This is a genomic window from Pseudomonas sp. QC2 (assembly GCF_002859085.1).
Taxonomy (GTDB): Bacteria; Pseudomonadota; Gammaproteobacteria; order Pseudomonadales; family Pseudomonadaceae; genus Aquipseudomonas; species Aquipseudomonas petroselini.
Genome location: NZ_PKKS01000003.1, coordinates 113,779 through 228,268, shown reverse-complemented (window position 1 = coordinate 228,268; position 114,490 = coordinate 113,779). Strand labels below are relative to the sequence as shown.

Here is a 114,490-nt window from a genome sequence, read left to right as displayed (position 1 = left end):
ATGCGCCCCGCAGTGATCAGGGCGGCACCTTCGTCATTCACCTCACGAGTCTCTGGGGGACCTACGCCAACCCGGCCTATCGCACGCTGATCAACCGTTACGACGTCATCGAACTCAGCCCCCGCGACCTCAGCAATGAAAACGGCGTCGAACAGGCCGCTCAAGACCTGGAGTACGTGCGCACCCAACTCGGCGATGCCCAACTGCTCTACCTGGGCAACGCCGATGCAGCCCGCCTGGGCAACCGTTACGCCGCGCTGTTCCCCGAGCGGGTGGCGCGCATGGTGCTGGTCAATGCGCAACAGGCCGAGACGGCCGCGCCCCAGGTCGAACAACTGCGCCTTAAAGACCCCGCCAAGCAGGACGCCAGCGGGTGTATCAACCGCTGGGTCGGCGACTTCCTGGTCTACGGCAAGCAACCACCGCAGTCCACTCGCTGCCTGGATTCGGTCAACGCGCAGTAGCGAGCCGTTTGCGACCTGTTGCCCTCGAAAACGACACCCGGCGTTGACGCTGCTCCTCGATCGTTATTAAGTGCTATTTATCCGCATTAATACGATAAATCGAACCCATGCTAAGCCGCCCGCTACGACGCAAACGCCAGAAGCTGTCCGACGTGATTGTCGAGTCGGTCAAGCGGTCCATCGTCACCGACGCCTTGAAGCCCGGCGACCGCTTGCCCACCGAACGCGAGCTGATGGAAAGCTTCCAATGCTCCAAGGGCTCGGCCCGCGAAGCGCTCAAGGCGCTGGAAGTAGAAGGCCTGGTGAGCACGCGCACGGGCCCCAGCGGCGGTGCCTACCTGAACCAGGCCGGCACCGAGCCGGCCAGCCGCGCCTTGCGCAACTACCTGCACTTCCAGCATCTGGACGGCGAGCAGGTGTACCAACTGCGCAAAGTCATCGAAGTGGAACTGGCGGTGTCGGTGCTCGGGCGCCTCAGCGAAGACGACTACCAGGCCCTGCAAGACAACGTGGATTTTTGCAGCGCGCCGGAAGACAGCGAAGCCGGCCAACGCGAACAACGCCTGGCGGAGCTGGAGTTCCATAACCTGCTGGCCAAGGCCTGCCCCAACCCGCTGCTGAGTTTCATGGCGCAGTTCCTCAACGACCTGTTGCGCGACCTGGTGGTGCTGAAAAAAGCATACAAGCCCAAGCGCAAGCAGTTCGATGCCGCCAACCTGGACTATCACAAGCAGTTGCTGATCGCCTTTCGGGCCGGGGATGAAAGCGCCGTGCGCAGCCTGATGCACGAACACATGTGCGATGCCGAGCACCACATGACCGCGCTGGAAGGTGAAGTCAGCCCGCATTTTCTATTGGAGTTCGATCACCGCCCCTGAAGACGCCCCAAACCTGGAGGTGGAAACCCAATCAATGTGGGAGCTGGCTTGCCTGCGATGCAGGCACCTCGGTATTCCCGTTACACCGAGTCGATGCCATCGCAGGCAAGCCAGCTCCCACAGTTGACCGGGTTCCAACCCTCAGACCGTTTCACCCAATTCAATAACAGGCCTGCCCACAGGCCCTTGCTCCATCGTATCGCCATTGCCACTCCTGCCAATAACTAAACCAGGGAGTCACCCCCATGCAGCGTCGTACGTTGTTGAAAGCCAGCCTCACCGCAGCCGCCGCCCTCAGCCTACCGCTGAGCATACGGTCGGCATTCGCCGCCGAGCCCTTTACCTTTTACGGCCTCAAGTCCATGTCCGGCGCCTTTGCCAGCTATGGCAAGTTTGCCGACATGGGTTCGCGCCTGGCGGTGGAGCAACACCCCGAACTGCTCGGCCGCCCGCTGAACTACAAGGTCATCGACACCGAAGGCAACGCCGGCAAGGCCGTGCGCAAGGTGCAGGAGGCTATCCAGCAGGACGGCGCGCGGTTCTTCCAGGGCTGCACCTTGTCGTCGTCGGCATTGGCGGTGGCCAAGGAAGTGGACAAGGTCGGTGGCGTGTTCATGACCCCGGTGGGCGCCGATGAAGTCACCGGCAAGGACTGCAACCCCGCGACCTTCCGCTGGTCGGTGCCCACCTACGGCGCGATCCGCGAAACCCTGGTGCCGCTGATCAAGTTGCTGCCGGACGCCAAGCGCTGGTACACCATCACCCCGCAATACGTGTTCGGCGAAGCGCTGTTGGAAGGTGCGAAAACCGTGCTCAAGGACAACGGCCTGGAACACATCGGCAACAGCTACCACTCGTTGCAGGAACAGGAATTCTCCGGCTACCTGACCAACGCCATCGCCGCCAAGCCCGATGTGCTGGTGCTGCTCAACTTCGGCAGCCAGTCGTCCAACACCCTGCGCCAGGCGGTCAACTTCGGCATCAAGGAGCGCATGAAGGTGCTGCTGGTGTGGTCCGCCGGCCTCGACCAGTTCCAGGAACTGGGCAGCGACATTCTCGCGGGCGTGTACCTCGGCGCGCAGTACTGGCACCAGGTCGACACCCCGCTCAACCGTGAGCTGGTCAAGCTCACCCAGGCCAAATACGGCATCAACCCGACCTACCCGCTGGCCGCCGATTACATCAGCACCAAGGTCATGCTCGACACCATCATTGCCACCGGCAGCTTCGACGGGCCGACCGTGGCCAAGGCCATGCAGGGCCTGAGTTTCGAAGGCCCTACCGGCAAGGAATCGATCCGCGCCGGCGACCACCAGGTGATCAAGGATTACTACCTGCTGATCGGCAAGGCCAGCAGCGAGATGGCCGACAAGGATGACCTGGCCAAGGTGCTCAGCGCCGGCCAGTCGTTCCCGCCAGTGGAAGCCACGGGCTGCACACTCGGCTGATCCCCTGAAATAGGTAGCGCAGGGCCGCGCGAGCGGCGTCCTGCAGAGGGTTCCTGCATGCTTAATCTTTACCTGTTCCAGATCCTCAACGGCCTTGGGCTGGGGATGATCTACTTTCTGATCGCGGTCGGGCTGACGATCATTTTCGGCCTGCTCAACTTCGTCAACTTCGCCCACGGCGCGTTCTTTTTGCTCGGCGCCTACATCTGCTACACCGCCGTGAGCCTCACCGGCAACTTCTGGCTGGCGCTGCTGATCGCGCCGCTGGTGGTGGCTGCGTTGGCCTGGGTCATCGAGCGATTATTGATCCAGCGGATCTATCACTTGCCGCACATGTTCCAGATCCTGGTGACCCTCGGCATCGCGCTGATCATCCAGGAAGCCAGCGTGATGATCTGGGGCCCAGTGGGCAAGAGCGTGGCCGTGCCGGAACTGCTGCGCGGCGTGCTGGTGGTGGGTGACTTCGTCTACCCCTACTACCGCCTGTTCCTCATCGTGTTCTCCGGGCTGGTCGGCCTGGGCCTGTGGTTGCTGCTGGAACGCACGCGCTTCGGCGCCCTGGTGCGGGCCGGCAGTGAAAGCACCGAGACCGTGTCGCTGCTGGGCACCAATATTTTCCGCCTGTTCTCCATGACCTTCGCCCTCGGCGTGGCCCTGGCCGGCGTCGCGGGCGTGCTGTTTGCACCGTTGCGCGGCGCCCAGCCGTTTGTCGGCCCGGAGATTCTCGGCGTGGCCTTCGTGGTGGTGGTAATCGGCGGCATGGGCTCGTTCAGCGGTGCGCTGGTCGGCGGTTTGCTGGTGGGCGTGGTGCAAAGCCTGATGACCACACTCTGGCCCCAGGGGGCGAGCCTGATGATCTATGGCGCCATGGCCGTGGTGATTCTGGTACGTCCTTACGGCCTGTTTGGGAGAGCCTGACATGAGCGAGAAAAATCCCCTGCCGTTTGCCAAGACGCAATCGCGCGCGATGTTGCTGTGGGTGCTGGCGGTGCTGATCGGCCTGCCGTTGATACTGCCCTCGGCGACCCTGGCCACCGAGATCCTGATCTTTGCCATGGCGGCCCTGGCCTGCAACCTGTTGCTGGGCTACACCGGGCTGCTGTCGTTCGGCCAAGGTATCTTCTTCGGGGCCGGCGCTTACTGCGCGGCGTTGCTGATGATCCACCTGCAACTGGGCCTGTTCACCGCGTTGCTCGGCGCCGCCATCGCGGGTGGTTTCCTGGCCTTGCTGGTCGGCGCTCTGGCGATCCGCCGCACCGGCATCTACTTCGTGATGTTGACCCTGGCGTTCAGCCAGATGGCCTACTTCGTCGCCTACACCCTCAGCGACTGGACCGGCGGCGACAACGGCCTGCTCAGCGTGCCGCGCCCGGAGATTCGCCTGGGCGACACGGTGCTGCTGTCCCTGGCCGACGCCCGCGCCTTCTACGGTTTTGTCGCGGTGTTGTTCCTGCTGATCTTCATCGGCGCCCGCCGAGTCATCGCCTCGCCGTTCGGCAGCACCTTGATGGCGATCCGCGAAAACGAAACCCGCGCTTCGGCCATCGGCTACGACACACGCCACTTCAAGATCCTGGTGTTTGTATTGTCCGGCGCCGTCACCGGCATCGCTGGTGCGTTGTACGCGATGCTGCTGCACTTTGTGCCGCTGTCGAATATCGACCTGGCGATGTCCGAGAACATCCTGATCATGACCATCGTCGGCGGCACCGGCTCGCTGTTCGGCTCGCTGCTGGGCGCTGGTTCCATCGTGTTGCTCGGCGATTTCCTCTCCGACCTGTGGCCACGCTGGCTGATGCTGCTGGGAGTGATCCTGATCCTGGTGGTGATCTTCATGCGCGGTGGTTTGTGGGGCGGCCTGGCGTCGCTGTTCGAGAAGGTGCGCGGCAGCCGCAAACCCGCCGTCGTCGCCAAGGAGGAAGGGCTATGAGCATCCTGCTGGAAACCAAAGACCTGGAACTGGCCTATGGCGCGTTCCACGCGGTGAATGGCGTCAACCTCAAAGTCGAGGCCGGCACCATCCACACCATCATCGGCCCCAACGGCGCCGGCAAGACCAGCCTGTTCCACTGCCTCACCGGCGAGCGCCAGGCCACCGCTGGGGCGATTCATTTCGACGGCAAGAACCTGATGCGCAAGCCGGCCCACGGCCGTGTCGGCCTGGGCATGGCGCGCTCGTTCCAACTCACCAGCCTGTTCCAGAACCTCAGCGTGCGCGAGAACCTGCGCCTCGCCGCCCAAGGCCGTGACGGTGCCCGCGCACTGAATTTCTGGCGCCGCGTGGACAGCAAGCGCGAACACCTGGAGATGGCCGACCAAGTGCTGGAGCGCCTGCAACTCAGCGCCCGCGCCGACACGCTGGCCGGCGAGTTGTCCCACGGCCAGCAACGGGTGCTGGAGGTGGGCATGTCGATCTGCTCCAAACCGAAACTGTTGATGCTCGACGAGCCCACCTCGGGCATGGGCATCGACGACATCCCGATCATGACCCAGCTGATCAGCGACCTCGGCCGCGACCACACGGTGCTGCTGATCGAACACAACATGAGCATTGTCATGTCCATCAGCCAACGCATCACGGTGATGAGCCACGGGCAGATCCTGGTGGAAGGCACGCCGGAATTCGTGCGCGCCGATGAACGTGTGCGCACTGCATACCTTGGGGAGGCTGCCTGATGCTGATCGTCGAGAATATCCATTCCTACTACGACAAAAGCCACGTGCTGGAAGGCGTGTCGCTGACCGTCAACCCCGGCGAACTGGTCACGCTGCTCGGCCGTAACGGCGCCGGTAAGACCACCACCCTGCGCAGCATCCTCGGCATCATCTGCCCGCGCCAGGGCCAGATCCACTTCAACGGCCAGGCGCTGGTGGGCCAGAAGATCTTCGAAATCGCCCGCCAGGGCCTGGCATTGGTGCCGGAGAATCGCGGCATTTTCCGCCTGCTCACCGTCGAGGAAAACCTGCGCATCGCCGCGCGCAAAACCAGCCGCTGGCAGCTTGAAGACGTCTACACGATGTTCCCGCGCCTCAAGGAGCGGCGCAAAAACGCCGGCCACGCGCTGTCCGGCGGCGAGCAACAGATGCTCGCCATCGCCCGCGCCCTGCTCAACGACCCCAAGCTGCTGATCCTCGATGAGCCCACTGAGGGCTTGGCCCCGGTGATCGTCGACGAACTGGTGAAGATCCTGCGCAAGGTCAAGGACGACGGCCTGCCCGTGCTGCTGGTGGAACAGAACCTGATGGTCTGCGACAAGCTCGCCGACCGCCACTACGTGCTCGAACAAGGCCGCGTGGTGTACGAAGGCAGCGCCGAAGCTTTCCGCGCCGACCCAACCATCAAAAACCGCTATCTGGCCCTGAGTGCCTGACCGGAGATTGCAGATGAATAGTTTCGCGCAACCGCTCAAGAGCAACGCCCCGCTGATCAACCGCGACCGCTTGTGGCAATCGCTGATGGACCTGGCCCGACTCGGCGCCACCGCCAAGGGCGGCGTGTGTCGCCTGGCGCTGACCGACCTCGACCGCCAGGCCCGCGACCTGTTTGTGCAATGGTGCGAGGCCGCCGGCTGCAGCGTCAGTGTCGACGCCATCGGCAATATCTTTGCGCGCCGTGCCGGGCGCAACCCCGCCCTGCCCCCGGTGATGACCGGCAGCCATATCGACACCCAGCCCACCGGCGGTAAGTTCGACGGTTGCTACGGAGTGATGGCCGGGCTGGAAGTGATCCGCACCCTGAATGACCTGAACATCGAGACCGAAGCGCCGATTGAAGTGGTGGTGTGGACCAACGAAGAGGGCTCGCGTTTTCCGCCCTGCATGATGGGCTCCGGGGTGTTTGCCGGTAAGTTCGACTTGCAGGACACCCTCGACAAAGTCGATGACCAGGGCCTGTCGGTGGGCGCCGAACTGCAACGCATCGGGTATGCCGGCTCCCGCGCAGCCCTCGGCCACCCGGTGGGTGCGTATTTCGAAGCGCATATCGAACAGGGTCCCGTTCTGGAAGACCAGGCCACGACGATTGGCGTGGTGATGGGTTGCCTGGGCCAGAAGTGGTTCGACCTGACCTTCACCGGCGTCGAAGCCCACGCCGGCCCGACGCCGATGCACCTGCGCAAGGACGCCCTGGTCGGCGCCGCCGAGGTGGTCAGCGCGGTCAACCGCATCGCCCATCAACAACAACCCCACGCGTGTGGCACGGTCGGTTGCCTGAGCCTGCACCCCGGCTCACGCAACGTGATTCCCGGTCAGGTGCACATGACCCTCGACCTGCGTCACCTGCATGCGGACACGCTGCAAGCCATGGTCGATGAAGTGCGCGGCGTGATCGAAGCCACTGCCACCCGGCACGGGTTGGCGTTTGAATTGACCCCCACCGCCGACTTCCCACCCCTGGACTTCGCCCCGGTCTGCGTCAACGCCGTGCGTGAAGGCGCCGAGGCCTTGGGCTTGAGCCATATGGACATCGTCAGCGGTGCCGGGCACGACGCGATTTTCGTCGCCGAACTGGGCCCCGCCGGGATGATCTTCGTGCCGTGCGAAGGCGGCATCAGCCATAACGAAATCGAAAACGCCGCGCCGGACGACCTGGCGGCGGGCTGCGCGGTATTGCTGCGGGCCATGGTCAATGCCGCCCAGGGGGAAATCGCATGAGCGAGATCGGGCAACTGACGGCAGTGCAACTGCTGCAGCATTTTCGCAACAAGACCTTGTCGCCGGTGGACGTCACCGAAGACGCCTTGCTGCGTATCGAACGCTATAACCCGGTGGTGAACGCCTACTGCCACGTGGACCCGGAAGGCGCGCTGAAGGCCGCGCGCGCCTCGGAGCAACGCTGGCTCAACGGCCAACCCTGCGGCGCGCTGGACGGTGTGCCGGCGTCGATCAAAGACCTGACGCTGACCGTCGGCATGCCCACCCGCAAGGGCTCGCGCACCACATCCGCCGAGGGCCCATGGGACATCGACGCGCCCTTCACCGCCTTTATGCGCAAGGCCGGCGCGGTGCTGCTGGGCAAGACCACCACACCGGAATTCGGCTGGAAAGGCGTTACCGACAACCCGCTGTACGGCATCACCCGCAACCCCTGGGACACATGCACCACGGCGGGCGGATCCTCCGGCGGCGCAGGGGCAGCGGCCGCCTTGAACCTCGGCGTGTTGCACCAGGGCAGCGATGCGGGCGGTTCGATCCGGATTCCCTGTGCGTTTACCGGCACCTTCGGGATCAAGCCGACCTTCGGTTATGTGCCGCAATGGCCGGCCAGCGCCATGACCCTCCTCTCGCACCTGGGGCCGATGACCCGCACGGTGGAAGACAGCGTGTTGATGCTGCAAACCATCGCCCAGCCGGACACGCGGGATGGCTTGATCGGTGCGCCACGGACCACACCGTGGTTGTCGGGCGCAGCGGATTTGAAAGGGTTGCGCGTGGCCTACAGTCCCAACTTCGGTTACGTGGATGTCGACCCGCAGGTGGCCAAGGTGGTCGCCCAAGCGGTTCGAGGCCTGGAGCAGCTGGGCGCGCATGTCGAGCAAATCGACCCGGGCTTCAGCGACCCCCTGGAGGTGTTCAGCACCTTATGGGCAGCCGGCGCGGCCCGCCTGACCGGGCCCATGAGCGAAGCGCAAAAACAACTGCTGGACCCTGGCCTGCTGCGCATCGCCCAACGCGGCGAGCGGCTGAGCCTGAATGACTTCAACTCAGCCCTCGAAGCCCGCGCCGCACTGGTGGCACGCATGGCCGCGTTCCATGAGTACTACGATGTACTGGTGTCACCGATGATGCCGATCACCGCGTTCGAGGCCGGGCATGACGTGCCACCGGGTTCCGGCTTGCAGGAATGGACACAGTGGACGCCGTTCACCTACCCCTTCAACCTGACCCAACAGCCCGCGGCCTCGGTGCCGTGTGGATTGGCGGCGAATGGCTTGCCGGTGGGCCTGCATGTAGTGGGCGCGCGGTTTGCCGATGAACAGGTGCTGAGGGTGTGCCAGGTGTATGCAAAGGCATTCCCCACCGAGCACTTGCAAGCCCCAATCACCAGAACACGGTAGAACCCAATGTGGGAGGGGGCTTGCTCCCAATAGCAGTGTGTCAGTTAATACATCTGTAACTGACCCACCGCCATCGGGAGCAAGCCCCCTCCCACATTTGGACCGCGATCGACAGACGCAACTCCGGTCGGCTTTAAGGCCGCCGCGTTTGCCTTTGCTCTACACCACTCAAGCCGGCTGTCAGGCCGCTGTGCTCTGGCTTTTGATCTTGATCTTAGGCGCCCCATCAAACACGCTGGCCGAACGCAGGCTTGAATCCGTGGGTAACCCGGCAGGACGCCGGGTTAGCCGTCCTGGGCCAAGGATGGCCCATGACGGCGGCCCACGGATTCAAGCCGGAGTGAGGGCACACCGAGCCTAGGCGAGGTGCCGAGTGTTGGGGCAAGAGCCTTTTGGTTACTTTGGGGCTCTTTTCCAAAGTGACCCGCCGTAAGGGCGGAACCCATACCAGCCGTTACCCAAATAACGGATATGTACCCAGTCTGATCCAACATCCAGGCCAGCTGTCAGGCCGTCAACGGGAGCAAGCCCCCTCCCACAGTTTCAACCGCATTCCATTACACTGTCCCCCATTCATCCCCGGGGGCTTCATGGACATCGAACTGGCACGCACCTTCCTCGAAATCTCCCGCTGCGGCAGCCTGGCCGCCGCAGCCGAGAAACTGCACGTTACCCAGACCGCCATCACCGCGCGGGTGAAAAACCTGGAAAGCCAGCTCGGCAGCACGCTGTTCATCCGCAACCGCGCCGGCGCACGCCTGACCGCCGACGGCGAAGCCTTCGTGGTATACGCCAACCAATTGCTGCAAACCTGGGAAGCTGCGCGCCGCGACCTGCCGCTGCCGGATGGCTATCGCAATGTGCTGCACATCGGCGGTGAGGTCAGCCTGTGCAACCCATTGATGCTCGGCTGGGCCCAGGCCCTGCGCCAGCACATCCCCGGCCACGCCCTGCGCACCGAAATCCGTGAAGGCGAATACCTGCTGCGCCAACTGGAACTCGGCGTACTCGACGCCGCGCTGGTGTTCCAGCCGCAATACTGGCCGGGCTTGCAGGTGGAGCAAGTGCTGGAAGAAAAACTGATCCTGGTGCAACTGGTGAGCAACCCGGCCCCCTACGTGTATATCGACTGGGGCCCAGGCTTTCGCCAGCAGCATGACGCCGCCCTGCCCGACAAGGCGCGTGCCGCGCTGAGTTTCAACCTCGGCCCGCTGGCGTTGCAGTACATCCTCGAAAACGGCGGCGCCGGGTATTTCCGCACGCGCGTGGTGCAAAGCTACCTGGACAGCGGCGTGATGCAACGTGTGCCCAAGGCGCCGGAGTTCAGCTTCCCCACGTTCCTGGTGTATTCACGGGCGCGGGATTCGGCGGTGTTGCAACAGGCACTGGGGTTGCTGCGCGAAGTGGTCAAGGCTGAAAGTGACTGGTCGCAGCGCTGGGACCCGCTGATTTGAATCACCCTCCGCCTGCGCGCATGCTAGCCTGCGGGTGTTTCCTTTCGCAGCCTTACCGATGAACAAGAAAAAGTCCGTCACCATCAGCGACATCGCCAAACAAGTCGGCATGACCACCATCACGGTGTCCCGCGCGCTGAGCAAACCCGACCTGGTCAAGCCGGCCACCCTGGCGCGCATCCTCGAAGTGGCGCGGGAGCTGGACTACGTGCCCAACGCCTTCGCCCGTGGCCTCAAGCGCAGTGAAAGCCTGATCATCGGCGTGATTACCGCCTCGGTGGACAACCCGTTCTACAGCGAAATGATCAAGGCGATTTCCCGCGAGGCCAAACAACACGGCTACACCATCATGCTGGTGGACACCGATGAGCTCGAAGAGCTGGAAAGCAAAGCTGTGGATACGCTGCTGGGCTACCGCGTGGCCGGGATCATCCTGTCGCCGGTCTCGGATGAGCCGAGCTACCAGCCCGACTATCTCGAGCGCCTGGGCAACGGCAAGACGCCGGTGGTGCTGCTCGACCGCACGATCCATGACAGCCCGTTCAGCCGCGTGGTGCTCGACAACTACCACAGCGGCATCCAGGCCGCGCATTATCTGTTGCGCCAGACGCCCGACCTCAAGCGCCTGCTGGTGCTGACCGGCCCCGAGCATTCACGCATCACCGTTGAGCGCCTCAAGGGCCTGCGCGAAGTGCTGGCCGAACACCCGCAGGTGCACGTCGAAGTCCAGGCCGGCGACTACACGCTGATGCCCTCCTACCTGCACACCCTCGACTACCTGGCCGAACACTCGGCGCCGGACGCGATCATGGGCTTCAACCAGTTGATCACCCTCGGCGCCCTGCGCGCGCTGCGCATGCACAACATTCCCCACGACAGCCTGACCATCTGCGGCATCGACCGCCTGCCCTTCGCCGATATCTTCGGCGTGCCCATCGCGTGTGTAGCCCACGATGCGTCCCTGGCCGGCAGCAGCGCGGTCCGCCTGCTGCTCGACCGCCTGGAGGACCCGTACAAACCACGGGACAAGGTGGTGATCGCCGGCCAACTGGAAAACGGCTAGCGGCTGGTGTAGCCGCCGTCGATGGGCAGGCTGACGCCGCTGATCATGCTCGCGGCGCTGCTCAGCAGGAACAGCACCGGCAAAGCCACTTCTACGGTTTCAGCAAAACGCCCCAGTGGAATGGCCGCCAGCGCGGGATCACGCTTGGACGGGTCGGACCACGCCATGGCCGCCATCGGCGTGAGCGTGACGGTGGGGTTGACGCTATTAACGCGAATGCCGAAGCGGCCCCACTCGGCGCATTGCACGCGGGTGATCGCATCCAGCGCCGCCTTGGAAGCGCAGTAGCCGAGGTGATCGTCCAGGGCTACCAATGAGGCCTGGCTGGAGACATTGACGATGCTGCCGGCAATGTTCGCCTCGATCATTTTCGCCGCCACGCGGCTGCCGACCTGGGCGGCGGCGCGAGCATTGACCTGCATCACCTGGTCGAAGGCGTCGGCGCTGATCGCGGCGGCGGGCTCCAGGCGCGAGATACCGGCGCAGTTGACCAGGCCGTGCAGCGGCGGAAGGGCTTGCAGCGCATTGTCGAGGGCGGTGCTGTCGGCGATATCCAGGCACAAGGCGTGGCAGCCGAGTTGAGCCAGGGCCTGCGCGTCGCGACCGAGGGCGAAGACTTCAGCACCGCTGGCGATCAGTTGCAGGGCGATTTCCCGGCCGATGCCGCTGCTGGCGCCGGTGACGAGGATGCGGTGGTGGGTGAAGTTGAAGGCTGCGTTCATGAATAGAGATCTCAAAAACAATGAAGATCCAATGTGGGAGCTGGCTTGCCTGCGATGGCGGTGGTTCAGCTAGTACATTTGCGACTGATACACCGCTATCGCAGGCAAGCCAGCTCCCACATTTGGACTGTGTTGAATCAGTTGGTTTGCAGGTTATGCATGATCGGTTTCAGCGCCGGATACAGTTTCAGGTACTCGGCAAACGCCCGCTCATACGCCTCGACATTTTCCGCATTTGGCTCAGCCCGCAACGCCAGCTGCACCCACCCCTTGTCCATCTCCTCATCACTCACCAACCCCACCGTATGCGCCGCCAGCAACGCCGCGCCCAATGCCGCTTCCACCTCTTGCACGATGGTGTAGACCGGGTAGCGCGTAACGTCCGCGATGATCTGCATCCACAGGTCCGAATGGCTCGCCCCACCCACCACAATCAAGTGTGAATCCAGCGAATGCGCGCCGCGCGTGCCCGCTTCGATGTTGTGACGCAGGGCGAAACTCACCCCCTCCAGCACCGCGCGGTACAGGTGAATGCGGCTGTGGTAGAGGTTCAAGCCGACAAAGCTGCCACTGGCACGGTCATCCCACACCGGGCTGCGTTCGCCCATCAGGTACGGCTGGAACAACAGACCTTCGCTGCCCGCCGGGATGTTCATCGCACGCTGTTCCAGCAGTACCAGGCTGTCCTGGCCGGTGGCCTTGGCTTGCTGTTCCTCGGCCTGGCAGAATTGCTCGCGAAACCAGCTCACCGACGCACCCGCCGTGATCGCACCGCCGAAGATGTACAGGTCGCGGTGGCCGTTGTAGACGTGGGGCATGCTCACCAACCCATGGTGCGCGTCCACCTGCTGGTTCAGGTAACCCCAGCACATGCTGGTGCCGATCATCGCCACATGGTTGCCCGGTTGCGTAACGCCTGCGGCCAACGTGGCCATGGCCGCGTCGACACCCCCGGCCAGGATCGGCGTGCCGGTCTGCAGGCCCAGGCGCGCCGCCCACTCCTCCAGCAGGCCGCCCACCACCTCACCGGAATACACCAGGCGCTCCGGCATCATCGCTTGCGGTATACCCAGCGCGTCGAGCATCTCGCCCGACCAGCCGCGCGCCGCCACGTCATACACCCCGCCGATATTGCCGGCGCTGCTATGGTCCACCGCCAGCTCACCGGTGAGGCACGCGTTGATATAGCTGTTGGGCGGCAGCAGATAACGGGTCTTGGCCCACACTTGCGGCTGGTGCTGCTTGAGCCAGAGCATCTTGGTGAAGCCGTAGTAGCTGTCCACCGAGTTACCGGTCACCGCGAACAGCCGCTCCAGGTCCACGTGCTCACGCACCCAGGCGACCTGCTCACCGGCGCGGCGGTCCATCCAGATCAGGCACGGGTGCAACGGTGTGAGCGCTGCATCCACCGCAATCCCCGAGCCGCCGTACAGGCTGCTGATGCACAGGGCTTTCACGTGTTCCTTGGCCACGCCGGCCTTGGTCATGCACTGCGCCACGCACGTCTCGACCGCATCGAGCCAGACCTGCGGCCATTGTTCGGCCCAGCGCACTTTCGGGGTATCCACGCGATACCCCTGGCTGTGCTGCGCGATAATCTTACCTTGAGCATCCACCAGCAGCGCCTTGGTGCTCTGGGTCCCTATGTCGACACCCATCACGTAGTTCATCTTCAGACCACCGGCTTCAGCAGTACCTTGATTGACTGGGTCGAGTTGGCCAGCTCAAACGCTTCGGCGTAGTCATCCAGCGGGAAATCGTGGGTGACGATGCCCTTGGAGGTGACCAGGCCGCGTTCGAACAGGTCGATGGCGATCGGGTAGCAATACGGGCCGAGGTGGGCGCCGCGCACGTCCAACTCCTTGCGGTCGCCGATGATCGACCAGTCGACGCTGGTCTCGGCACCGAACACGCTGAACTCGACAAAACGCCCGAGCTTGCGGATCAGGTCCAGGCCTTGGGTCACGCCGGCCGGTACGCCGGTGGTTTCGATGTAGACGTCGCAGCCATAGTTATCGGTGAGGCCGTTGATAATCTCGCGGGCGTTGTCGCGTGACGGGTTGATCACCACGTCGGCGCCGAAGTGCTTCGCCAGTTCCAGGCGCTCGTCGACCATGTCGATCACCACCAGTTTCTTCGGGGTCTTCAACGCGGCGACCTGGACCATGCACAGGCCGAGGGTCCCGGCACCGGCAATCACCACCACGTCGTCGAGCTGGACATCGCCACGGTTGACGGTGTGGATCGAACACGCCATCGGCTCCACCAGCGCCGAGTCTTCCAGCGACACCGACTCGGGAATCTTGTGCACGATGGCGGTCTTGGGGATGCGCATGTACTGGGCCATGCCGCCTTCGGCCACTTCACGCTGGAAGCCGAAAATGTTGTGCACCTCGCACATCCAGTACTTGCCGGATTTGCAGAAGCGGCACTTGCCGCAGGGCACGATCTGCTCGGCGATCACCTTGTCGCCCACCGCGACTTCAAAGTGCTCTTCGGCGCCCTCGCCCGCTTCCACCACATAGCCGAAAAACTCATGCCCCGGCACCACCGGTGCCTTGACCCACGGGTTGTCGCCGCCCCAGAACATCGCCGCGCCGGAGTGGCACTTGCAGTCACTGGCGCAGATGCCGCAGGCGGCGATGCGGATCACCAGCTCATTGGCGCGCGCCTGGGGTTTGCCGATGCGTTCCAGGCGGTAGTCTTTAGGGCCGTGGCAGACGACGGCTTGCATTTCGGTGTGCTTGTCCATGGTGTTCGGTCCTGTCTTGAGTTTATTTATGGCGCTGACGGCTGATGAAAATCGCCAGCAAAATGATCCCGCCCTTGATCACGCTCTGGACGTAGGGCGAAACGCCGAGCATGTTCAGTCCGTTGTTCAATACGCCGAGCAGCATGGCGCCGAGCAAGGTGCCGACGATCACGCCGCGCCCGCCGGCAATCGACGCGCCGCCGAGTACCACGGCGGCAATCGCATCCAGCTCGAACGACACGCCGGCATTCGGCTGGCCGCTCATCAGGCGTGAGGTCAATACCAGCCCGGCAATCGCCGCCGTCAGGCCACTGATGCCGTACACCAGAAGCTTGAAGCGCGCGGCGCGCACGCCGGACAAGCGCACCGCTTCTTCATTGCCGCCGATGGCGTAGATGTAGCGACCGATGCGCGTGTGTTGCAGCAGCACATAGGCGGCCAGGTAGGTGAGCAGCATGATCAGGATCGGCACCTGGATGCCGAACAGGCTTTCGCGGCCGAAAAACGCAAACCAGTCCGGTAACCCGGAAATCGGGTAGCCGTCGGTGTACATCAGGCCCAGGCCACGGGCGATGCCCATGGTCGCCAGGGTGACGATGATCGGCGGCATGTGCAGGTAAGCGACGAAGAGGCCATTGCCGATGCCGAAGGCCACGCCGATCAGCATCCCGGCGCCAATCGCCAGGCCGGGCGGCAGGCCCGCGACCATCAAGCCGGCCGTGAGCGTGCCGGACAACGCCATCACCGGCCCCACCGACAAGTCGATGCCGCCCGTAAGGATCACGCAGGTCATGCCCACCGCGATAATCGCGTTGATCGACACTTGGCGGGCGATGTTCGACAGGTTGCTGGCGGTGAGGAAGGTGTCGCTGGCGAGGATCATCACCACGGTGACCACCACCAACCCGACAAAGGGGTAAAACGCCGGCGAGCGCACCAGCCGCGCCAGGTTGAGGCGCAGCCGGCTGCTGTCGACGGTATTAATGGACGTATTCACTTGAGCCCCCTGTTGCATGGCGCATGACCTCTTGAGGATTGACGGCGGACGCTTCCAGCAGCTTGACGATGGCGCCCTTGTGGAACACGGCGACCCGGTCGCACATGCCGATGACTTCGGGCAGTTCGGAGGAAATCATGATGATTGCGTAGCCCTGTTCGGTGAGGCTGCGCATCAGCGCGTAGATCTGCGCCTTGGCGCCCACGTCGATGCCACGGGTGGGTTCGTCGAACACCAGCACGTCGCAGTGGTGGTTGATCCAGCGTGCGATCACGACCTTTTGCTGGTTGCCGCCGCTGAGGTTGAACACCCGGCTTTCGCTGCTCGGGGCTTTGATCGACAGTTGCTTCATCAGGCTTTCAACGCTGGCGCATTCACGACTTTTGTCGATCAGGCCCGAGGCGTTCTGGTACTTGGGCAGGTTATTCAGGGAGATGTTTTCGCGGATGCTGAAATCGGTGATCAGCCCTTCGCTCTTGCGGCTTTCCGGCAGTAGGCCGATGCCGTGGGCCAGCGCCTGGGCCGGGTCGTCGAGGGTGATTTTTTTACCGCGCAACCACACGTCTTTGCTCACCGACGGCAGCGCGCCCATCATGCCCAACGCCAGTTCGGTGCGACCGGACCCGACCAAGCCGGCAAAGCCGAGGATCTCGCCCTTGTGCAGCTGGAAGCTGTTGTGGGGGCCGTTGCGCACCAATTGGATGTCCTTGACCTCCAACAACAGCGGGCCGCGTGCGCTGCTCGGCTTGGGCGGGAAACTGCATTCCAGGCGGCGCCCGACCATCATCTCGACCAGCCGGTCGATGTCGCTGTCAGCCACATCGGTGACGCCCACATTGCCGCCGTCGCGCAGCACGCTGATGCGGTCACACACCTGGAAAATCTCCTCCAGATGATGAGAGATGAAAATCACCGCCACGCCCTGGCGCTTGAGTTCGCGCATGATCTCGAACAGCAGCTCGGCCTCGCTGGGCGTGAGGGTGGCGGTGGGTTCATCCAGCACCAACAGACGCGCATCCAGGGCCAGGGCCTTAGCGATTTCGACGAACTGCTGTTCGGCCACGCTCAGGTGCTTGACCGCGCATTGCAGGTCGAGGGTCACGCCCAGGCGCTTGAACAACGCCTCGCTGGCCTCGACCATGTCGCGTTTGCGCAGCAGGCCGAAGCGGTTGCTCAGCTCATGGCCGAGGAAGATGTTTTCCACCGCCGTGAGGTAGGGAATCAGGCTGAACTCCTGGAACACGATGCCGATACCGGCAGCAATCGCATCACGGTAGGTCGCGAAATGCTGCGCCTGGCCATCGATCAGGATCTGGCCTTCGTCTTGATGCTCGACGCCGCCGAGGATCTTCATCAGCGTCGATTTGCCCGCGCCATTCTCCCCGAGCAAGGCATGGATCTCGCCGCGCTCGACCTGCAGGTTGATGGACTTGAGGGCCTGTACGCCCGGGTAACGCTTACAGATGTTTTCCAGCTTCAGAAGACTGCTCATACCGCCGACCTCGTATTCAGAAGGAGACCTCAAGCCCCACGGGTTACGTGGGGCCTGGGTGATTTACCAGCTGAAATCCTTGGCCTTGGCCTGGTCGATCAGGGTGATGTCCACCGGGATCGTGGCGGGCACTTGCGAGCCCCACTTCTTGGCCAGGGCGATACCCAGCGCAAGGCGAATCTGGTCACGCGGGTATTGGGCCGAGGTGGCGATGAATTTGCTGCCGGGCTTCTGGATCGCCTTGATCGCTTCCGGCGCGCCATCGACGCTGACCAGCTTCACGTCCAGGCCGCTGGCTTCGATGGCCGAGAGCGCACCGAGCGAGCCGTTGTCATTCACGCTGAAAATGCCCTTGAGGGTGGGCTGGGCCTGCAACATGTTCTCGGTGACGGTCAGCGCCTGGTCACGTTCCTGCTTGCCATTCTGGATGCTGACAATCTTGATGTCCGGGTGCTTCGCCACGGCCTCTTTGCAGCCGCGTACGCGTTCCAGGATCGGCACCACGGCAATGCCGTCGAGGATGGCGATATTGCCTTTGTCGCCGATGTGCTTGGCCAGGTACTCGCAGGCCTGGAAACCGGCGTCGAAGTTCTTCGAGCCGACGAAGGAATCCAGCGGGCCGTCCGCCTGGGCGTCCACCGCGACGACCACGACACCGGCGGCGTGGGCGGATTTGACCGCCGATTGCACGCCCACCGAGTCGGTGGGGTTGATCAGCAGGATATCGATGCCTTTTTGCAGCATGTCTTCGACGTCACTGACCTGCTTGGACACATCGTGACGGGCGTCGGTGATGATCAATTTCGCGCCGATGGTCGCCCCGGCTTCTTCCAGGGCGTTTTTCATGGTGACGAAATAAGGGTTGTTGATTTCCTGGAAGGACGCGCCGATGCGGATGGGTTTTGCAGCGTCGGCAAAAACAGGGGCAGCGGTGCCGAGGGTGATGCTTACAGCCAATAAACACAGGGTTTTCGGGAGCATTTTCATGGCGTGGTTCTCTGTTTTGTTTTTATTTTTAGAGCAAATGTTATCGTTAACATTTTGCGAGAAGCTAGCAAGTAAATTCGGCAGGCGCAAGGGGCCGCTGGTCGACTGCCGTCAAAATGTGGGAGGGGGCTTGCTGTGGCGAGGGCGCTTGCTCCCGTTCGACAGCGCAGCTGGAGTCGGCTTTTTGGCGGCGCTCCGCACCCCAGCGGGAGCAAGCGCCCTCGCCACAGCAAGCCCACATTGGCGCGTTAAAACTCGCACATTCCCCACCACCAACTAAGCTCAGCCTCCAACAAAAAAATCCGAGCTGCCCGCCATGTCCCACCCCACCGAGACCTTTCGCGCCCGCTACCGCGCCAGCGTCGCGCCACACTACAACCCCTGGCTTCACGCCAGTTTTGTGTTCGGCTACGGCATCGTCTGCATCACCCTGGCCTGGTCATCGACGCATCAAATTACCGCACTGCAATGGCTGAGCGTGCCCGCGACCCTGGTGTTCTTCAACCTCTGCATCTACCTGGTCCACCGCCACCTCGGCCACCATAAACATGGGTTGGCCCGGCTGTTTTATGCGCGCCACACCGGCGACCATCACAGCTTCTTCACCCCCGGCCATATGACCTACGACAGCCCTCGGGATTGGCGGGTGATCCTGTTTCCAGCCTGGCTGATCGTGCTGCACAGCCTGGCTATCACCCTGCCCGCCTGGTGGTTGCTCAAGCAATGGAGCCCCAACGTCGCCGGGCTGTTCGCCGGGTGCATGATCCTCGGGTATTTGCTCTACGAATTGTTTCACGCCTGCGAGCACTTGCCTGTCGGCCACCCGGTGGCGCGCCTGCCGTGGCTGCGCCAGATGCACCGCTTGCACGCCCTGCATCACCGTCGTGAGCTGATGCAGGGGCGTAACTTCAATATTGTCCTCCCCCTGATGGATTACCTGTTCGGCACCCTGCACTGGGAGCCGAGCGCCCACGACAAGCAGGAACCGTCATGAGTACCCGTGCAAAAAAACTGCGTCATTGGCTGTTTGTGTTGTTTCTGGTGGTGATCGCCTTTTTGCTGCTGATGCCGACCAAAGTACAACCGGTGAATTGGGTACCGCCCAAAGCGCCGTCGATGAAAGACGGCCCTTACGCCGAAAACCAGCGCCTCAAGGGCGTGCAGAAAATCGGCGCCCAAGACATCGCCGGGCCAGAGGCCTTGCTGTTGGACGCCCAGGGCTATCTGATCAGCGGCTTGCATGACGGTCGCATCATCCGCACCTCGCCCGACAGCCGTAGCCTGGAAGTGCTGGCCAACACCGGCGGACGCCCCCTGGGCATGGCGCTGCACCCGGACGGGCGCTTGATCATTGCCGATGGGATCAAGGGCCTGCTCGCACTGGCTAAGAATCGCCAACTGACCACCCTGAGCACCGGCGCCCATGACCTTCCCTTGGGGTTCGCCAATGACGTCACCGTGGACGCCAGCGGGCGTTACGCCTACTTCAGCGATGCATCGAGCCGCTGGGGTTATGGGCAAGACGGTGAAGCGGTGATCGAGCATGGTGGTGATGGCCGACTGCTGCGCTATGACTTCAGCAAAGGCACCACCGAGGTACTGCTGGACCAGCTGCAATTCGCCAACGGCGTAGCCCTGGGCCCCGATGAAAACTACGTGCTGGTGAATGAAACCGGCGCCTATCGCATCAGCCGTTACTGGCTCAAAGGTGAGCGCGCGGGCACTCATGACTTGTTCATCGACAACCTGCCCGGCCTGCCGGACAACCTCAGCTTCAACGGCCAGGACCGCTTCTGGGTGGCGCTCTACTCACCGCGCAATCCACTGCTGGACAGCTTTGCCGGCTACCCGCTGCTGCGCAAGGTGATGGTGCGCGCGCTGATGGTGGTGCCCAAGCCGATCGAGCGCAAAGCCTTTGTGCTGGGGCTGGATACCGAGGGCAAGGTCATCGCCAATTTGCAGGACGGCAGCGCGGGGAATTACTCGCCCATCACCACGGCCCGGGAGTATGGCAACTGGTTGTACCTGGGTTCGTTGAAAAGCACGAGCATGGCGCGCGTGCCGTTGGCGCTGGCGTTGGCGCCCTGACGCAAAAAGGGCACACAGGCGCTCGGCCTGTATGCCCTCATTGCTTGCGGTTACACGCGTTTAGCTCTTGGTGCTGCTGAGCAGGGTTTGGTTGCACAGGTGACCAAAGCTGACGAACTCGGTGTTTTCACCGCCGACGCCAATGCCTGGATACTCCAGCACCTCCATGCGCCACACGCCATAGTTGAAGTCGGTACGCCAGGTGTTGTTGTAGCCCTGGGAGTAATCGACAAAGGTGGTCTGGAAGTCACCGAAGCACGTGCCCACGTTGATCGTGCCACCGGCTTGGCCGGAGCTGTCGGTCGCCGCCGAATACGCCTTGTAGACGATATTGCCGGTGTCCGGGTTGATGTGCTGGTCGAGATAAACAATCGGGTGCAGCCCCACCAGTGGCGCGCCGGTGCTGTCGGACAGGTTCATTTTCCAGGTCAGGTTTCGATAAGCCTGGGTGGTCATGTAGCCGTAGCCCACATCAGACGCGGAATACGGGATGCGCAACACGTTGGCCTCGCCTTTCATATCCGGGTTGTCGACACGTGGGTTGGAACCAAAGGACAGGGTGTATTTGCCCGTCGCGCTCCACGGCTCGTTCGGGTGCTGGTTCGGGCGCACCCGCACCTTGACCACACCGCCCACACCCGGACTCGGGATCGACGTCGAGACGATATTGGCACCTACGGTGACCCACTGGCTGCCATCGAAGCGCTCAAGGATCCATTTGCCACGGGTGCTGCCGCTGACGGCATCGGCCGACAGGGCAATGCCCACGCTCTGGCCACGCACGGCGGTGAAGTCGAAGTAATCGACATCATCGAGGCTGTCGGCGTTGCCGCTGATGTAGTTCAGGGTGTCCGGCAGTTGGAAGGCCGTGTCCGGCGTGTCATTCGGTTCGAAGGCATCGATATTGGCATTGACCGCCACACCGAACTGGAAGCTCGAACCCGAGACCGCCGCATTGGCCTCCATGAACCAGTAGTAGTCACCCGCCGGCAATACGCCGCTGAGGCTTTCGTCACCGGTACCGGGGTTATTGGAAGTGCCCAGCGGGATCGGATTGCCTTGGCCATCGTCCTGGAACAGGGTCAAGGACATGTCGGTACCGGCCGTCTGGCCGACCAGCAGCGCATTGATCCGGGCCGTCTGCGGCAGGTTGAAGTGGTAGCACAGCAGGTCACCGGTTTGCACACCATTGACCGTGTACAACTCATTCACGTCCAGCGTGGTTTCACAGCCTTGGACCAGCGCCGCTTGCACGGCAGTGGCTGGCTGAGCGCCGGCTTTCTTGACTTGGGTTACCGGGGCAGGTGCGCTGTGGTCTTCCACCACCGAGTCGGCCTTGGCCTTCGCGGCGAACACTGGCTTTTTCAGTTGGGCGCCTGCGTTCAGTTGCTTTTTCAGCGCCGCCGACGCCTTGGTGGCCGGGACTTTGCCAGCGGCTTTCAGGCTTTGCTTGATGTCAGGTTTAACGGCTTGCGCAGCCAGGTGAGAGTATTGCTCGGCCAGGGCAAAGGCCGAAACGAAGCAGGAGGCCGCCATGGCCGCGCCCAGCATAAAGGCTTTTTTCGATTTCATTTTTTATCCATCCATAGTTAAAAAGTGAAGCTCAGGTGACATCCGGTCACCTGGGATGGAATCTAGCCAATCACTGTATGCATGTCCAGTATTTTTACAGGAAATTTTCCGAACTAATACCCGGTCATCTCGAGGTACCCCACTCCCCCCTCAAACCGCACCGGCCCTTCCCAGTACGGAATACTCAGGTTCATCCAGGCGTTCGGGTTGACCGCCTGGGGGGTGATGTCCAGCTGTTTGCCGGGAATTTTCAGCGACCAGCGTGTAGGCATCTTGCGCCCGTCAATGGTGGTGGTTTCCAGGGGTGTCAGCTGGATATCCGCGTTGTGCAACGTTTGTGTCTGGCCCTCGCGATCAATCCAGGTGCCGGTCAGGTAAGACGCGCCGTCGGTTTGCCGCACTCGGAACAGCATCAACTGCTCGCCACGGTCCAAGTGCAGGGAGAACCAGTCCCAACCGGTCTGGCTGGCGGTCAGGGGTTGGCTGCTCCACTCGCGGTCGAGCCAGGCCGGGCCGGTGACTTGATACACCTTGCCGTCAATGCTGACGCTGCCGCTGGCGTTGAAAAAGGGCTGGCTGTAGTAATAGGACGCCTGACCCTGGTCGGATTTGCGGCTGTAGCCGTTGTCGCCCTGCAGCACCACTGGGCGGCTGGACGTCAGGTGCAAGTCGTAGGCGAACTGCGCGCCGCTGGCCTTGAGTTGCATGTCCGCCAAGGGGCTGGTGGCACCGGCGCGGGTGGCGAAATTCCAGTCGTCGATCCAGGCGTTGAACGGCACCGCCTCGGCACCGGCTTGGCCGACGCCACCGCGCGCGTAACGTTCGGCGGCGTAGTGGTGGGTGGCGGAGGTGACGGCCGCATGGCCAAGCCAAAGGGTCGAGTCGTGCCAGCCCGCTTGCGTCGGCCCCGCCTTGAGGGCGTTGCGAAACAGCGTCCATTGCACGCCGAATACATTGCCCTGCGCGTCCTTGAGGTTGGCGGTGACGTACCACCACTCGATACGAAAACCCTCATGGGGGCCATGATCCTCAGGGAAACTGAACACCTTGCCAGGCAGCACTTGGGCAAAGTCGGCCGCGTCACTGCCCAGACCGGCGAAGCTCTCCTGCGGCGCGGGGACTTTGTCGCAAGCGGCCAGTAACAAGCACACACACAGCAGCAGGCCCTTAATCTTCATGGGCAAACGTCCTCAACAAGTCCGCAGGACGGCTGCGATACAACTGCCACAGGGGCCAAGCCGAAGCCAGCAAGGTCGCCAGCATCGCCAACCCGAGCAACTGCGCGAGCTGCCACGGGAACACCTGCAACGGCAGGCGCCAACCAAACGCCTGCACATTGATCACCGCATCCAGGCACCAGGCCAGCAGCAGCCCAAGCGGCAACGCCAGCACCAGTGTAAGCACCGCCAGCAGCCAGGTCTGGCCCAGGTTAAGCAGCATCAATTGCCGACGCGTGACGCCCAGTGCCCACAGCGGCGCCAGTTGCCCAAGGCGGCTCTGGCTTTGGGTCAACAGGCTGATAAACAGCGCGACACCGGCCACGCCCAGCGTCAGGCTATTCAGCGCGGCCGTGGCGGCAAAGGTGCGTTCGAACACCTGGCTCGACCAGCCTTTGAGTTGTTGTTGATCGACGATACGGCTGTCTTCCAGGGCAAAGGCGCATTGCACCTCGCGCACCAACGGCGCCACATCCGCCGGCGCTACCCGCAGGTTGAAACGGGCCGGTGACAGCGTCGGCCAGTGGGCCAGCAGGTGCTGGGCATTGACCAGCACATGGCCCTTGGGGTTGCCGTAGTCGGCGTAGATCCCGACCACTGTCGGCGCCCACTCACCGTGTGGCGTGGGAATGCTCACGCTATCGCCCAGCCTCACGTCGAGCCGGCGCGCCAGTTGCTCGCTGAGCATCAGGGTGTCGCCTTGTTGCAACTGGTCCCACGGCTCGCTCGCTGCGTCCAGCAGCGGCCAGTGCTGACGATAGGTCGGGTCGTCGATCACGCCAAACAGGTCCGCCGGCCAGCCCTGCAATTGCACGGCGACCTGCCAGGTGGGCAGCACGGTTTGCACCAACGGTTGCCGGGCCAGCCAAGTGCTGAGTTGCTGCGCCTGGGCCGGGTTTTGCGGGTTGAGGTACAGCTCGGCCGTGAGGCGTTGTTCCAGCCAGTTATTGAAGGTGTGCCGAAAGCCGGAGGTCATGGAGCCCGCGCCGATATTTGCGGCCAAGGCCAATAGCAGCGCCATCAGCGCCAGGCTCAAGGCCGGCAATTGCTGGCGGCAGTCCGCGAGAAACCATTGGCCGAGCACCGAACGGCTGCGCCCCAGCACGGCCTTGAGCAGGCCATTGAGCACCACGGGTAAACCGAGGGCGGCACCGAGCAACAGCGCGGCCATCAGCACAAAACCGGCGGCCAGGCTGTTGCCCAACCACAGCGCCAGAACCGCAACCAGCAACGCGGCACCGGCCACCCAACCTTGACGGCGCAACCAGCGCCCATGAGCCTCATGCCAGGCCTGGGCATTGGCCAGCGCCAGCAGTGGCAGGCGCGCCGCCCGCCAGAGGCTGCCGGCACCGGCGAGCAAGGCACCGAGCAAGCTCAAGCCAAGTCCCGCCACCCACCACCACGGGCTCAGGCTCAACTGCCCCGGCACCTCGGCGCCATACAACCCGCGCAGGCTGGCGGCCACATCCGGCAGCAACAGGCTGGCCAACAGGTAACCGCTGGCGACACCGAGCACGCCCCCCAACAACGAGAGCACGCCCAGTTCCACACTCAGGCTGACAATCAACATCCGCACGCTGACCCCGCAGGCCCGCAACGTACGCAGCAACCCGCGCCGTTGCTCCAGGGCCAGGCCGATGGCCGCGTGCACGATAAACAGCCCCACCACAAAGGACAGAAAGCCCAGCGCGTCGAGGTTCAGGTGAAAGCTCTCGGTGAGACGCGCGAGGTTATTGTCCTCGCCCTGCTTAAGCTGCAACCCGGCGGGCGGCGTGGGATGACCGGCGGCGAAGGCTTTGTCCACCAACAGGCGCGACAGGCGCTCGGGCATCTCCAGCACGGCTTGGGCAAACCCGATATCGGTGAGCAACAGGCCGGGCGCCATATCCGCCTGGGCTTGCAGCGGCGGCAAGGTGTGCCCATTCAGCGTGGTCGGCCGCTGCCCTGCGCGCAGCCCCAAGGCCTGCAAGGTCTGCGGCGCGATCCAGGTGCGCCCCGGCGGCGAAAAGAACGCCAGCATCTGCGCCTGGCTCAAACGCTGCCCCGCCACCGCGCCACTACCGGGCAACGACACCGGGTCGATGCCCATCAATTGCAAGCGTACTGCCTCATGCCCCTGGAGCTGCACCCGCCCCTGCACCACCGGCGACACCGGCCAGCCGGCACGGCGCAATTGGGCAAACACGGCTTGGGGGAAACTCGCGTCGTCCGGCGCATTGAGACTGGCCTGGGGTTCACCGCCGATCAACTGGCTGGCGCGGGCGTAGCTGTCGCGCGCCTGGCCGTTGAGTGCCTGCACGCCAATCAGCAGCGCCGTGGCCAGCCACAGGCCGGTGAGCACGCTGAAAAATTGCACGGGATGCCGTCGCCAGTGGCTGAGCAGCGCGCGTAATGTCCAGTAAAACACCGCCATCTCAAGCGGCGCCTGCAGGGACGACACGCCCACGCTGCAGCACCACCTGCCGGTCCAGCCGTGCGGCAATGCGCGGGCTGTGAGTGACCATCAACAGGCTGGTGGGGCTGTCGCGCAGCAGGTCCAGCAGCAGTTGCAAGACTTCGTCACTGGTGGCTTCGTCAAGGTTGCCGGTGGGTTCGTCGGCCAACAACAGGCCCGGTTTTGAAGCTAATGCGCGCCCGACCGCGACCCGTTGCTGCTGGCCCCCGGAGAGTTGTTCCGGGTAACGCTTGAGCAGATCGCCCAGGCCCAGGCGTTCAACCAATTGCGCTTGCCACTGCGGGTCAAACCGCCCCGACAACCGCGCCTGGAACGCCAGGTTGTCCTCGACCCGCAAACTGCCGATCAGGTTGAACTGCTGGAACACCAGGCCAATTTCGGTGCGCCGCCAATGGGCCAATTGCGCTTCGCTGAGCTGGTCGAGGCGTTGCTCGCCCACTTGGATGCTACCGCCGTCCAGCCGGTCGAGCCCGGCCACCAGGTGCAACAGGGTGCTCTTGCCGCTGCCCGACTCGCCCATCAACGCCAGGCTGCTGCGCTCGGCCAAGTGCAGGTCCACACCGGCCAACACCGCCAGCGGCCCTTGCGGAGTGACATAGCTTTTAAACACGGCGTGCACCTGCAACATGACAACTCTCGTTTGATGGGTGGCCATCGAGAATAACGGCTGCCGCCCAAGGCCATGCAAATTTTTCACATGGATTTCACCGACTGCCCACCCATGGCTGTTTAGATTACCGGCCATCGGTCATTCGTCGGCAACTTGTTAGTTGCCCTGCCTGACAACTTTTAACCGCAACATGTTCAGCGAAAAGACAGCCGCCCTGTGACAGCCTCCTGCGTCACTGAGGCATTCGCCCACACGTTGCGCCTAACTAATTACAACGCTGCCAACAGTGCCCATGGTGAAAGAAGTGGTTGACCTTACCCTGACCAAACCACGCTCGCGGCGAGCGTTTTTCAAGCGCTTGCAACCGCTGTGGCTGGGGCTTTTCGTGGTCGGCCTGCTGCTCGCCGGCAGCCTGTTCTGGCACGCCTCGCCACGCGACCTGGGCGTCGGCAACCGCCTGTTGAACTCCCATGTACTGCCCCTTTGGCGTGATGGCGACCTGATCGTGCTGGTGCGTCACGAAGAACGCTGCGACCGCTCCACCAACCCCTGCCTGGGGCCTGTCGAAGGCCTGACAATCACTGGCAGCCAGCACGCCGAAAACCTGGGCAAAGCCTTTAAATCATTGGGCATGGAAGGCAGTGACGCGCTTGCCAGCCCGACCATCCGCACCGCCCAGACCTTGCGCTTCATGTTCGGCAAAAACGAGTTGACCTCCGGCCAGCAAGCCGTCTGCGGCGCGGCCATGGGCGAAGAACTGCTCAGCCACAAAACCCCGGGGCGCAACCTGGTATTCGTCACCCACAGCGGCTGCATTGCCGACTTCGAAAGCACCCTGGGTTTCCCCCACGCCACATTCCCCCAGTACGGCAGCGCCCTGTTCGTGCAGGTATTGCCCAACGGCAAGTTCAAGACATTGGGTATCGTCAATAACCCGGACTGGCCCGCCGCACTGAAACAACTTTAATAACTTCCCCTCCTGCCTGTTCAGCAAAAAGACAGCCCGGTTCTGGCATGTTTAGTTGCGCCTTTTAATTAAGGACCTCATGAATATTTTGTGTAATTCAGTGAACGTCGTGACTGTCTCCGCTACTTCATTACTTCAAACATCCATCACTAAACGTCAGGGAGCGACGTTTTCATGACCCGATTAAAACCGCTGCCGATATTGTTGCTGGCCTTTGTCGCGTTTTACCTATTGCCGCTGGGCCTGCACGGTTTGTGGATCCCCGACGAGACCCGCTACGCCCAGATCAGCCAGGAAATGCTCCTGAGCGGCAATTGGGTCACGCCACATTTCATGGGTATCCGCTACTTCGAAAAGCCCGCCGGCGGCTACTGGTTGATCGCCCTCGGCCAGGCCGTGTTTGGCCAGAACCTGTTCGGTGTACGCATTGCCTCGGCCTTGACCACCGGCTTAAGTGTGCTGCTGGCCTACCTGATCGCCCGTCGCCTGTGGAATGACCCACGTAAAAGCTTCGCCTGCGCCCTGCTCTACCTGAGCTTCGGCCTGGTGGCCGGGCAAGCGGGTTATTCCAACCTCGATCCGCAATTCACCCTGTGGGTCAACCTGAGCCTGGTGGCCCTGTGGTTTGCCCTCGACAGCACCACACTGCGGCGCCGTCTAGGGGCGTGGGCCGTGGTGGGCCTGGCCTGCGCCCTGGGTTTCCTGACCAAAGGTTTCCTGGCCTGGGTGCTGCCGGTGCTGATTGCCGTGCCCTACATGCTCTGGCAACGGCGCCTGGGAGAATTGCTGCGCTACGGCCCGCTGGCTATCGCAGTCGCCGCAGTGGTCTGCCTGCCGTGGGCGCTGGCGATCCATCATCAGGAACCTGACTTCTGGCGCTTCTTTTTCTGGAATGAACACATTCGCCGCTTCAGCGCCGACAACGCGCAACACGTGCGGCCGTGGTGGTTCTTCCTACCGATCATCGCAGCGTCTTGCCTGCCCTGGGCCGGGCTGTTGCCCGCCACCCTGCGCACCACCTGGCAGCACAAACGCCAGCCGGCAATTACCTTCCTGGCCCTGTGGCTGCTACTGCCGCTGGGTTTTTTCAGCCTGAGCAACGGCAAGCTGCCGACCTACATCATGCCGTGCCTGCTGCCCCTGGCATTGTTGATGGGGCATACCCTGGTCGGTCTGATCAGCACCGGCCGTGCCCGCACAATCTGCCTCAACGGCCTGCTCAACTTCGTGATCGGCATGGTCGCCATGATCGGCCTGATCTACCTGCAGATCGCCCGGCCGCTGTACAGCAACAGCCACGCCGAAATGTTCAGCCTGTCGCTGGCCTTTATCGTGCTGCTGGCATGGATCCTCACTAACCTGCTGCAAGCGTTCCGCCCGTTGACGCTATGGGCCACGCCGACGCTGGGCATCGGCCTGCTGGTGATCCTGTTGCCGGCGAGCATGCCGGCGTGGATCGCCGACAACGAAATGCCCGACCAGTTTGTGCTCGAGCACCTGGAAGAGCTGCAACAGACCCAGGCACTGCTGAGCAACGAACTGGAGAGTGCCAGCGCCCTGGCCTGGCGCCTGCAACGCCCGGCAGTGGCGCTGTATGACACCGAGGGCGAGTTGCGCTACGGCTTGCAGTACGCGGGTTCGGTGCAGCGCAAAGTCGCACTGGAACAGGTGCAGACGTGGCTCAAGGACGCGCGCCAGCGCGGCTCGGTGGGCGTGCTGATGCGGGTCAGAAGCACCAGCGAGATGCGCGAGGCGGGGCAACTGCCGCCGGGGGGCAAACGCTACTACAAGGGCGCCCTCGAACTGATCATCTACGCGAAATCGCCCTGATGGCGGCCTTCTGGAAAACCGAACGCGGCGCCCTGGTGGTATTGCTGGGTGTCACGGCCGTGCTGCTGCTCGCCGGCCTCAGCGCACGCGACCTGTGGGGCCCCGAAACCCGCTGGGCCAACATTGCCTTGCAGATGCTGCAAAGCGGCGACTACTTCGACCCGTATCTCAAAGGCGTGCCCTATTACGACAAGCCCCTGCCTTCCTACTGGCTGATCACCGCGACCGCCCACGCGATGGGCGGCCTCGGCCCGTGGTCGTTACGTTTGCCGTCCGTGATCGGCGCCTGGCTGAGCGTGTGGCTGATCTACCTGATCGGCGAACAACTGTTGCGCAAGGGCACCGGGCTGATTGCCGGCTGGATGCTCGCCACCACCTTCTACTTTCTGTTCTGGGCGCGCGTCGCCACGGCGGACGTGCTCACGGTGTGCGGCGTACTGGCGGCCGTGTGGTGGTATTGGCGCGGGCCGCAGGACACACGGCTTGGGCGCTACACCGTGTTCTTTCTGTTGTTGGCGGTGACCTCCCTGTTCAAGGGCTTGATCGGCTTTGTGCTACCCGGCCTGGTGCTGCTGCCGCACCTGCTCAGTGAGCATCGCTACAAACGCCATCTCAACCTGCGCCTGCCACTCGCCCTGCTGATGGCGGGCGCGGTGTATGCCGTGCCGTTCGTGCTGTCCCATGTCTACGGCGCACCCAGCTACGGCGAAAGTGGCCTGGCGCTGGTGTTCCGCGAAAACGTGGTGCGCTTTTTCGACCCGTTCGACCACATGGGCCCGATCCACACGTACCTGATCTACCTGCCCGCCTACACCCTGCCATGGGTGCCGTGCTGGCTGCTTGGCCTGTGGCTGGCGCTGCGGCATTGGCGCCAGACCCCGCCCAACGTACGTTGGCTGGTGTGGGGCCTGGGGTTGCTGTTCGTGTTCTTCACCGCAAGTGGGAGCCGACGCAGTTACTACGTGCTGCCGTTGGTGCCGTTCGCGCAGTTGCTGGGGGCCTGGTGGGTGAGTGAACGGCTGGCGAAAAACCCGGCGAGTTGGCCGCGCTGGCAGAAAGGTTTCGCAAGCGCCGCCGTGCTGATGCTACTGGTGCTCGGGGTGCTGTATCCCTGGACCAACGGCAATGGCGGCGTGACGCGTTTCGCCGAGGACGTGGAAACCCAGGCGACCCAAACAGCACCGTGGAACCAATGGCAGATGGTGCTGGTGGAAGTCGACAACAAACTCCCTCTGTACCTGCAAAACCACGGCAAACCCTTCTACTACGTAGCCGAAACCCAGGACTTCCCGCGCCAGGGCGACAGCGCCGCGTTCATGGCCTGGCTGGCCAACACCAGCGGCCAGGATTTCGACCCGCAACTCACGATTATCGTTGCGCAATTCTCCAAGGACGACCCAACGCCACTGGCCTACCTGGGTGCGAATCATCACGTGATTACCACCCAGCCGGACAACGGCGAGCGGTGGTTTGCGAAGCGCGAGGGAGGCAGCGTGGCGTTTATCCCATCGCCGCGCTGATCAGGTCTTGCGAGCCTTGCCGGGGTCCACGGTGCCGATAGGCCCCAGGCTACCCCCCAACCCGGCCACGTGCTCCTGTACCGCCCGCCCCTCCGCCCGGTTGCGGATAAACCCGGCGCGGGTAAACCGCTCCAGAAACGGCACCGGCAAGGCCTTGTCAGGGCGTACCGCAGGATGCTCGGCCACCTCCCCGAACAGGGTGTACGCCGCGCTCGGCAAGTGCCGGGTATTGAGGTCGCCGGTCAGGCGTCCGGCTTGCAACACGAGCGCGCGGTTGGTGACGCGTTGCAGATCGGACAAGCGCTGGGAGATGTAGAGGATGGCCACACCGCGTGCGCGCTGGCTGTCGATCAGGCCGAGCAGGCGTTCGGCGTCGGTTTCCGACAAGGCCGCCGTCGGTTCGTCGAGGATCAGCAGTTTGGGTTGCTGGGCAAAGGCACGCGCCAGTACCAGCAGTTGACGGTCCGCCTGGCCGAGGCGTTCGACCGGGTGTTGCAGCGGCAGGTCCAGGCCCAGCCCGACGGCGATGGCTTCGGCACGTTGCAGGAGGCTTTTGCGGTTGAGCAGAAAATCCGCGTCGGGCTGCCCCAGCTCATCGAGCAACAGGTTCTCGGCCACGCTCAGGCCGGGGGCGATGGCATCGTCGGGCCGTTGATGCACGGCGACGATGCCGAGCCGGCGTGCCGACAACGGCGAGGTAAAGCGTTGGCGCTGGCCCTCGACCCACAGTTCGCCGCTATCCGGCGCCAGGCTGCCGCTGAGGACCTTGACCAAGGTCGATTTGCCCGCTCCCGTGGCACCGAGCAAGGCCACACCCTCACCCGGGTAAATATCCAGGGTGACTTGATCCAGCGCCTGCTGGGCACCATACGTCTTGCACAGGCCAACCAGACGGATCAAAGGCTCGGGGGCAACGGGGTTGCTCATGGCTAATCTCTAAGGCGCAACGATGACTCATTACAACGCCAGACGGCGCTGATTTATTCCGAACAACAATGAGTTAGGTCCCGAATTAAAGGCATTACCTCATGAACAATCCAATAGCTGAATCGCATAGCCGAAAACATTCGAGTTATAAGGCCCTTGCCCGCAGTGTATTGAATGCTTCAGCCAGCGCCTTCAGGGCCCGCCCGCCACTTCAGATCCTGCGACGGCGATTGAGTTGAGGAATGGCGGTTTGCGGGATCTCCACACGCTTTACCTGCGTCAAGGTACACGCCGCCAGTTGCGCCAACGTCGGCTGGCTGAACACGCTCCGCGCATCCACCTCCAACCCGGCCTTGCGCATTCGCGCCACCAGGTTCACCGCCAGCAACGAATGCCCGCCCAGTTCAAAGAAATGGTCATGCCGCCCTACCCGCTCCAGCTTCAAGACCTCCGCCCAGATCCCGGCCATCACGGCCTCCACTTCCCCGATCGGTGCGGCATACGCTCGGCTCACCACCGCCTCCAACCCCGGCGCCGGCAATGCCTTGCGGTCGAGTTTGCCCGCAGGGTTGAGGGGCATTTCATCAAGCCGCACAAACGCCGCCGGCACCATGTACTCCGGCAATTGCTCCAGCACATGAGCGCGCAACGCTTCCAGGCTCGGCGCGTCGGCACGCACAGTGAAATACGCCACCAGCCGCTCTTCCCGAATCAACACCGCCACTTCGCGCAACGCCGGATGCGCCGCCAGCCGTGACTCGATTTCCCCCAGTTCCAGGCGCACGCCGCGCAGTTTGACCTGGAAGTCATTGCGCCCGAGAAACTCAAGATTGCCATCCGGCAGGTAACGCACCAGGTCGCCGGTGCGGTACAGCCGATCCCCTTGCACAAACGGGCTGTCGATAAAGCGCTCGGCGGTCATCTGCTCAAGCCCCAGATAACCACGGGCCACGCCGACGCCACCGATATGCAGCTGCCCGCTGACGCCCATCGGCACCGGCGAATCCTGCGCGTCGAGCACATACAGGCGGGTATTGTTGATCGCCCGGCCGATCGGCAATTGCAGCGCGGGCACCGGTGCGCCCGGTTCCAGCGTCCAGGCGCTGCTGTCGACCGTGGCCTCGGTGGGGCCGTAGACGTTATGCAGGCGCACCTTGGGCAGTCGCGCCTGCACGCCACGGGCCAGGGCTTCGGTGAGCTCGCCGCCGCCACACAATACGTCGGTGAGGCTGGTGCACAGGGCCGATTCTTCCAGTTCAAGGAACTGCTGCAACATCGCCGGCACGAACTTGATCACCGTGATCTGTTGCTCACGAATCACCTGCGCCAGGTAGGCAGGCTCGCGATGCCCATCGGGGCGTGCCAGTACCAGGCGCATACCATTGGCGAGCGGCCAGAACAGCTCCCACACCGAACCGTCGAAGCTGAACGGCGCCCGTTGCAACAGCGCACCGCCTTCAGCGTTGGGGCACAGTTGCGAGCCCCAGTGCAGCAGGTTGCCGAGGCCGCGATGCTCGATCATCACGCCTTTGGGCGTGCCGGTGGAGCCCGAGGTGTACATGACGTAGGCCAGGTTGGCGACGCTCAAACCCGGCACCAGCGGGTTGCCGATGGGCGCCTGGCGCCAGGCACAGTGATCGAAGTCGATCACCGGGATCGACACCTCGCCCGGCAAATCGCGCGTCGCGGCGTGTACCAGCAGCGCCACCGGTTGGCTGTCGTGAAGCATGTAGGCCAGACGCTCACGCGGGTAGCCGGGGTCCAGCGGCACATAGGCGCCGCCCGCCTTGAGGATGGCCAGCAGGCCCACCACCAGGTCCAGTCCGCGCTCGACGCACAGCGCCACGCGAGAGTCCGGTTGAACGCCACGTTCACGCAAGTGGAAGGCCAGCTGGTTGGCGCGTTCGTTGAGTTCGCGGTAGGTCAGTTGCAACGTGCCGGCCTGCACCGCCACGGCGTGGGGGATCTGCCGCGCATGGGCTTCGAACAGCGCCTGCACGGTGAGGGTGTCGGGGTAGTCGGTGGCCGTCATGTTGAAGTCCACCAGCAGGGTTTTCAGCTCACTGGCGGGCAGCACCTGCACCTCGCGCAATGGCCTTTGCGGCGTCTGCTCCAACGCGTCCACCAAGTTGACCAGTACGGTTTCGAGGTAATCCAAAAGGCGCCCGGCGCCCACGGTGCGTGGGGCCTTGGCCTTGATTCGGAAGCCGCTGGCGGTATCGTCCACGGTCAGCATCAGCGGGTAGCTGAGGACGTCTTCGCTGCTGAGCAAGGCGATGCCCGGCACCAGGGTCAGGTCGCGCTCGGCGTCGGTGTGCCGGTAATTGAGCAGGCTGTTGAACAACGGCGACGCGCTGCTGCAGCGTTGGGCCAGTGCAAGGGAGGCTTGTTCATGGGCGAGCAAGGCGCTGAGCTGGGTGTGGGTGTCCGTGAGGGCATCGGCCACCGTCCGCCCGGCCAGGCGCACCCGCAGCGGCAAGGTGTTGATGAACATGCCCAAGGCGCGGTCGGCGCCCTCACCGGCCTGCAAACGGCCGAGCAGCACGGTGCCGAACACCCCATCATCGCGGCCCGCGACACGGCTGAGCACCTGGGCCCAAGCCAGATGGAACAGGCTGGCGGCGCTCACGCCCAGCCCACGCGCCTGTGCCCGCACGCGCTGATGCAGACGCTCGCCCAGTGCGCGTTCGGCTTCGTCGGTTTGCGCCCGATCCGCCTGGCGCGCCTGTAGACCGAACGCCAGGGTCGGCTCGTCCACATCCCCCAACTGCTCACGGAAAAACGCTTCATGCCCTGCCTGTCGCGCCGGTGAACGGGCTTGCACCACCACATTGCGGTACGGCACCGACGCCGGCAGTTGCGCCTGTTGACCGAGCAAGTGGGCGCGGATTTCCTGCATCAACAGCGTGGTCGAGGTGGCATCGTTGACCAAGTGATGGAAGCGCAGCCGCGCGACCCAGCGTTGCTGCTGCGGCTCTTCGGCATAGTCCAGGGCCATCAGCGGCGCCTGGCGCAAATCCAGCGGTTCATGCCCCTCGCGCAGCGGTTCGACGCGCAACTGCGCCTGGCGCCAGACCACCTGCATCGGTTGCTCCAGGGCTTCCCACGCCAGGCTGGTGCGCAGGATGTCGTGGCGGTTGATCACCTGTTGCAAGGCCTGGGCAAACGCGTCCAATTGCTCACGTCGCGCAAAGCTGAACAGCGCCTGCTGCTGGTAGGGGTCGTGCTCATCGGTGAGGTGGTGGTACAGCAACCCTTCCTGCAACGGCGCCAGCGGATAGACCGCCTGCACATTGGCCGCGCCACCGGGGATGCCGGCGACGATCAGCGCCAGGCTGGCCTGATCCGGTTCGGCCAGGTCCGCCTCATCCACCTCGCTGTATTCACTGGCCGCCGCCAATGCCGCCAGGGTCGGCTGGCCGAACAACACCTGCACATCGGCGCGCAGCCCGACCTGGCGCATGCGTTGCACCAATTGCACCGCCAGTAAGGAATGCCCGCCGAGTTCGAAAAAGTGGTCGTGGCGGCCCACCTGATGCACGTGCAACAGCTCGGCCCACAGCTGCGCCAAGACGGTTTCCACGCCCGCGTGCGGGGCTTCATACCGGCGTGTGACGAAGGCGTCCTGGCTGGGTGCCGGCAACGCCTTGCGGTCGAGTTTGCCGTTGGCGGTCAGGGGCAACGCGTCCATTGGCTGGTAGGCGGCCGGTAACATGTAGTCGGGCAGCGACGCCTGCAGGTGGCTGCGTAAGGCCTCGATCGGCACGGCTTCACGCGGCACGAACCAGGCCAGCAATTGCCCTTCGCGCGACTGCACCACGGCCGCTTGGATATGCGGGTGGGCGGCCAGCGCGGATTCGATTTCGCCCAGCTCGACGCGCACGCCACGGATTTTCACCTGGTCGTCATTGCGCCCCAGGTATTCCAGGTTGCCGTCCGGCAGCCAGCGCGCCAGGTCACCGGTGCGGTACATCCGGCCCTGGGTGAACGGGTCATCCAGAAAGCGTTCGGCGCTGAGATCGGGGCGGTTCAGGTAGCCGCGCGCCACACCCTTGCCCCCTACGTACAACTCCCCTGCTACGCCGATGGGCACCGGGCGTTGCTGTTCGTCGAGCACGTACGCGGTGGCATTCGCGATCGGCGCGCCGATATGCAGCGGCTTGCCCACGTCCATGCGGCCGGAGGTGGCGACCACCGTGGCTTCGGTGGGGCCGTAGTTGTTGATCACGGCAAAGGACTGCGCCTGGGGGAAAGCGCGCAGACGGTCGCCACCGATCAGCAGGGTGCGCAGTGTTGGGTGTTGCAGGCCCTGGCTGAAGGCGTATTCGGCCACAGGCGTCGGCAGGAAGCACACGTCCAGCGGCTGCGCGCGCCACCAGCTGAGCAGCGCGTCGATGTCTTCGGCGCCGTCATGGGCGGGCGGCAGGCGCAGCGTGGCGCCCACACACAGTGCCGGCCAGACTTCCCAGGCCATCGCATCAAAACCAAACCCGGCGACACTGGCGGTGTGGCTGCCGGCGTGCAGGTCAAAGGCCCGGCAATGCCAGTCCACCAGGTTCGAGACAGTGTGGTGCTCGACCATCACGCCCTTGGGCAAGCCGGTGGAGCCTGAGGTGTAGATCACGTAGGCAAGGTGGGAGGGGCTGACCGCTACGCGGGGGTTGGTGCCCAAGTGAAAGGTCGGGCGGTCCAGTTGGAGCACAGGCACATCCAGCGCAGGCAGACGGTGCAGCAAGTCATGCTGGGTCAGTACCACCACCGGATCGCTGTCTTGCAGCAAGTAGTTCAGGCGTTCGGCCGGATGGGCCGGGTCGACCGGCACGTAGCAGGCGCCGGATTTGAGAATCGCCAGCAACCCCACCAGCGTGTCCAGCCCGCGCCGCGCCAGGATCACCACGCGGTCGTCCGGCTGTACGCCACGCTCCAGCAGTTGATGGGCCAGGGCGTTGGCCTGCTGGTTGAGTTGGGCGTAGCTCAGCTGCCGGCCCTGGTAAACCGCCGCCACCGCGTCCGGCGTGCGCGCGGCCTGGCCTTCGATGCGCGCGTGCAGGGTCTGCGGCTGCGTACCGGGCTGGGCGGTGGCGTTCCACTGGTGCAACCGGGCCTGTTCGGCGGGCGTCACCACCGAGAAATCACTGAGCTTCAACGCAGGGTCTTCCAGCCCTTGCTCCAGCAGCCAGGTAAAGCGTTGCGCCAGGGCGAGCACTTCGTCGTGCTCGAAGTACGCCTCGTTGTACACGCAATGCAGGCACGCGGTGTCCTGGTAGCGGTTGCTGCGCAAGTGGATCGCCAGCGGCAGCGGCTCATGGTGGTTGGAGACTTTGACCGCACGCGCCTCGGTGGTGCCGTAGCGCAGCGCATGGTCGTCCTGCTCGTAAGACACCGACAGGTCGAACAACTGGCCGCGATCGCTGCGGCGCACGCCCAACTCACGGTTCATCTCACTCAGGGGAAAACGCTGGTGGCGGAAATCCTGCTTGAGCTGGTCGCGCACGCCACGCACCACGGCACTGAACGGCAACTGCTCATCGAACTGCAACCGTACTGCGCTGACCTGGGTGAACAGCCCGACGGTCGAACGGAACTGCGCATTGGAACGGTTGAGAATCGGCAGCCCCACCACCCACTCCTGGCGCTGGGCGGTGCGCGTGAAATACACATACATCGCCGCCAGCAGCACATGAAATGCCGACGCCTGGTAACGGTTGGCCACCTGCTCCATGCGGTTGAGCAGGGCCGCCGGAAACGCTTGCACCAGGGTGTTGCTGGACGCCTTGGCGGCGTGCCGCGGGGTCAGCAGCGGTTCCGGCAGCACTGGGTACTTGGCCAGCCAATAGGCGCGGTCGCGGGCATAGCGGGCCGAGGCACGGTAGCGCTCGTCCGCCTCGATAAAGTCGATATAGGACGGCGCCAGCGGCTCCGGCTGTTGGCCTTGCGCCAGGGCGGTGTACAGCCGCGCGAGGGATTGCAGCATTTGGCCGAAGCCCCAGCCGTCGAGAATCAGATGGTGGGCCTGGGTGCCGAGGCGGTAGTGATCGGCATCCAGCTTGACCAGCAAGAAGCGGAACAGTGGCGCGCCCTGCAGCGCGTACGGCAAGGCCATTTGCGCCTGCATCAGGGCGTGGCAGGCGGCGTGCGGGTCGGAGGCTGCACTCACGTCATGCAGCGTCAGGTCCACGGCCACCGTGGCGGCGAAGGTCTGCCGAGGCAGGCCGTTGGCGTCGCTGTGCAATTGCGTGCGCAACGCATCGTGCTTGGCCACCAGCAGCTCGATGGCACGCTGCATCAGGTTCGGGTCGACGGCGCCGGCAAAGTCCACATAACCGCCGATGTTGTACAGCGGTGAGTCACCTGCACGCAGTTGGTCGAGCCAGATGTCCTGTTGGGCGGCGGTAAGGGGGAAGCTGGCCGGCAGGCGGGAGGAATGCTTCATAAGATCCTTCTCATGGGGGTCAGGCACTGGCCGCGCAGGGAGGCCCATTACGACGAATGGGCCGGATTGGAGCATGGGGCCCCGGGGCTGTCTGTCACCCTAAACCCGGACATCCAAACGCACGGAACGGGCTTGGCTGAGGGTTCATTGCTGAAACGATTAAAGAGATGTAGGAGATTGGCTATATCTGGCCGATGTCAGGTTGGATAGAGGTTTTTAAAAAATAATTATTTTCAATATTTATCAAACAGTTAAATAAATCTAAAGGCATCTCCTGATTTTTCGTGGCCGGAATCATCGCTCAGAAACGTCGAATTAATGACGTTGTTTTTATGGCACGTTGTGTCCCTCGTTTCCGCTACATACGTAGGACGAATCCCCTGGCTAAATACAATTTCGAATACCGACTCTGGTGGGTGAGCAACGGATCGCCCCCGCAGAGGCTCAGAGAATCTGTTGACGGTTTTCGACATCAAGGATGAGATGGCTATGAGTTTGATCAGCACTACCGCCAACACGCAAAGCCCGAATTTTTATGCAGAAATGGGCGAACTGATTGCCAACAGCGGTCACCCGGACTTCGCCGCGCACATGCTGCACCTGGTGGACAAATGGGTACCGATCCACCTGGTGGATCTCAGCGAATGGACCCTCGACGAGCTGCGCGACCGCGTGCTCGATATCAAGCTGCTGGGCAGCGCCGGCCAGAAGCAGGACCTGCCACCGCCCCTGGCCCTGAACTCCATGGACGATCACCCGCTGCTGCGGGAAATGCTCGGCATGCACGACCCGCTGCTGATCCAACTGAAGGCCAAGGCCAAGAGTGCATACCCTCGCGGCACCTCGCACCAGTGCAACCTGGTGTCGCGCCAGGGCAACCGGCGCTGTGTGATTTCGTTCTACCGGCCGCCAAACCACCGCGGGTTTTCCCTGCCCGAGCTGTCGTTTCTCAAATGCCTGTCGGACACCCTGCTGCCGCTGATGGAGTGCCACGCCCAAAGCCTGCGCCAGGCACCGCACCCCGAGACCGAAGCGGCCCATACCCTGCTGGAGCAATCCCAATTGCAGCGTGAGTTCTACAAGCGCCTGTCCCTGGGCGACATCACCCTGTCGGCACGCGAGCAAGAGGTGTGCCTCGGCCTGCTGACCGGCGGTACCGTGCCGCAGATGGCGGAAAAACTCAGTGTGAAGAACAGCTCCATCGAAACCTACCTCAAGCGCGCCGCCGCCAAGCTGGGCGTGAGTGGCCGGCATGGCCTGGCCAAATGGATGGTGGGGGCCTGATGCGCACATTGAGCACTTTGGCGATGGCATCGATGCTCAGCGGTTGCTCGCTGATCCCGGACTACCAGCGGCCGCAAGCGCCGGTGCCTGTGCAGTATCCGCAGCAGGGTGTGTATGCACAGGCGCAGGCCGGCAGCGCTGACTGGCAACAGCTGTTCCACGACCCGGCGCTGCAGCAGCTGATTCGCGATGCCTTGGTCAACAACCGCGACCTGCGGGTGGCGGCGCTGAACGTCGAGGCGTTCCAGGCGCAGTACCGTATCCAGCGTGCGGATCTTTTCCCCGCCGTGTCCGCCACCGGGGCCGGCCAGCGTCGGCGTTTGCCCGGCGATGTGAATGGCACGGGCAAGCCGGCCATCACCTCCAGCTACTCCGCGACCCTGGGTATCAGTGCCTACGAACTGGATTTTTTTGGCCGCGTGCGCAGCCTCAGCGAGCAGGCCATGCTCACCTACCTGGGCACCGAGGAGGCCCGGCGCAGCGCGCAACTGAGCCTGGTGGCGAACGTCGCGAATGCCTACCTGACCTGGCGCGCCGACCAGGAATTGCTGGCCCTCGCCCAGCAAACCCTGGTGGCCAACGACCACAGCCTGCGCCTCACCAGCCGCAGTAAAACCGCGGGCAAAGCCTCGGCTCTGGACGTGGTCCAAGCCCGTACCAGCGTCGAAAGCACCCGCGCCAGCGTGGCCCGCTACGAGCGCCAAGTGGCCCAGGACCTCAACAACCTGGTCCTGCTGGTGGGCGGCCCGGTGGACGAACAACTGCCCGCGCGCCCACTCGCGGCTGACTGGGTGGCGCGCGTACCGGCGGGCCTGCCCTCCGACCTGCTGCAACGCCGCCCGGATATCCTCCAGGCCGAATACCAACTGCGCGCCGCCAACGCCAATATCGGCGCCGCACGCGCGGCGTTTTTCCCTTCGGTGAGCCTCACCGCGAATGCCGGCAGCGCCAGCACCGAACTGTCGGGACTGTTCAAGGGAGGCTCGGGCAGCTGGACGTTCCAACCGCAGATCAACCTGCCGATCTTCAATGCCGGCAGCCTGCGCGCAAGCCTCGACTATGCCAAGTTGCAAAAAGACATCAGCGTGGCGCAATACGAAAAATCCATCCAGACCGCTTTCCAGGAAGTCGCCGACGGCCTGGCGGCGCGGCAGACCTTTATCGACCAGTTGGACGCGCAGCGGGATTTCGTCGCGGCCAACCAGCAGTATTACAACCTGGCCGAACACCGCTACCGCAGCGGCGTCGACAGCAACCTCACCTTCCTGGATGCGCAACGTGCGTTGTTCAGCTCGCAGCAGGCATTGATCGTGGACCGCCTGGCGCAGTTGGTGGCGGAGGTGAATTTGTATACGGCGCTGGGGGGCGCGTGGGGGGATGGCATGCCTGCGCCCATGGCGAGCGCGCGGGGTGACGAAGCCGCCCCAATCGGACCACTGCGGCGTATCAGGTGAATGTACAGGGGGGGGTTTGGGGCTGCTGCGCAGCCCAGCGCGGGGCAAGCCCGCTCACTAAAAACATATTCGGTAACCAAGTGGTAGAGGGTCGCGGTGGAATACGCGCTAGCGTTAATACGCTTAGGGACTCTTTCAGGAACAACGGATTGCGCCCAAAGCCTCAAACCCATCGACTGCGTCACGGCCGTTATTCGGAACGCGGACGAAGTTATCTCATCACCATCGTCGTCCACCACCGCCAGCGTTTATTCACCGACCTGTTCCTTGGCCGCCTGCTGGTTGCCGAATTCCGCCAAGTTCATGAACCGGGTTTGGTTGACTCTATGGCCTGGGTAATCATGCCTGACCACATTCATTGGCTGTTTGAGTTGAAACAACAGACGTTGGCCTACGTCATTCGGCGTATCAAGTCACGCAGTACGCTGACGACCAACAGGCGTCGCGCAAGCAAGGAGCGTGTCTGGCAGCCAGGCTATTACGACAGGGCTGTGCGTGTAGAGGATGATATACGTACGATGGCGCGCTATATCGTCGCCAATCCGCTGCGAGCCGGCTTGGTCAAACGGGTGGGGGATTATTCGTTATGGGATGCTGCCCGGCTCTGACTGTACTGCACAGGATCGTGTAGTGAGCGGGCTTGCCCCGCGCCGGGTGGCGAAGCCGCCCCAACCGGACCACTGCGGCGTGTCAGGTGAATTTACAGGGACGGGTTTTGGGGCGGCTTCGCCACCCAGCGCGGGGCAAGCCCGCTCACTACAAGATAGGCTATCATTGGGCCACCACTTGGACATGGAGGTCGTGATGCGCCTGATATCAGCTACTGGTTTTACACTTGCCTGCATTGGCCTCTGCGGCTGCAGCATCAAACAAACCGTCACCCCGGTTGCCTTCTCCGCCGCCCAGGCCCCTGAGATTTGCATGATCCCCGCCGAAGGCCTGCGCGCAGGATTTAATACGACTTACACCGCGCAACTGCGCAGCAAAGGGTTTCAGACCCGGGAGTTGCGACCCGGCAGTCCACCGGCCAGCTGTGCACTGTCGACCACGTACATCGGCCAATGGAGCTGGGACTTGGCGCTGTACATGAGCTATGCCGATATCCAGGTATTTGAAAACGGCCGGCAGGTGGGCAAGGCGTTGTACGACTCGACCTCGGGGGGTGCCCGGATGGGCAAGTTTATCGATGCACAGAGCAAGATCATCGAGATGACCAACCAGCTGTTCCCGAATGCCTCCTACGGTCCGAGCCAGGCTACCACTGCCCCATCGCCAGACTGAACGGCGAAAACTCCGCGAACTGCCACCGCAACGCCAGCGCCGCCGGGCGCCGCACCACGTGTTCCACGCTCACCGTCCACAAGCGCTGGGCGCCGGCGAACAGGGCCACTTGCGGGCCGTCCAGGATCAGCGCGGTGCGCCCGGCCACGTGCAGCACGTCCCCCGATTCAAAATCGATGAACAGCAACCCCGCCACCGGGTTCACCTGCAGGTTGCCCAGGGTGTTGAAGAACAGGTTGCCGGCGAAGTCGGGAATGGTCAGCAGGTTGCCTTCAACCCGCACAAAACCCGTGTTGCCACCCCGATGAGAAACGTCCACCGAGCGTTGGCCGTCGACCTCGACGTAGCTGGCGACGAAGAAGGTGTCGGCGTTGCGGATTGTCGTTTGAGCGGCGTCATCCAGGCTGTCGGCACGCTCGACGAGCGTGCCGGGTTTGCGGGCGACGGCGTCGACGGGCCGCAGCTGGATGTACTTGGGGCAGTTGCCGAAGCTCTGCACCACATCAATCGAAAAGCCCTCGTGATCGAGCGCGCCGATCCGTCCGTTCAGGCGGTTGCGGCGGCGAGTGTTGAGGTCGATGCCCAGCAGGCCGACGGATACGCCGTCTCGCAGTGCGCTGCGGGCCGGGTCACCGGCCGACGGCAGACTGTCGATCTGCAAGGTCTGTGGGTCCGGCGAGTGGGCAAAGCCTGGGGCGCCTTCAATCATGGTCGCCCAGGGAATGCCGCGTTCATCCACCACGCCCAACATCAGGTACGGCAACAAGGGGTAAAAATCCCGATGCTGCCCAGGCAGGTGATCGCGAATCACTTTGGGCCCGACCACGGCCATGCGGTCGGCCACGCCAACAGTCTCTTGCAGGTGACGCTCACCGGCATGCCAGGGCGTTTGTTCGATCGGGTTCATGGCGAGTACCTCATGTGGGATAGACCGATGTTGCGCCCTGCCAGCCGTGGCGGCAGTTCGTAGCCTAGCAAAACACGACGTAACTGCCAGATACGCTAGCTTCCTGTGGCGAGCGAGCTTGCTCGCGCTGGGCGGCGAAGCCGCCCCCAAAACCTGCCAACGCGAATTGTCTGAAAAAACGCGGAGACCTGATTGGGGCTGCTACGCAGCCCAGCGGGAGCAAGCTCCCTCGCCACAACAAGCGCCCTGACCGCACAATGGCCACCCTGGGGGAGCTGTGGTGCGCTTCAGCGCTCCTCAAGCCTGTCCCGCAAGAATCGATGGCTGCTGGAAAACAGTCGCCGGTAGGTGAGCAACACCGCACCCACCGTGCCCAGCGCCGATGAGGCGGCGATCAGAAACATGATCACGATCTGATACCGCACCGCATCCACCGGGCTCTCCCCGGCCAGCACTTGCCCGGTCATCATGCCCGGCAGGCTGACGATGCCCACCACGGTCATCTGGTTCAGCGTCGGAATCATCCCCGCGCGCACCGCCTGGCGGATGGCTTCCTGCGCCGCTTCCCAACGTGAGCCGCCGAGGGCCAGGATCATCTCGATGGTGTTGCGCCCCGAGGTCAGCTCCTGGGTCATGCGTTCGATGCCCAGGGAGACGCCGGTCAGCGTGTTGCCAAGGATCATGCCGAGGATAGGGATCGCATATTGCGGCTCGTACCACGGGTGGATACGGATCACCGCAAACAACCCCACAGCGGTGACCAGCCACGAACTGCCCCATACCGACAGCACGCTGTCGGCGCGCTGCCCCCGGTAAATGCGCCGCCCACGGCCTGCAGCCGAGAGGCCGGCGATCAGGGTCATCGCACACATCAACGGCAGCACCACGTACCAGTAGCCGAACTCGAACACCCAGCCCAGCAGATAACCGATGGCCAACAGTTGCACCACGGTGCGCACCGCCGCCCACAGCAACTGGCGGCCCAGACCCAGGCGTAGCAGCAGCGAGAGTGCGCCGTTGATGAGGATCAGCGACGCGGCGATGCCCATGTCCAGCGCGGTAAGGTTCTGATAATTCATGCCTGGGTCGCTCCGCTCAATACACCCGCATCCATTTGCCAGTGGATGTCGCTCATGCGCCGGGCCTGGTCCAGGTCGTGAGAGACCCAGATACAGGCACGGGATCGATCAGCGGCAAACCAGGCATCGATCAGCGCTTCCACCTCGCGGGATGAGGTGGGGTCGAGGGCGGCGGTGGGTTCGTCCAGCAACAGCACTTCGGGGTTGAGTTGCAGGGTGCGGATCAACGACACCACCTGGGACTCGCCGCCCGACAGGTCGGCGGCGCGCTTGGCCAAAAAATCCGGTGCCTTGCCGGCATGCCCGAGCAGTGTGGTGACGGCCGCCAGATCGAAGCGGCGCGTGCGCAAGGTCTTGAGGCTGAAGGGAAAGCACAGGTTGTCTTGCACCGAGCCCTCGAGCAGCGCCGGGCGTTGGGACAGGTAGCTGATATGGCTGCGGTAGTGGGGAATCTGCGCGTTGCCGATCGGCTGGTTGTTCCACAGGATCTGCCCGGACGTGGGCGCATCCAATAGCGCCAGCGCGCGCAAGAACACACTTTTGCCGGAGCCGGACGCACCCGTGATCGACACGCGGTCGCCGGCGTGCAGGGTGAAATCGGTGGGCTGGAGCAACGGCACCTGGCGGCGCTCGTCCAGGCGCGTGAGGGCGCGGGTTTCGATCAGTGCGCTCATGGACGCGGGTTCCTGTTAAATCCTGTTGGGCGTAATGGTGAGGCAGGCGCACGAAGTTTTCATGAAAAAATTCAAACTATCGCACCCCACGTCGTTCACACCTTCACGTGCAACGTTAAGTAGGAGGCGACATGCAATACCGACAACTGGGTCATTCCGGCCTGCTGGTGTCCGAAATCATCCTGGGCACCGTGCCTTTTGGCGGTCGCGCCGAATTTGAGCAGTGCGGCGCGGTGGACGTGCCCCAGGCCAAGCGCATGTTCGACATCGCGTTCGACGCGGGTGTGAACATGGTCGACACCGCCGACCTCTACTCCCACGGCCTGGCCGAAGAAGTGGTCGGCAACGCCTTGGGCGCCAAGCGCAACGATATCCTGCTGGCCACCAAGGGCCGCAGCCCCGTGGACAACAACCCGAACAATTCCGGCTCATCGCGCTACCACCTGATTCGCGCCTGCGAAGCCAGTTTGAAACGCCTGGGCACCGACCATATCGATCTCTACCAACTGCACAATTGGGACGGCATGACGCCCATCGAGGAAACCCTCGAAGCGCTGCGGCTGCTGGTGGGCTCGGGCAAGATCCGCTACTTCGGCACCAGTAATTTCACCGCCTGGCAAATGATGAAAACCCTGGGTAAGGCTGAGCTGCACGGCATGCTCAAACCCATCACCCAGCAGATCTACTACACCCCGGAATCCCGCGAGGCCGAATACGAATTACTGCCCCTGGCACTGGACCAATCAGTGGGCACGCTGGTGTGGGGACCGATGGGCGAAGGGCTGCTGACCGGCTCCACTCGACGCGGGCACCCCGCGCCGGCCAACACCCGCCAGGGCAGCGGCTGGCCGGAACCCTACGTGCATGACCAGGAGCGCGCGCTGGACATCATCGAAACCCTCGCCGCCGTCGGTGATGAGCATGGCGTCTCGGTCGCGCGCACGTGCCTGGCGTGGCTCAAGGACCGGCCGGGGATCACCTCGCTGATCGTCGGCGCCCGCACCGAAGCACACTTGCACGATAACCTCGCCGCGACTGAACTGAAGCTGACCGAGGAACAGTCTTCGCGTATCGAAGCCGTGACGCGGCGCCAGCCGTTGTACCCGTACTGGCATCGCTTTACCGCCGGGATTGATCGTTTTGATCCCGCGGAACAGCCGTTTTTGGCCGAGCACCAGAAGACCCTGGATGCGCGCAAGGACAAATAAGCCCTGAACACCGCCACTCAACCTGCGGGAGGGGTCTTACTCCCTCCCACATGGGGTCCGAGTACAGCCACAACAAAGGAGCCTGCCCTTGATCGCCCAAATCATGATCGCCGCTCTCGGCGTCGTCGCCATCTGGTTCAGCCAGAGCAAACGCCTGAAGGTGCGCCGCTACGCCTGCCTGTTCGGCATGGCCGGCCAGCCGTTCTGGTTCTGGTCGTCGATCAATGCCGAGCAATGGGGCATCGTGTTGCTGAGCTGCTTCTACACCGTGGCGTGGGCCAAGGGCATCAAGACCCATTGGATTGATCGCCAGCCGGACGCGCAGCTATGAAGTGGGCACAGGGCGTGGGCAATGGTCAGCTGGGGTATGACACGTATCAGCAAACGCCAAGCTGAACCAACAGCGTGCAGGCAAACGCCCGCACGCTCACCCCGCTTACGGTAACGGTTCGAACTTCAACGCACTCAAGCTCTGCACCTTGTCCTCGCGCACCATCTTGTACTCGGTGTTCGGGCCGATCCAGCGGTCCCAGATCGCGTCAATCTCCCCGGCCTTCTCCATCGCCATCAACGACTCATTCACTTTGGCCAGAAACGCCGGTTCGTCGCGACGCATGCCCGCACCAATCGGTTCCAGGGCCATCGGCTCTTTGGCCAACGCCAGTTCAACGCCGCCGGCCTTGGCCTGGTTGACCAGTTTGAGGGCGGTCATGGTGTTGGTGACCAGGCCCACTACCTTGTTCTGTTGCAGGGCCATGTAGGCCGAGCCGGTGTCCTGGAAGGTCACCGGGGTAGCGCCGGCGAGGCGGATCGATTGCTCGGACGTCGAGCCCTTGGTGGAGCTGATGCGCTTGTCCTTGAAGAAGCTTTTCGGCTGGTCGGCATTCGCCGCGCGCACCACCAGGGTTTCCTTGGCGATGTAGTACGGGTCGCTGAACTGGATTTGCTCGGCACGGGTCTTGGTGTACGCCAGGTTGGCGAAGATCACATCGACGCGGCCCATTTTCACTTCGGGAATGCGCGCTTCAACCGACAGCGGCTTGAGTTCCAGGGCCACGCCCATGGTCTTGGCCAGGGCCTTGCACAGGTCGACGTCCATGCCCACCAGCTCGCGGGTCTTTGGGTCTGGCGCGGAGAATGGCGGCACGTCAGCGTACACTCCGCAGCTCAGGGATTGCTTGGCCATGATGTCGCTCAATTGGTCGGCCTGCGCGATGGCAACCGCCAGTGGACCCAACGCCAGCGCAGTAAACAGATGCTTCATACCCATGGGAAATCTCCAGTAAGTTGGACCAGCAAAAATGGCAGGGGGAGCAAAGCCGCCGCAGCTCAATGGGCCCGTAAGTCGGCGATAAAACGTTGCGCTCGCGGGTGCGAAGGCTGGGCGAAGAAGGCCTCGGGGCTGCTCTTTTCCAGAATCTGCCCCGCGTCCATGAACCAGATGGTGTCAGCCACTTCGCGGGCGAAGTTCATCTCGTGGGTCACGCACATCATGGTCATGCCGTCCTTGGCCAGGCCCTTCATCACGTTCAGCACTTCACCGACCATTTCCGGGTCGAGGGCACTGGTGGGCTCGTCGAACAGCATCACCGGCGGCTCCATCGCCAAGGCCCGGGCAATCGCCACGCGTTGTTGTTGGCCGCCGGACAACTGCGCCGGGTAGGCACCGGCCTTGTGGGCCAGGCCCACGCGGTCGAGCAGTTCCATGGCCTTCTGCTTGGCCGCCGCGCCCTTGAGGTTGCGCAGCTTGTTCGGTGCCAGGGTGATGTTTTCCAGCACGGACAGGTGCGGGAACAGGTTGAAGCTCTGGAACACAAACCCCACGCGGCTGCGCAGCCGGTTGACCTGGGCATCGGTGCCGTGCACGTCCTGGCCATCGAACAGGATCTGGCCGGCCTGGATGTCTTCCAGGCGGTTGACCGTGCGGATCAAGGTCGACTTGCCTGAGCCCGAGGGGCCGCACAGCACCACCACCTCGCCGGGTTGCACCTCGGCGGTGATGTCGGTGAGCGCCTGGTACTCGCCGTACCATTTATTGATTTTCGAAAACATGATCATTGGATGCATGAGCGCAGCCCTCTTCAATTATCGGTGGCCAGCAACGGATCGCCCGGCGCGGTTTGCCCGCCGTCGCCCAGGCGCTTGCGCGCAATGCGCTGCTCCACCCAACCGGCCAGGCGGGTCAGGCCGAAACACAGCAGGTAGTAGATGATCGCCAGGATGAAAAACACCTGGAACGGCTTGGTCAGCAGCTGGTTGTTGACCTGGTTGGCGGCAAAGGTCACTTCCTGCACGTTGATCACGTAGCCCAGGGAGGTTTCCTTGATGATCGAGATGAACTGGCTGATCAGGCTCGGCAGCGCGTTGTACAACGCCTGGGGCAGGATCACCCACACGGTGGTGCGCACGTAGCCCAGGCCCAGGGCGCGGGACGCTTCGTATTGCCCGGCCGGCAATGCCTGGATGCCGCCGCGAATGATTTCGCACAGGTAGGCGCTCTGGTAGATCACCAGGGTGCAAAGCATGGTCATAAAGCCGGTGATGTTATGGCCGATCAGCAACGGCACCAGGAAGTAAGTCCAGAAGATCACCATCAGCAACGGAATACCGCGCAGCACGTAGACCCACACCGTGGCAAGCAGGTACAGGCCCTTCCACGGCGATACCCGCGCCAAGGCCAGGAGCAGGCCGAACGGGAACGCCAGCAGCAACGCCAACGCCGCCAGGATCAGCGTGCTCGCCAGCCCCCCCAGCGGGCCGTGGGGGTATTGGCCGATAAGGAACAGCGTCCAGTTCTGTTGCACGATCGAAAACATATCGAACATCGTCGTCTACCTCGCCAGGGCTTTGCTGAAGTGCCGGGCGAGCAATGCCCCGGCGCCCATCAGCAGCAGTGAAAACACCAGGTAGAACACCGTGGCCACCAGGTACGACTCGAAGGTGCGGAACGTGTAGTTCTCCACTTCGCGGCTGGCGTAGGTCAGTTCCACGACCCCGATGGCCATCGCCAGGCTGGTGTTCTTGAACAGCAGCACCGTGTGGTTGATCAGCGAAGGCAGGCAGTTGCGCACACCTTGCGGCAGAATCACGTAGCGCATCGAACGTACGTAACCCAGGCCCAGGGCCCTGGACGCTTCGGTCTGCCCGGCGGGAATGGCGCGCAGGCCACTGCGGATGTCTTCACAGAAATACGCGGCCTGGCACAGGCCCAGGGCGATCACCGAGAACAGGTATTCGGTGTTGTGGTTGGCAAGCCACAGTTGCGCGGATTCGCTGAGCAGCGTCGGCACGCCGAAGTACCACAGCATCAGTTGCACCAGAGTCGGCACATTACGGTGGTACGACACGTACCCCGCCACCAGGCGGTCGGCCAGCTTATTGCCGGTCAGGCGTACCGTGACCAGTGTCAACGCCAGCACCATCGCCAGCAGCCAGGCGAACAACGCCAGCTGCAAGGTCATTTCGATGCCCTTGACGATCAGCTCGGCATATTCGCCTTGCAGAATCGCGGCCAAATCGAAGTCTTGCTTCATGGTCAATCCCTATCGGCATTGGGCTAGGGCAGGAATCAAATCACCCGGCATGGCCGTGGCGGGGGTGCAGCGATGACGGATCGGTCCGTTCTTTTGAAAGTAGCGGGTGTTCAGCCCTGATAGTCCTGGGGCCGTGCGGTGGAGAGCCCGCCCGGCACTTGCAGGGTCGGGGTGATTTCCATATGCCCGATGTTCACTGCAATCGGCGCAGCAATCGCAAAGGCGATCGCGTTGGCGATGTCTTGCGCCTGGGGCAATTCAAAGCCCTCGACAAAGCGTTTGTAGGTCTCTTCGGAGTCGCCGTGCACATGCGCAAAGATGTCGGTAGCGACCCGGCCCGGGCAGATCTCGGTGACGCGCACGCGCTTGCCGAACGCGTCGATACGCAATTGGCGCGAGAGCATGCTCACCGCCGCCTTGGTCGCGTGATACGTCGAGTTGCCGCCAAAGTTGTAGGCCGCCGCAATCGAACTGATGTTGATGATGTGCCCGCAATCGCGCTCGACCATCCCCGGCAATGCCAGGCGTGCCAGGTGCAGCACGGCGCGCAGGTTGACGTCGATCAGCAGGTCGATGCCCGCGGCGTCGGCCTTGAGCAAGGAGCCAGGTTTGTCGACGCCAGCGTTGTTCACCAGGATGTCGAAGCGGTGTTCGGCGAACAGCGTGGTCAGCCCGGCGAGGTCGGTCACGTCGATGGCGTGGGCGATGCAGCCGGTCCTGGCCGCCAGTTCCTGCAACTTGTCGGCGCTGCGAGCCAGGGCATGCACCTGCACGCCTTCCTGGCATAGGCGCTCGACAACGGCAGCGCCGATACCTGAGGAAGCCCCGGTGACCAGCGCGGTTTGGTAGTCGGAAAATGGCATGGGGGTGGTCCTTGTGCGACGGGTTATGGTTCGACTCTATCCAGCGTTCGGACGCTGGACCAAGACGCAATGGTTGTGTGGCAATAAGGCCTGCTTATGACGCCGCCAACAGCTGGGAAATCGGTGTAATGCACCCGCCCATCCGCTCGATTTCCTCGCGCAGGGTGCGTGCCAGTTCGACCGCGCCGGGGGTGTCGCCGTGCAGCAGGATTGAATGGGCCGGCACCCGCAGCACCTTGCCGCTGAGGGCTGTCACCGTGCCCTCCTCCAGCAACTGGCGCACCCGACGCAGCACGGCCGTCGGTTCCTTGATCACTGAGCCCTCGACCTTGCGCGGCACCAGCAGGCAGTCATCGTCATAGGCGCGGTCGGCGAGAAAGGTGGTCGCGACGCGCAGACCGCACTTCTCGGCCGCGCCCTCGATGGCTCGGCTGCTGGAAGAGCTGATGATCAGCGTCGGGTCAAAGGCCGCCACCGCCCGCACCAGCGGCTCGGCCAGCGCGGTATCGGCCGCGACCATGTTGCCCAGGGCGCCATGGAAGCTCATGTGGGTCATGCGATGGCCGTTCACTGCGGCCATCCCGGCGAGCGCGCCGAGCTGGTAGATCACGTACGTGGCGAGCTCCTTGACCTCGATGTTCATCTGCCGACGGCCAAAGCCCATCAAGTCCGGGAAGCCCACGTGGGCGCCCAGGTCGATGCCACCGGCTTTGGCCAGGTGCACCGTGTTGTGCATGATCAGCGGGTCGCCGGCGTGGAAACCGCAGGCGACGTTGGCCGATGAAATCAGGCGCATCAATGCGTCGTCCTCGCCCATGCGCCACGGGCCGAAGCCCTCGCCCAGGTCGGCGTTCAAATCGATCTTCATACTGGGTTCTCCATACCGAGGAACGCTTCGCCATAACCGACGTGGGTGCCGCAGGGCACACGTACATCGACCACGCGTGCGGCCTGGGGGCTGCGCAATGGCAACAGCAACTCCCCGACTTGCAGCAGTGCGACCAACTGGCCGGCGCTGAGCTGATCGCCCACCGCGACAAACGGCTCGCTGAGTTCGGGATGGGTCAGCAGCAAGCGGCCCAGGCCCGTGGTGCGCAGCACGTTGTCCTCAACCGTGACGGCCGCAGGCGCAGCCACAGTGACGGCCGGGACACCGCGCTTGAGCGTCAAGTGCACACCGGGGCGGCTCATCTCGGCGCCGGCCAAGTGGTGTTCCTTGAGCCACAGCGCCAGTTGGCGAATGTCCGAAAGGGTCATGCGTTTACTCCTTCACGGTGCAGTGCCACCAGGCGGCTGACTTCGCGCAGGTAACGGCGGTTGGTGTCCAGGGCTTCGACGGCTTCCAGATAGCTGCACTCGATAAAGCGCACCTTGCTGCCAATGGGCGCCTGGCCCAGGCGCCACAGGTCGGCCTCGATCACACTGCCGAACTTGGGGTAGCCGCCACTCGGCTGGGCATCGCGCATCTGGATAATCGGTTGGCCACCGTGGGGCACCTGGATCACGCCCGGCACGATGCCATGGGAACGAATTTCCATCGGTGCGACAGGCAGCAGCGGCTCGCCTTCCAGCCGGTAGCCGTAGCGATTGCTCTGGGTCGTGACCTTCCACTCACCTGCCCAGAACGCGGCGCGAGACGCAGGCTGAAAACGCTCGTACTCGGCAGCAGGCAACACGCGCATCGCGGACACCCCATCGACCTGCAGCGGCAAGGCCAGGCTCGGTGCCAACACGCCAAAATCCAGCGCCAACGGGCTGATCCCTGGGCGCATCGCTCCCAGCCGATCACCTTGTTGCAGCGCACGGCCGTCCAGGCCGCCAAACTCACCGCGCAACTGGGTACTGCGTGAACCGAGCACGGCCGGCACATCCACACCGCCTGCCAGGCATAAGTAAGCGCGGCTGCCGGAGGTGGGGTAGCCCAGGCTCAGCACCTGGCCTTCGCGGCCTTGGTACACCCAGTTCGGTGGCAGCGGCTGGCCGTCCAACGTGGTGTCGCAAGCGGCGCCGGTCACGGCGAACGCGCAGTCCTGCAGCAGGCGTACTTCAAACGGAAACAGTGGTATTTCAATCGCGGCAGCGTCTTCGGGGTTGCCCAGCAACAGGTTGCCCAAGGCCAGGGCCAAGTGGTCCATGGCGCCCGACGTGCCCACGCCGTAACCCAGGCTGCCGAAGCGGCCGAAGTCCTGCACGGTGGCCAGGGCGGTGGCCGATAGAATCTCGATCATCGAATGATCCTCTCGATGCGCAAGCGCAGGAAATCCCCCGGCCGCAAGATGGCCGGCGGGGTTTGGGCCGGGTCGAAAAACGCCATCTCGGTGCGGCCGATGGTGTTCCAGCCGCTGGGGCCGGCCGAGGCGGACACCCCGGTCTGCACACCCCCGATGGACACCGAGCCCGCGCCGATATTCAGCACCGGCACCTGCCGCCGTGGCGTGGCCAGGCGTGGGTCCATGCCGCCGAGGTAGCAGTAACCGGGGTGGCTGCCCAGGGCATACACCGGGTACAGCGGTTCGCAATGCAGGTTGGCGATGGTCTCGATATCCAGCCCGGTGTGGGCGATCACGTCCGCCATGTGCGGGCCGAACTCGCCGCCATACACCACCGGCAACTCGACGATGCGCCCTTCCAGGGGCAACGGCTGGCTCTGTTCCCAGGCCTCCAGCAGGCGTTGGTATAACCCGTTGAGTTCACGCGGCGGCGTGAGAAAGGTGAGCATCAAGTTGTTCATGCCGGGCACGGCTTCGTGGATCTCGGGCCATCCGCCGGCTTGCAGGGCCAGGCGCCAGATACGCTGCTGCGGCGCCAAGTCGAGTTCGCCCGGGGCCTCGAAAAGCAACGCGCTGGAGCCCAGCAGGCTGATGACAGGGACAGTGCTCATGTGGAACTCCTTTGCTGCAACCAGCGCTCCAAGTGATGAATGTCGACGCCGCCAGCGCAGAACGCCGGGTCGTCGAGAATGTCGCGGTGCAGCGCGATGTTGGTGCTGATGCCCTCCACGCGCATCTCGCTCAGGGCCAGGCGCATGCGCGCCATGGCTTCTTCACGCGTGGCGCCATGGGTGATGACCTTGGCCACCATCGAGTCGTAATACGGCGGCACGCGATAGCCGGTGGTGACATGTGAGTCGACCCGCACGCCAAAGCCGCCGGGCACTTCCCAGCGCTGGATCAGGCCAGGCGTGGGCATAAAGGTGATCGGGTCTTCGGCGTTGATGCGGCACTCCAGGGAGTGGCCGTTCAGTTGTACGTCTTCCTGGCGCACGCTCAACGCTTCTCCGCGCGCCATGCGCAGTTGCTGTTGCACGATATCGATGCCGGTGGTCATCTCGGTGACCGGGTGCTCCACCTGCAGGCGCGTATTCATTTCGATAAAAAAGAACTCGCCGTCCTCGTACAGAAACTCGAAGGTGCCTACGCCTCGATAGCCGATCCGGCGGCAAGCCTCGGCGCAGCGTTCGCCAACCTTGGCGATCAACGCCGGATCAATGCCCGGTGCCGGCGCTTCTTCCAACACCTTCTGGTGGCGACGTTGCAGCGAACAGTCGCGGCAACCCAGCCAGATCGCGTGGCCATGGGCATCACACAGCACCTGGATTTCCACGTGCCGGGGGTGGCCGAGGAATTTCTCGATATAGAGTTCAGGGTTGCCGAAGGCCAGCCGCGCTTCTTCACGGGTGAGGCCGATGGCGGCCAGCAAGTCGGCCTCGGCCTGCACCACGCGCATGCCGCGACCACCGCCACCGCCGGCCGCCTTGACGATCACCGGGTAGCCGATTTCAGCGGCAATCGCGAGGATGCTGGCGTCGTCGGTCGGCATTGTCGAGTCCGGCCCCGGCACGCAGGGCACACCGGCTTCGCGCATCGCCCGTTTGGCCGCCACCTTGTCACCCATGGTGCGAATGCACGCGGCGCTCGGGCCGATAAAGGTCAGGCCCGCCGCTTCGATACGCTCGGCAAACCCGGCGTTTTCCGACAGGAACCCATAACCGGGGTGGATCGCCTGGGCGCCGCTGACCTTGGCGGCAAACAGCAACGCCGTCTGGTTCAGGTAGCTCAGGCCGGGCGCGGCTGGGCCGATGCACAGCGATTGATCGGCGTTTTGCACATACTGCGCCTGGCGGTCCGCTTCGGAGTGCACCGCCACGGTCTTGATGCCCAGGCCATGACAGGCACGCTGAATGCGCAGGGCGATTTCGCCACGGTTGGCGATCAGCACTTTGTCGAACATTGAATTCACCTGAATTACGAATACGCGTGAGGGTCAACCCAGGCGGAACAAGGCCTGGCCGGCTTCGACTTCAACCCCGCCCTGGGCCAGGATCTCGAGGACTTTGCCGGCAGCCTTGGCCTTCACCGGATGGAACATCTTCATTGCCTCAATCACCGCCACGGTCTGGCCGGCTTCGATGACTTGCCCTAGCGCTACAAACGGCGCTTCACCGACGGCCGGCGTCAGGTGCAGCACGCCGTAGAGGCTGGCCTTGATGTCCACGGCCGCCGTTGGCTGTGTCGGTGTCGCTGCCGGCGCTGCAACCGCCGTCGGCACGACGCTGACGGCCACCTCACCGGGCTGTTTGAACAGCCGCAACGTGCTGTCGCCTTCGGTGAGGCTCAGTTCCAGCAAATCGGACTCGGCCAGCAATTCCATCAACCCCTTGATACGTGCTGAATCCATGTATGGCCCCTGCCTGTCGAGCGTGTCTTGAGTGGATGGGCCCAATCTACCGAGCCCCTCGAAAAGCGGCCAAGACGCTTTGGCTTTGGGGTGATAAGCCGACCTTATGACCCTTCAAATCAGGCTGCCACGCATCTGCGCCACCAGTTCCAGCAAGATCGCCTTGACCGCCTGGGCCGGCACCGACAACGGCAAATGCCCCGACAGGCACAGCGCCAGCGGCGCCTCCACCTGGGGCTCGACGATGCGACACATATGCACCGACGTCGCGGCCACCATCACCCGCGCCGACGACTCCGGCAGGATGGTCGAACCGAAATGATCGGCCACGGCGGCGGTGAGGGTGGTAGACGACTCGATCTCGGCCACCACCCGAGCACTGAGGCCGATACGCAGAAAGGCTTCATCCACCAGCCGGCGCATGACGTTGTAGGGACGCGGCAGCAGCATGTCCATGTCCGCCAGTTCGGCCAGCGGGATGTCTTCACGGGTAGCAATGGCCGGGTCGGCACTCACCAGGTACAGCGGCTCGCGCAACAGCGAGACAAAACTCAAGCCATGCACCTCGCGACCACCGTAGAGCACCGCCATGTCCATGCGGCCGTTCATGATCAGCTCACTCAAGGTGGTGCCGAAGTTCTCATTGAGATACAGCAGGATGCCGGGATGCCGCTCGCGCACCGTGCGCAGCAGCGGCAACGACAGCGCCGAAGCGGCAGTTCCCGGCGCAAGCCCCACCGACACCTGCCCGGACAACGCCTGGCCGGTGGCGTTGATATCGCTCTGCGCCTGTTCGCACTGGCGCAGAATGATCTGCGCATGGCCATAGAGCACCTTGCCCGCCTCCGTCGGCGTGACGCCACGCTTGGTGCGAATCAACAACTGTTGCTGCAACTCCGCTTCCAGCGTTGCCAACTGCTGACTCAACGCCGGTTGCGCCACGTGCAGCACATCGGCAGCCTGGGTCATGCTGCCGATGTCGACCAGTTTCACGAAATACTTCAATCGACGCAGGTTCAAAATGGCGATGCCCTTGTGCTGGAGGTGGACGTTTTTTGCTTGTTTCTGCTCTGCTTTTGATCTGCTTTTGATCTTGATCTCAAGCGCCCCGTCAACCACGCTGGCCGAACGCAGGCTTGAATCCGTGGGTAACCCGGCAGGACGCCGGGTTAGCCGTCCTGGGCCAGGGATGGCCCATGACGGCGGCCCACGGATTCAAGCCGGAGTGAGGGCATGCCGAGCCTAGGCGAGGCACCGAGTGGTGGGGCGAAGCGTTTTTGGTTACTTTTGGCGCTCTTCCAAAAGTGACCCGCTGTAAGAGCGGAACCCTAAGCCGCCGTTACCGCAGCAACGGATATGCACACCGCCCGACCGCCCCACAGCCCCGCCTTCGCAGACAAGCCAGCTCACACAGAGACCTGCGATGTTTTGCAAAACCCAGGCCACTCCCCACAACCAGCCATAAGCCTTCGCTATGGCTCCCCCAAAATCCCCCTCCCAGGCACCCACGCGGCGCACCCAGGGCTGGACGCACCCATTCAGTGCGCGCCCAGCCATAAGCACTTCCTATCAAACCAGAACAAACTCATCTTATGACCCGCTCCCCCACCCCTCGTACTGTGGCCCCTGTCAACGCCATCAACGAGGAACGCCCGTGACTGCCTCCCGCATCGCCGCCCGTGTGCAACGCATCAAACCATCGCCCAGCAGCGCCGCGTCCGACCGCGCCAACGAGCTGCGACGCCAAGGCCAGTCCATCATCAACCTGGTGGTAGGCGAACCGGACTTCGATACGCCCCCCCACATTCGCCAGGCCGCCAGCGCCGCCATCGAGCGCGGTGAAACCCGCTACACCCAGAACGCCGGCACCCCGGAACTGCGCCAGGCCATCGTCGACAAGCTGGCCCGCGAAAACGCCCTGACCTACACCCCCCAGCAAATACTGGTGACCAGCGGCGCCAAGAGCGCGATCTTCAATGCCTTCGCCGCCACCCTCGGCACGGGCGACGAGGTGTTGATCCCAGCACCGTACTGGGTGTCGTACCCGGACATGGTGCTGGCATGCGAAGGCGAGCCCGTCACCCTCGCCTGCCCCGAACACAACGGTTTCAAACTGACCCCGGAACAACTGCGCGCCGCCATCACCCCCCGCACCCGCTGGCTGCTGCTCAATTCGCCGAGCAACCCCACCGGCGCCAGCTACAGCCGCAGCGAATTGCGTGCCCTGGCCGATGTGCTGCTGGACTGTCCCCATGTGTTGCTGATGACCGATGATATCTACGAGCACATCCGTTTCGACGGCCTGGACAACCCGCACATCCTGGCCATCGAACCGGCCTTGAGCGAACGCAGCCTGGTGGTCAACGGTGTGTCCAAGACCTACGCCATGACCGGCTGGCGCATCGGTTACGCCGCTGGCCCCGCCGACCTGATCGGCGCCATGGCCACCCTGCAATCGCAGTCCACCAGCAATGCCTGCTCAATCAGCCAGGCGGCGGCGGTAGAAGCGCTCAACGGTGACCAGGCCTTCGTCAAGCAAAGCGTGCAGGTCTACCAGCAACGCCGCGACCGCTGCCTGGAGTTGCTCAATGCGATTCCCGGCCTCAGCTGCCGCAAGCCGGATGGCGCGTTCTACCTGTATGTGAACTGCGGTGGCCTGCTGGGTAAAACCACGCCCGAGGGCAAGGTCCTGGACAGCGATGGCGAGGTGGTGATGTACCTGCTGGAAAGCCAGGGCGTGGCGGTGGTGGCGGGCACGGCGTATGGGCTGGCGCCGTTTTTCCGCATGTCGATCGCAACTGCGATCACCACCCTCGACCAGGGCTGCGCGCGTATTGCTGCCGCCGTCGCCGCGTTGCGCTGAGGAGCGACGATGACCGTGGCAGCCCACCCTCCCCTGAGTTTCCAGCAAGCCTTGCTGGCCATGCTCGGCATCTCCCTGGTGCTGATGCTTTCGGCATTGGACCAGACCGTGATCGGCAATGCCTTGCCGAGCATCGTCGCCGAGCTTGATGGTTTTGAACTCTATGCGTGGGTGGCCACCGGTTATCTGTTGGCGTCCATCGTCACTATCCCGATTTTTGGTCGGTTGGGTGATTACTACGGGCGCAAGCCGTTCGTGCTCGCCGCCACGCTGATTTTCACCCTGGCGTCCCTGGCCTGCGCCGTGGCCAACGACATGCTGGTGTTGGTGATTGGCCGCGCCCTGCAAGGGGTAGGCGGCGGCATGCTGATCGGCACCGCGTTCGCCTGTATCCCCGAATTGTTTCCCGATACCCGCCAACGTCTGCGCTGGCAGATGCTGCTGAGTGCGCTGTTCAGCGTGGTCAATGCCATCGGTCCGGGCCTGGGTGGTTACCTGACCGGAGCCTTCGGCTGGCGTTCAGTGTTTTACCTCAACCTGCCGCTGGGCTGCCTGGCGCTGCTGATCGCCTGGCGCTTTCTGCCCTGGTACCGCCCGCAACAGCGCAGCGGCATTCGCCTGGACTGGCCCGGCGCGATGTTGATCGCCATGGCCCTGGGCAGCCTGCAATTGTTTGTGGAATGGCTGGGGCATTCGAGCCTGGCGCTGAGCACCGCGTTGGGCCTGGGCTGCATCGCCGCGATCATCGCGTTGTGGCACTGGGAACGGCGCTGCCCCCATGCCCTGTTGCCTGCGGCACTGTTCAGCGTGCCGAGCCTGCGTGTGCTGTTCATCCTGTCAGTGGCCGCCGGTGCAATCATGTTTTCGCTGTTGTTCTACTTGCCGCTATTGCTGCAAGGCGCCTATGGCTACTCGCCCCAGGACGCCGGCCTGTTGATCACACCGTTGGCGTTGAGCATCACCCTGGGGGCCATCGTCAACAGCCGGATCGTCACCCGCTTGCGCAACCCCAACCGCTTGCCGCTGGCGGGGTTTGTCGCGCTGTTGCTGGCGTGCCTGGGGCTGGCAGTGGTCGGGCGCGGGGCCTCGTTCAACCTGTTGCTCGGCTTGATCCTGCTGGCCGGCGTGGGGCTGGGCTTTATCCTGCTCAACCTCACGGTATTCACCCAGACGTTGGCCGAGCGGCAGTTCCTGGGGATTGCCACCGCACTCACCCAGTCCCTGCGGTTGGTCGGCGGGCTGCTGGGCACGGCGGGCATGGGGGTGCTGGTCAACCTGCTGTACAGCGCCAACGTGCAGCGCGTGTTTCTCGCGGCGGACCACGCCGAGGGGATTGCCTTGTATGCCGACCCGCAAGCGCTGTTGCACTCATCCCTTGACGCCTCGCCCTGGCTGAACCTGGCCCGCGATGCGCTGGCCCAGTCGGTGGGCGTCGGCCTGTTGCTGTGCGCCGGGATCGGCGTACTCGCCCTGTTCATCCTGTACCGCTTGCCGCCGGTGCGACTGCATGTCGGGCCCGCCACCGTTGCTCCTGAAAAACCTGCTCCTGAAAACAAATAGAAAATTTCACTGCCGCTTTTGACTGCCCTCAAAAAAACCAAACACTTATGGGGATGACACCGATGGAGCTTTTCAATCGCGCACCTAAAGTAATCGCCGGCCTTTGCGGTCTGATGATCGCTCAGCAGGGCTACGCCGCCGGCCTGGTGGAAGACAGCAAACTCAACGTGCTGGCCCGCAACTTCTTCAGTAACGCCGATAACCGCAGCGGCGCGGCCGACCCCAACTACACCCAGGAATGGGGCCAGGGCTTTATCGCCAACTTCGAGTCGGGCTACACCCAGGGCACGGTGGGCTTCGGCGTCGACGCCATCGGCATGTTCGGTGTGCGCCTGGACTCCGGCAAGGGTCGCCACTACAACCCACAAAGCACCGCGTTTAACGGCAACGTATTCCCCACCGACAGCGATGGCCGCGCAGTGGATGAGTTCGGCAGCCTGGGCCTGACCGCCAAGGCGCGTTTTGCCAAGACCGAGCTCAAATACGGCACCCTGGTGCCGATGCTGCCGGTGGTGATGTCCACCGACCGCATGCTGCAACAGACCTTCAATGGCGGGCAGGTGCAGTCCAAGGACCTGGACCACTTCACCTTCACCCTCGGCCAACTGGAACACGTGAAGGGCCGTGGTTCGAGCGACCAGATGGGCATGTCGATCCCCGGCGCCAACAACGCGCGCACCGGTGAGTTCGTCAACAAGTTCTACTACGGCGGCGTCGACTACAAACCCACCAAAGACCTGACCTTGCAGTACTACTACGGCAACCTGCAGGACTTCTACAAACAGAACTTCCTGGGCCTCAAGTACGACTGGCAGATCGGCCCGGGCACCCTGCGCACTGACCTGCGCCACTTCGACAACCGCTCCGATGGCGCCAACGGCAACGACCCGGCGTTCTACACCTTCGGCTACTACGGCGACGGCGTGACCAAAGGCAAGGTCGACAGCCGCCTGAGCAGTGCCCAGTTCACTTACCTGGTCAACGGCCACACGATTGCCGCCGGCCTGCAACAAGTCAGCGGCGACAGCGATGCGGTGTGGTTGAACCAGGGTGATGGCTCCACTGCGTATTTCATGACCGAATCGATGATCGGCAAATTCCAGCGCGCCGGGGAAACCACCTGGCAGGTGCGTTACGGCTATGACTTCGCCACGGTCGGCGTACCGGGCCTGAGCTTTATGGGCATGTACGAAAGCGGCTCGAACATCCGTACCCCCACTGGTGATAAAAGCGAGTGGGAACGCAACCTGACGGTGAGCTACGTGATCCAGCAAGGGCCGCTGAAGAACCTGAGCATCGCCTTGCGCCATGCCTCATTGCGCACCGAAGTGACGACTCAGCGTGACAGCGATGAGCACCGGGTAATCGTCAGCTATCCGTTGAGTATTTTGTAAGGCGAAGCAAGGTGGTGTGCTTACGCAGAGCACATCACTCGCCTCCCATGCAGGTCGAATGTGGGCGCAGGCTGGAAACATCTCACAGCGTGGTGAATCAACGCCGGATTAGGCTAAGGTGCCGCTCATGCGTCCTTCCCTACGAGACCTCACCATGCGTAACCTGCTCTTCGCCAGCCTGTGCCTGCTGGCGGGCTGTCAACACACCCCGCCGGCCAACGACCAACTCGACGCCGTGCTCTGGACCCAGACCTCCATCGAGCACGAGCTGATCTACCGCCAACTGTTCGCCAACGCGACCCGCCAACTGGACGTGGCCCTGGCCGATCCCACCTGGGACGCCCTGCCCTTTCCCCCGCGCAACCTGAACGGGCTACCGCCGGCGCTGGTGGTGGATATCGACGAAACCCTGCTGGACAACGTACCGCTCAACGCCCGCGACGTGGTCAATAACCAAGTGTATTCCTATGACCGCTGGAACACCTGGGTCGATCAGGCCAAGGCCCAGGCGCTTCCCGGTTCCGTGGCGTTCCTGCAAGCGGCGCAGCAAAAAGGCATCAAGGTTTACTACCTGACCAATCGTGAACACAGCCAGGTCGCGGCCACCGTGAAAAACCTGCGGCTGCGCGGTTTCCCGATTGAGAGCAATGAACAAATACTCGCCGCCAGCACGCCCACCGGTCACTGTGAAAGCGCCGGCTATGGCAAGAACTGCCGCCGCCAGTGGGTCGCCAACCATGCCCGTGTGTTGTTGATGGCCGGCGACTCCCTCGGCGACTTCGTACAGGCCGAGCACAACAGCCTCGCGGCACAACGCAAGGCCGTCGAGCCCTACGTGAACTGGTTGGGGCAACGCTGGTTCCTGCTGCCCAACCCGACCTATGGCAACTGGTACAGCGCGCCCTATGGGGATGATGAGAAGTTGCCGTTCGAGCAAAAGCGCCAACTCAAGCAGCGCGCCCTGGACCTGCAGTAAATCGCAAAACATATAACTGAAAGCGCACTCGTCAGCACTTTAAATCATTAAACAGAAAGCATTTATCGCGTTTAAATATAAAAAACTCGCTTGGATGCTTTTTATGAACTTACGCACTGCTGCCGCCTTCAGCCTCACTTTCCTTCTGGCCAGCCCGGCCGTGTTCGCCGGGCAAACCCTGGACCGCATCACCCAATCCAAGCAGTTGGTCGGTGTGCTGATGGAGAACTACCCGCCTTTCTCTTTCCTCAACGAGCAAAACCAGCTGGATGGTTTTGACGTGGACGTGACCAAGGCCGTGGCCGACAAACTCGGCGTGAAATTGAAACTGGAAACCCCCTCCTGGGAAGTCATCGCCGCCGGGCGCTGGAATGGCCGCTATGACGTGTGCATCTGCTCCATGACCCCCAGCGCCGCCCGTGGCCAAGTCTTCAACTTCCCGTTCGAGTACTACGCCTCGCCCGCCGTGGTGGTGGTGAATGCCGACGACAACGCGATCAAATTGGCGGCCGACCTCAGCGGTAAAAAAGTCGGCGTGGTCAGCGCCTCCACCTACGAAGCCTACCTGGCCAAGGACTTGGTGATCGAAGGCGCGAGCAAGCCCATCGACTACCCGTTCAAGGCCGTACAGGCCGTGCCCTATGACAACGAAACCATCGCCTTCCAGGACCTCGCCCTGGGCACCGGCAAGCGCCTGGATGCGATGGTCACCAACCTGGTCACTGCCAAGGAACGCATCGACCACGACCCACGCTTCAAGATCACCGGCGATGCGCTGTACGCCGAGCCCAACGTGGTGGCCACCGAAAAAGGCGACCCGGCATGGGACGCCAAGCTGGCCCAAGTCCTGGCCGAGCTTAAAAGCGACGGCACGCTGGCGAAGATCTCGCAGAAATGGATCGGCTCAGACATCACCCAATGAGTGTTTTCCCAACCCCACCCGCCGTGGTGAAGCCGCCGCCGGTGAAACGCACGCTGTTGTCGTTCCGAGTACGCCTGTGGCTGACCTGGGGCGTGATGCTGTGCCTGTTCGCCGGGATGTTCCTGAGCTTCGACCTGAAGTTCGCCATCGTCGCCGACAAATGGCAGAACCTGGTGGGGCTGCACCTGTCGCCCCAGGGGTTTCTGCAAGGCGCGGCGCTGACGCTGTTTTTATGCTTCTGCTCGATCTGGCTGTCGCTGGCGCTGGGCTTCGCCACCGCCCTGGCGCGGTTGTCGAACAGCGCAGTGGCGTTCGGCATCGCCAGCTTCTACGCCTCGTTCTTTCGCGGCACGCCGCTGCTGATCCAGATCCTACTGATCTACCTCGGCCTGCCCCAGCTGGGGGTGGTACCAGGCGCGATCAGTGCCGGGATCATTGCGTTGTCGTTGAACTACGGGGCGTACCTGAGCGAGATCTTTCGCGCCGGCATCCTCGGCGTGTCCCAAGGCCAACGTAACGCCGCTTCCGCACTGGGCATGGGCCGGACGGTGACGTTCTGGCAGATCGTACTGCCCCAGGCCATGCGCACCATTATTCCGCCGACCACCAGCCAGTTCATCTCGATGCTCAAGGACTCCTCGCTGGTCTCGGTGATGGGCGTGTGGGAGGTGATGTTCCTGGCGCAATCCTATGGCCGCTCGTCGTACCGCTACATCGAAATGCTCACCACCGCCGCCGTGATTTACTGGCTGCTGTCCATCGGCCTGGAACTGATCCAGGCCCGGCTGGAGCGGCACTACGGCAAGGCCTATCTCCACGGGCGATAGTCAGTCGCCCCATCTTTTTTATTGGCAGGAAGCACCATGTCCGATCCTACCCCGCTGTTATTCGGCCTCTACGAACAAGCCAGTGTCGGCTGCGGCGGCGCGCCCAGCCTGTGGACCCACCCGGCCGATGAAAGGCTGGGCATCAACACCCTCAAGTACTGGTCGAACCTGGCCCGCACGGCGGATGAAGCCCACCTGGACCTGATGTTTTTCGGCGATGTGCTGGGCTTTTACGATGTGTTCGGGGGCAACGAGGCTGCGGCCTTGAAATGGGCGGTAGAGGCCCCCGCCAATGACCCGCTGACGATCATTCCAGCCTTGGTGGCCCTCACCGAAAAACTCGCCTTCGGCGTCACCGTCACCACCACGTACGAGCACCCGTTTACCCATGCCCGACGTTTCAGCACCCTGGATCACCTGTCGGACGGGCGCATCGGCTGGAACATCGTCACCTCCTACCTCTCCAGCGCCGCGCGTAACTTCGGCTTGGAACAGATGATCAAGCACGACGACCGCTACGAACGCGCCGAGGAGTTTCTCGACGTGGTCTACAAACTGTGGGAAGGCAGCTGGGCCGATGACGCAGTGCTCGCCGACAAGCTGGCGCACACCTATGCCGACGGCTCACGGGTACGGCCGATCCAGCATGCCGGGGAACATTACCGGGTGGCCGGCCCGCACCTCACCTCGCCGTCGCCGCAGCGTACGCCTTTGCTGATCCAGGCGGGCTGGTCGGCGCGGGGTCGGCAGTTCGCGGCCAAGCATGCGGAGTTGGTATTTATCGCAAAGTCCAACCCACTGGAAATCCGCCAGGGCCTGGAAGACATCTGGCGCCAGGCCGAGGCCCGTGGCCGCCAGGCCGCCGATGTGAAATCACTCACCGTGCTGCGCATCGTCACCGCCCCCACCGCCATCGAAGCACAGAAAAAATACGACAGCCTGCAAAGCAACTATCACCTGCAAGCACAACTGGTGAGCTACGCCGGCGACACCGGCATCGACATCAGCCGCTACGCCGACAACGAAGCACTGTCGACCCACACCGAAGGCATGACCTCCTACGTGATGAAACCCGATGGCAGCGGCAAGCCCCTGACCGCCGGCGAAGTACGCCAGCGCTTTGCCAACGTCACCCGAGGCAGCGACCTGATCCTGGTCGGCACCCCGGAACACATCGCGGACAAGATCGAAGAACACGCGCGCATTTCCGGCACCAGCGGCTACATGCTCAACCCACTGATCAGCCCCGGCTCCCTGAATGACTTTGTCGAACTGATCATCCCCGCCCTGCAAAAGCGCGGCCTGTACCGCACCACCGCGCAAAGCGGCACATTGCGCTCGCGCCTGAGCGCCGACGGCAGCGATCGCCTGCCAAGCTCGGCTCATGGCGCCTCGTTCAGGTTTGCCTAGCGTTTGCTTTGCTTTTGATCTTGATCTCAAGCGCCCCATCAAACACGCAGGCCAAACGCAGGCTTCCACATTTGAATGGGGTTTACACACGATCAAGCAAGGTCGCCTGATCGGCAGGCAACCTCAATGCCGCAGCAACTTGCGCAACGGCACACCATCCTTGAGCACCGGCGACTTGATCACGATGTAACTGAAATACTTGGAAATCCCAATATTCTTATCCAACAGACTTTCAACCACCTCTTGATAGTGCTGAATGCTGCGGGTCATAAAACGTACCAGGTAATCGTAGCCACCGCTGATCAGGTGGCACTCCAACACTTCATCCACCAAACGAATATTGGATTCAAACTTGGCGAAATCTTCGCGCTTGTGGTCGCTGAGGGTAATCTCGGTAAATACCGTGACCGAATCGGTGATCTTGGCGAGGTTCAAATGCGCCTTGTAGCTGGAAATATACCCGGCCGACTCCAACCGCTTGACCCGTTGCAGGCACGGGCTGGCAGACAGGCCCACGGCGTCGGCGAGGCTGACATTGGTCATCCGGCCGTCCTTCTGCAATTCAACCAGAATGCTGATGTCGATCCGGTCCAGCTTTACGAGCCCTTCCATTGCGTACCTCTTGACTGCCATTTTTAAGACAATCTTCTAGCAAAATCAGCGCCGTAAAGACAGCTGATGCTGCGCCACCAGATCCGCCATGCTGTTGATGCAGTAGTCCGCCGCACAGGGCGAAGGCTGCCGCGCCCGGTGGCGGCCGATCAAACAGCGGTCCAGCGCCGCGTGTGCAGCGACCGACGGTCGCGTGACATGCAGCACCGGTTGCAGCTGCGCGCCTTGATCCGTGAGCCATTGCGGGTCTTCGGCCAGGGAAATGAAATCTTCCGGTGCAATCCCCAATCGCTCGCACAACCCCCCACGATCCTCGGCGTCGCGGTCGCCGCGCACCAGCAGGCGATAAAACTTGCGCAGGTACAGCATCGCCCCCGGCGCATCCTCGAACAACGACCAATTGCCCGCCGAACGGGCGAAGCTCATGCCCTCCTCCCAACTGGCGTGCAGACCCCAGGCTTCCGCCAGTTGGCGATGGGCGAAACACAACACACCACTGAAGCCTAGCTCAGCGAAGCGCGGGTAGAGTTTGGCCACCACCGCATTGAACTCGGCCAGCACCTGCTCCCTGGACGGCTGCCCGCCACGGCTGTCGAGCAACGGCTGCAGCGCCGCCCACACCCCGGAATCGCGATCCACCAGCACTTCATCGCAATCGATCAGCAACGCTCGATAATCTGTCAGCCCCATGGTGGGTCAAGCCTCCTTTGATGCGTTTCGCCCCGAGCGGGCACAGCCTCAGTTCAAGACCCGTGCCAACGCGGCGTCGAGAATCTGCAGCGCTTCGTCAACCTGGGCCTCGGTGGTCACCAGCGGTGCGAGGAAGCGCAGCACGTTGCGGTGCACGCCGCACTTGATGACCAGCAAACCACCGGCACGGGCCTCATCGATGACCCGTTGATTGAGGTCGGCATCCGGGGTACGCGCCGCGTCATCCTTGATCAACTCGATGGCCAGCATAAAGCCGGTGCCGCGCACGTCGCCGATGTTCGGGTAGCGCGCCTGCAAGCCGAGCAAGCCGTGGCGCAGGCGCTCGCCCAGCACTTGGCTGCGGGCCAACAAGTGTTCGTCTTCAAATGCCGTGATCACCGCCAATGCTGCCGCGCAGGCCAGCGCGTTGCCGCCGTAGGTGCCACCCAGCCCGCCGGGCAGGGGTGCGTCCATGATCTGCGCCTTGCCGACCACACCGGACAACGGCAGGCCACCGGCCAGGCTCTTGGCCACGGTGACCAAATCGGGCTGGATGCCGGCGTGCTGGAAACCGAACCAGGTGCCGGTGCGACCGAAGCCGGTCTGGATCTCGTCAAGAATCAGCACGATGCCGTGCTTGTCTGCCAACGCACGCAGCGCCTGCAGGAACGCCGGCGGCGCGGTCAGGAAACCACCGTCGCCCTGCACCGGCTCGATGATGATTGCCGCCACACGTTCCGGCGCCACCTGGGTTGCCAGCAACTCATCAAGGGCCTTGAGCGCGACCTCGCTGGTCACCCCGCGATACGCGTTCGGATAGGGGGTATGGAACACTTCCGGCGCAAACGGCCCGAAGTTCTGTTTGTAGGGTTGGCTCATGCCGGTGAGCGTGGTACCGAGCAACGTGCGGCCGTGGAAGCCACCACGAAAGGCAATCACCGCCGAACGATTGGTGTGGGCGCGGGCGATCTTCACCGCATTTTCCACCGCCTCGGCGCCGGAGGTGAAGAACGCCGCTTTATAGGCCTCCTGACCGCCGATCATTTCGCACAGGCGCTGGGCCAGGTCGAGATAAGGCTGGTACGCCACCACCTGGAAACAGGCGTGGGACACCTTCTGCAATTGGGCCTGCACGGCGGCAACCACCTTGGGGTGGTTGTGACCAATGTTGAGCACGCCGATACCGCCGACAAAATCCAGGTAACGCTTGCCATCCACGTCCCACAACTCGGCGCCCTGGGCGCGGTCGATCACCAGCGGGTGCGCGGTAACCAGCCCACGGGGCACGAACTGCTCGCGCTGACGGAGCAAATGAGGGGTTTCGTCGACTTTGCTATTCATGGCATTTCCCATCGTGAGTCCGGCAACCTGGAGGTGGTTGCGATGCTGTCCAGATTACGGTGTGCCCACAACGAACTCAGCCGAACTTGGCCCGTGAGAAATTCGGATCGACTGTTTTGGCCCTGCCTTTCAACAGATCCTGCGCCAGGCTTTGGGCGATGATAATCGCTACCTTCATCCAGCAGGAAACACCCATGGCCTTGCTCTACAAAGCTGACCCGGTGCGCGGCCGACACTGGCAGGCACTCTTCGCCGAACACGCACCGGACATCGAATGGCGCGCCTGGCCGGACATCGGCACCCCCGAAGACGTCGAGTACCTCGCCGCCTGGCAGGCGCCGGAAGATCTGGCGCACGTGCTGCCCAACCTGAAAGTGTTGTTCGCGTTGTCGGCCGGGGTCGATCAGCTCGACCTTTCCCGTTTGCCACCGGAACTGCCCGTGGTGCGCCTGCTGGACCCTGGCATCACCCGTGGCATGTGCGAATACGCCAGTTGGGCGGTGCTCAGCCTGCACCGGGACATGTTGCGCTACCGCCAGCAGCAGGTTGCACGGTGCTGGCAGGCGCATCTGTTACAGCCGGCTGCGCATCGACGCGTGGGGGTGATGGGGTTGGGTGCCCAGGCTCAGCAGATTTTGGCGACGTTGGCGCCGTTGGGGTTTGCGTTGTCGGGCTGGGCGCGCAGTGCACACCGGGTGCCGGGGGTGGTGTGTTATGCGGGGGACGCGCAACTGCCGGCGTTTCTCAGCCAGTGCGATATTGTGCTGTGTGTGCTGCCGTTGACGGAACAGACCCAAGGGATTCTGGATCGGCGGCTGTTTGCGCAACTGCCTCGGGGAGCGGCGCTGATCAATATGGGGCGCGGGGGGCATTTGGTGGAAGAGGATTTGTTGGAGGCGCTGGGGAGTGGTCAGTTGAGTGGCGCGGTGTTGGATGTGCTGCGGGAGGAGCCGGCGGCGGCGGATCATCCGTTTTGGGGGCATCCGCAGGTGTTGTTGACGCCGCATATTGCGGCGATGACGCAGCCGGAGAGTGCGTTTGGGGTGTTGTTGGAGAATATTCGGCGGTTTGAGCGGGGGGAGGAGATGGTGGGTGAGGTGGATCGGGGGCGGGGGTATTGATTGGGTACCTATCCGTGGTTGAGTACATATCCGTTGTTTGGGTAACGGCTGCTATGGGTTCCGCCCTTACGGCGGGTCACTTTGGAAAAGAGCCCCAAAGTAACCAAAAGGCTCTTGCCCCAACACTCGGCACCTCGCTTAGGCTCGGTGTGCCCGTAATCCGACAGGTATTTGGGGGGCCGCCGCCACGCGCCATCCATGGCGCGGGGCGGCTAAACCGGCATCCCTGCCGGTTTACCCCCCAAATCCCTGTCGAATTCCGGCCAGCGTGTTTAACGGGGCGCCTAAGATCAAGATCAAAAGCCAGATCAAAAGCAGGGCAAAAGCAGGCTGATATCTACCTGATGTATGCAGTTCAAACTGTGGGAGGGGGCTTGCCCCCTCCCACATTTTTAACCCAGTAACGCACCCCCAACCCCGGTCGGCTCTAAGGCCGCCGCGCTTTTGCCTTTGATCTGGGGCGCCCCGTCAAACACGCTGGCCGAACGCAGGCTTGAATCCGTGGGTAACCCGGCAGGACGCCGGGTTAGCCGCCCCGCGCCATGGATGGCGCGTGGCGGCGGCCCACGGATTCAAGCCGGAGTGAGGGCACACCGAGCCTAGGCGAGGTGCCGAGTGTTGGGGCGAAGGCCTTTTGCTTACTTTTGGGCCTTTCCAAAAGTGAGCCGCTGTAAGAGCGGAACCATAAGCCGCCGTTACCTAAATAACGGATATGTACTCAACTCAACTCAAACCAACAGCCCCCCCACAACCGCATCCCCCACCTCCTGAGTCGACCTCGTCCCCCCCAAATCCGGCGTAACCACCCCCTGCGCAATCACCCCCTCGATAGCCCGCAAAATCCCATCATGCGCCGCCCGATACCGCCCATCCCCATTCCCCAAAAAGTCCAACATCAACGCCCCCGACCAAATCATCGCAATCGGGTTCGCAATATTCTGCCCATAAATATCCGGCGCCGACCCATGCACCGGCTCAAACAACGACGGAAACCGCCGCTCGGGATCCAGGTTCGCCGACGGCGCAATCCCGATGGTCCCCGCACACGCCGGCCCCAGGTCGGACAAAATGTCGCCAAACAGATTCGACGCCACCACCACGTCAAACCGGTCCGGCTGCAGCACAAACCGCGCGCACAGGATGTCGATGTGCTGCTTGTCCCACGCCACCTCCGGATAATTCGCCGCCATCAGCGCAGTACGCTCGTCCCAGTAAGGCATGCTGATGGAGATCCCGTTCGACTTGGTCGCCGCCGTCAGCTTTTTACGCGGGCGGGTCTGCGCCAGGTCAAAGGCGAACTTGAGGATGCGGTCAACCCCACGCCGGGTGAACACCGACTCCTGCAGCACAAACTCATGCGCGGTGCCTTCGAACATCTTGCCGCCTACCGACGAGTACTCACCCTCGGTGTTTTCGCGGATCACCACAAAGTCGATGTCCCCCGGCTCGCGCCCGGCCAGCGGGCACGGTACGCCGGGGAATAAGCGCACCGGGCGAATGTTCACGTATTGGTCGAAGTCGCGGCGGAACTTGAGCAGCGAGCCCCACAGGGAAATATGGTCCGGGACTTTGTCTGGCCAGCCCACCGCGCCAAAGTAAATCGCGTCGAAGCCCTTGAGCTGTTCGAACCAGTCCTCGGGCATCATCTGCCCGTGTTCCAGGTAATAATCACAGTGGGCCCAGTCGAGCACTTCGATGCTCAGGTTCAGGTCCCAGATGTTGGCCGCCTGTTCCAGTACCCGTAGCCCTTCGGGCAATACTTCCTTGCCAATGCCATCGCCGGCAATCGCGGCGATTCTGAATGCCTTGCTCATCGATTCCGCCTCGCTCATTGTCAGTTCAAGCCGCCGATATGGAAGGCTTTGACTTCAAGGTACTCGTCCAGGCCGTACTTGCTGCCCTCGCGGCCCAGCCCGGATTGTTTGATGCCGCCAAACGGCGCGACTTCCATGGAGATAATCCCGGTGTTGAGCCCGACCATGCCGAATTCCAGCGCTTCGCCGAAGCGCCACGAGCGCTGCAGGTCCTGGGTGAAATAGTAGGCGCCCAGGCCGTACGGCGTGGCATTCGCCAGGGCGAGCGCCTCGGTCTCGTCGGTAAAGCGCATCAGCGGCGCCACCGGGCCGAAGGTTTCTTCATTGGCCAGCAACATCCCGGCGTGGGTGTCGCCGAGCACCGTGGGTTGCACGAACTGGCTGTCGCCACTTGGGATCGCGCCGCAGAGCAGCTGGGCGCCTTTGCTCAGGGCGTCGTCGATATGCCGCGCGACTTTGTTCACCGCCGCCGGGTTGATCAGCGGGCCGATGGTCACGCCGTCTTCCAGGCCGTTGCCGACCTTGAGCTTGCCCACCTCTTCCACCAGGCGCGCGGCAAAACGTGCGTAGATGCCGTCTTGCACCAGAATGCGGTTGGCGCACACGCAGGTTTGCCCGGCGTTGCGAAATTTACTCAGCATCACCCCGGCGATTGCCTGCTCAAGGTCGGCGTCGTCGAACACGATAAACGGCGCGTTGCCGCCCAATTCCAGGCTCAAGCGCTTGATGTGTTCGGCACTCTGGCGCATCAGCAGGCGGCCGACGGCGGTCGAGCCGGTGAAGGAAATCTTGCGCACCGCCGGGTTGCCCGTCAGCTCTTCGCCGATGCCCGCAGGCAAACCGGTGATGACATTGAACACGCCCGCAGGAATGCCGACGCGCTCGGCCAGCACCGCCAGGGCCAGCGCTGACAGCGGCGTCAGGTCCGACGGTTTGACGATGATCGGACACCCGGCGGCCAGCGCCGGCGCGCATTTGCGCGTGATCATCGCATTGGGGAAATTCCACGGGGTGATGGCGGCGCACACGCCCACGGGTTGCTTGAGGGTCAGCAGGCGCCTGTCGCCGCTGGGGGCCGGCATGGTTTCACCGTAGACCCGCCGCGCTTCCTCGGCGAACCATTTGACGAAACCGGCGCCGTAGCGCACTTCGCCACGGGCTTCGTTCAGCGGCTTGCCCTGCTCGCAGGTCATGATCAGCGCCAGGTCGTCGAGGTTGTCGATCATCGCCTGGTACCAGCGCTCCAGCAGCGCCGCGCGTTCAGCCGCCGGGCGGGCGCGCCAGGCGGGCCAGGCACGCTCGGCGGCTTCGATGGCGCGGCGGGTGTCCACCGCGTCCATGGCCGGGACCTGGGCCAGCACGTGGCCGGTGGCAGGGTCGCGGATGTCCAGGGTGGCCGCGCTGTCGGCAGCAATCCATTGGCCATCTACGTAGGCGAGTTCAGCCAGCAGGCTGGGGTCTTGCAAGCGATTCTTGAGCATGGTCGAGTCCTGATCCGAGACACGCTCCAGTCTAGGGAGGTGCCACGGACGAGGATGCCGAAAGCGCGGTTAAAGCAGCGTGCCGTGCTGTAATTGGGCGCAGGACGGCAGGCTCTGCTAGGCCTTCAATGAGCCGAGCAAACCTTGCAAAAAGCGCTCGCCCGCGTCCATCTGGCTGATCTCGATAAACTCGTCGGGTTTGTGCGCCTGCTCGATGGAACCCGGCCCGCAGACCACCACCGGCACGTCCAGGCGCTGCTTGAACAGGCCACCTTCGGTGCCGAACGACACCTTGGCGGTGCCGGTACCCGGCGCGGCGAATTGCTTGAGAAAGCGCACCGCTTCGACACTGGGGTGGGTGTCGAGGCCGGGGTAGACGTTGATGGTTTCGATCTCGATGGCCGCCGCGCTGGACAGCTTCTGCGCCTCGCGCACGATCACCTCGGCTCGCTCGCGCATCTGGTCCAGGAACTGATCCAGATCGTCCGCCGGCAGGTTGCGCACTTCGAAATCCAGGCTGCACAGGTTAGGCACGATGTTCAGCGCTTTGCCGCCGACAATCTGCCCGACATGCACGGTGCTGTAGGGCACGTCGTAGTCGGAGTCCTGGGCGCCACGCGTCTGCAATTGCTGCTGGCTCTCACGCAGGGCGGCGATAAAGTCGCAGGCCACATGGATGGCGTTGACCGAACGCGGCGCCAACGACGAATGCGCTTCCTGGCCACGGCAGTAAGTGCGGTAGGACCCCTTGCCCTTGTGGCCGAGTACGAACTGCATGTTGGTCGGCTCGCCGATCACGCACAAAAACGGGCGCACCGGCGCCAGGTGCAAAACATCGAGCAGGCGCCGTACGCCGACGCAACCGATCTCCTCGTCATGGGACAGGGCCAATTGCAGCGGGCGGTTCAAGGTGTGGTCGGCGGCATCGAGCAGGGCGTCGATGGCCAGGGCGATGAAGCCCTTCATGTCGCAGCTGCCACGCCCGTAGATGCGCCCGTCCTGCACAGTGGCGGCGAAGGCGGGAAAGGTCCACGCCTGCCCCGCCGCCGGCACCACGTCGGTGTGCCCGGACAGCAACACGCCGGGCTGTTGCTTGGGCCCGGTGCTGGCGAACAGGTTGGCCTTCTTGCCGCTCTGGTCCTTGACGATCAAGGATTCGATGCCCTTGGTCAGCAACAGGTCGCGCACGTAGTCGATCAGGGCCAGGTTCGATTCCGACGACACCGTGTCGAAGGCCATCAGTTGTTTGAGAATCTCAAGAACACGCGGTTTCATCAGGCCTGGCTCCGTTGCTCGGCAGGTGGGGCGAACCGGGTAATGGAGAACGGCTCGATCGGGGTACTGGTGCTGCCGGTGGCGAGCAGCTCGGCCATCACATCGCCGACGCCCGGGCCGAGCTGGAAGCCGTGGCCGCAGAAGCCGAAGGCATAGAACAAGCCGTCGACGGTGCCGCTGGGGCCCATCACCGGCAGCGAATCCGGCAGGTAGCCTTCGATGCCGCTCCACACACGGATGATGTTCAGGTTGCCGACGCCCGGCAGCAGTCGACGCATCTGGCTGACCTGGTTGAGGATGCTGCGCGGCTCCACGTAGGCGCGGCGGTTGAGCATGTCCGGCTTGCTGCGGTAACCGCCACCGATGACGATATTGCCCCGCGGAATCTGGCGGAAGTAGATCACTTCCTCGGGGATTTTGGTGTACACGCCGATCACCGTCGGCAGCGCGTAGGGCACCGGCTCAGTCACTGCCATCTGCGGGCCGTGGGTGTCGAGCGGCACCGGCTCGCCGAACTGCGCCGAAAGCTTCTGGCCCCAGGCGCCGGCGGTGATCAACAGTTGTGCGGCCTGGAACTGGCGACCGTCGGTGCTGGTGACGTGGAAGTCGGCACCGACCTTCTGCACCTCGGCGACTTCGGTGCGCTCTTCGATCTGCGCCCCCAGGCGCCGTGCGGCGCGGGCAAACGCCGGTGCGGCCAGACGCGGGTTGGCGTGGCCATCGTGGGGCGCATAGGAACCGCCCTTGACGTCCGGGCCGAGGAAGCCGAAGCGCTGATGCAGTTCGGTGCCGCGATAAATCTTCAGGTCCAGTTGCTCCGCTTCCGGCGCGGCCGCATAGGCCTCCAGCTCGGCGATTTCATCTTCGCGGTAACACACGCGCATATGCCCACTGGGGATGAACTCGAGGTCATCATCGATCAGTTCCGGCAGGCGCTTCCACAGCGCCCAGGAGCGGTTGGCCAAGGCCAACTGGCCGAGGAAGCGCCCCTGCCGACGCACATTGCCGAAGTTCACCCCGCTGGCGTACTGGCCGATCTGGTCGCGCTCGAGCAGGATCACCGACTGGCCGCGACGGCGCAGAAAAAACGCCGCCGCCGAGCCCATCACACCACCGCCAACAATCACCACATCGGCTTTTTGCACCTTCATGAAGACACCTCCTCGGTGATCAGCATCGACAAGGGTTTGACCGGTGCCTGACCGCGCTGGCGACCGACTTCCTGCACCGGTACCCCGGCCTCGGCGGCAATCACTTCGGCCCCGGCCTGTGAACAATAACGCCCCTGGCAACGGCCCATGCCCACGCGGCTGAATGCCTTGGCACGATTGACTTCACAGGCGCCCTTCTCGTTCACGGTGCGCCGCAGTTCGCCGGCGCTGATCATCTCGCAGCGGCACACGATGGCGCTGTCGGGCAACGCCTTGGCCTGCGCGCTGGGCCAGGGAAACGCCTGGGCCAGGCCGAGGCGAAACTGGTCCATCACGGCCAGGGCTTGCTTTTGTTCGTCACGCAGCCCGCTGTCGACCGGTTGCTGAAGATCGTCCAGCAGCGCCAGCGCCACCAGGCGCCCGGCATGCTCGGCGGCATCCGCACCGCGAATTTTCGCGCCGTCACCCGCCGCATACACCCCCTTCACCGAGGTGCGCCCGGCCTCGTCCGTGGCCAGCCACCATTGGCTGGAGGCCTGGTCAAAGGCCATGGCACAGCCGGCCAGGTCGCCCAATTGCGTCTCCGGGCGCAGGTGATACCCCAGCGCGACGGCATCGGCCTGCACCGTGACGGTCTGCCCGTTGCCCGCGATGAAGCGCACGCCCCCCACGCCATTGGCGGCATCCCCCATGACTTGCAGCGGCTTGATCCCCAGGTGCACCGCCACCTTGGCGCGGTACAGCTGCGCCAGCAGCTTGACCCCGGTAAACAGGACGGCCGGCCGCGCCAGCAGTTTCGGCAAGGCCTTGAGACGCAGGCTCAGGGGTGAGGTGTCGAGCACCGCCGCCACCTCGGCACCGGCTTTGACGTATTGGCTGGCCACCAGGTACAGCAACGGCCCGCTGCCCATGAACACCACGCGATGACCGATGGACACGGCCTGGTTTTTCAAGGCGATCTGCGCCCCGCCCAGGCTGTAAGTGCCCGCCAGTTGCCAGCCCTCGATGGGCATCAAGCGGTCGGTGGCGCCGGTGCACAGGATCAGCGCGTCGTAATCCACGGTGCAGTGGCGGCCTTGGCTCACGCAGCACAATTGCCCGGCCGTGAGGTTCCACACCAAGGTGTCGGGCCGGTAGTCGATGGCGTCGCGCAGGCGGTCGAAACTCTGGTGCAGGGCCTGGGCCTTGGCGGCTTCGCTGCCGTACAGCGTGGTGTAGTCGCGGGTAAAACCGTCTGGCTGACGGCGGTAGATCTGCCCGCCGTCGCGACGGTTTTCATCGATCAGGATTGGCTTGATTCCGGCCGCCACCAGGGTTTCGGCGCAGCGCACGCCGGCAGGTCCGGCGCCCACAATAACTACCCGTGCAGTGGCCATGTCGCCTCCGGTTGTGTGGTAACGATGTCCAGCCCATCACGGACTTCATTGGAGCAGGCGCGCAGGCGCTCGCCGCTGCGGGTCCATACCCAGCAGTCCTGGCACGCACCCATCAGGCAGAAACCGGCGCGGCGCCCGCTGTCGAATTCCGATTGGCGCAGCGCGTTGCCCTGGGTCAGCAGCGCGACCATCAGGGTATCGCCCTGCAGGGCCTGGATGGGTGCGCCATCCACCGTCAGGCTGACCGTCGGCCGGCCCTGTTCGGCCAGCCTCACAAAACGCCCTTTCATGCATAGGCTCCCAAAGTGAGGGTAGTGACGCCCTGCTGGGTATTCAGCAACTGGGCGCTGTCGTGGTGGCAGAGGACTTCACTGCCGTTGTCCAGGGTGCGACGCTTCGGTGCGGTGCGATTGCACAGGCCATCGACGCGCACCGGGCAGCGATTGAGAAAGGTGCACAGTTCCGGCACGTTGGCCCGCTCGCCCATCGCCGGCAGCGTTTCGCACCTTGTGCCGCAGGTTTCCAGCCAGCCCTGGCGCAACTCGGGCACCGAGTGGATCAGCAGGTCGGTGTAGGGGTGGAACGGCGGTTCGGCAAACGACTGGCGGCTGCCGGCCTGCACTTTGTGGCCGCTGTACATCACCACAATGTCATCGCACAGCGCACGCACGGTGGAGATGTCATGGCTGATAAACAGATAGGACACGCCCAGTTGCTGGCGCAGGTCGCGCAGCAGTTCGAGGATCGCCGCGCCGACCACGGTGTCGAGGGCCGAGGTCACTTCATCGCACAGGATCAAGTCGGGCTTGGCCGCCAGCGCCCGTGCCAGGTTGACCCGCTGCTTTTGCCCGCCGGACAGTTCATTCGGGCGGCGTTCGGCCATGTCGCGCGGCAGGCGTACCAGGTCCAGCAACTCATCGATGCGCGCCTTCAACGCGGCGCCCTTGAGGCCAAAATACATCTTCAGCGGGCGGCTGAGGATGGTCGCCACGCTGTGCATGGGATTGAGGGCGGTGTCAGCGTTCTGGAACACCATCTGGATCCGGCGAAATTGTTCCGGGGTGCGCTCCGACAGGCTGCCACCCAGGGCCTGGCCGTCGAACGTGAGACCGCCAAGGGCCGGGGTCAACAGCCCTGCCACCACGCGCGCCAGGGTCGACTTGCCGGAGCCCGACTCGCCGATCACCCCGATGGCCTGGCCACGGCGCACCGTGAGGTCGATGTCTTCCAGCACCCGGATCGACGGCATGCCGTGCATGTTTTTGTTGCCGTAACCGGCGGTGAGGCCGGTGATGGTCAGCAGCGGCACCTCTTCGGCAATCCCGCAGGGCGGGCGAATGGTGGTGTCCGGCCGTGCGGCCGCCAGCAGGCTGCGGGTGTATTCGTGGGCCGGAGCCTTGAGCAGCGGTGCCGTGGCACTGTGCTCGAGAACCTGCCCGCCATTGAGCACCACAATCTGGTCGGCCATTTGCGCGACCACCGCCAGGTCATGGGAGACGTACACGGCCGTGGCGCCGCGCTCGCGTACCACACGCTTGAAGGCGCGCAGCACGTCGATCTGGGTGGTCACGTCCAACGCCGTGGTCGGCTCGTCGAGCACCACCAGCAGCGGGTCGCTGATCAGCGCCATCGCCGCCATTACCCGTTGCAGTTGCCCACCGGACACCTGGTGCGGGTAACGTCGCGCGATGCGTTCCGGGTCCGGCAGGGCCAGGTCGCGGAACAGCCCGATAGCCTTGGCATGCAATTCGGCGCGGGTGCCCAGGCCATGGATCAGGGCCCCCTCCACCACCTGGTCGATCAGTCGTTTGGCCGGGTTGAACGCCGCAGCCGCGCTTTGCGCGATATAAGACACACGGTTACCACGCAGGCCTTGCAGGTGTTTTTCGCTCAAGGCGAGCATGTCGTGCTCACCCACCTGCACCACACCGCCGGACAACCGACAGCCACGCCGTGCGTACCCCAGTAATGCCAGGGCGATGGTGGTCTTGCCCGAGCCGGACTCACCGATCAGCGCCAGCACTTCACCTTTTTCCAGGGAAAAGCTCACGCCTTTGACGATTTCTACCTCGCCGTGCTCGCCACAGGCGACCACGCGCAGGTCTTCGACGCGAATCAATTCGGTCATTTCAATGGCCTCCCGTGCGTCGACTACGTCGGGACGACATATAGTCGATCAGCAGATTCACACCGATGGTCAGCGTGCCGATGGCCAGCGCCGGAATGATGATAGCCAGCGCGCCCTGGTTGAGGCCGCCGATGTTTTCCCGCACCAGCGAGCCGAGGTCGGCGTCCGGCGGTTGCACGCCAAGGCCGAGAAAACTCATGCCGCTGAGCAACAAGACGATGTAGCCGAAACGCAGGCCCAGGTCGGTCAATACCGGGTTGAGCATGTTCGGCAGGATCTCCATGCACGCCACGTACAACCGGCGTTCGCCACGGGTACGCGCGACCTGCACGTATTCCAGGGCCTCGATGTTGACCGCCATGCTGCGGGCAACGCGGAACGAGCCTGGGATGTAGCTGATCACGGCGGTGCAGATCAGCAGGGTCACCGATGAACCAAAGGCCGAGACCATGATCAGCGCGAGCATTTTGCTCGGGATCGAAATGAACGCGTCCATGATGCGGCTGATGATTTCGTCCAGCCACTTGGGCGAGACCACCGACAGCAGCGCACACCCGGTGCCGAAGAAGCTGGCCAGCAACGCCGCTACCAGCGCCAGGCCGACGGTGAACCGCGCACCGACCAGCACGCGGCTGAGCATGTCGCGGCCCAGGTAATCGGTGCCGAACGGGTGCGCAAGGCTGAAGCCTTCGAAGATGTTGTCGGACACCACTTCACCCACCGGGTGGGGGGCCAGCCAGGGGCCGAGCAGCGCCACCAGCAGCCAGGCGACGCAGACCGCGCCCCCCAACAGCCCCAGCCAGGACGGGCCGCTGGACACCTTGGCCAGGGCCAGGGCGGAAGACACAGGCTTGGACTTCGCAATGAGGTTGTTCATTGGTTTCTCAGCCTCGGGTTGGAGAGGATCGCGCACAGGTCGGCGAGCAGCACCAGGCCCAGGTAAGCCGCGCAGAACAACATGGTGCACGCCTGCACCAAGGCCATGTCACGGTTGGTCACGGCATCGACCATCAAGCTGGCGATGCCGGGGTAGTTGAAGATGGTTTCGACGATCACCACCCCGCCCAGCAGGTACGACAGGCTCAGGGCGATGGCGTTGGCAATCGGCCCGATCGCATTGGGCAAGGCGTGGCGCAGCACAATGCGGATCGGGCTCACGCCTTTGAGGCGGGCCATTTCCACATAGGGGCTGTCGAGTTGGTCGATCACCGCCGCGCGGGTCATGCGCGCCATTTGCGCGACGATCACGCAGCACAGCGTCATCACCGGCAAGGCGTAGGTGCGCATGAATTGCAGCGGTGAGGTGATGTCACTGGCGTACGACAGCGCCGACAGCCAACCGAGGTTGACCGCGAAAATCAGCACGGCCAGGGTCGCCACCAGAAACTCCGGCACAGCGACCATCGCCAAGGTGACAAAGCTCAGGCAGCTGTCGATACGCCCGCCCCGGCCCATCGCCGAGCCGATGCCGAGTACCAGCGCCACCGGCACCGAGACCAGCGCCGTAGCGCCCGCCAGCATCAGGGTGTTGGGCACCCGGCCGGCCATCAGTTCACCCACCGGCATGGCGTTGGAGACCGACACGCCCATGTCGCCGGTGAGCAGGCTCATCAACCAGTGCAGGTAACGCAGCACACCGGGTTGGTCCAACCCCAGTTTCAGGCGCAGTGCCGCCACCTGTTCAGGGGTCGCGAACTGGCCGAGGGATTGTTGCGCCGCATCCCCCGGCAGCACGGCCGTGATCGCGAACACGACCATGGACACGATCAACAAGGTCACGACACCGGCGCCGAGGCGCCGGCCGATCAACCACAGTGTATTGCTATTCATCGCACTGCCCTCCTCACGCGTCCAACCACACCTGCTCGGCGAACATGTAACCCATGAAACCGCCCAGCGGGTTGCTGCCATAGCCCTTGATGCGCTGGTCTACACCGTCGATGTTGCTGATGAACACCGGCACGCCGATCCCGCAATGGTCGTGGACCAGGGTCTGCATGTCGCCATACATCTTGGCGCGCTTGGCGTCGTCGGTTTCGCCACGGGCCAGCATCAGCAGTTGGTCGAACTGGTCGTTCTGCCAGCCGGACTCGTTCCAGGGCGCCTTGGACTGGAAGAACTGCGAGAACATCACGTCGGCATTCGGCCGTGGGTTGATGTTGCCGAAGCTCAACGGGTGCTTCATCCAGTGGTTGGACCAGTAGCCGTCGCTGGGCAGGCGGTTCACGTCGAGCTTGAGCCCGGCCTGTTTCGCCGATTGCTGCAGCAGCACGGCGATGTCCACCGAACCGGTGGCGGCCGGCGAGGCCATGACGGGCATGGTGATGCTTTCCATGCCGGCCTTCTTCAGCAGGAACTTGGCTTTTTCCGGGTCGTAGACCGTCTGCGGCAAGTCGGTGTTGAAGTAGCGCGAACCCGGTGCAATCGGGTGATCGTTACCGACCACGGCAAAGCCACGGAACACCGCGGACTTGACCTGCTCACGGTCCAGCAACAGTTTCATCGCCTGGGTGAACTCAGGGCTTTTGCCGGGCAGTTGGTCCTGACGGATGATCAAGTCAGTGTAGTTGCCCGACGGTGCATCCACGACCCGGTGTTTGGCGCTGGCGGCGATGCGCGTAGTGGAGCGTGGGTTGACCTCGTTGATCATGTGCACGTCGCCCGACAGCAGCGCGTTGACTCGCGAGGGCTCGTCGGCGATGGCGATGAATTCGATTTCGTCGAGGTACGGCAGGCCCGGTTTCCAGTAATTCTTGTTGCGCACCGCAATCGAACGCACGCCTGGCTTGAACTCGCCCACGGTGAACGGTCCGGTGCCGATGCCTTTACCGAAATCGGTGGTGCCTTCGGGCACGATCAGCAGGTGCGACACCGCCAGGATCGACGGCAGCTCGGCGTTGGGCGCGCTGAGGCGAATCTGTACTTCGTTCGGACCGCTGGCCTTGATCTCGGCGAACTGCTCCATCAGCGGCATGACTTTGGAGCCGGTGAGCGGGTCTTTGTGGCGGTTCAGCGAGAACACCACGTCGGCGGCGGTCAGGGCCTTGCCGTTGTGAAAGGTCACGTCTTTGCGCAGGGTGATGGTCCAGACGGTGGCGTCGGTATTGTCGATGCGCTCGGCCAGCTCCAGTTGCGGCACCAGGTGCTTATCGAAGCGGGTCAGGCCGTTGTAGAACATGTAGTGGCGGGCGTAGTCGGTGGACAGCGCGCCTTTGGCCGGGTCGAGTGTGTCGGCGGTGGAGCTGGACATGCCCGCCACGCGGATCTTGCCGCCTGGCTTGCCTTTGCCCTCGGCGGCCGCTTCATCGGCGAACAGCTTGCCGGCGGCGCCAAACAGGCTGCCCGCCCCGGCCGCTGCCACACCGGCCACCCCGAGCATTTGCAGGGCGTTGCGGCGCGACATGCCACGGTTGAGGCTTTCGAACACCCGCAGGCTGTCATGGCCGGAGATGAGCTCGGGTGTATTTTTGTTGTCAGTCATATCAAGGCTACCTGTCGATAATCGGAAGAATCGAGTGCTCACGGATGTCCGGAGCGTCCTGGAAACACAAACGACGGTGACGCAACAACGGCAACTCAGTGCAAATAATCCTGGAACCGGTAATACGCCCCCACGAACGGCAGGAACCAGGGTTTGCCGAAATGCCCGGGGATCGCCGGCCATTCCAGTTCGCGCCAAGGATTGGCCGCCGCATTGCCCGCCATGACCTCAGCCATCACCTGGCCCATGTGCACCGACATCTGCACACCATGGCCGCTGTAGCCCATGGAGTGGAATACGCCGCCATGCTGGCCGGCGCGTGGCAGGCGGTCGGACGTCATGTCCACCAGGCCGCCCCAGCAGTAGTCGATCTTCACGTGCGCCAACTGCGGGAACATGTTCAGCATCGCCGCCTGCAGCACCTTGCCGCTCTTGGCGTCGGAGACGCTGTCGGACATGGCAAACCGGGCACGCCCGCCAAACAGCAGACGGTTGTCCGGGGTCAGGCGAAAGTAGTTGCCGATCATGCGGCTGGTCACATAAGCCCGGTGCCGGGGCAGCAACTGGTCGATGAGCGCTTGGGGCAAAACTTCGGTGGCGATGACGAAACTGCCCACCGGCACAATCCGGCGGCGGTACCAGCCCAGGTCGCCATGCTGGCAAGCGCCGGTCGCCAGCAGGACTTGCCCGGCGTGCAGTGAGCCCTTGACGGTGTTGACCTGATAGCCACCGGCCTGGGCCTTCCAGTCCTTGACGGCGGTGTGCTCGTAAATCATCGCGCCACGCCGCGACGCCGCTTCGGCCAAACCGACCCCAAAGCGGCCGACGTGCATCTGCACGCCGTTGCGTTGCAGCAAGCCGCCATGGAACTGCGCCGAGTTGACTTCCGCATGGGTCTGTTCGGCGCTGAGCAGCTCGACATCAGCATCCACCTCCTGGCGAATCAGCTCGCAGGTGCGGGCCAGGCCTTCGTAATGCATCGGCTTGGCCGCCAACTTGAGCTTGCCGTTGCGCACCAAGTCACAGGCAATCCCTTCCTGCTCGACCAGCGAAACCACGCTCTGCACCGCGCTTTCATAGGCTTGGTAATAGGCACGCGCCTTGGCGGCACCGAGGCTGGCGTGCAGCCCGACATAGTCCTGGGCCACCCCGGTGTTGCACTGCCCACCGTTACGCCCTGAGGCTTCACCGATCACACGGCCGGCGTCGAGCACCACCACACTCGCGCCTTTACGCGCCAACGCTCGCGCCGCCGCCAGGCCGGTGAACCCACCGCCGACCACAGCCACATCGACCTGCTTGGGCAAGCCGCCCAGCTGGGCACCGGTAAAGGCCGGTGCGGTGTCGAGCCAATAGGATTCACTGCCCATGTCTTACCCTCAAGGTGCGCGTTTACAGGCCGACCAACGCCGGCAACCCACCGATATCGGTGATCTGCTGGTAACCGTAGAAGGCATTGGCCGGGACTTCATGGCCACGGGCAACGAATGCCTTGTGCTTGATCTTCATGTCATGGGCCGACATCAGGTCATAACGGAAGCTGGACGACACATGCAAGATGTCTTCCGGGCCGCAGCCGAGGTTGTCGAGCATGAACTCAAAGGCCGCCAGGCGCGGCTTGTAGGCCTGGGCCTGTTCGGCGGTGAACACCTTATGGAACGGCGCGCCGAGCTTGTCGACGTTGGACATGATCTGACTGTCCATGGCATTGGAGAAGATCACCAGGGGAATCTTGTCGGCAATCTTCGACAGACCGGCCGGTACGTCCGCATGAGGGCCCCAGGTCGGTACGGCGTCGTAATACAGCTGGCCTTCTTCGCGATAATCGATACCCCAGCGCTTGCAGGTACGGGCCAGGGCGGTCTTGAGGATTTCGTCATACGGACGCCAGTCACCCATCACCTGGTCGAGGCGATAGGCTGAGAAGTCCTTGACGAACTGGTCCATCTGCTCGGGCTTGATGCGATCGGCGAACAGCTCGCGGGTCATGGTGCCCATATGGAAGTTGGTCAGCGTACCGTAGCAGTCGAACGTAATGAATTTGGGACGAAGAAAGCTCATTGAGTGCGGTCCTGAAGTCAGTTGAGTGTGGCAAGCGTTCGCTGCCCTGGCGGCGCGTCGGCCTCGTTGCAGCACAGGTTCATTACACCACTGTGAAATCAGCATATGCCGTCTAAAAAGACCTGTGCTCAATACAAACCACCGTTTTGGTGGCTGGGCTCAGCAGACTTTGCGGTGCGCGCCAGGCTTGGGCAGGGCCTTTGTTTGTGCGCTTTTAGGGGGCTTTTGGGGGGACTTTGTGGGGTGAGGGCTTAAGGACGGGGGGTTGGGGCGGCAGAAAGTGTGGCCGGGGGGATTGGGTGTATATCCGTTATTTAGGTTAGGGCCACCTAGGGTTCCGCTCTTACAGCGGCTCACTTTTGGAAAGGCCCAAAAGTAAGCAAAAGGCCTTCGCCCCAACACTCGGCACCTCGCCTAGGCTCGGTGTGCCCTCACTCCGGCTTGAATCCGTGGGCCGCCGCCACGCGCCATCCATGGCGCGGGGCGGCTAACCCGGCGTCCTGCCGGGTTACCCACGGATTCAAGCCTGCGTTCGGCCAGCGTGTTTGACGGGGCGCCTGAGATCAAGATCAAGATCAAAAGCAAGAGCACAGCGGCCTGACAGCCGACCTGAGTGGTTGGATCAAAAGCAGGTACGTGTAAGAGCTGGCTTGCTCTCGATGGCGGTGTGTCAGTTGATGCAGTTGTGGCTGTCACCCTGCAATCGGGGGCAAGCCCCCTCCCACATTTGGACCGCGATCGACAGACGCAACTCCGGTCGGCTTTAAGGCCGCCGCGTTTGCCTTTGCTCTACACCACTCAAGCCGGCTGTCAGGCCGCTGTGCTCTTGCTTTTGATCTTGATCTTAGGCGCCCCGTTAAACACGCTGGCCGGAATTCGACAGGGATTTGGGGGGTAAACCGGCAGGGATGCCGGTTTAGCCGCCCCGCGCCATGGATGGCGCGTGGCGGCGGCCCCCCAAATCACTGTCGGATTACGGGCACACCGAGCGTGAGCGAGGTGCCGAGTGTTGGGGCGAAGCGTTTTTGGTTACTTTTGGCGCTCTTCCAAAAGTGACCCGCTGTAAGAGCGGAACCATAAGCCGCCGTTACCTAAATAACGGATATGTACTCAACACCCCTCCTAGCATTTACTACCGCCGCCCCACAAAAATTAAGTAGTACCTGTGGCCCCAGAACCCACAGCCCAAGGAATCTACCGAATATCCCCACCCCCCTTGCCAGCCCCCAACCCAGGTGGGATACAAGCACCCTGACGCCGCAAAAAACCACGTTCTATGGAGGCATGCCATGTCCGCCCTGCCACACCCCGCTTATACCTACCGCCCTATGACCACAGACGACCTCCCGGCCGCCCACGCCCTGTCGGTACAACTCAAATGGCCCCACCGCCTGGAAGACTGGGCCACGTTGCACCGGGTCAGCGACGGCTTCGTGGTGACGGACGGCGAGCGGCTGATCGGCAGCGCCTTCACCTGCCCCCAAGGCGATTACGCCACCATCGGCCTGGTGATCGTCAGCGATGACTACCAGGGCCAGGGCATCGGCCGACGCCTGATGGAAAAAGCCCTCGCCGCCTGCGGCTCACGTACCCCGGTCCTCAACGCGACCCTCGCCGGTGCGCCGTTGTACGCCAGCCAGGGCTTTGTCGAATTCGGACGGGTGCAGCAGCATCAGGGCCAGGTGCAGGTGCCTGCCCTGCCGCCGCTGGCCAACGGCGAAACCTGCCGCGCCCTGCACACCGATGATCACACCGCCCTGCTGACGCTCGCCAAAGCCGCCAGCGGCCTGGACCGCCGCGACGTATTACGCGACCTGCAGGTGGAGCACGCCGTGGGCATCGAGCGTGATGGGCAGCTACGCGGCTTCGCCCTGCTGCGACCGTTTGGGCGTGGGCGGTGCATCGGCCCGGTGGTGGCCGAGCACATCGAGCAGGCCAAGCACCTGATCGCCACATTGCTGGCCCAGGTGCCGGACGCCTTTGTGCGCATCGACATCCCCGTCGTCTGCGGCCTCAGTGACTGGCTCGAACAGGCGGGCCTGAAGAACATCGACACCGTAGCACAGATGGCACGAGGCACGCCGCCCCAGGCCAGCCAAGGCCTACACCCCTTTGCCCTGATCACCCAGGCGATCGGCTGACTTTTCCTCCCGGAGCACTCCCCATGTCATCTCCCCGTATCCTGCTGTTGGCGCGTGCCGACGGCAGCCGCGTTGCCACGTCCTTCAACACGGGCGCCTTGAGCGCGTTGGACCCATTCGGCGACACCCGTCAACTCGCCTGGCGAAGCGACGATGGTGTGTCCGCAGGCCTTGTAGGGTTCAGCGGTGACACCGTGATCGAAGACTTCCCCCACAGTGAAACACTGGTGGTGCACGCAGGCCATGTGGTGCTCAGCAGTGCCGAGCAAACGCTGGAACTGGGCATCGGCGCCAGCGCCGTGATCGGTCGTGGCACACGCCTCACCGTGCAGGCGAGCGCAGGCAGCCAGTGGGCGTTCTGCGCCTACGATCAGGCTGACGCACCCGCCCGCCCCGGCCTGACCCTGCTCGACCCGCGCACCCTGCTTAACCCCTCGGCCGCGCCGGAAGCGCAGATCCTGATCGGTCCCACGCCGCAGTGCCGTGCGTTCAACCTGTTCGACGATGCGGTCACCGAGTTGCGTATCGGCATCTGGGACTCGACGCCCTACACCCGCCACGGCCGCCCGCATAAACTGCATGAGTTGATGCACCTGCTCGAAGGCCGCGTCACCCTGCAGGATGACAGCGGTGCCGAGGTGACGGTCAACACCGGTGACAGCGTGTTTGTGGCCAAAGGCGCGCCGTGTGCCTGGAACAGCACGGTGTATGTGCGCAAGGTCTACGCGGTGAAATAAATCAGGCTTTCAGCGCCTCTTCCAGGAACGCCACCAAGGCTTGGACGCGCGGGCTGCGCAGTTTACGTGACGGCACCAGCAGGACGATCGGTGCGCTGTCAAAGCTCCAGTCCGCCAACACGCGTACCAGGCTACCGCTGGCGATGGCGTCACTCACATCCCACTGCGAACGCAGCACCAACCCCAAGCCTTGCTCGGCCCAGCGCCGGGCAACGCTGCCGTCGTTACTCAGCAACGCAGGCTCCACGCGCAACGTCTTGCGGCCCTGCCCCTTGCGCAGGTGCCACAGCGTCACATCCTCATCGTTTTCTCGAATGCAGATGCAGCGATGCTCGGCGAGTTGGTCCGGGGAGGACGGCACGCCGTGCGCTTGCAGGTAGGCCGGGCTCGCGCATAACCAGCGCTCGTTCGGCGTGAGTTGCCGACCGGTCCACAGGCTGTCGTTGAGATGGCCGATGTGGATCACCGCATCGCTGTCATGCCGGTCCGGCCAAGGTGTCTCGCGCAGATCCAGGTGCAGGCAAAGCTGCGGATGCACTCTGGCAAACCGTGCCAACAGCGGCGCGATGCGCTGGCGGCCATAGCCAAACGGCGCGGCCAGCCTCAGTGTGCCCACCAGTGTTTCGTCCTTTTGCCTGAATGACTCCGGCAGCGCTTCCAACTGCTCCAGCAGCAGCGCACTTTCGCGGGAAAAACGTTCGCCGTCGGCGGTCAAGCTGAGGCGCCGCGCATCGCGGTTGGCCAAGGTCAGCCCCAGCAACGTCTCCAACTTACGCAGGCGCATGGACAGCGCCGGCGGCGACACATTCAGGACTCTGGCGGCAGCACTCAGCGACTCGCAGCGTGCAAGTGTGGCGGCCAGGCGCAGGTCTTCGATGGAGATCATTCAATTTTACTTAATGATTGATTAGCTTTGATTGAACCACACCTTAAGGATGCCTGAGTAGAGTGCAACCTGAACCCAGCCATTCGAGCCCTGCCATGCCCACGCCGATTGCCGCCCTCGACACCCCCGCCGCACTGATCGATATCCCGCGGATGCAGCACAATATCCAGCGCATGCAGCAACGGATGAATACCCTCGGCGTGCGTTTACGCCCGCATATCAAGACCAGTAAATGCCTGCCGGTGATCCAGGCGCAGCTCGCTGCGGGCGCCAGCGGTGTCACGGTGTCGACCCTCAAGGAGGCGCAGCATTGCTTCAGCCAAGGCATCCTCGATGTGTTTTATGCCGTGGCCGTCGCGCCGGGCAAACTGCCCCAAGCCTTGGCCCTGCGGCGCCAAGGCTGCAACCTGAGCCTGCTCACCGACAGCGTCGCCGGTGCCCAAGCCCTCGTCGCGTTTGCACAGCAACACGACGAGCGCCTCGACGTATGGATTGAAATCGACTGCGATGGCCACCGCTCCGGCCTGGCCGCTGAAGACGAGGCCCTGCTGGACGTGGCGCGAATCCTCAGCGACGGCGGCATGCACCTGCGTGGCGTGATGACCCACGCCGGCTCCAGTTACGAACTCGACACGCCTGAAGCCCTGCAAGTGCTGGCCGAACAGGAGCGTGCGCTGTGCGTGCGCGCCGCGCAACGAATCCGCGCGACCGGGCTGGCATGCCCCGACGTCAGCATCGGTTCCACCCCCACGGCCCTGTCGGCGCTGAACCTGGACGGCGTCACCGAAGTGCGCGCCGGGGTCTATGTGTTCTTCGACCTGGTCATGCACAACATCGGCGTGTGCCAGCCGGACGAGCTGGCGCTGAGCGTGCTGACCAGCGTGATCGGCCATCAACCGGAGAAAGGCTGGGTCATCACCGACGCCGGCTGGATGGCGATGAGCCGAGACCGTGGTACCCAGCGTCAGCGTCAGGACTTTGGTTATGGCCAAGTGTGCAGCGAAGCCGGCGTCTGGCTCGAAGGCGCGCGCGTCACCGGCGCCAACCAGGAACACGGCATCATTACCCTGCACACCGTCGACGGTGATGACATTACCGAACGCTTCCCCATCGGCAGTCGGCTGCGCATCCTGCCCAACCATGCCTGTGCCACCGGCGCGCAGTTCCCGGACTATCACGCCCTGGACGCCGACGGTGGCGTGCACACCTGGAGCCGCCTCCATGGCTGGTAATCAAGCAGGATCAAAAAGCGATGTGCTGATCATCGGCGGCGGCATCATGGGGGCGTCGTCCGCGTTTTTCCTGCGGCGGCGCGGTGGTTCGGTCACGCTGCTGGAACGTGACCAGATCGGCCAGTACGCCAGCGGCGTCAACTTCGGCAACGTGCGCCGCCAGGGACGCTACCTGGGGCAGCTGGAGCTGGCGAATCGTTCGTGGGCGCTGTGGAAACGCCTGCCGGAACTGATCGACGACGACCTTGAATTCATCCCCAGCGGGCATATGCGTGTGTGTTACCGCGAAGATGAAATTGCCGAACTGGAGGCCTACGCCGCCGCGCCGGAAGCGGCGCAGCTGGACCTGCAAATCTATCGCGGCGCCGAGTTGCACAAACGCTTCGGCTTTCTGGGACCGGACGTAAAAGGTGGCTCCTACGCGCCTCATGACGGTCACGCCAACCCGCGCCTGGCAGCCCCGGCGTTTGCACGCGCGGCACGACGCCTCGGTGCGCGCATCGAGGAAAGAACCGAAGTCGCCGACGTGGAAAAGGTCAACGGCCTGTTCCACGTCACCACCACCGATGGGCAATTGTTCGTTGCCGAGCAACTGTTGATTACCGCCGGTGCCTGGGCGGCGCGGTTGTCCGAGCGTTTCGGTGAACCGGTACCGCTGGAGCCCAACGGCCCGCAGATGTCGGTCACCGAACCGGTGCCCTATGCCTTGCCGACCGTGATCGGCGTGTTTACAAAAATCAAGGAAGAGGTGATCTACTTCCGGCAGATCCCGCGCGGCAACATCATCATTGGCGGCGGCAATCGCTGTACCCCGGACATGATCAATCGACGCGCCTATTTCAAGCCCGAGAGCCTGCTCAACCAGATGCGCCAGATGCGCCGACTGCTGCCCGGCGCCGAAAAGCTGAACATCATCCGCGTGTGGAGTGGCATCGAAAGCTACACCCCGGACTCCCTGCCGGTGATGGGCCCAAGTGGCGTCGTGGACGGGCTGTTTTATGCCTTTGGTTTCTGCGGCCACGGCTTCCAGCTCGGCCCTGGCGTGGGGGACGTAATGGCCGAACTGATCAGCACCGGCAGCACCAGCACCCTGATCAGCCCCTTTGATATCCGGCGGTTTACCCAGCCTTCGACGGTGCCAGCGAGCGCGCCCACCACAGGAAAACTGATATGAGCCACGCCTATGTTTATCGCTCGGCCACCGCCGCCGACATACCCGCCGCCCATGCGCTGTCCGTACACCTGAAGTGGCCTCACCGCGAGGAAGATTGGGCCATGGTGCAGCGCACCTCCGAAGGCTTCGTCGCCGAGCATGACGGCCATCTGGTGGGCGTGGCATTCGCCTGTCACCAGGGTGCTTACTCCTCCATCGGCCTAGTGATCGTCAACGATACGCACCAAGGCAAAGGCATCGGACGCCGGCTGATGCAGCTGTGCCTGGAAGCTGCGGCGCCGCGCACGCCGATCCTCAACGCCACCGAATCCGGCGCACCGCTTTACGCAAGCATGGGCTTCGTCGATTTCGCGCGCATCCAGCAACATCAAGGCGTGCCGCAGACGCCAGCGCCACAGCCCTTGGTCGAGCACACGCAATGCCGCGCGCTGAGCCTGGCCGATTACCCGCAGGTGATTGAACTCGCCAATGCAGGCAGTGGCCTGGACCGCACCGGGGTGCTCAATGATTTGCTGCCCACGGCCGAGCACGTGGCCGGCCTCGAGGTGCAAGGGCAACTGCAGGGTTGCGCCCTGCTGCGTCGATTTGGTCGCGGGCATATCATCGGCCCGGTGGTCGCGCAGAACCCGGACCAGGCCCGACAGTTGATCACCCACCTGCTGCGGCTGATTCCCGGAGCCTTCGTGCGCTTCGACATTCTGGCCGATTGCGGCTTGGCCGGCTGGCTGGAAAGCCTGGGGCTGCCGTGCGTGGACAGAGCGCCACGCATGGTGCTGGGCGTGCCCCCGCAATCGCGCGACGGCGTCCAGCAGTTTGCCCTGGTAACACAAGCAATCGGCTAGCAAGACAACCTGCGGCAGAGGATTTGTAGTGAGCGGGCTTGTCGGGTCGCCGCATCGCCCGCGCTGGGCTGCGAAGCAGCCCTGAAACCATGCGCCCCCGTTTTGCCCTGGAGGAATGCATTGGCCCGTATTGGGGGCGCTTCGCACCCCAGCGCGGGGCAAGCCCGCTCACTACAGAGAATCTAGTGAGCTGCGGGGATGTTGGATTCAGCAGATTATCCCTTGCAGGCTTGAATAACGGCATCTTTGGGTGGGGCCGTTTTGCTAGTTTATCGGGAAGACAGGGCCGTGCTGTTCGCAGCGCCATTACCGCTCCAGGGAGCTCGTTGGATGACCACACACTCTTCGCATAGCAACAGCATCGATCCGCACACATCCCAGCGGTTTTACATCGATGGCCAGTGGGTTTCGCCCGTCATCCCGGCCAGTTTACCGGTGGTCAATCCGGCCGATGAGACGGTAGTCGCCCAGGTGGCACGTGGCTCGGCCGCGGATGTGGACCGCGCCGTCGCAGCAGCACGCGCGGCGTTTGCGGGTTGGTCTGCGACCCCGGCCGCCGTGCGCGCGCAGGTGATTGGGAACATCCACGCGCTCATCCTTGAGCGCAAAGAGCAGTTGGCCCAGGCGCTGTCCCTGGAAATGGGCGCGGCGATCAGTTTCGCCCGGGCGATGCAGGTGCCGTTGGCGGCTGAACACGTTCGGGTCGCACGTGACCTGCTGTCCAGCTATCCATTCCAGACCGTGGAAGGCGGCACCGCGATCGAGCGCGAAGCCATCGGCGTCTGCAGCCTGATCACGCCGTGGAACTGGCCGCTGTACCAGATCACCGCAAAAGTCGCCCCGGCCATCGCCGCCGGCTGCACCGTGGTGTTGAAACCCAGCGAACTGTCGCCACTGAGCGCCCTGTTGTTTGCCCAACTGGTGCACGACGCGGGCCTGCCGCCTGGGGTGTTCAACCTGGTCAACGGCAGCGGTGCCGAGGTCGGTGCAGCCATGGCGGCGCACTCCGATATCGACATGATTTCCATCACCGGCTCCAACCGCGCCGGCGCGCTGGTTGCACAAGCCGCGGCGCCGACGGTGAAACGCGTGGCCCAGGAGTTGGGCGGCAAGTCGCCGAATATCCTGTTGCCCGATGCGGATTTTGCCAAGGCCGTGCCGTTGGGCGTGATGTCGGCGTTTCGCAATGTCGGGCAATCCTGCAGCGCACCGACCCGGATGATTGTGCCGAAACACCGCTTGGCCGAAGTCGAGGCGCTGGCGGCGGCCACCGTGGAGGCAATCGTCGTGGGCGACCCGCAGTCGGAAGACACGGTGCTGGGTCCGATTGCCAACGAGGCCCAGTTCAATCGCGTCCAAGCCATGATCGCTGCCGGCCTCGACGAGGGGGCAAAACTGGTGTGCGGTGGGCCTGGGCGGGTGGCGGGTTTTGATAAGGGTTTCTATACCCGGCCGACGGTGTTCTCTGAGGTGCAGAGTGGGATGCGCATTGCCCAGGAGGAAATATTTGGGCCGGTGTTGTGCATTATTGCGTATGACTCGGTGGATGAGGCGGTGGCGATTGCCAATGACACGGTGTATGGGTTGGGGGCTCACGTTCAGGGGCAGGACTTGGAGCTTGCGCGGGCCGTGGCTTCGCGTATACGGGCAGGCCAGGTGCACTTGAACCATCCGGCTTGGAACCCGATGGCGCCGTTTGGGGGTTACAAGCGTTCGGGGAATGGGCGGGAGTATGGGGTACAGGGGTTTGAGGAGTATTTGGAGACTAAGGCGATTATTGGGTTTGGTGAGTGAGTTCTGAGGGGCTACATGATTTCTTGTGGGGCCCTCGTGACGGGTATCAACTGCTGCTATGTAATTTACAGGATGTTGGATCTGATTGAGTACATATCCATTGTTTAGGTAACGGCGGCTATGGGCTCCGCCCTTACGGCGGGTCACTTTTGGAAAGCGCCAAAAGTAACCAAACGCACGCCCCACCACTCGGTGCCTATGGCCTTCCAAGGTATTACGCCTTGATGTTTTGCCGGATGTTCCAGCCGAATTTCACCGGCCCGCCGTCTTTGGCGCCATCGGCTTTCTGCGGCTGGTAGCTGATGTCGACGCTGGCGAAATTCAAGGCGATACGGTCGTAGAGCAGGTCATCTTTACTGTCGGCACCGGTGCCGTAGGACACCACCATGACTTCCTTCAAGGTGATCACCAGGTACTCCACCGGGCTGGTGCCTCCCGCTTTGCGCACCACCAGTCTTGCTTCTGGGTAATGTTTACCGCTGGCGCAGGCCATCATCAGGTTGGGGCTGGATTTATCCAGCGGTTTGGTCAGGTTCAGGTTGGCGAAATCGGCCTTGCCTGCCCCGCCGCCCGTACCGGAGTGCATCGATCCCGTCTGCGACAGCCCCCAGGCCCACTCGGTGATATCGATCTCGTCGCGATGGGCCTGGTCCCGTGATTCACCCTTGATATCGCCCAGTTTCAAAAACATATCGACTGCCATGTTGGCTCCCTGTCCTGTGGTGCGCCGTGAGTGACGCGGGGCGCACTGTTCCTGAATCGGGGCGGTACTCACAAGGTGGTCAAGCAAGATCGGGAAGGGCCCGTCTCCAAAAGGCGAAACGTCTGACATTAATTTGCTTCGCTGCGTCTTTACCCTCTCGACTCCGCGAATACCCAGGAGTTAAGGAATGACGGCCTCGCTGCTTAAAGATGGATTCCCCTCGGCTCACCGCACCACACGCCAACGCATTGAAGGCAGCATTGACCTGCGTCGATTGTTTTCCGTGATTGACAGCGACCCGGCGCTGATTGGCGCGGGGGTGGTGTATATCGATGAGGTGTTCAATGTCGTGGTGCTGCGTGAGTTCCAGGCGATCTGCAGCGTACAGCCGATCAAGGTCGTGCTGCGTGAAGCGCCACGGCACGTGGGGCCGGTGGAGTTCAAGCGGATGCTGGAGCATGAGCCTCGGGAGTCGAGGTTAGTGGCGGAGGCGGTGAATACGGCGGTGACGTGTGCGGGGGCGCTGCTGAGTTGGCTAGTGGTTACAAGTGGGGTTGTGCTGATGCCGTTTACGGCAGGTACGAGTGCGTTGATTTCGTTCATTGGTAAGGCCGCAGCGGTGGCGGGTTCCGTACAGTGTATGGCTGGCGTTATCCGAACCGGATCAGAAGCGGTGCTCCCGCAGGTCAATGACTATTTAGATAGTGAATCCTGGTATCAGGACGCGACGGCAGTGTTGGACGGCATTTCTTTACTGGGCGTTGCCACTTCTATGTTGGTCACAGTGAAAGCAGTCAGTACAACCACACGAGTAACCGGAAAACCCCTTCGTTTAGTGCTCAAGGGCCTGACGCGGCAAGAGAGGGCAAAACTGAATGACGAGATGCTTAGAATCCGAGACCCGAGGTTGACGTCCAAACTGCTCAAGTTGGAGAAAGCTATGGGTAGAGCCCCCAAGCGTATCAGCGCTACGAATATGCAGCGTGCGACGGCTACCCACATAATCGACGTATTGGCTGCATCGTTGAGCGTCACCAGCAGTGCAACTAACGGAAACATCAGCACGATTGCGATAGGCATCTACGAGGAGGTCAGCCAGTGAGTGGGCAGGAGGAGATAAAAAACCAATACTACTCAACTGTGTTTATTGAAGATCCCTGGAAGCTTCTGAAGCGGTACATGCCTGTAATCGGGGCAGACATGCTTATCGCATGTACCTCACTAGGATTGACGGCAACGCTGACAATGCTCACTTATCTCTCAACGTACCCCGTAGGTTTTGCTGCCAAAACCGCTCTTTTCGGCGCCGCAGGACTTGGCGCAGTGTTTGCCCTTGCCAAATACGAAGTGTTGTACGGCCGCACCTACTGGGTCTGGCTGAACGTCGCGATATACCTGATCTGCCTGCTGATAGCGCTTCCCACGATCGCCTACCGCCCCGACCTGTATCTCTACTCGATGGCCATCCTCGGCCCATTGATCGGATTGTTGATCCTCAACTGCAACCGCTGCCGCGAACTTCGGCAAAAATCAGTCGAAATCCGCCACAAGCGCCAAGCCATCATCGCGACCCTGAAAAAACAAGGTCGCTGGAAGTGGTGGTGACCCGTTACGCCGCTGCCTCACGCGCCGCAGTATGCCGATTCACCGGCACCGGCAACCCCAAATGCCCGCGCAGCGTGCTGTGGCTGTACTCACTGCGAAATAACCCTCGCGCACGCAACAGCGGCAACACTTGATCAGTAAACCGCGCAAAGTCCTCCGGCGCGCCCACGTGGATGTTGAACCCGTCCACCGCGCCCTCGACAAACCAGCGCTCAATCTCGTCCGCCACGGTCTTGGGCGAGCCGACGAAGCTGGAAAACGGTTTGGCAAAACGCAAGGCCGCCTGACGTAAGGTGAGCCCTTGGTCACGGGCAACCTGCTTGATGTTTTCGGCATGCCCGCGATAACCGTTGCTGCCCAGGTCGCCCAGGTCCGGGAACGGTTCGTCCAGGGGGTATTGGCTGAAGTCGTGGTAGTTGAAGGGCCGCCCCAATTGCACCAGCGCCTTGTTCAGGTCCAGCTCGCCGTTACGCTCGCGGTCGATGGCCTGGGCTTGCTCATCGGTGTCGGCAATGATCGGCGAAATGCCGGGCAGGATGGTCACATGATCGGGGTTGCGCCCGGCGGCGGCGGTGCGTTTTTTGATGTCGCTGTAATAAGCCTGGGCGTCTTCGAAATTGCCCACACCGGCAAAAATCCCCTCGGCATAGTTGGCCGCCAGGCCACGCCCGGATTCGGAAATCCCCGCCTGAAAAATCACCGGTTGGCCCTGGGCAGAACGCGCGATGTTCAGCGGCCCGGTGACGGAGAAAAACTCACCGTGGTGATCGAGGCGATGCTGGCGTTGCGGGTCGAGGAACACCTTGTTTTGCTTGTCACGCACAAAGGCATCGTCTTCGTAGGAGTCCCACAGCCCCTGCACCACCTCCAGGTGTTCGGCCGCCCGGCGATAACGTTCGGTGTGGTCGATATGCTGCTCACGGCCGAAGTTGCCGGCCGCGCCTTCCAGGCCGGTGGTGACCACGTTCCAACCTGCGCGGCCACCGCTGATATGGTCCAGGGACGCAAACTGCCGCGCCACGTTGAAAGGTTCGGTATAGGACGTGGTGAGGGTCGCCACCAGGCCGATGTTCGACGTGGCCCCGGCGATGGCCGAGAGCAGCGTCAACGGTTCCAGGCGGTTGAGGAAGTGCGGCGCGGAGTCCGGTGTGATGTAGGGGCTGTCGACGATGAACACCAGGTCGAACTTGGCCGCTTCCGCCTGTTGTGCCTGGGCGCGGTACCAGTCGATATCCACACTGGCATCGCCTGGGATTTGCGGGTGCAGCCATTCGTTTTGTGCGGTGCCGACGCCGGTGAGAATGGCGCCGAATTTGAGTTGGCGAGGCAAGGTGGGCATCAAGGTATTCCTCCGTGGATGGCAGCGGTGCTGGCCTGTGGAGGATGACCTTAATGCCCGTGGGCGGGGCTTGTGAAAGGCTTTATAGATCTATGCTAATTATTAAAAATATTGATCTAAAAAAACCCATACCTGCATAACTCGCATAACAATCACTGGCACGGCTTAGCGCCGGGCGCTGACCGCTGAACCGTCGTTGGACACAATCACTTCCACCCGGCGATTCAATTGGCGCGACTGCGCACTCACATTATCGGCGACCGGAAACTGCTTGCCGTAACCCATCACCGCCATGCGCTGAGGCCCCACGCCGAGCTGTTGCAGGCCACGGGCAACCGCTTGCGCACGTCGCTCGGACAAGCTCTGGTTGAAAGCATCGCCACCGGTGCTGTCGGTGAAGCCCTCTACACGTACCTGACGCTCCGGGTTCTGCAACAGGAAGGTCGCCAGCCCCTGGAAGTCGCGTTGGCTGCCCGGTTTCAGCTCGGCCCTGCCGGTGTCGAACAGCACGTCGCCAAAGGTGACGACCTGGCCGCGCTCGGTCGGCCGGGCTTTCATCGCCTGTAATGCCTTGAGCTGCGCGGTGCGCACGTCGAGCTGTACCTGGGTGCGGTCCACCGCAATGTTATCGAGCTGGGCGTCGGTTTTGCGACTGACGATGGTCTGCTCGGCCAGGGCGATTTTCTGCGTCGCCAAGTACGCGAGCTGGTCGATCTGTGGGTCGGTACGGTTGTGCAGGGAGAGTTGGTTGGCACGGTCCACAGCATTGGAAGCAATGCGCGTTTCAACCGCCGCCAGGGTGTTGGACTCAGGCTTTTGCTGCAGGCTGGAGAATTGGCTGCGCGCTTGCAGCAGTTGCGGGTTTTCCGGCGGGGTGGCGCAGCCGGCCAACGCCAGGCCCAGGGCCGAAAGAACAGGAATGACTAAAGTGGCACGCATGGAAGGATCCTCAGTGGGTAGTCGCGGGGGCGTTGAGCATTTCCTGCTTGAGCACCTGGATGCCCTCTCGCGCCTGCATCAAGACCTGTTGTTTACGCACGGCATTGGCCTTGGCTTCGGCCAGGCTGGCATCGGCTTCGATCTGCTCGGCCAACGCGTCGACCTGGAGATAATTTTTTTCGCCGATGGCTTGCTCCATGCGCGCCAGCTTGTCCTGGGCCGTTTTCATTTCCAGCGGTGCGAATTGGGTGGCCTGCGCCGACAAGGCGCGCCCAACCGAATCACGGGCCATGGAGATTTTTGTCGCTGGCAGCGGCGTCGCGGCACAACCTGCCAATGCACCTGTGACGATCACAACCAAGGCCGAGCGGCACAGGCGTTTGCTCACGTTGGTCATTTTCATGTGTTGACTCCTAAGCATTTACTGATGGCTACGGGACGGGTAGAAACAGCCCTCGCCGTCTCGCTTGCGTTCAAGCGATCGCGCCACATCCTAGGAGGAAAAAGACGAGCATAAAGAATGAAAAATCCCACCATCATGTAGGAGTTTTCTCGAAAAAAATGCGTAACCTTAGGCAACGCACAGGGAGAGCGGGCGCCCTTGCGTGCAAGGATATCCCGCGGGAGAATGGCGGCTTTACCATCAGCCAGATAGTAATTTAATCAGCAAAATCAAACGGTTGCTATGAAAAAAAAACCGTTATGACAAGGACGTATAACAATGAAAATATCAGTCATCGCGACACTGGGAATTTTATCGCTGACTCAAACATCACTCTGCTTCGCGGATAACGTCAACGGGAAAACGCTCTACTCACAGCGCTGCGCGCTATGCCACGGCGCGGATATCAAAGGAACGGGGCCCCTGGCCAACAAAAGCACCCCGCCTACACCCGACCTGACAACGGCTACGTTCAAACAACGCCTGCATGATTACCCAGGCGTCATTGTGTCTTCGGTAATACTGCGCCCCAATGGAGACTTGATTCCAAGAACGTTGCGAGAGAACGGTGTAAAGCTGGCACCGCACGCGTGGAGCGTTAACGACTTTCGCGATTTACATCAGTACATGAGCAGTGTGATTGCAAAAAGTCGGTGATGTTGAGTTGAGCGGTCGACTGAGCCCGTCAACCGCTCGCCTGCACCTCCCCCATGCGCATCACACTGTTCTGGCAGCGATCGCCTCCACTTCAACCAACGCACCGGGCAATGGCAATGCCACCACTTGCAACGCGGTGCGTGCCGGTTTATTCGGCTGCGCAGGCGTGCCAAAGAACTGGGTGTAGCCCGCCTGCAAGCCGGCGAAATCCAGCTTGCCGCCCGTCTCTTCGGCGCCCACCAGGAACACCCGTAACTGCACGATATCGCCCAGGTCCAGGTCTTGCTGGCGCAGGATCGTGCGCAGCTTGTTGAAGACCGAGACCGTCTGCACTTCGGTATTGCCATAGGCCGCCGCCGTGCCTGCCGGGGCGGTCGCGTCGTGCACGTCAGGCAAGGTGCCGCTGACAAAGATCAGGCTGGCTGAAGCCGGTACGGTGACGGTCTGCGAGATCGGGAAATCGCCGACACGGGTGCGTTGGATGCTGTCGCTCATGATGAAGCTCCTTACGAGGCGGCAAGTGCCGCAAGGTGTGTTTGTTGGGTGACCCGTTCGGCCAGTTGCCCGACCACATGGCGCGCCGAGTTTGCCGCCGATTCCTGCCAGATACCGACGCCGCTTTGCACCAGGCCGTCGCCGGCGAAATACACCCGGCCATGCCCGGCTTCGAGCAAGGCGCTGGCGTCGGCCGGGAAGTGTTCACGTTGCAGCCACGGGCCTTCGCTGTAGGGAATCTGTTCCCAGGACACCGCCAGCGGGTGGCGCAGGTGTTTTGAATAGCCCGGATGCAACAGTTCCACGGCCTCCTTGGACGTGGCGTACTGCTTGTCGAACGGCTGCGCGCCAAACACGTCGGCGCCCTCCCCGGTCACGTAGCCCGCCACCAGCAAGCCTTCGCGGGTGTTGAGGTCGTTGCTCGGGTACCACAGCAGGCGTGCCGGGTGTTCGATCCACGACAGGCCACCGTAGGTGCGATAGTCGGTTTCCCAGAAGCGCGGCGACTGCCACGCGACTTTGGTCGCCTGGTCGCTGCGGGTGCTGAGCAAGGCGGCCTTGATCGGGTCGCTGAAATCGGTGTCGAGCTTGGCCAGCAGCGGTAGTGGCAACGTCGAGATCAGGTAGTCGGCGCGGACCACCTGTTCGCGACCGCTGAGCGTGTCGTGGTAAGTCACCGCCACGCCGTCTTCCAACTGGCGGATCCGCCGCACCTGGGCGCCCAGTTGCACGTGGCCCCTGACGCGCTGGTAGAAGGCATCGGTGATGCGGTCCATGCCCCCCACCGGTTGGAACATGGTGGCGGAGAACTCCGGGAATTCGGTGTGCAGCAGCGCGCCCCACAGTTCCGGGTGCAGCAATTGGTCGAGCGTCAACGGACCGCGGCTGGCGGGTAGGGCACCGGGATGCGCAGGCGATTCCAGGTGCCCCGAACGAAGCGTGCCCTCGAACGCCAGCGCGTGTGACAGGTCGCCATACACCTGCAAAAACGCCAACAATCGCGTGCGTTCTTCAGCGCTCAACAGATCGTCGAGGGCATCACGCTGCACGGCTTTGGCCAGCAAGCCGGACACATGCCCCCGCGCATCGTTGATCGCCTGGCCGACGGTGAACGCCGGCTTTTGCACATCCGGCCGCACCTGGGCGCCATGGCTGCTGTTGACCAGCACTTCCAGCGGCACACCCAACTCACTGCAATAGTCGAGGATCGTACGGTGTTGGCTGGGAATCCGTGCAGGCCCGGCATTGAAGTAATGCCCGGGGTCGAATGCGGCGGTTTGTGTGCGGCCGTCCTTGTAGTCCACGCGGTCGCCGTTGCGGATCGTCCAGGTACGGCCGCCCACCCGCTCACGGGCCTCCAGCACGTGCACGTCGAACCCGGCGCGGGTCAGTTCCAGCGCCGTCACCAGCCCCGCGATTCCGGCCCCCAGTACCAGCACGCGGGTGCCCTGCCCCAGGCCGCTCTTGAGTTTCAGCGGTTGCGGGCGACGGTGTGACGACGGCCCCAGGCCCAATGCCGCCAGCGCATCCTTGGCGGCCTGCTCGCCGCCTACCGCAGCGATGCTCGACAGCGCTTCACGTCGTGTCAGTCCCATGTCGATGCCTCCTTAATCCGGCAGCCCCGGTGGGTTGATCAGCGATTTGTCGACACGCTCTACGTCGAGGCCCCAGCGTTGCAGCACCTGTTCGTATTGGCCGCCGGCAATCGCGCCTTCCAGGGCGGTGTGGATCGGCTTGACCAGGCCGTTGTCCTTGCGCGTGGTGACGGCGATGTCCGCCTGCAAGGGCCAGCCGCCGTTGACGGTACCGACACGCTTGATGCCGCCGGTGATCGCGGCGGAATAGGCGTACACCGAATTGGGACCGAACAGGGCATCGCTGCGACCGGACTGCACCGCCAATTGCGCGGCGGCCTGGTCGTCGAAATACTGCAGCAGCGCCGGTTTGAGGCCGGCCTTTTCATTCGCCTCGTTCCACGCCAGCAGGACTTTTTCCTGGTTGGTGCCGGACCCCACGATAATCTTCAGACCGGCGATGTCCGCCGCTTCCTTGATCTCGCTGATCTTGCTGGTGCTCTTCACATAAAACCCGAGCACATCCTGGCGGTAGGTGGCGAAGTCAAACCGCTTCTTACGCGCCTCGGTCACGGTGACGTTGCTGATCACCGCGTCGTACTTGCCCGAACTGACGCCCAGGGGCCAGTCCTCCCAGCTGGTCTGCACCACGTTGAGTTGCAGGCCGAGGCTGTCGGCGACCAGCTGCGCGGTGTCGGCCTCGCTGCCGATGGTGGTCTTGTCGTCGCTGGCCAGCAGCGCCAGCGGTGGCCCCGCCACGCCAGACACGGCCACGGTGAACTTGCCCGGCTGGGCGAACTTGAAGCCCGGCGGGATCTGCGCGATGGCCGCCTCGTTACGCGGCACATGGATGCGCGGGCGGTCGGGGCTGAGGTCGACCTGTTGCACGGCGAGCGCAGCTTGCGCGGTGCCGACGGCGATCGCCAACAGCGCGATACGAGCAGTAGAGGTAAACATGGGCAGTCACTCCGTTAACTAAAGCACCTTGCCGAGAAAGGCCACGGTGCGGGGATGTCGGGGTTGGCGGAAAATCTGTTCAGGCGGGCCTTCTTCGATCAACTGGCCGTCGCAGAGGAACACCACGTGGTCGGCCACTTCGCGGGCAAAGCCGATCTCGTGTGTGACGATCACCAGGGTCACACCCAGTTGGGTCAGGCCTTTGATCACGTCGAGGACTTCGCCCACCAGTTCGGGGTCGAGGGCCGAGGTGGGCTCGTCGAACAGCAGCACTTTCGGGTCCAGCGCCAGGGCGCGGGCAATCGCAACGCGCTGTTGCTGGCCGCCGGAGAGCTGGCGCGGGTAGGCATCGACCTTGTCCGCCAGGCCGACCTTGGCCAGCAGTTCTTGCGCCTTGGCCTGGGCGTCGGCCTTGCTCCAGCGCTTGTGGGCCAGCGGTGCTTCGGCGACGTTTTCCCAGGCGGTGAGGTGCGGGAACAGGTTGAAGTTCTGGAACACGAAACCCACGTCGATGCGGCGCTTGAGGATTTCGCGCTCCTTGAGCTCGTACAGCAGGTCACCCTTGCGGCGGTAGCCGACGTATTCACCGTCGATGGTGATATGCCCGCTGTCGATCTTCTCCAGATGGTTGATGGTGCGCAGCAAGGTGGACTTGCCCGAGCCGGACGGCCCGAGGATCACCGTGACCTTGCCTGGATCGATGGTCAGGTCGATGTCCTTGAGCACTTGCTGGTTGCCAAAGCGCTTGCCCACGCCCTGGATCTGAATGCGCCCGGCGCGTGCCTCACCCATGGGTTTTCTCCTTCAACCAACCGCGTAGGCGTTGCAGCGGCGTGGGCGGCAGCACCCGTGCGGTGCCACGCGCAAAATGGCGCTCGACGTAGTACTGCGCGCTGGTGAGCACGGTGGTGATGATCAGGTACCAGACGGTGGCGACGATCAGCAGCGGGATCACCGCCTGGGTGCGGTTGTAGATGACCTGCACGGTGTAGAACAGCTCAGGCAGCGCCAGCACGTAGACGATGGACGTGCCCTTGACCAGGCCGATGATTTCGTTGAACCCCGACGGCAGGATCGAACGCAGCGCCTGGGGCAGGATGATCCGGAAGATGCGTCTCGAGGCCGGCAACCCCAGGGCCGCCGCCGCTTCATGCTGGCCGGCATCGACACCGATCAGGCCGCCACGAATGATCTCCGCCGCGTACGCCGCCTGCATCAGGCTCAAGCCCAACACCGCCACGGTGAATTGGCTGAGCACATCCACCGTCGACCACTCGGCGAACACCACGCCGGTGAACGGCACGCCGAGCACGATGTGGTCGTACAGGTAGGCGAAGTTGTAGAGGATGATCAACACCAGCAGCGCCGGCATCGAGCGGAAGAACCAGATATAGCCCCAGGCCAACGCCGCCAGCAGCGGCGAGCCCGACAGCCGTGCCAATGCCAGCGCGGTGCCGAGGATGATGCTGAACACAGTGCTCAGCAGGGTCAGCAACAGCGTCTGCCCCAAGCCGCGAAGCACCGACGGCGAGAAGAACCACTGGCCGAACACACCCCACTCCCAGCGCGGGTTGGTGGCCAGGGAATGCACGATGGCGAGCAGCACCAGCGCGGCGAAGATCGACCCGGCCCAGCGCCAGGGATGCCGCGCGGGCACCACTTGCAGGGCCTTGATCGGCGTGGAGACACGGGCCTGGCGCACCGGGCTGGGTGAGTCAATCAGGTCATAGGATTTGGCGACGATGGGCATGGTGTATTCCTCGGCCTTAGAAGGCATAGGTCAAGCGGGTGTAGTAGTACCCACCGGTAAAACCGTAGGGCGAATAGGTGCCGTAGCTGCTGACCATGGTGCTGCTGGGCACGCCTTGTTTCTTGGGGTAGATGTCGAACAGGTTCTTGGCGCCGATGGCCACGTTGAGGTCTTTGGTGAGGTTGTAGCCAAGGTCGAGGTCGGTAATCCATTTGGCGCTGTAGACCCGGTCGAGGTCGCGATTGGCCGATGCATTCACTTCCTTGTAGGACCCGTAGCGGGTCAGGGCCAGGTTGAGGTTGAAGCGGTCGATGCTCCAGTCGCCGCCCAGGATCAGCTTGGTATTGGGCTGCACACCGGTGATCAGGTTGCGCGCCTCGCGGTTCATCAACTCATAGGAGGTGCCAAGGATGTTGGTCGACTCCTTGTAGTTGAGGATTTTGGTCTGGTTCCAATTGAACGCCGCCGTCCACTTCAGCGAGCCGTACTGACCGAGGTCCTGACTGTAGTTGCTGACCAGGTCCAGGCCTTTGGTGCGAGTGTCGGCGCCATTGATGAAGTACTGGCCGCCCGAGGTGGAGTTGATGCCGTTGTTCTGCAGCACCTGGGTGATCTCGGGACCGAGCAAGGTTCCGGTGAGGGTGATGCGATCGCGCAGGTTGATCACGTAGGCATCGGCGGTGAAACTCAGGCGGTCGGTGGGCGTGAGGGTGAAGCCGAGGCTGAAGTTGGTCGAGCGCTCGGGCTTGAGGTCCTCCGCCCCCAAAGCCCTGGCCGCCGCCGAGCCCACCGGCAGTACGCCGTAGTTGATCGACTGGTACACACCGTCAACCACGCCATAGGTGGTGGAGCGCGCACTGAACAGGCTGTTGGCCAGGGACGGTGCGCGGAAGCCGTTGCTGACGGTGGCGCGCACGGCAAATTCGGGGGTGAAGTCGTAGCGGGTGGTCAGCTTGCCGCTCCGGGTGGCGCCGACGCCTTGGTTGTAGTGCTCGTAGCGGAACGCGGTGCCGACGTACCAATCCGGCACCGGGTTGAAGCCCACGTCGACGTAACCGGCGAGGCTGTTGCGCGAGGCACTGCTTTCTTCATCCGGCGAAATGCCGTTGGTGACCTGCGCCCCGGACGACGCGCAATTGCCCGGTGCCACGCAGTAGCCGCCGTTGGCGTAGGACTCGTAGTCACCGGCCTGCACCTCATAGGTGTCGCGCCGATGCTCGAAGCCGTAACTCAGGTCCAGCGGCTTTTGCAGACCGATGTCGAAGCCGCGCTTGAAGTCGAGGTTGGTGGTCAGCTCGGTGGAAATCCACGTGCCGGAGGTGAAGTGATTCGGCGTGGCCTCGCCCAGCGACGGGTTCTGGTTGTGGGTGGTGCCCTGCTCCGCCTCGTTGCGCCCGTAGGTGGTGGACAGGTCCCAGTCCCACTCGCCAACGGTGCCTTTGCCACCGAAGGCAGCCTGGAAATCGTCTTCGTCGATAAACCAGGTAGGCGTATAGCCCGACGGGTAGCCGTTGGGCCCGGTGGTGATGGTGTTGGTGATGGTCGGCAGGCGGAAGTTCTGGCCTTGCTCGGCTTTGCGTCGCGAATAGGTGGTGAAGGAATACAGGCTGAGGCTGTCGTCGATCGGCAGCTCGGCGTTGTAGCCCAGGGTCAGCAGGTTGGTCTTGGGCGTGCCATAGCCGCCGTACGTGGACTTGCCCGCCAGGCCATAGGCTTGCTCATAGGTGTAGCCGTTGGCGCTGGCCTTGTTGTCATCATTCTGGCTGCGGGCGTCCAGGGCCAGCTGCACGATGCCGCCGTTGCCGATTTCGAAGCCCTTGTTGAGGCTTTGTTGCACGGTCTGTTTCTTGCCGTCATAGCCCAGGCCGGCGTTAGTCACCGAGGTGCCGCTGGTGTCGGCCTTGAGGATGACGTTGATCACTCCGGCGATGGCATCGGAGCCATATTGGGCGGCGGCGCCGTCGCGCAGGACTTCGACATGATCGATGGCGCTGATGGGGATCAGGTCCAGATCGGCCGGGGCCGCGCCGGTGTTGATACCGTTAATGTTCAAGGTGGCGGCGGTGTGACGGCGCTTGCCGTTGACCAGCACCAGCACCTCGGCGGCGCTCAGGCCACGCAGGTTCGGCGCGCGGGCGATGCCGCTGGCGTCCCAACCGGTTTTTTCCGGCAGGGTCAGCGACGGGATCACCGCGCTCAACGCTTCCATCAGGCCGGGCTTGCCGGTGCTTTGCAGTTGCTTGGCGCTGACCACATCGATCGGCACCGGGCTGCTGGTGACGGTACGCTGTTCGGCGCCCCGGTTACCGGTGACCACCACGGTGGACAGAGTTTTGTCGTCCTGGGCCTGGGCGGTGTTGGCCAGGAAGGCCAATGCCAGTACGGCGGTCGGTTGTAAGACTTGCTTCATAGCCACTCCAGACAGTCCAAATCGCGAAGTCGGGCAGGCACGCGGGCGGGCGCGGTGCTCGATTTTTTCAGGGGTGTTGCGGCGATTGAGGGCTAGGTGTGCGGCGAGTGTGGGGATTGAGTTGGCAACATACGTTGAGCTCCCTTCCAACGATTCTGCCGTGGGCTTGTCACCCGGTTATGGCGCGCAGAATCTTGATTACGCTGGGTACCATCCGAGGTCAGGGGTAGGCTGTTGCGATCAAACATAACGGAATGGGTTTTGAAAATATAATGCTATTTGGGTATAAGCTAATATTCTCTACTTTCATTATTTATGAATGCTTTTATTCATATAAATAATGTTTTTTTGAGATTGTCGTTGGGTAGACGGGGTACATATCCGTTGTTTGGGTAACGGCTGAAATGGGTTCCGCCCTTACGGCGGGTCACTTTTGAAAAGAGCCCAAAAGTAACCAAAAGGCTCTTGCCCCAACACTCGGCGCCTCGCCTAGGCTCGGCATGCCCTCACTCCGGCTTGAATCCGTGGGCCGCCGCCACGCGCCATCCATGGCGCGGGGCGGCTAACCCGGCGTCCTGCCGGGTTACCCACGGATTCAAGCCTGCGTTCGGCCAGCGTGTTTGACGGGGCGCCTAAGATCAAAATCAAAAAAAACCAGAGCAAAAGCAGATCAAAAGCAGGCTGATATCTAGCCGATGTATGGAGATCAAACTGTGGGAGGGGGCTTGCCCCCGATAGCGGTGTGTCAGCTGATCCATCTTTGGCTGTCACACTGCAATCGGGAGCAAGCCCCCTCCCACATTTGGACCGCGATCGACAGACGCAACTCCGGTCGGCTTTAAGGCCGCCGCGTTTGCCTCTGCTCTACACCACTCAAGCCGGCTGTCAGGCCGCTGTGCTTTTGCTTTTGATCTTGATCTTAGGCGCCCCGTTAAACACGCTGGCCGGAATTCGACAGGGATTTGGGGGGCAAACCGGCAGGGATGCCGGTTTAGCCGCCCCGCGCCATGGATGGCGCGTGGCGGCGGCCCCCCAAATCACTGGCGGATTACGGGCACACCGAGCGTGAGCGAGGTGCCGAGTGTTGGGGCGAAGCGTTTTTGGTTACTTTTGGCGCTCTTCCAAAAGTGACCCGCTGTAAGAGCGGAACCCATAGCCGCCATTACCCAAATAACGGATATGCACACAACCTCTCACCCCCCCGGCTTCAACAACTGCATCTGCTGCCGATAATCATCCGTCACCTGCCGCGCCTGGCTGCTGCTGGTAATCACCCTAGGCGTAATCAACACAATCAACTCCGTCCGATCCTTGGACTTACTGGTATTCCCAAACAACCACCGCAACCCCGGGATCCTCCCAAGGTAAGGCACCGCACTGACACTCTCGGCGTTGTCCTGCTTGATCAACCCCCCCAGCAGCACCGTCTGCCCGCTTTGCACCGCCACTTGGGTCGACACCGAACGCGTGGAGATGCGCGGGTTATTCTGCGTGTCATTACTCGAAGACGCCTGGTCCTGCGCGTCACTGACCTGCTGCTGAATATCCATGTACACCAGGCCACCCGGATTGATCCGCGGCACCACATCGAGGATCACCCCAGTCTGCACATACTCGACGCTGCTCAAGGTGGTGTCGGAGGTGCCGGTATTCACCGTGGTCTGGCTGATGGGAATGTTGTCCCCCACCTGAATCTGCGCCGGCTGGTTGTTCATCACCACCAGCGACGGCGCCGACAGCACTTGGGTGCGGCCATTGGTTTCGAGGGCGTGCAAGGCCACTTGCAGGTTGGAACTGACGAACGAATAGAACAACGAATCCGCCGCCCCCAGCCCTGCCCCGCCACCGCCCAACGCGCCTTGGCTGCCGGCGGTGTTGCCCACGGTGGTGCTGGTGGAATTGCCGGCCAGGCGACCCAGGTACCACTGCACCCCAAGGTCCAGTTCGCCGGTGAGTTTGACCTCGAGGATGCGCGTCTCGATCTGCACTTGCAGCGGCGGGTTGTCGAGGCGTTTGATCGCCGATTCGATCTCTTTCCACTGCACCGGACGGGTGCGTACCAGCAGTTGGTTACTGCTTTTCTGCGCGGTGATACGCGTGCCGGCGTCGAGGCTTTTGGTTGGGGCGTCTTCGGTGGCGCCCTGTTCGGCGTCGTCCTGCTCGGCTTCGGGCGCTTGCTCCTCATCCTCAGCGGCAGGCTGGTTGTTGTTGAGGGTGTTACTCAGGCCACCCGGCGTGCTGCCGGAGGTGCTGTTGGTGCCGGGCGAAGACAAGGTCGCAGTGCGCAGGCCGGGGGCGACTTTGGCCGGGGTGTCGTCCTTGATTGCGCCCGTGCCGTAGATCTGCCGCAGGTACTTGGCCAGGTCGGTGGCTTTCATGTTGCGCACGTCGTAGACGTACATCTGCGGCTCGTTGCCGCCGCCTTCGTCGATGGTGTGGATCCAGTCACCGACTTCGCTGAGGTACTGCGGCTGCGACGAGATCGCCACCACCGAGTTGGTCCGCTCGATCGGCAAAAACCGCACCATGCCCGCCAGGGGCATGCCGCTGTCGGGGCCGAACATTTTTTGCAGCTCGGGCATCAACTCGGCCACCGAGGCGCGTTGCAGGCCGAACACACCCACCGACATGCCTTTGAGCCAGTCCACATCGAAGGTGTCGATGGTGTCCTGGTAGTTGGCCAGTTCCTCGGGGGTGCCGGCCAGGCTCAGCACATTGCGCGCCGGGTCCACCAGCAGGAAGGCGTTCTCGCGGGCGAACGGCTTGAGCAGCTTCTGCATCTCGGTGGCCGAGATATAGCGCAGCGGGAACAGGCGCGCCGACAAACCGCTGGAGGGCTGTGACACGCGCATCTCCGGCACCAGCTTGCCCGCCACCGCCTGGTTGGCCGGCAGGATGACATAACGGTTGCCCTGCTTGATCATCGCGTTGTCGGTCCACGACAACAGGGTCTCCAGAATCGACAGGGCCTGCTGCTTGTTCACCGGTTTAGAGGTGGAAAAGCTCACATTGCCCTTCACGCCCTGGGCGATGCTGTAGTTCTCGTGCAGCAGGTCGCCCATCACGCTGTTGATCACCGCTTCGATCGGCTGGTCGGCGAAGTTGAACACGATGTCGCCAGCGCCCTCCTCCTTCCCCGCCGGCGCCGCGGATGGCGCACGCACGAACTGTTGGTTGCCGCGAATCAATTGGCGTTGCGGCGGCGTCTTGGCCTGGGGTTGGCCGCTGTCGACCGGCGCCTGTTCGCTGGCCGGGTCCACGGGCGGACGTTGCGAACCGGTGCCCTGCATCGCCTCATGCAACAGGGCCTCGTCCGGGTCGAGATGCTCAGGGAATGTCCCGCAGCCACCGAGGGAAACGGCGGTAGCGAGGCACAACACGGTGGTGCGCAAGGCGCCAGGGAATGTATCGATCAAGGGGTGGACTCGTGAGGAAGGGTAATCGGGGGTGTGGTGGACGGCGGCGGCAAACGCAAGGCGCGCAGGCTCAGGGTTTGTGTGCGGCCGTCCAGCGCAAAGCGGGCATCGCGGGGTGTGAGGTGTTCCAGGCGCCAGCCGTTGGGCAGGGTCTGGCCCTGGCGGACTTTGAGCGGCGGGCCGTCGGCGCGTTTGAGCAGGGCCACGCGCAGGTCGCCATCCAGCACGATGCCGGTCAGCGTCAGGCTCGACAGGCTGGAAACGGCCGCCTGGCCCACCGCGCGGTCGGGGCTGCGGTCGGGACTGAACAGCGGCGCTTGCCAGGTGCCGGCCAGGCTTTCCAGGGTCGCGTTCGGCGCCACCAGTACCTTGGCGGCCGCAGTGGCGCGCGAATCGGGTTCGGGCGCCGGCAGCCATTGCGGCGCATCGCCGATGCTGCTGAGGATGCCGACCATCAGCAGGCCCAACAGCCCGGCCACACCGAGCAACAGCCATTCCAGGGGACGCAATGCATTGATCATCGCTGCACCTGCCGGGCCGTGGCCGGTTGCAGGTAGCCGCGCACCAACAGGTGCACCACCAGTTGCCCGGCACCACCGCTGGCCGGTGCGTTCGGCGGGCGGCGGATGCTCATCTCATCGACAAACAGAAACGGCCGCTGGTACTCCAGTTCATGCAGGATCGCGGTCAGGGGTTCGATGGCGCAATTGAGGGTCAGGCTGACTTTGACTTGGCGATAGGGCTCGGCATCGTCCTGCTCCGGGGTGATGGGCATGCGCTGCGTCAGGCTGCAACCGCCGCCGAGGCTGGCGCGGCTGTTGATCAGGTCGGCGATGCGTTGCATCAGGTCGGCTGCCACGGCGCTGGGGTCATCGCCGGGCAACAAGCTGGTGCTGCTGGCCGGGTCCTGGCGCGCCTGCTCCAGCTGTTGGCGCAGGCTATCGCCTTGGCGCAACAGGCCGGCGTAGCGTTGCTGCTGTTCACGTAACTGTTCGGCCTGCTCGCCGATGCTGCGCAAGGGGCCGGCGAACCAGCTGTCGATCAACAGCCAGTAACCGGCGCCAAGCACCAGGGCCAGGACGATCAACGCCGCGCCACGGCGTTCACGGGGTGTCAGTGGTCGGCGCATCGGCGGCCTCCTGGTGCAGGTGGGCGCGCAAGGAAAACTGATCCTTGCCGGTTTGCGCATCGGGTTGGATCACCCCTTCGAACTGGGCATTTTCCAGGCTGTGGCAGCCCTTGATCCGGGTGATCAGCGCGCTGGCCTTGGCGCTTTGCCCGGAGAAGGACACGTCGGCGCCGTCGTTGACTTCCAATTGGTCGAGCCAGGTGTCGGACGGCAGGCAGGCGGTCAGCTCGTTGAGCAGCGCCGCCAACGGCGGTTGCGCGGCCTTGCGGCGGATCAGGTACTGGGCGGCGCCCCGGGTATTGAGCAATTGCTGGCGCAGGGCCTGGACCTCGGCGACCTGGGCTTTCTGTTCGCGCACGCTCTGCTGCATGGCATCGAGCACGCGCTGGCGGTCATTGAGCCACAGCAGCATCGCGGCAATCAGCAAGGCGCCGCACAGCCATGGCAAGCTGCGTTGCAGGCCCTTGCCCTGGGGGCGCTGGCGGGGGCGCAAAGGTGCCGGCAGCAAGTCGATGCCCATTGGCGCGCCCGTCGCATCCGCCACATCCACGGCATGGGGCTGCAAGCCGAGGGCGGCGCAGTCATTGAGGATCTGGTCGAGGCGCTCACGCAGGATCGCCACCAGCGTGACGTGCAAGTGCGTCGGCGTACGGCGTTCCTGACGCGCGACAAAGTACAGTTGGGCAGCGTCGAACGGCGTGAAGCGGTCCAGTTCATAGCCGACGACCGTCGACAGGTTACGCGCTGCGGCCGGGGGCAATTGCAGGGTTTGCACCAGCACCGTTTCAGGCGGTAGCACCAGCACGTGGCGCGCTTCGCCGGGGTGCTGTTCGACCGGCACGGTCAGCGGCCAGGCATAGACATGCTCGGGGATATCGGCGAACGACAGCCAGGCCGGCAGGCAGCCGCGCAACTCCTTGAGCCACAGGCGCCAGCCCAGTTGCAGCAGGCTGCCGCGCCAGCGTTGCATGACGGGCTCCAGGTACTTATTCATTCTTGCCAACGTAGGACTCGATAAGGTTGTGCGCTGCCTTGCGCGGGGCTCAATAACACGGTGGCTTGCACCTGGGCGTGGTAACCGCCGGGACGTTGCGCGCGGCTGCTGACCACCAGCACTTCGCCGGCATCGGCCCCCACCGCGCTCTGGTGCGGCAGGTTCAGCGCGCGGCGCATCAACGCACTGGCGAAGGCCGGATCGGGTCGGTCCAGGCCGCTCCACAGGCTGATCTCGGGCACCAATTCGCTGTACAGCGCCTGGGTCATGCCCGGCAGTTGACGCACTTCTTCCACTACTCGAAACGGCGCCAGGCCCTGGTTACGGCGCACCTCCAGGGCTTTGGCGAGCTGGTTGGCCTGGCGTTGAGTCGCACCGCAAGCCAAGGCCAGGCGGGCGAAATCGCCGACCTCGGCGCTGTTCAAATACAACTTGCCGCGCTCGCTGCGCAGGCTGACGTGCAGTTGCGCGTCATCAAATACCCGCGAAATCTCACGCCCGTCGGCTATCCATTGCTTGTGCTGCAAGGGGTCGAGCAGACCTTGCATCGCCAGCGCTACGCCCGCCTCGGCAGCCAGCACCGCCTGGGTGTGCTGGCGGTGCCAGGCGGCCTGGCGCGTTTCCAGTTGCACCCAACCGGCCAGACCGCCCAGCAACAGGCTGAGCAAAGCCAGCACCCACAGCACCAGCAACAGGGCAACGCCACGTTGATGCTTGATCATTCGGGCGCCCCGCCCGACAAGTTCAGGCGCAGGGCAACCACCTGGGTCACCCAGGGCACCGGCCCATTCACTCGCGCGTCGATCCGCACCGCATAAGGCAGGCGCTTGGTCCATGGCCATTCGCTGATCCAGCCGGTGAGTTGGCCTTTGGGCGACAGGCCGCGATAGCTGAATTGCACATCCTCAACGTCTTTCAACAACACCTGCGGCTCACTGCGCGACGCCGGCACGCTCACTTGCGCCTGGGACTCAAACCGTGCGAACGCGACTTGCAGTTCGCGCTGCGATTCCGGCCCCACCAACTGCAGCGTGAAGCGCTGAATCCCGCCACCGAGCACGCCGGGCAAGGTCGCGACAAACTGCATGCGCTGCGGGCTGCCGGCGAAAAAGCCGTCGACCTGGCTGTCGTCCTCAGTCACATCCAGAGGCAGCGCCTCGCTGATGGCGGTGCGCAAAAACTGCTGCGCGGCGCGCATTTCATCCAGGCTGACCGTATAGCGCTGGGCCTTGAGCACCGCCCGATTGGCCCCCAGCAACGCGCCACCGACCAAGGTCAGCAGCACGCCGAGCAGGCTCAGCACGATCATCACCTCGAGCAAGGTAAAGCCCTGCTGATGCCGCTTCATAATCCGGCCCCGGCAGCGCGCAGTTTCAACGTGCTGAAGTGCGCCTGGCGCGGGCCTTCGCTGACGCTGAGATCAAGGCGAAACAGCTGCGGCTGACCGATACGGGTGGGCTGCTGGGCGATGCGCAGCTGCCAGTCGATGCCGTCCAGTTCGCCCTGGCGCACGCCGTTGGCCAAGGGCCCCGCGCCTTCCTGGTCCATCACGCTGACGGCGGCATGGGTGAGCCGGTCGCTATGGGCGACTTGCAACAACGAGCGCGCGCTCTGGCCGAACGCGACCAGCAACACGCTGCTGCAGATCGCCATAAGCACCAGCGCCGCAAGCATTTCCAGCAGGGTGAAACCGCCTTGATGCTTCATGGCAGCGCCTTGGACTGCACACTGCCGGTGAGCCAGCCGATGTCGATGCGCCAACGCCGGCTGCCATTCGCCAGCAGCAGGTTGCCACCGGTGGAGCTGCCATCGGCGTAGAACGCCACCGCCGAGCCGGCCTGTTCTGCGGTGTGCAGGGTCACGTGCAGGTCGGCCGGCCAGTGTTTCAACGGGCGGCCCGGAGCCTGGAAGCTTTGCTGACGCAAGTCGAACACGGTGCTTTGGGCGGTGCCGCTGACAATCGCCCGCGCCCGCGTGCTGCGCAGCGCCTCGACTATCTGCCCGACAGCCTGGCGCTCTTTCGCGGCACGCAGGCCTTGTTGCAGGCCAAATCCCACCAACCCGGCCGCGATGCTGATCAAGACGATCACCACCAGCATTTCCAGCAGGGTAAAGCCGCGTTGGAGGTTGGGCATGGTCGCGGGTTATTCCCAGTTGCCCAGGTCGGCGCTGTAGCCTTCGCCGCCGGGTTGGCCGTCCTGACCGTAGAAGATCAGGTCGAACGCACCGTGCTCACCGGGGAAGCGGTAGCCGAAGGCATGGCCGAACGGGTCCTTGAGGTCTGAGGGTTTGGCGTACGGCCCGGCCCAGCCGGCGCTGTTGCCGGGCTTTTCGACCAGTTGCTGCAGGGTCTTGGGCGGCGAGCCGACGTCCAGGCCATAGCTTTCGATCTTCATGCTCAGGCTCGCCAGTTGCGCTTTGCCCGCACCGTACTTGCCCTTGTCCACATTGCCGCCGACCTGGCGTACCACGATGGTCGCGACGATGCCCAGCAGCACGATCACGGCGAGCATTTCCAGCAGGGTAAAACCGCCCTGGCGGCGGGCAGGCTTGAATCGGGTAGGACGCATCAGCTTGTTTCCTTAAGGGTTCATATATTGCTGGTCAGGCTCATCAGCGGCAGCATGATCGCCAGCATGATCACGGCCACCAGCACCGCCATGACCACGGTCAGGGACGGCACCAGCGCGGCGAGCAGGCGGTCGATGCCGCGTTTGGCCTCGACGTCGAACACGTCGGCGACCTTGAGCAGCATGCTGTCGAGTTCGCCGGCCTGTTCGCCGACTTCAATCATTTGCAACGCCAGGTCCGGCAGCAGGGGTTCGCTGCCGAAGGCGCTGGCCAACGTGCCGCCGCCTTTGACGGATTCGGCGGCCTGGGCAACTTGCGCCTGCAGCGCGCGGTTGGTGCACACCTGCCGGGCGATCACCAGCGCTTGCAGCAGCGCCACACCGTTGCTGAGCAAGGTGCCAAGGGTGCGCGCCAGGCGTGCGGCTTCGACCCGCTGCAGCAGCGGCCCAAGAATGCGGATGCCCAATACGCGGCGGTCATAGCGCTCACGGCGCTGGGGATCACGCAGGCGTGCAACCAGGGTCCATGCGCCGACAATCAACCCGGCCAACACCGCCAGGCCGTAGGCACCGAGGAATTGGCCGAGGCCCAGGATCACTTCGGTGATCAGCGGAATTGGCACGCCCAGGTCCTTGAAGATCGGCACGAACTGCGGCACCACGTAGGCCAGCAACAGCGCGAGCGAACCGAGCACGCCCACCACCAGAAACGCGGGGTAGATCAGCGCGTTGATCACTTCGCCCCGGAGCAACTGGCTGCGCTCCAGGTAATCGCTGAGCTGGCGCAGCGTGTCTTCCAGGGCACCGCCCGCCTCGCCGGCGCGGACCATGCTCAAGTACAGCGGGGAGAACTGGTCGCCCTCCTCCTCCAGCGCCTTGGATAACGGCTGGCCGGCCTTGACCTGTTCGCGGATGCGCTCGATCAACGCGTGGGTCTGCGGCTGGCCGGGCTGCTTGAGCAGGATGCCCAGGGAGCGTTCCAGCGGTTGGCCGGCGCCCAATAGCGTGGCCAGTTGCTGGGTGAAACTGACCAGCGCCGCGCCGTTCAGTTGGCCACGGCCGAAGGCCTTGCGCAGCCCCTGGGCGCCCGCCACCTCGATCTGCAACAGCAGCAAACCGCGTTTGTGCAGCGCGGCGACGGCAGCGTCCTGGTCCTTGGCTTCCAGGGTGCCGTTTTGCGCTTGGCCCTGGCTGTCGAGGGCGCGGTATTTGAACAGGCTCACGCGCCCTCTCCACGGGTGACGCGCAGCACTTCTTCAAGGGAGGTAACACCCGCCACGGCTTGGCGCAGGCCCTCTTCATGCAAGGTGCGCAGGCCACCTCGGCGGG

The 114,490-nt window shown here is 63.2% G+C and carries 102 protein-coding genes and 1 pseudogene (2 of these 103 running past the window's edge); 39 read left to right on the top strand and 64 right to left on the bottom strand.

Annotation, left to right across the window (positions count from 1 at the left end; all coding sequences use genetic code 11):
* From QCBJ_RS02565 to QCBJ_RS02505, 11 genes are all read left to right on the top strand, one after another.
* Positions 1-464, top strand: partial view of an alpha/beta fold hydrolase gene (locus QCBJ_RS02565; protein ID WP_102060077.1) — the 3' portion only. 286 nt of this gene lie to the left of the window's left edge; 464 of the gene's 750 nt are visible here — the last part of the coding sequence; its start codon lies off the left edge, out of view; its stop codon occupies positions 462-464.
* A 107-nt stretch (positions 465-571) separates the two neighbouring features.
* Positions 572-1,342, top strand: a complete 771-nt coding sequence (locus tag QCBJ_RS02560) for a FadR/GntR family transcriptional regulator (RefSeq protein WP_046036495.1) — start codon at positions 572-574, stop codon at positions 1,340-1,342.
* A gap of 245 nt (positions 1,343-1,587) precedes the next feature.
* Entirely contained in the window at positions 1,588-2,790 is a 1,203-nt protein-coding gene (locus QCBJ_RS02550; RefSeq protein ID WP_064055283.1) for an ABC transporter substrate-binding protein, read from the top strand.
* Positions 2,791-2,847: 57 nt separating this feature from the next.
* A complete protein-coding gene (locus QCBJ_RS02545) occupies positions 2,848-3,708 on the top strand; it encodes a branched-chain amino acid ABC transporter permease (RefSeq protein WP_015884776.1) in 861 nt (286 codons plus the stop codon).
* A gap of 1 nt (position 3,709) precedes the next feature.
* Positions 3,710-4,720, top strand: coding sequence for a branched-chain amino acid ABC transporter permease (locus tag QCBJ_RS02540; protein WP_046036496.1), 1,011 nt, complete (start codon positions 3,710-3,712; stop codon positions 4,718-4,720).
* Entirely contained in the window at positions 4,717-5,466 is a 750-nt protein-coding gene (locus QCBJ_RS02535; RefSeq protein WP_015884778.1) for an ABC transporter ATP-binding protein, read from the top strand. The genes QCBJ_RS02540 and QCBJ_RS02535 overlap by 4 nt, the downstream gene beginning before the upstream one ends.
* Positions 5,466-6,161 (top strand): ABC transporter ATP-binding protein, encoded by a 696-nt coding sequence (locus QCBJ_RS02530; protein ID WP_015884779.1) that lies wholly within the window; start codon positions 5,466-5,468, stop codon positions 6,159-6,161. Before QCBJ_RS02535 ends, QCBJ_RS02530 begins: the two co-directional genes overlap by 1 nt.
* Before the next feature lie 13 nt (positions 6,162-6,174).
* Positions 6,175-7,443, top strand: coding sequence for a Zn-dependent hydrolase (locus QCBJ_RS02525; RefSeq protein WP_102060076.1), 1,269 nt, complete (start codon positions 6,175-6,177; stop codon positions 7,441-7,443).
* Positions 7,440-8,846, top strand: a complete 1,407-nt coding sequence (locus tag QCBJ_RS02520) for an amidase (protein WP_102060075.1) — start codon at positions 7,440-7,442, stop codon at positions 8,844-8,846. The genes QCBJ_RS02525 and QCBJ_RS02520 overlap by 4 nt, the downstream gene beginning before the upstream one ends.
* A gap of 590 nt (positions 8,847-9,436) precedes the next feature.
* Positions 9,437-10,300, top strand: a complete 864-nt coding sequence (locus QCBJ_RS02510; RefSeq protein ID WP_015884782.1) for a LysR family transcriptional regulator — start codon at positions 9,437-9,439, stop codon at positions 10,298-10,300.
* Positions 10,301-10,358: 58 nt separating this feature from the next.
* Positions 10,359-11,363 (top strand): LacI family DNA-binding transcriptional regulator, encoded by a 1,005-nt coding sequence (locus QCBJ_RS02505; protein WP_015884783.1) that lies wholly within the window; start codon positions 10,359-10,361, stop codon positions 11,361-11,363.
* Here QCBJ_RS02505 and QCBJ_RS02500 read toward each other — a convergent pair.
* The 6 genes from QCBJ_RS02500 to QCBJ_RS02475 form a co-directional block, all read right to left on the bottom strand.
* Positions 11,360-12,085, bottom strand: coding sequence for an SDR family oxidoreductase (locus QCBJ_RS02500; protein ID WP_102060074.1), 726 nt, complete (start codon positions 12,083-12,085; stop codon positions 11,360-11,362). The genes QCBJ_RS02505 and QCBJ_RS02500 overlap by 4 nt on opposite strands.
* A gap of 137 nt (positions 12,086-12,222) precedes the next feature.
* The gene (locus QCBJ_RS02495; RefSeq protein ID WP_102060073.1) at positions 12,223-13,755 is read right to left on the bottom strand and encodes an FGGY-family carbohydrate kinase; all 1,533 of its coding nucleotides are present in this window, start codon (positions 13,753-13,755) and stop codon (positions 12,223-12,225) included.
* Between the two features lie 2 nt (positions 13,756-13,757).
* Complete coding sequence (locus tag QCBJ_RS02490; RefSeq protein WP_102060072.1) at positions 13,758-14,837, bottom strand: alcohol dehydrogenase catalytic domain-containing protein; 1,080 nt, start codon at positions 14,835-14,837, stop codon at positions 13,758-13,760.
* Positions 14,838-14,859: 22 nt separating this feature from the next.
* Entirely contained in the window at positions 14,860-15,852 is a 993-nt protein-coding gene (locus tag QCBJ_RS02485) for an ABC transporter permease (protein ID WP_015884787.1), read from the bottom strand.
* On the bottom strand, positions 15,818-17,326 hold the full coding sequence (locus QCBJ_RS02480) for a sugar ABC transporter ATP-binding protein (RefSeq protein WP_102060071.1): 1,509 nt from the start codon (positions 17,324-17,326) through the stop codon (positions 15,818-15,820). The genes QCBJ_RS02485 and QCBJ_RS02480 overlap by 35 nt, the downstream gene beginning before the upstream one ends.
* A 63-nt stretch (positions 17,327-17,389) precedes the next feature.
* The gene (locus QCBJ_RS02475; protein ID WP_015884789.1) at positions 17,390-18,313 is read right to left on the bottom strand and encodes a substrate-binding domain-containing protein; all 924 of its coding nucleotides are present in this window, start codon (positions 18,311-18,313) and stop codon (positions 17,390-17,392) included.
* Positions 18,314-18,629: 316 nt separating this feature from the next.
* Here QCBJ_RS02475 and QCBJ_RS02470 point away from each other — a divergent pair, with 316 nt between their 5' ends.
* Positions 18,630-19,307 (top strand): sterol desaturase family protein, encoded by a 678-nt coding sequence (locus QCBJ_RS02470; protein ID WP_102060070.1) that lies wholly within the window; start codon positions 18,630-18,632, stop codon positions 19,305-19,307.
* Entirely contained in the window at positions 19,304-20,401 is a 1,098-nt protein-coding gene (locus QCBJ_RS02465; protein WP_102060069.1) for an SMP-30/gluconolactonase/LRE family protein, read from the top strand. The genes QCBJ_RS02470 and QCBJ_RS02465 overlap by 4 nt, the downstream gene beginning before the upstream one ends.
* Positions 20,402-20,461: 60 nt before the next feature.
* Here QCBJ_RS02465 and QCBJ_RS02460 read toward each other — a convergent pair whose 3' ends face one another.
* The 4 genes from QCBJ_RS02460 to QCBJ_RS02445 all read right to left on the bottom strand — a co-directional run bounded on the left by QCBJ_RS02460 (position 20,462) and on the right by QCBJ_RS02445 (position 26,273).
* A complete protein-coding gene (locus QCBJ_RS02460) occupies positions 20,462-21,973 on the bottom strand; it encodes a hypothetical protein (RefSeq protein ID WP_102060068.1) in 1,512 nt (503 codons plus the stop codon).
* Between the two features lie 113 nt (positions 21,974-22,086).
* Positions 22,087-23,151 (bottom strand): lipocalin-like domain-containing protein, encoded by a 1,065-nt coding sequence (locus tag QCBJ_RS02455; protein ID WP_102060067.1) that lies wholly within the window; start codon positions 23,149-23,151, stop codon positions 22,087-22,089.
* Positions 23,141-25,603: an FtsX-like permease family protein gene (locus QCBJ_RS02450; protein ID WP_102060066.1), complete on the bottom strand. Its 2,463-nt coding sequence runs from the start codon at positions 25,601-25,603 to the stop codon at positions 23,141-23,143. The genes QCBJ_RS02455 and QCBJ_RS02450 overlap by 11 nt, the downstream gene beginning before the upstream one ends.
* Position 25,604: 1 nt before the next feature.
* Positions 25,605-26,273 carry an ABC transporter ATP-binding protein gene (locus tag QCBJ_RS02445; protein WP_102060065.1) on the bottom strand — a complete coding sequence of 223 codons (669 nt, stop codon included), beginning with the start codon at positions 26,271-26,273 and terminating at the stop codon, positions 25,605-25,607.
* A 274-nt stretch (positions 26,274-26,547) separates the two neighbouring features.
* Here QCBJ_RS02445 and QCBJ_RS02440 point away from each other — a divergent pair, with 274 nt between their 5' ends.
* From QCBJ_RS02440 to QCBJ_RS02430, 3 genes are all read left to right on the top strand, one after another.
* Complete coding sequence (locus tag QCBJ_RS02440) at positions 26,548-27,222, top strand: histidine phosphatase family protein (RefSeq protein WP_102060064.1); 675 nt, start codon at positions 26,548-26,550, stop codon at positions 27,220-27,222.
* Positions 27,223-27,396: 174 nt separating this feature from the next.
* On the top strand, positions 27,397-29,052 hold the full coding sequence (gene arnT / locus QCBJ_RS02435; RefSeq protein WP_102060063.1) for a lipid IV(A) 4-amino-4-deoxy-L-arabinosyltransferase: 1,656 nt from the start codon (positions 27,397-27,399) through the stop codon (positions 29,050-29,052).
* The gene (locus QCBJ_RS02430) at positions 29,052-30,572 is read left to right on the top strand and encodes a glycosyltransferase family 39 protein (protein ID WP_102060062.1); all 1,521 of its coding nucleotides are present in this window, start codon (positions 29,052-29,054) and stop codon (positions 30,570-30,572) included. The genes arnT and QCBJ_RS02430 overlap by 1 nt, the downstream gene beginning before the upstream one ends.
* Here the strand turns inward: QCBJ_RS02430 and QCBJ_RS02425 are convergent, their stop codons facing one another.
* Together QCBJ_RS02425 and QCBJ_RS02420 are read right to left on the bottom strand one after the other, a co-directional pair.
* Positions 30,573-31,499, bottom strand: a complete 927-nt coding sequence (locus QCBJ_RS02425) for an ATP-binding cassette domain-containing protein (protein ID WP_102060061.1) — start codon at positions 31,497-31,499, stop codon at positions 30,573-30,575. It abuts the gene before it with no gap.
* A 211-nt stretch (positions 31,500-31,710) separates the two neighbouring features.
* Positions 31,711-37,932, bottom strand: a complete 6,222-nt coding sequence (locus QCBJ_RS02420) for a non-ribosomal peptide synthetase (protein ID WP_102060060.1) — start codon at positions 37,930-37,932, stop codon at positions 31,711-31,713.
* Between the two features lie 489 nt (positions 37,933-38,421).
* Here QCBJ_RS02420 and QCBJ_RS02415 point away from each other — a divergent pair, with 489 nt between their 5' ends.
* The 4 genes and pseudogenes from QCBJ_RS02415 to QCBJ_RS02400 all read left to right on the top strand — a co-directional run.
* On the top strand, positions 38,422-39,216 hold the full coding sequence (locus QCBJ_RS02415) for a helix-turn-helix transcriptional regulator (protein WP_015884801.1): 795 nt from the start codon (positions 38,422-38,424) through the stop codon (positions 39,214-39,216).
* On the top strand, positions 39,216-40,670 hold the full coding sequence (adeC, locus tag QCBJ_RS02410; protein ID WP_305884147.1) for an AdeC/AdeK/OprM family multidrug efflux complex outer membrane factor: 1,455 nt from the start codon (positions 39,216-39,218) through the stop codon (positions 40,668-40,670). The genes QCBJ_RS02415 and adeC overlap by 1 nt, the downstream gene beginning before the upstream one ends.
* Before the next feature lie 149 nt (positions 40,671-40,819).
* A complete protein-coding gene (locus QCBJ_RS02405) occupies positions 40,820-41,278 on the top strand; it encodes a transposase (protein ID WP_102060059.1) in 459 nt (152 codons plus the stop codon).
* Between the two features lie 196 nt (positions 41,279-41,474).
* Positions 41,475-41,915 (top strand): annotated as a pseudogene (locus QCBJ_RS02400) (Sbal_3080 family lipoprotein); the annotation flags it as partial.
* Positions 41,916-41,925: 10 nt separating this feature from the next.
* On the opposite strand, the gene QCBJ_RS02395 reads toward QCBJ_RS02400, so the two are convergent.
* The 3 genes from QCBJ_RS02395 to QCBJ_RS02385 form a co-directional block, all read right to left on the bottom strand.
* On the bottom strand, positions 41,926-42,858 hold the full coding sequence (locus tag QCBJ_RS02395) for a pyridoxamine 5'-phosphate oxidase family protein (RefSeq protein ID WP_102060057.1): 933 nt from the start codon (positions 42,856-42,858) through the stop codon (positions 41,926-41,928).
* 287 nt (positions 42,859-43,145) lie between these two features.
* Positions 43,146-43,937, bottom strand: a complete 792-nt coding sequence (gene fetB / locus QCBJ_RS02390; RefSeq protein ID WP_102060056.1) for an iron export ABC transporter permease subunit FetB — start codon at positions 43,935-43,937, stop codon at positions 43,146-43,148.
* Positions 43,934-44,611, bottom strand: a complete 678-nt coding sequence (locus tag QCBJ_RS02385) for an ATP-binding cassette domain-containing protein (protein ID WP_015884805.1) — start codon at positions 44,609-44,611, stop codon at positions 43,934-43,936. The genes fetB and QCBJ_RS02385 overlap by 4 nt, the downstream gene beginning before the upstream one ends.
* Positions 44,612-44,742: 131 nt before the next feature.
* Between QCBJ_RS02385 and QCBJ_RS02380 the strand changes: the two genes are divergently transcribed.
* On the top strand, positions 44,743-45,819 hold the full coding sequence (locus tag QCBJ_RS02380) for an aldo/keto reductase (RefSeq protein WP_015884806.1): 1,077 nt from the start codon (positions 44,743-44,745) through the stop codon (positions 45,817-45,819).
* A gap of 88 nt (positions 45,820-45,907) precedes the next feature.
* Positions 45,908-46,150 (top strand): hypothetical protein, encoded by a 243-nt coding sequence (locus QCBJ_RS02375; protein ID WP_015884807.1) that lies wholly within the window; start codon positions 45,908-45,910, stop codon positions 46,148-46,150.
* Between the two features lie 105 nt (positions 46,151-46,255).
* On the opposite strand, the gene QCBJ_RS02370 is transcribed toward QCBJ_RS02375, so the two are convergent.
* The 12 genes from QCBJ_RS02370 to nac form a co-directional block, all read right to left on the bottom strand.
* A complete protein-coding gene (locus tag QCBJ_RS02370; protein WP_015884808.1) occupies positions 46,256-47,089 on the bottom strand; it encodes an ABC transporter substrate-binding protein in 834 nt (277 codons plus the stop codon).
* A gap of 59 nt (positions 47,090-47,148) precedes the next feature.
* Positions 47,149-47,877 (bottom strand): amino acid ABC transporter ATP-binding protein, encoded by a 729-nt coding sequence (locus QCBJ_RS02365; RefSeq protein WP_173390410.1) that lies wholly within the window; start codon positions 47,875-47,877, stop codon positions 47,149-47,151.
* 23 nt (positions 47,878-47,900) lie between these two features.
* Complete coding sequence (locus tag QCBJ_RS02360) at positions 47,901-48,644, bottom strand: amino acid ABC transporter permease (RefSeq protein ID WP_102060055.1); 744 nt, start codon at positions 48,642-48,644, stop codon at positions 47,901-47,903.
* 6 nt (positions 48,645-48,650) lie between these two features.
* Positions 48,651-49,352, bottom strand: coding sequence for an amino acid ABC transporter permease (locus QCBJ_RS02355; protein ID WP_015884811.1), 702 nt, complete (start codon positions 49,350-49,352; stop codon positions 48,651-48,653).
* Positions 49,353-49,462: 110 nt separating this feature from the next.
* Positions 49,463-50,215 carry an SDR family oxidoreductase gene (locus QCBJ_RS02350; RefSeq protein ID WP_015884812.1) on the bottom strand — a complete coding sequence of 251 codons (753 nt, stop codon included), beginning with the start codon at positions 50,213-50,215 and terminating at the stop codon, positions 49,463-49,465.
* A gap of 94 nt (positions 50,216-50,309) precedes the next feature.
* Entirely contained in the window at positions 50,310-51,083 is a 774-nt protein-coding gene (locus QCBJ_RS02345) for a LamB/YcsF family protein (RefSeq protein WP_102060054.1), read from the bottom strand.
* Positions 51,080-51,472, bottom strand: coding sequence for a biotin/lipoyl-containing protein (locus QCBJ_RS02340; RefSeq protein WP_102060053.1), 393 nt, complete (start codon positions 51,470-51,472; stop codon positions 51,080-51,082). Before QCBJ_RS02340 ends, QCBJ_RS02345 begins: the two co-directional genes overlap by 4 nt.
* Positions 51,469-52,443 carry a biotin-dependent carboxyltransferase family protein gene (locus tag QCBJ_RS02335; RefSeq protein WP_102060052.1) on the bottom strand — a complete coding sequence of 325 codons (975 nt, stop codon included), beginning with the start codon at positions 52,441-52,443 and terminating at the stop codon, positions 51,469-51,471. Before QCBJ_RS02335 ends, QCBJ_RS02340 begins: the two co-directional genes overlap by 4 nt.
* Positions 52,440-53,096: a 5-oxoprolinase subunit PxpB gene (gene pxpB, locus QCBJ_RS02330; RefSeq protein ID WP_102060051.1), complete on the bottom strand. Its 657-nt coding sequence runs from the start codon at positions 53,094-53,096 to the stop codon at positions 52,440-52,442. The genes QCBJ_RS02335 and pxpB overlap by 4 nt, the downstream gene beginning before the upstream one ends.
* Positions 53,093-54,445 carry an acetyl-CoA carboxylase biotin carboxylase subunit gene (gene accC, locus QCBJ_RS02325; protein ID WP_102060050.1) on the bottom strand — a complete coding sequence of 451 codons (1,353 nt, stop codon included), beginning with the start codon at positions 54,443-54,445 and terminating at the stop codon, positions 53,093-53,095. The genes pxpB and accC overlap by 4 nt, the downstream gene beginning before the upstream one ends.
* Before the next feature lie 33 nt (positions 54,446-54,478).
* Entirely contained in the window at positions 54,479-54,892 is a 414-nt protein-coding gene (locus QCBJ_RS02320; RefSeq protein ID WP_046036519.1) for a biotin/lipoyl-containing protein, read from the bottom strand.
* A gap of 114 nt (positions 54,893-55,006) precedes the next feature.
* On the bottom strand, positions 55,007-55,912 hold the full coding sequence (nac, locus tag QCBJ_RS02315) for a nitrogen assimilation transcriptional regulator NAC (protein WP_015884819.1): 906 nt from the start codon (positions 55,910-55,912) through the stop codon (positions 55,007-55,009).
* Between the two features lie 634 nt (positions 55,913-56,546).
* Between nac and QCBJ_RS02310 the strand changes: the two genes are divergently transcribed.
* The 7 genes from QCBJ_RS02310 (at position 56,547) to QCBJ_RS02280 (ending at position 64,844) form a co-directional block, all read left to right on the top strand.
* Positions 56,547-57,755: an aspartate transaminase gene (locus tag QCBJ_RS02310; protein WP_046036827.1), complete on the top strand. Its 1,209-nt coding sequence runs from the start codon at positions 56,547-56,549 to the stop codon at positions 57,753-57,755.
* Positions 57,756-57,764: 9 nt separating this feature from the next.
* Entirely contained in the window at positions 57,765-59,315 is a 1,551-nt protein-coding gene (locus QCBJ_RS02305; RefSeq protein WP_102060049.1) for an MFS transporter, read from the top strand.
* A 62-nt stretch (positions 59,316-59,377) separates the two neighbouring features.
* Positions 59,378-60,709 (top strand): OprD family porin, encoded by a 1,332-nt coding sequence (locus tag QCBJ_RS02300; RefSeq protein WP_015884822.1) that lies wholly within the window; start codon positions 59,378-59,380, stop codon positions 60,707-60,709.
* Positions 60,710-60,863: 154 nt separating this feature from the next.
* Positions 60,864-61,685 (top strand): 5'-nucleotidase, lipoprotein e(P4) family, encoded by an 822-nt coding sequence (locus QCBJ_RS02295; RefSeq protein ID WP_043205596.1) that lies wholly within the window; start codon positions 60,864-60,866, stop codon positions 61,683-61,685.
* Positions 61,686-61,788: 103 nt separating this feature from the next.
* A complete protein-coding gene (locus QCBJ_RS02290; RefSeq protein ID WP_102060048.1) occupies positions 61,789-62,607 on the top strand; it encodes a transporter substrate-binding domain-containing protein in 819 nt (272 codons plus the stop codon).
* Positions 62,604-63,434 (top strand): amino acid ABC transporter permease, encoded by an 831-nt coding sequence (locus QCBJ_RS02285; RefSeq protein ID WP_102060047.1) that lies wholly within the window; start codon positions 62,604-62,606, stop codon positions 63,432-63,434. Before QCBJ_RS02290 ends, QCBJ_RS02285 begins: the two co-directional genes overlap by 4 nt.
* 36 nt (positions 63,435-63,470) lie before the next feature.
* A complete protein-coding gene (locus QCBJ_RS02280; RefSeq protein ID WP_043205600.1) occupies positions 63,471-64,844 on the top strand; it encodes an LLM class flavin-dependent oxidoreductase in 1,374 nt (457 codons plus the stop codon).
* 123 nt (positions 64,845-64,967) lie between these two features.
* On the opposite strand, the gene QCBJ_RS02275 is transcribed toward QCBJ_RS02280, so the two are convergent.
* The 3 genes from QCBJ_RS02275 to gabT are packed head-to-tail and all read right to left on the bottom strand — an operon-like array spanning position 64,968 to position 67,487.
* A complete protein-coding gene (locus QCBJ_RS02275) occupies positions 64,968-65,456 on the bottom strand; it encodes an Lrp/AsnC family transcriptional regulator (RefSeq protein ID WP_003174918.1) in 489 nt (162 codons plus the stop codon).
* Positions 65,457-65,501: 45 nt separating this feature from the next.
* Positions 65,502-66,146 (bottom strand): hypothetical protein, encoded by a 645-nt coding sequence (locus tag QCBJ_RS02270; protein WP_015884827.1) that lies wholly within the window; start codon positions 66,144-66,146, stop codon positions 65,502-65,504.
* A gap of 48 nt (positions 66,147-66,194) precedes the next feature.
* The gene (gene gabT, locus QCBJ_RS02265) at positions 66,195-67,487 is read right to left on the bottom strand and encodes a 4-aminobutyrate--2-oxoglutarate transaminase (RefSeq protein WP_093541293.1); all 1,293 of its coding nucleotides are present in this window, start codon (positions 67,485-67,487) and stop codon (positions 66,195-66,197) included.
* Between the two features lie 194 nt (positions 67,488-67,681).
* Here gabT and QCBJ_RS02260 point away from each other — a divergent pair, with 194 nt between their 5' ends.
* Positions 67,682-68,608, top strand: a complete 927-nt coding sequence (locus QCBJ_RS02260; RefSeq protein ID WP_102060046.1) for a glyoxylate/hydroxypyruvate reductase A — start codon at positions 67,682-67,684, stop codon at positions 68,606-68,608.
* Between the two features lie 728 nt (positions 68,609-69,336).
* On the opposite strand, the gene QCBJ_RS02250 is transcribed toward QCBJ_RS02260, so the two are convergent.
* The 12 genes from QCBJ_RS02250 to QCBJ_RS02195 all read right to left on the bottom strand — a co-directional run bounded on the left by QCBJ_RS02250 (position 69,337) and on the right by QCBJ_RS02195 (position 83,375).
* Positions 69,337-70,422 (bottom strand): tartrate dehydrogenase, encoded by a 1,086-nt coding sequence (locus QCBJ_RS02250; protein WP_046036808.1) that lies wholly within the window; start codon positions 70,420-70,422, stop codon positions 69,337-69,339.
* 20 nt (positions 70,423-70,442) lie between these two features.
* Entirely contained in the window at positions 70,443-71,903 is a 1,461-nt protein-coding gene (locus QCBJ_RS02245) for an NAD-dependent succinate-semialdehyde dehydrogenase (RefSeq protein WP_102060044.1), read from the bottom strand.
* Positions 71,904-72,020: 117 nt separating this feature from the next.
* Complete coding sequence (gene argE / locus QCBJ_RS02240; RefSeq protein ID WP_015884832.1) at positions 72,021-73,178, bottom strand: acetylornithine deacetylase; 1,158 nt, start codon at positions 73,176-73,178, stop codon at positions 72,021-72,023.
* Positions 73,178-74,329: an FAD-binding oxidoreductase gene (locus QCBJ_RS02235; protein ID WP_102060043.1), complete on the bottom strand. Its 1,152-nt coding sequence runs from the start codon at positions 74,327-74,329 to the stop codon at positions 73,178-73,180. Before QCBJ_RS02235 ends, argE begins: the two co-directional genes overlap by 1 nt.
* Positions 74,326-75,705 carry an NAD(P)/FAD-dependent oxidoreductase gene (locus QCBJ_RS02230; RefSeq protein WP_015884834.1) on the bottom strand — a complete coding sequence of 460 codons (1,380 nt, stop codon included), beginning with the start codon at positions 75,703-75,705 and terminating at the stop codon, positions 74,326-74,328. Before QCBJ_RS02230 ends, QCBJ_RS02235 begins: the two co-directional genes overlap by 4 nt.
* The gene (locus QCBJ_RS02225; protein ID WP_015884835.1) at positions 75,687-75,995 is read right to left on the bottom strand and encodes a (2Fe-2S)-binding protein; all 309 of its coding nucleotides are present in this window, start codon (positions 75,993-75,995) and stop codon (positions 75,687-75,689) included. The genes QCBJ_RS02230 and QCBJ_RS02225 overlap by 19 nt, the downstream gene beginning before the upstream one ends.
* Positions 75,992-77,833 carry an ABC transporter ATP-binding protein gene (locus QCBJ_RS02220; RefSeq protein ID WP_102060042.1) on the bottom strand — a complete coding sequence of 614 codons (1,842 nt, stop codon included), beginning with the start codon at positions 77,831-77,833 and terminating at the stop codon, positions 75,992-75,994. The genes QCBJ_RS02225 and QCBJ_RS02220 overlap by 4 nt, the downstream gene beginning before the upstream one ends.
* Before the next feature lies 1 nt (position 77,834).
* Positions 77,835-78,710: an ABC transporter permease gene (locus QCBJ_RS02215; protein WP_015884837.1), complete on the bottom strand. Its 876-nt coding sequence runs from the start codon at positions 78,708-78,710 to the stop codon at positions 77,835-77,837.
* A complete protein-coding gene (locus tag QCBJ_RS02210; protein WP_046036804.1) occupies positions 78,707-79,663 on the bottom strand; it encodes an ABC transporter permease in 957 nt (318 codons plus the stop codon). The genes QCBJ_RS02215 and QCBJ_RS02210 overlap by 4 nt, the downstream gene beginning before the upstream one ends.
* A gap of 13 nt (positions 79,664-79,676) precedes the next feature.
* The gene (locus QCBJ_RS02205; protein ID WP_015884839.1) at positions 79,677-81,314 is read right to left on the bottom strand and encodes an ABC transporter substrate-binding protein; all 1,638 of its coding nucleotides are present in this window, start codon (positions 81,312-81,314) and stop codon (positions 79,677-79,679) included.
* Positions 81,315-81,409: 95 nt separating this feature from the next.
* Complete coding sequence (locus tag QCBJ_RS02200) at positions 81,410-82,684, bottom strand: FAD-binding oxidoreductase (protein WP_102060041.1); 1,275 nt, start codon at positions 82,682-82,684, stop codon at positions 81,410-81,412.
* 22 nt (positions 82,685-82,706) lie between these two features.
* The gene (locus QCBJ_RS02195) at positions 82,707-83,375 is read right to left on the bottom strand and encodes a haloacid dehalogenase type II (RefSeq protein ID WP_015884841.1); all 669 of its coding nucleotides are present in this window, start codon (positions 83,373-83,375) and stop codon (positions 82,707-82,709) included.
* 1,289 nt (positions 83,376-84,664) lie between these two features.
* Between QCBJ_RS02195 and QCBJ_RS02185 the strand changes: the two genes are divergently transcribed.
* Together QCBJ_RS02185 and QCBJ_RS02180 are read left to right on the top strand one after the other, a co-directional pair.
* Positions 84,665-85,516: a GNAT family N-acetyltransferase gene (locus QCBJ_RS02185; RefSeq protein ID WP_102060039.1), complete on the top strand. Its 852-nt coding sequence runs from the start codon at positions 84,665-84,667 to the stop codon at positions 85,514-85,516.
* A gap of 23 nt (positions 85,517-85,539) precedes the next feature.
* Complete coding sequence (locus QCBJ_RS02180; protein WP_102060038.1) at positions 85,540-86,253, top strand: cupin domain-containing protein; 714 nt, start codon at positions 85,540-85,542, stop codon at positions 86,251-86,253.
* Between the two features lies 1 nt (position 86,254).
* Here the strand turns inward: QCBJ_RS02180 and QCBJ_RS02175 are convergent, their stop codons facing one another.
* Positions 86,255-87,139, bottom strand: coding sequence for a LysR family transcriptional regulator (locus tag QCBJ_RS02175; protein WP_015884844.1), 885 nt, complete (start codon positions 87,137-87,139; stop codon positions 86,255-86,257).
* Positions 87,140-87,234: 95 nt separating this feature from the next.
* Between QCBJ_RS02175 and QCBJ_RS02170 the strand changes: the two genes are divergently transcribed.
* From QCBJ_RS02170 to QCBJ_RS02155, 4 genes are all read left to right on the top strand, one after another.
* Entirely contained in the window at positions 87,235-88,371 is a 1,137-nt protein-coding gene (locus tag QCBJ_RS02170; protein WP_015884845.1) for a DSD1 family PLP-dependent enzyme, read from the top strand.
* Positions 88,361-89,545, top strand: a complete 1,185-nt coding sequence (locus tag QCBJ_RS02165) for an FAD-binding oxidoreductase (protein WP_102060037.1) — start codon at positions 88,361-88,363, stop codon at positions 89,543-89,545. Before QCBJ_RS02170 ends, QCBJ_RS02165 begins: the two co-directional genes overlap by 11 nt.
* Positions 89,542-90,387 (top strand): GNAT family N-acetyltransferase, encoded by an 846-nt coding sequence (locus QCBJ_RS02160; protein WP_102060036.1) that lies wholly within the window; start codon positions 89,542-89,544, stop codon positions 90,385-90,387. Before QCBJ_RS02165 ends, QCBJ_RS02160 begins: the two co-directional genes overlap by 4 nt.
* 330 nt (positions 90,388-90,717) lie before the next feature.
* Positions 90,718-92,181 carry an aldehyde dehydrogenase family protein gene (locus QCBJ_RS02155; protein ID WP_102060035.1) on the top strand — a complete coding sequence of 488 codons (1,464 nt, stop codon included), beginning with the start codon at positions 90,718-90,720 and terminating at the stop codon, positions 92,179-92,181.
* Between the two features lie 214 nt (positions 92,182-92,395).
* Here QCBJ_RS02155 and QCBJ_RS02150 read toward each other — a convergent pair whose 3' ends face one another.
* A complete protein-coding gene (locus QCBJ_RS02150; protein ID WP_015884849.1) occupies positions 92,396-92,884 on the bottom strand; it encodes a type VI secretion system tube protein Hcp in 489 nt (162 codons plus the stop codon).
* Positions 92,885-93,071: 187 nt separating this feature from the next.
* Here QCBJ_RS02150 and QCBJ_RS02145 point away from each other — a divergent pair, with 187 nt between their 5' ends.
* The gene (locus QCBJ_RS02145; RefSeq protein WP_102060034.1) at positions 93,072-93,986 is read left to right on the top strand and encodes an NAD synthetase; all 915 of its coding nucleotides are present in this window, start codon (positions 93,072-93,074) and stop codon (positions 93,984-93,986) included.
* Positions 93,983-94,489, top strand: a complete 507-nt coding sequence (locus QCBJ_RS02140) for a hypothetical protein (protein ID WP_015884851.1) — start codon at positions 93,983-93,985, stop codon at positions 94,487-94,489. The genes QCBJ_RS02145 and QCBJ_RS02140 overlap by 4 nt, the downstream gene beginning before the upstream one ends.
* A 4-nt stretch (positions 94,490-94,493) precedes the next feature.
* Here QCBJ_RS02140 and QCBJ_RS02135 read toward each other — a convergent pair whose 3' ends face one another.
* The 3 genes from QCBJ_RS02135 to QCBJ_RS02125 all read right to left on the bottom strand — a co-directional run bounded on the left by QCBJ_RS02135 (position 94,494) and on the right by QCBJ_RS02125 (position 97,170).
* On the bottom strand, positions 94,494-95,828 hold the full coding sequence (locus tag QCBJ_RS02135) for an LLM class flavin-dependent oxidoreductase (RefSeq protein ID WP_102060033.1): 1,335 nt from the start codon (positions 95,826-95,828) through the stop codon (positions 94,494-94,496).
* 165 nt (positions 95,829-95,993) lie between these two features.
* Entirely contained in the window at positions 95,994-96,767 is a 774-nt protein-coding gene (locus QCBJ_RS02130; protein ID WP_015884853.1) for an OmpA family protein, read from the bottom strand.
* A gap of 10 nt (positions 96,768-96,777) precedes the next feature.
* Positions 96,778-97,170, bottom strand: coding sequence for a DUF4398 domain-containing protein (locus QCBJ_RS02125; protein WP_102060032.1), 393 nt, complete (start codon positions 97,168-97,170; stop codon positions 96,778-96,780).
* Between the two features lie 318 nt (positions 97,171-97,488).
* Between QCBJ_RS02125 and QCBJ_RS02120 the strand changes: the two genes are divergently transcribed.
* Positions 97,489-97,866 (top strand): c-type cytochrome, encoded by a 378-nt coding sequence (locus tag QCBJ_RS02120; protein ID WP_015884855.1) that lies wholly within the window; start codon positions 97,489-97,491, stop codon positions 97,864-97,866.
* Positions 97,867-97,926: 60 nt separating this feature from the next.
* On the opposite strand, the gene QCBJ_RS02115 is transcribed toward QCBJ_RS02120, so the two are convergent.
* The 17 genes from QCBJ_RS02115 to gspE all read right to left on the bottom strand — a co-directional run.
* Positions 97,927-98,361, bottom strand: a complete 435-nt coding sequence (locus QCBJ_RS02115) for a RidA family protein (RefSeq protein ID WP_102060031.1) — start codon at positions 98,359-98,361, stop codon at positions 97,927-97,929.
* A gap of 11 nt (positions 98,362-98,372) precedes the next feature.
* A complete protein-coding gene (locus QCBJ_RS02110; protein WP_093541263.1) occupies positions 98,373-99,956 on the bottom strand; it encodes an FAD-dependent oxidoreductase in 1,584 nt (527 codons plus the stop codon).
* A gap of 12 nt (positions 99,957-99,968) precedes the next feature.
* On the bottom strand, positions 99,969-100,892 hold the full coding sequence (locus QCBJ_RS02105) for an ABC transporter substrate-binding protein (protein ID WP_015884858.1): 924 nt from the start codon (positions 100,890-100,892) through the stop codon (positions 99,969-99,971).
* An 18-nt stretch (positions 100,893-100,910) separates the two neighbouring features.
* Positions 100,911-101,684 (bottom strand): amino acid ABC transporter ATP-binding protein, encoded by a 774-nt coding sequence (locus tag QCBJ_RS02100; RefSeq protein ID WP_015884859.1) that lies wholly within the window; start codon positions 101,682-101,684, stop codon positions 100,911-100,913.
* On the bottom strand, positions 101,677-102,642 hold the full coding sequence (locus QCBJ_RS02095) for an amino acid ABC transporter permease (RefSeq protein ID WP_043205611.1): 966 nt from the start codon (positions 102,640-102,642) through the stop codon (positions 101,677-101,679). The genes QCBJ_RS02100 and QCBJ_RS02095 overlap by 8 nt, the downstream gene beginning before the upstream one ends.
* A gap of 16 nt (positions 102,643-102,658) precedes the next feature.
* Positions 102,659-105,052, bottom strand: coding sequence for a TonB-dependent siderophore receptor (locus tag QCBJ_RS02090; RefSeq protein ID WP_102060030.1), 2,394 nt, complete (start codon positions 105,050-105,052; stop codon positions 102,659-102,661).
* 1,193 nt (positions 105,053-106,245) lie between these two features.
* Positions 106,246-108,468 (bottom strand): type II secretion system secretin GspD, encoded by a 2,223-nt coding sequence (gspD, locus tag QCBJ_RS02085; RefSeq protein ID WP_102060029.1) that lies wholly within the window; start codon positions 108,466-108,468, stop codon positions 106,246-106,248.
* Positions 108,465-108,989: a general secretion pathway protein GspN gene (locus QCBJ_RS02080; RefSeq protein ID WP_102060028.1), complete on the bottom strand. Its 525-nt coding sequence runs from the start codon at positions 108,987-108,989 to the stop codon at positions 108,465-108,467. The genes gspD and QCBJ_RS02080 overlap by 4 nt, the downstream gene beginning before the upstream one ends.
* Positions 108,986-109,597, bottom strand: a complete 612-nt coding sequence (gene gspM, locus QCBJ_RS02075; RefSeq protein WP_102060027.1) for a type II secretion system protein GspM — start codon at positions 109,595-109,597, stop codon at positions 108,986-108,988. The genes QCBJ_RS02080 and gspM overlap by 4 nt, the downstream gene beginning before the upstream one ends.
* Positions 109,572-110,591 (bottom strand): type II secretion system protein GspL, encoded by a 1,020-nt coding sequence (locus tag QCBJ_RS02070; protein ID WP_015884865.1) that lies wholly within the window; start codon positions 110,589-110,591, stop codon positions 109,572-109,574. Before QCBJ_RS02070 ends, gspM begins: the two co-directional genes overlap by 26 nt.
* Entirely contained in the window at positions 110,588-111,313 is a 726-nt protein-coding gene (locus QCBJ_RS02065) for a general secretion pathway protein GspK (protein ID WP_102060026.1), read from the bottom strand. The genes QCBJ_RS02070 and QCBJ_RS02065 overlap by 4 nt, the downstream gene beginning before the upstream one ends.
* Complete coding sequence (locus QCBJ_RS02060; protein WP_064053362.1) at positions 111,310-111,939, bottom strand: prepilin-type N-terminal cleavage/methylation domain-containing protein; 630 nt, start codon at positions 111,937-111,939, stop codon at positions 111,310-111,312. Before QCBJ_RS02060 ends, QCBJ_RS02065 begins: the two co-directional genes overlap by 4 nt.
* Positions 111,936-112,298 (bottom strand): prepilin-type N-terminal cleavage/methylation domain-containing protein, encoded by a 363-nt coding sequence (locus QCBJ_RS02055; protein ID WP_015884868.1) that lies wholly within the window; start codon positions 112,296-112,298, stop codon positions 111,936-111,938. Before QCBJ_RS02055 ends, QCBJ_RS02060 begins: the two co-directional genes overlap by 4 nt.
* A complete protein-coding gene (locus QCBJ_RS02050; RefSeq protein ID WP_015884869.1) occupies positions 112,295-112,726 on the bottom strand; it encodes a type II secretion system protein in 432 nt (143 codons plus the stop codon). Before QCBJ_RS02050 ends, QCBJ_RS02055 begins: the two co-directional genes overlap by 4 nt.
* A 9-nt stretch (positions 112,727-112,735) precedes the next feature.
* On the bottom strand, positions 112,736-113,161 hold the full coding sequence (gene gspG / locus QCBJ_RS02045) for a type II secretion system major pseudopilin GspG (RefSeq protein WP_015884870.1): 426 nt from the start codon (positions 113,159-113,161) through the stop codon (positions 112,736-112,738).
* A 20-nt stretch (positions 113,162-113,181) separates the two neighbouring features.
* Positions 113,182-114,384, bottom strand: a complete 1,203-nt coding sequence (gspF, locus tag QCBJ_RS02040; RefSeq protein ID WP_102060025.1) for a type II secretion system inner membrane protein GspF — start codon at positions 114,382-114,384, stop codon at positions 113,182-113,184.
* Positions 114,381-114,490: the 3' portion of a type II secretion system ATPase GspE gene (gene gspE / locus QCBJ_RS02035; RefSeq protein ID WP_015884872.1), read on the bottom strand. 1,621 nt of this gene lie beyond the right edge of the window; the window shows 110 of its 1,731 coding nt (coding positions 1,622-1,731); its start codon lies off the right edge, out of view — the gene reads right to left on this strand; it ends in the stop codon at positions 114,381-114,383. The genes gspF and gspE overlap by 4 nt, the downstream gene beginning before the upstream one ends.

Coding starts and splice junctions, on each gene's coding strand:
- QCBJ_RS02560 (WP_046036495.1), top strand. CDS start 572: ATGCTAAGCCGCCCGCTACGACGCAAACGCCAGAAGCTGTCCGACGTG.
- QCBJ_RS02550 (WP_064055283.1), top strand. CDS start 1,588: ATGCAGCGTCGTACGTTGTTGAAAGCCAGCCTCACCGCAGCCGCCGCC.
- QCBJ_RS02545 (WP_015884776.1), top strand. CDS start 2,848: ATGCTTAATCTTTACCTGTTCCAGATCCTCAACGGCCTTGGGCTGGGG.
- QCBJ_RS02540 (WP_046036496.1), top strand. CDS start 3,710: ATGAGCGAGAAAAATCCCCTGCCGTTTGCCAAGACGCAATCGCGCGCG.
- QCBJ_RS02535 (WP_015884778.1), top strand. CDS start 4,717: ATGAGCATCCTGCTGGAAACCAAAGACCTGGAACTGGCCTATGGCGCG.
- QCBJ_RS02530 (WP_015884779.1), top strand. CDS start 5,466: ATGCTGATCGTCGAGAATATCCATTCCTACTACGACAAAAGCCACGTG.
- QCBJ_RS02525 (WP_102060076.1), top strand. CDS start 6,175: ATGAATAGTTTCGCGCAACCGCTCAAGAGCAACGCCCCGCTGATCAAC.
- QCBJ_RS02520 (WP_102060075.1), top strand. CDS start 7,440: ATGAGCGAGATCGGGCAACTGACGGCAGTGCAACTGCTGCAGCATTTT.
- QCBJ_RS02510 (WP_015884782.1), top strand. CDS start 9,437: ATGGACATCGAACTGGCACGCACCTTCCTCGAAATCTCCCGCTGCGGC.
- QCBJ_RS02505 (WP_015884783.1), top strand. CDS start 10,359: ATGAACAAGAAAAAGTCCGTCACCATCAGCGACATCGCCAAACAAGTC.
- QCBJ_RS02500 (WP_102060074.1), bottom strand. CDS start 12,085: ATGAACGCAGCCTTCAACTTCACCCACCACCGCATCCTCGTCACCGGC.
- QCBJ_RS02495 (WP_102060073.1), bottom strand. CDS start 13,755: ATGAACTACGTGATGGGTGTCGACATAGGGACCCAGAGCACCAAGGCG.
- QCBJ_RS02490 (WP_102060072.1), bottom strand. CDS start 14,837: ATGGACAAGCACACCGAAATGCAAGCCGTCGTCTGCCACGGCCCTAAA.
- QCBJ_RS02485 (WP_015884787.1), bottom strand. CDS start 15,852: ATGCAACAGGGGGCTCAAGTGAATACGTCCATTAATACCGTCGACAGC.
- QCBJ_RS02480 (WP_102060071.1), bottom strand. CDS start 17,326: ATGAGCAGTCTTCTGAAGCTGGAAAACATCTGTAAGCGTTACCCGGGC.
- QCBJ_RS02475 (WP_015884789.1), bottom strand. CDS start 18,313: ATGAAAATGCTCCCGAAAACCCTGTGTTTATTGGCTGTAAGCATCACC.
- QCBJ_RS02470 (WP_102060070.1), top strand. CDS start 18,630: ATGTCCCACCCCACCGAGACCTTTCGCGCCCGCTACCGCGCCAGCGTC.
- QCBJ_RS02465 (WP_102060069.1), top strand. CDS start 19,304: ATGAGTACCCGTGCAAAAAAACTGCGTCATTGGCTGTTTGTGTTGTTT.
- QCBJ_RS02460 (WP_102060068.1), bottom strand. CDS start 21,973: ATGAAATCGAAAAAAGCCTTTATGCTGGGCGCGGCCATGGCGGCCTCC.
- QCBJ_RS02455 (WP_102060067.1), bottom strand. CDS start 23,151: ATGAAGATTAAGGGCCTGCTGCTGTGTGTGTGCTTGTTACTGGCCGCT.
- QCBJ_RS02450 (WP_102060066.1), bottom strand. CDS start 25,603: ATGGCGGTGTTTTACTGGACATTACGCGCGCTGCTCAGCCACTGGCGA.
- QCBJ_RS02445 (WP_102060065.1), bottom strand. CDS start 26,273: ATGTTGCAGGTGCACGCCGTGTTTAAAAGCTATGTCACTCCGCAAGGG.
- QCBJ_RS02440 (WP_102060064.1), top strand. CDS start 26,548: ATGGTGAAAGAAGTGGTTGACCTTACCCTGACCAAACCACGCTCGCGG.
- arnT (WP_102060063.1), top strand. CDS start 27,397: ATGACCCGATTAAAACCGCTGCCGATATTGTTGCTGGCCTTTGTCGCG.
- QCBJ_RS02430 (WP_102060062.1), top strand. CDS start 29,052: ATGGCGGCCTTCTGGAAAACCGAACGCGGCGCCCTGGTGGTATTGCTG.
- QCBJ_RS02425 (WP_102060061.1), bottom strand. CDS start 31,499: ATGAGCAACCCCGTTGCCCCCGAGCCTTTGATCCGTCTGGTTGGCCTG.
- QCBJ_RS02420 (WP_102060060.1), bottom strand. CDS start 37,932: ATGAAGCATTCCTCCCGCCTGCCGGCCAGCTTCCCCCTTACCGCCGCC.
- QCBJ_RS02415 (WP_015884801.1), top strand. CDS start 38,422: ATGAGTTTGATCAGCACTACCGCCAACACGCAAAGCCCGAATTTTTAT.
- adeC (WP_305884147.1), top strand. CDS start 39,216: ATGCGCACATTGAGCACTTTGGCGATGGCATCGATGCTCAGCGGTTGC.
- QCBJ_RS02395 (WP_102060057.1), bottom strand. CDS start 42,858: ATGAACCCGATCGAACAAACGCCCTGGCATGCCGGTGAGCGTCACCTG.
- fetB (WP_102060056.1), bottom strand. CDS start 43,937: ATGAATTATCAGAACCTTACCGCGCTGGACATGGGCATCGCCGCGTCG.
- QCBJ_RS02385 (WP_015884805.1), bottom strand. CDS start 44,611: ATGAGCGCACTGATCGAAACCCGCGCCCTCACGCGCCTGGACGAGCGC.
- QCBJ_RS02380 (WP_015884806.1), top strand. CDS start 44,743: ATGCAATACCGACAACTGGGTCATTCCGGCCTGCTGGTGTCCGAAATC.
- QCBJ_RS02370 (WP_015884808.1), bottom strand. CDS start 47,089: ATGGGTATGAAGCATCTGTTTACTGCGCTGGCGTTGGGTCCACTGGCG.
- QCBJ_RS02365 (WP_173390410.1), bottom strand. CDS start 47,877: ATGATCATGTTTTCGAAAATCAATAAATGGTACGGCGAGTACCAGGCG.
- QCBJ_RS02360 (WP_102060055.1), bottom strand. CDS start 48,644: ATGTTCGATATGTTTTCGATCGTGCAACAGAACTGGACGCTGTTCCTT.
- QCBJ_RS02355 (WP_015884811.1), bottom strand. CDS start 49,352: ATGAAGCAAGACTTCGATTTGGCCGCGATTCTGCAAGGCGAATATGCC.
- QCBJ_RS02350 (WP_015884812.1), bottom strand. CDS start 50,215: ATGCCATTTTCCGACTACCAAACCGCGCTGGTCACCGGGGCTTCCTCA.
- QCBJ_RS02345 (WP_102060054.1), bottom strand. CDS start 51,083: ATGAAGATCGATTTGAACGCCGACCTGGGCGAGGGCTTCGGCCCGTGG.
- QCBJ_RS02340 (WP_102060053.1), bottom strand. CDS start 51,472: ATGACCCTTTCGGACATTCGCCAACTGGCGCTGTGGCTCAAGGAACAC.
- QCBJ_RS02335 (WP_102060052.1), bottom strand. CDS start 52,443: ATGATCGAGATTCTATCGGCCACCGCCCTGGCCACCGTGCAGGACTTC.
- pxpB (WP_102060051.1), bottom strand. CDS start 53,096: ATGAGCACTGTCCCTGTCATCAGCCTGCTGGGCTCCAGCGCGTTGCTT.
- accC (WP_102060050.1), bottom strand. CDS start 54,445: ATGTTCGACAAAGTGCTGATCGCCAACCGTGGCGAAATCGCCCTGCGC.
- QCBJ_RS02320 (WP_046036519.1), bottom strand. CDS start 54,892: ATGGATTCAGCACGTATCAAGGGGTTGATGGAATTGCTGGCCGAGTCC.
- QCBJ_RS02305 (WP_102060049.1), top strand. CDS start 57,765: ATGACCGTGGCAGCCCACCCTCCCCTGAGTTTCCAGCAAGCCTTGCTG.
- QCBJ_RS02300 (WP_015884822.1), top strand. CDS start 59,378: ATGGAGCTTTTCAATCGCGCACCTAAAGTAATCGCCGGCCTTTGCGGT.
- QCBJ_RS02295 (WP_043205596.1), top strand. CDS start 60,864: ATGCGTAACCTGCTCTTCGCCAGCCTGTGCCTGCTGGCGGGCTGTCAA.
- QCBJ_RS02290 (WP_102060048.1), top strand. CDS start 61,789: ATGAACTTACGCACTGCTGCCGCCTTCAGCCTCACTTTCCTTCTGGCC.
- QCBJ_RS02285 (WP_102060047.1), top strand. CDS start 62,604: ATGAGTGTTTTCCCAACCCCACCCGCCGTGGTGAAGCCGCCGCCGGTG.
- QCBJ_RS02280 (WP_043205600.1), top strand. CDS start 63,471: ATGTCCGATCCTACCCCGCTGTTATTCGGCCTCTACGAACAAGCCAGT.
- QCBJ_RS02275 (WP_003174918.1), bottom strand. CDS start 65,456: ATGGAAGGGCTCGTAAAGCTGGACCGGATCGACATCAGCATTCTGGTT.
- QCBJ_RS02270 (WP_015884827.1), bottom strand. CDS start 66,146: ATGGGGCTGACAGATTATCGAGCGTTGCTGATCGATTGCGATGAAGTG.
- gabT (WP_093541293.1), bottom strand. CDS start 67,487: ATGAATAGCAAAGTCGACGAAACCCCTCATTTGCTCCGTCAGCGCGAG.
- QCBJ_RS02260 (WP_102060046.1), top strand. CDS start 67,682: ATGGCCTTGCTCTACAAAGCTGACCCGGTGCGCGGCCGACACTGGCAG.
- QCBJ_RS02250 (WP_046036808.1), bottom strand. CDS start 70,422: ATGAGCAAGGCATTCAGAATCGCCGCGATTGCCGGCGATGGCATTGGC.
- QCBJ_RS02245 (WP_102060044.1), bottom strand. CDS start 71,903: ATGCTCAAGAATCGCTTGCAAGACCCCAGCCTGCTGGCTGAACTCGCC.
- argE (WP_015884832.1), bottom strand. CDS start 73,178: ATGAAACCGCGTGTTCTTGAGATTCTCAAACAACTGATGGCCTTCGAC.
- QCBJ_RS02235 (WP_102060043.1), bottom strand. CDS start 74,329: ATGAAGGTGCAAAAAGCCGATGTGGTGATTGTTGGCGGTGGTGTGATG.
- QCBJ_RS02230 (WP_015884834.1), bottom strand. CDS start 75,705: ATGGCCACTGCACGGGTAGTTATTGTGGGCGCCGGACCTGCCGGCGTG.
- QCBJ_RS02225 (WP_015884835.1), bottom strand. CDS start 75,995: ATGAAAGGGCGTTTTGTGAGGCTGGCCGAACAGGGCCGGCCGACGGTC.
- QCBJ_RS02220 (WP_102060042.1), bottom strand. CDS start 77,833: ATGACCGAATTGATTCGCGTCGAAGACCTGCGCGTGGTCGCCTGTGGC.
- QCBJ_RS02215 (WP_015884837.1), bottom strand. CDS start 78,710: ATGAACAACCTCATTGCGAAGTCCAAGCCTGTGTCTTCCGCCCTGGCC.
- QCBJ_RS02210 (WP_046036804.1), bottom strand. CDS start 79,663: ATGAATAGCAATACACTGTGGTTGATCGGCCGGCGCCTCGGCGCCGGT.
- QCBJ_RS02205 (WP_015884839.1), bottom strand. CDS start 81,314: ATGACTGACAACAAAAATACACCCGAGCTCATCTCCGGCCATGACAGC.
- QCBJ_RS02200 (WP_102060041.1), bottom strand. CDS start 82,684: ATGGGCAGTGAATCCTATTGGCTCGACACCGCACCGGCCTTTACCGGT.
- QCBJ_RS02195 (WP_015884841.1), bottom strand. CDS start 83,375: ATGAGCTTTCTTCGTCCCAAATTCATTACGTTCGACTGCTACGGTACG.
- QCBJ_RS02185 (WP_102060039.1), top strand. CDS start 84,665: ATGTCCGCCCTGCCACACCCCGCTTATACCTACCGCCCTATGACCACA.
- QCBJ_RS02180 (WP_102060038.1), top strand. CDS start 85,540: ATGTCATCTCCCCGTATCCTGCTGTTGGCGCGTGCCGACGGCAGCCGC.
- QCBJ_RS02175 (WP_015884844.1), bottom strand. CDS start 87,139: ATGATCTCCATCGAAGACCTGCGCCTGGCCGCCACACTTGCACGCTGC.
- QCBJ_RS02170 (WP_015884845.1), top strand. CDS start 87,235: ATGCCCACGCCGATTGCCGCCCTCGACACCCCCGCCGCACTGATCGAT.
- QCBJ_RS02165 (WP_102060037.1), top strand. CDS start 88,361: ATGGCTGGTAATCAAGCAGGATCAAAAAGCGATGTGCTGATCATCGGC.
- QCBJ_RS02160 (WP_102060036.1), top strand. CDS start 89,542: ATGAGCCACGCCTATGTTTATCGCTCGGCCACCGCCGCCGACATACCC.
- QCBJ_RS02155 (WP_102060035.1), top strand. CDS start 90,718: ATGACCACACACTCTTCGCATAGCAACAGCATCGATCCGCACACATCC.
- QCBJ_RS02150 (WP_015884849.1), bottom strand. CDS start 92,884: ATGGCAGTCGATATGTTTTTGAAACTGGGCGATATCAAGGGTGAATCA.
- QCBJ_RS02145 (WP_102060034.1), top strand. CDS start 93,072: ATGACGGCCTCGCTGCTTAAAGATGGATTCCCCTCGGCTCACCGCACC.
- QCBJ_RS02135 (WP_102060033.1), bottom strand. CDS start 95,828: ATGCCCACCTTGCCTCGCCAACTCAAATTCGGCGCCATTCTCACCGGC.
- QCBJ_RS02130 (WP_015884853.1), bottom strand. CDS start 96,767: ATGCGTGCCACTTTAGTCATTCCTGTTCTTTCGGCCCTGGGCCTGGCG.
- QCBJ_RS02125 (WP_102060032.1), bottom strand. CDS start 97,170: ATGAAAATGACCAACGTGAGCAAACGCCTGTGCCGCTCGGCCTTGGTT.
- QCBJ_RS02120 (WP_015884855.1), top strand. CDS start 97,489: ATGAAAATATCAGTCATCGCGACACTGGGAATTTTATCGCTGACTCAA.
- QCBJ_RS02115 (WP_102060031.1), bottom strand. CDS start 98,361: ATGAGCGACAGCATCCAACGCACCCGTGTCGGCGATTTCCCGATCTCG.
- QCBJ_RS02110 (WP_093541263.1), bottom strand. CDS start 99,956: ATGGGACTGACACGACGTGAAGCGCTGTCGAGCATCGCTGCGGTAGGC.
- QCBJ_RS02105 (WP_015884858.1), bottom strand. CDS start 100,892: ATGTTTACCTCTACTGCTCGTATCGCGCTGTTGGCGATCGCCGTCGGC.
- QCBJ_RS02100 (WP_015884859.1), bottom strand. CDS start 101,684: ATGGGTGAGGCACGCGCCGGGCGCATTCAGATCCAGGGCGTGGGCAAG.
- QCBJ_RS02095 (WP_043205611.1), bottom strand. CDS start 102,642: ATGCCCATCGTCGCCAAATCCTATGACCTGATTGACTCACCCAGCCCG.
- QCBJ_RS02090 (WP_102060030.1), bottom strand. CDS start 105,052: ATGAAGCAAGTCTTACAACCGACCGCCGTACTGGCATTGGCCTTCCTG.
- QCBJ_RS02080 (WP_102060028.1), bottom strand. CDS start 108,989: ATGATCAATGCATTGCGTCCCCTGGAATGGCTGTTGCTCGGTGTGGCC.
- gspM (WP_102060027.1), bottom strand. CDS start 109,597: ATGCGCCGACCACTGACACCCCGTGAACGCCGTGGCGCGGCGTTGATC.
- QCBJ_RS02070 (WP_015884865.1), bottom strand. CDS start 110,591: ATGAATAAGTACCTGGAGCCCGTCATGCAACGCTGGCGCGGCAGCCTG.
- QCBJ_RS02065 (WP_102060026.1), bottom strand. CDS start 111,313: ATGATCAAGCATCAACGTGGCGTTGCCCTGTTGCTGGTGCTGTGGGTG.
- QCBJ_RS02060 (WP_064053362.1), bottom strand. CDS start 111,939: ATGAAGCGGCATCAGCAGGGCTTTACCTTGCTCGAGGTGATGATCGTG.
- QCBJ_RS02055 (WP_015884868.1), bottom strand. CDS start 112,298: ATGAAGCATCAAGGCGGTTTCACCCTGCTGGAAATGCTTGCGGCGCTG.
- QCBJ_RS02050 (WP_015884869.1), bottom strand. CDS start 112,726: ATGCCCAACCTCCAACGCGGCTTTACCCTGCTGGAAATGCTGGTGGTG.
- gspG (WP_015884870.1), bottom strand. CDS start 113,161: ATGCGTCCTACCCGATTCAAGCCTGCCCGCCGCCAGGGCGGTTTTACC.